General features: G+C 71.3%; 89 protein-coding genes and 1 pseudogene. 52 read left to right on the top strand and 38 right to left on the bottom strand.

Annotated features, from left to right (window positions below):
* Positions 1 to 163: 163 nt before the first annotated feature.
* The 4 genes from ACFYY6_RS00450 to ACFYY6_RS00435 all read right to left on the bottom strand — a co-directional run bounded on the left by ACFYY6_RS00450 (position 164) and on the right by ACFYY6_RS00435 (position 6,514).
* On the bottom strand, positions 164 to 1,633 hold the full coding sequence (locus tag ACFYY6_RS00450; RefSeq protein WP_351525707.1) for a catalase: 1,470 nt from the start codon (positions 1,631 to 1,633) through the stop codon (positions 164 to 166).
* A 170-nt stretch (positions 1,634 to 1,803) separates the two neighbouring features.
* A complete protein-coding gene (locus ACFYY6_RS00445; RefSeq protein ID WP_389191047.1) occupies positions 1,804 to 3,726 on the bottom strand; it encodes a SpoIIE family protein phosphatase in 1,923 nt (640 codons plus the stop codon).
* Between the two features lie 371 nt (positions 3,727 to 4,097).
* A complete protein-coding gene (locus tag ACFYY6_RS00440; RefSeq protein ID WP_351525709.1) occupies positions 4,098 to 4,808 on the bottom strand; it encodes a DUF402 domain-containing protein in 711 nt (236 codons plus the stop codon).
* A gap of 233 nt (positions 4,809 to 5,041) precedes the next feature.
* On the bottom strand, positions 5,042 to 6,514 hold the full coding sequence (locus tag ACFYY6_RS00435; protein WP_351525710.1) for a class II fumarate hydratase: 1,473 nt from the start codon (positions 6,512 to 6,514) through the stop codon (positions 5,042 to 5,044).
* A gap of 136 nt (positions 6,515 to 6,650) precedes the next feature.
* Here ACFYY6_RS00435 and ACFYY6_RS00430 point away from each other — a divergent pair, with 136 nt between their 5' ends.
* Entirely contained in the window at positions 6,651 to 8,150 is a 1,500-nt protein-coding gene (locus tag ACFYY6_RS00430) for a ricin-type beta-trefoil lectin domain protein (RefSeq protein ID WP_388648350.1), read from the top strand.
* A gap of 160 nt (positions 8,151 to 8,310) precedes the next feature.
* On the opposite strand, the gene ACFYY6_RS00425 is transcribed toward ACFYY6_RS00430, so the two are convergent.
* The gene (locus tag ACFYY6_RS00425; protein ID WP_351518391.1) at positions 8,311 to 9,612 is read right to left on the bottom strand and encodes a M18 family aminopeptidase; all 1,302 of its coding nucleotides are present in this window, start codon (positions 9,610 to 9,612) and stop codon (positions 8,311 to 8,313) included.
* 909 nt (positions 9,613 to 10,521) lie between these two features.
* Positions 10,522 to 12,222, bottom strand: a complete 1,701-nt coding sequence (locus tag ACFYY6_RS00420; RefSeq protein WP_351518390.1) for a fumarate hydratase — start codon at positions 12,220 to 12,222, stop codon at positions 10,522 to 10,524.
* A 339-nt stretch (positions 12,223 to 12,561) separates the two neighbouring features.
* On the opposite strand from ACFYY6_RS00420, the gene ACFYY6_RS00415 reads away from it, so the two are divergent.
* Both ACFYY6_RS00415 and ACFYY6_RS00410 read left to right on the top strand, forming a co-directional pair.
* Complete coding sequence (locus tag ACFYY6_RS00415) at positions 12,562 to 13,242, top strand: DUF1707 domain-containing protein (RefSeq protein ID WP_073781738.1); 681 nt, start codon at positions 12,562 to 12,564, stop codon at positions 13,240 to 13,242.
* A 388-nt stretch (positions 13,243 to 13,630) separates the two neighbouring features.
* The gene (locus ACFYY6_RS00410; RefSeq protein ID WP_351518389.1) at positions 13,631 to 14,014 is read left to right on the top strand and encodes a WhiB family transcriptional regulator; all 384 of its coding nucleotides are present in this window, start codon (positions 13,631 to 13,633) and stop codon (positions 14,012 to 14,014) included.
* A gap of 186 nt (positions 14,015 to 14,200) precedes the next feature.
* Here the strand turns inward: ACFYY6_RS00410 and glpX are convergent, their stop codons facing one another.
* Entirely contained in the window at positions 14,201 to 15,232 is a 1,032-nt protein-coding gene (glpX, locus tag ACFYY6_RS00405; protein ID WP_360111918.1) for a class II fructose-bisphosphatase, read from the bottom strand.
* A 142-nt stretch (positions 15,233 to 15,374) separates the two neighbouring features.
* Here glpX and ACFYY6_RS00400 point away from each other — a divergent pair, with 142 nt between their 5' ends.
* Complete coding sequence (locus tag ACFYY6_RS00400) at positions 15,375 to 15,893, top strand: DUF4245 domain-containing protein (RefSeq protein ID WP_351518386.1); 519 nt, start codon at positions 15,375 to 15,377, stop codon at positions 15,891 to 15,893.
* 241 nt (positions 15,894 to 16,134) lie between these two features.
* Here the strand turns inward: ACFYY6_RS00400 and ACFYY6_RS00395 are convergent, their stop codons facing one another.
* The 4 genes from ACFYY6_RS00395 to ACFYY6_RS00380 all read right to left on the bottom strand — a co-directional run bounded on the left by ACFYY6_RS00395 (position 16,135) and on the right by ACFYY6_RS00380 (position 20,242).
* Positions 16,135 to 16,725, bottom strand: coding sequence for a malonic semialdehyde reductase (locus ACFYY6_RS00395; RefSeq protein ID WP_351518384.1), 591 nt, complete (start codon positions 16,723 to 16,725; stop codon positions 16,135 to 16,137).
* Between the two features lie 242 nt (positions 16,726 to 16,967).
* Positions 16,968 to 17,255, bottom strand: coding sequence for an exodeoxyribonuclease VII small subunit (locus tag ACFYY6_RS00390; RefSeq protein ID WP_351518383.1), 288 nt, complete (start codon positions 17,253 to 17,255; stop codon positions 16,968 to 16,970).
* Between the two features lie 157 nt (positions 17,256 to 17,412).
* Positions 17,413 to 18,624: an exodeoxyribonuclease VII large subunit gene (xseA, locus tag ACFYY6_RS00385; RefSeq protein ID WP_351518381.1), complete on the bottom strand. Its 1,212-nt coding sequence runs from the start codon at positions 18,622 to 18,624 to the stop codon at positions 17,413 to 17,415.
* 214 nt (positions 18,625 to 18,838) lie between these two features.
* A complete protein-coding gene (locus ACFYY6_RS00380; protein ID WP_388648343.1) occupies positions 18,839 to 20,242 on the bottom strand; it encodes an APC family permease in 1,404 nt (467 codons plus the stop codon).
* Between the two features lie 90 nt (positions 20,243 to 20,332).
* On the opposite strand from ACFYY6_RS00380, the gene ACFYY6_RS00375 reads away from it, so the two are divergent.
* On the top strand, positions 20,333 to 21,325 hold the full coding sequence (locus ACFYY6_RS00375) for a 4-hydroxy-3-methylbut-2-enyl diphosphate reductase (protein WP_351518378.1): 993 nt from the start codon (positions 20,333 to 20,335) through the stop codon (positions 21,323 to 21,325).
* A gap of 225 nt (positions 21,326 to 21,550) precedes the next feature.
* Entirely contained in the window at positions 21,551 to 22,291 is a 741-nt protein-coding gene (gene ppgK, locus ACFYY6_RS00370) for a polyphosphate--glucose phosphotransferase (RefSeq protein ID WP_351518376.1), read from the top strand.
* 281 nt (positions 22,292 to 22,572) lie between these two features.
* On the opposite strand, the gene ACFYY6_RS00365 is transcribed toward ppgK, so the two are convergent.
* Complete coding sequence (locus ACFYY6_RS00365; RefSeq protein WP_351518374.1) at positions 22,573 to 23,187, bottom strand: DUF6542 domain-containing protein; 615 nt, start codon at positions 23,185 to 23,187, stop codon at positions 22,573 to 22,575.
* Positions 23,188 to 23,781: 594 nt separating this feature from the next.
* Here ACFYY6_RS00365 and ychF point away from each other — a divergent pair.
* Positions 23,782 to 24,870: a redox-regulated ATPase YchF gene (gene ychF / locus ACFYY6_RS00360; RefSeq protein WP_351518372.1), complete on the top strand. Its 1,089-nt coding sequence runs from the start codon at positions 23,782 to 23,784 to the stop codon at positions 24,868 to 24,870.
* A gap of 273 nt (positions 24,871 to 25,143) precedes the next feature.
* On the opposite strand, the gene ACFYY6_RS00355 is transcribed toward ychF, so the two are convergent.
* The 3 genes from ACFYY6_RS00355 to ACFYY6_RS00345 all read right to left on the bottom strand — a co-directional run bounded on the left by ACFYY6_RS00355 (position 25,144) and on the right by ACFYY6_RS00345 (position 30,815).
* Positions 25,144 to 26,313 carry a hypothetical protein gene (locus tag ACFYY6_RS00355; RefSeq protein WP_351627469.1) on the bottom strand — a complete coding sequence of 390 codons (1,170 nt, stop codon included), beginning with the start codon at positions 26,311 to 26,313 and terminating at the stop codon, positions 25,144 to 25,146.
* Between the two features lie 475 nt (positions 26,314 to 26,788).
* Entirely contained in the window at positions 26,789 to 29,482 is a 2,694-nt protein-coding gene (locus ACFYY6_RS00350) for a glycosyl hydrolase family 65 protein (protein WP_389191042.1), read from the bottom strand.
* 226 nt (positions 29,483 to 29,708) lie between these two features.
* Positions 29,709 to 30,815: a threonine synthase gene (locus tag ACFYY6_RS00345; RefSeq protein WP_389191039.1), complete on the bottom strand. Its 1,107-nt coding sequence runs from the start codon at positions 30,813 to 30,815 to the stop codon at positions 29,709 to 29,711.
* A 258-nt stretch (positions 30,816 to 31,073) separates the two neighbouring features.
* Between ACFYY6_RS00345 and ACFYY6_RS00340 the strand changes: the two genes are divergently transcribed.
* From ACFYY6_RS00340 to ACFYY6_RS00315, 6 genes are all read left to right on the top strand, one after another.
* Positions 31,074 to 32,657: a S8 family peptidase gene (locus ACFYY6_RS00340; RefSeq protein ID WP_351627461.1), complete on the top strand. Its 1,584-nt coding sequence runs from the start codon at positions 31,074 to 31,076 to the stop codon at positions 32,655 to 32,657.
* 372 nt (positions 32,658 to 33,029) lie between these two features.
* Complete coding sequence (locus tag ACFYY6_RS00335; RefSeq protein WP_351627459.1) at positions 33,030 to 33,782, top strand: GntR family transcriptional regulator; 753 nt, start codon at positions 33,030 to 33,032, stop codon at positions 33,780 to 33,782.
* A gap of 326 nt (positions 33,783 to 34,108) precedes the next feature.
* On the top strand, positions 34,109 to 34,309 hold the full coding sequence (locus ACFYY6_RS00330; protein ID WP_351518363.1) for an SPOR domain-containing protein: 201 nt from the start codon (positions 34,109 to 34,111) through the stop codon (positions 34,307 to 34,309).
* Between the two features lie 270 nt (positions 34,310 to 34,579).
* The gene (locus ACFYY6_RS00325) at positions 34,580 to 35,014 is read left to right on the top strand and encodes a (deoxy)nucleoside triphosphate pyrophosphohydrolase (protein ID WP_351518362.1); all 435 of its coding nucleotides are present in this window, start codon (positions 34,580 to 34,582) and stop codon (positions 35,012 to 35,014) included.
* Positions 35,015 to 35,343: 329 nt separating this feature from the next.
* Positions 35,344 to 35,772 carry an ATP-binding protein gene (locus ACFYY6_RS00320; RefSeq protein ID WP_351518361.1) on the top strand — a complete coding sequence of 143 codons (429 nt, stop codon included), beginning with the start codon at positions 35,344 to 35,346 and terminating at the stop codon, positions 35,770 to 35,772.
* A 196-nt stretch (positions 35,773 to 35,968) separates the two neighbouring features.
* A complete protein-coding gene (locus tag ACFYY6_RS00315) occupies positions 35,969 to 38,536 on the top strand; it encodes a SpoIIE family protein phosphatase (RefSeq protein WP_389191446.1) in 2,568 nt (855 codons plus the stop codon).
* Between the two features lie 193 nt (positions 38,537 to 38,729).
* Here the strand turns inward: ACFYY6_RS00315 and ACFYY6_RS00310 are convergent, their stop codons facing one another.
* The 6 genes from ACFYY6_RS00310 to ACFYY6_RS00285 form a co-directional block, all read right to left on the bottom strand.
* Complete coding sequence (locus ACFYY6_RS00310; protein ID WP_389191036.1) at positions 38,730 to 38,972, bottom strand: hypothetical protein; 243 nt, start codon at positions 38,970 to 38,972, stop codon at positions 38,730 to 38,732.
* Between the two features lie 210 nt (positions 38,973 to 39,182).
* Positions 39,183 to 40,700: a glucoamylase family protein gene (locus ACFYY6_RS00305; RefSeq protein ID WP_351627452.1), complete on the bottom strand. Its 1,518-nt coding sequence runs from the start codon at positions 40,698 to 40,700 to the stop codon at positions 39,183 to 39,185.
* Between the two features lie 316 nt (positions 40,701 to 41,016).
* Positions 41,017 to 42,219, bottom strand: coding sequence for a glycoside hydrolase family 1 protein (locus tag ACFYY6_RS00300; protein ID WP_386607106.1), 1,203 nt, complete (start codon positions 42,217 to 42,219; stop codon positions 41,017 to 41,019).
* A gap of 278 nt (positions 42,220 to 42,497) precedes the next feature.
* Complete coding sequence (locus ACFYY6_RS00295; RefSeq protein ID WP_351627447.1) at positions 42,498 to 43,433, bottom strand: carbohydrate ABC transporter permease; 936 nt, start codon at positions 43,431 to 43,433, stop codon at positions 42,498 to 42,500.
* Positions 43,430 to 44,422, bottom strand: coding sequence for a sugar ABC transporter permease (locus tag ACFYY6_RS00290; RefSeq protein ID WP_351518355.1), 993 nt, complete (start codon positions 44,420 to 44,422; stop codon positions 43,430 to 43,432). Before ACFYY6_RS00290 ends, ACFYY6_RS00295 begins: the two co-directional genes overlap by 4 nt.
* A gap of 24 nt (positions 44,423 to 44,446) precedes the next feature.
* Positions 44,447 to 45,697 (bottom strand): sugar ABC transporter substrate-binding protein, encoded by a 1,251-nt coding sequence (locus tag ACFYY6_RS00285; RefSeq protein ID WP_351518354.1) that lies wholly within the window; start codon positions 45,695 to 45,697, stop codon positions 44,447 to 44,449.
* 270 nt (positions 45,698 to 45,967) lie between these two features.
* Here ACFYY6_RS00285 and ACFYY6_RS00280 point away from each other — a divergent pair, with 270 nt between their 5' ends.
* Positions 45,968 to 46,963, top strand: coding sequence for an acetylxylan esterase (locus ACFYY6_RS00280; protein WP_351518353.1), 996 nt, complete (start codon positions 45,968 to 45,970; stop codon positions 46,961 to 46,963).
* 335 nt (positions 46,964 to 47,298) lie between these two features.
* Here the strand turns inward: ACFYY6_RS00280 and ACFYY6_RS00275 are convergent, their stop codons facing one another.
* Entirely contained in the window at positions 47,299 to 48,351 is a 1,053-nt protein-coding gene (locus ACFYY6_RS00275; protein ID WP_351518352.1) for a LacI family DNA-binding transcriptional regulator, read from the bottom strand.
* 170 nt (positions 48,352 to 48,521) lie between these two features.
* Between ACFYY6_RS00275 and ACFYY6_RS00270 the strand changes: the two genes are divergently transcribed.
* The 16 genes from ACFYY6_RS00270 (at position 48,522) to ACFYY6_RS00195 (ending at position 69,601) form a co-directional block, all read left to right on the top strand.
* A complete protein-coding gene (locus ACFYY6_RS00270) occupies positions 48,522 to 49,013 on the top strand; it encodes a MarR family winged helix-turn-helix transcriptional regulator (RefSeq protein WP_388648321.1) in 492 nt (163 codons plus the stop codon).
* 34 nt (positions 49,014 to 49,047) lie between these two features.
* Positions 49,048 to 49,170 (top strand): hypothetical protein, encoded by a 123-nt coding sequence (locus ACFYY6_RS00265; protein WP_388648318.1) that lies wholly within the window; start codon positions 49,048 to 49,050, stop codon positions 49,168 to 49,170.
* A gap of 369 nt (positions 49,171 to 49,539) precedes the next feature.
* Positions 49,540 to 51,906 (top strand): ABC transporter family substrate-binding protein, encoded by a 2,367-nt coding sequence (locus tag ACFYY6_RS00260; RefSeq protein WP_351518350.1) that lies wholly within the window; start codon positions 49,540 to 49,542, stop codon positions 51,904 to 51,906.
* Positions 51,907 to 52,596: 690 nt separating this feature from the next.
* Positions 52,597 to 54,501: a translational GTPase TypA gene (typA, locus tag ACFYY6_RS00255; RefSeq protein ID WP_351518349.1), complete on the top strand. Its 1,905-nt coding sequence runs from the start codon at positions 52,597 to 52,599 to the stop codon at positions 54,499 to 54,501.
* 400 nt (positions 54,502 to 54,901) lie between these two features.
* Complete coding sequence (locus tag ACFYY6_RS00250) at positions 54,902 to 55,492, top strand: hypothetical protein (protein ID WP_351518347.1); 591 nt, start codon at positions 54,902 to 54,904, stop codon at positions 55,490 to 55,492.
* Positions 55,493 to 55,995: 503 nt separating this feature from the next.
* Entirely contained in the window at positions 55,996 to 57,648 is a 1,653-nt protein-coding gene (locus tag ACFYY6_RS00245; protein WP_351518346.1) for a peptide ABC transporter substrate-binding protein, read from the top strand.
* A 168-nt stretch (positions 57,649 to 57,816) separates the two neighbouring features.
* Positions 57,817 to 58,740: an ABC transporter permease gene (locus tag ACFYY6_RS00240; protein WP_351518345.1), complete on the top strand. Its 924-nt coding sequence runs from the start codon at positions 57,817 to 57,819 to the stop codon at positions 58,738 to 58,740.
* Positions 58,741 to 58,771: 31 nt separating this feature from the next.
* Positions 58,772 to 59,695 (top strand): ABC transporter permease, encoded by a 924-nt coding sequence (locus tag ACFYY6_RS00235; RefSeq protein ID WP_351518343.1) that lies wholly within the window; start codon positions 58,772 to 58,774, stop codon positions 59,693 to 59,695.
* A gap of 17 nt (positions 59,696 to 59,712) precedes the next feature.
* Positions 59,713 to 60,768, top strand: a complete 1,056-nt coding sequence (locus ACFYY6_RS00230; protein ID WP_360111836.1) for an ABC transporter ATP-binding protein — start codon at positions 59,713 to 59,715, stop codon at positions 60,766 to 60,768.
* Positions 60,761 to 61,912, top strand: a complete 1,152-nt coding sequence (locus ACFYY6_RS00225) for a dipeptide ABC transporter ATP-binding protein (protein ID WP_351518339.1) — start codon at positions 60,761 to 60,763, stop codon at positions 61,910 to 61,912. Before ACFYY6_RS00230 ends, ACFYY6_RS00225 begins: the two co-directional genes overlap by 8 nt.
* Before the next feature lie 534 nt (positions 61,913 to 62,446).
* A complete protein-coding gene (locus ACFYY6_RS00220; protein ID WP_389191030.1) occupies positions 62,447 to 64,072 on the top strand; it encodes an ABC transporter substrate-binding protein in 1,626 nt (541 codons plus the stop codon).
* 94 nt (positions 64,073 to 64,166) lie between these two features.
* The gene (locus tag ACFYY6_RS00215) at positions 64,167 to 65,090 is read left to right on the top strand and encodes an ABC transporter permease (RefSeq protein WP_389191027.1); all 924 of its coding nucleotides are present in this window, start codon (positions 64,167 to 64,169) and stop codon (positions 65,088 to 65,090) included.
* The gene (locus ACFYY6_RS00210; protein WP_389191024.1) at positions 65,083 to 66,060 is read left to right on the top strand and encodes an ABC transporter permease; all 978 of its coding nucleotides are present in this window, start codon (positions 65,083 to 65,085) and stop codon (positions 66,058 to 66,060) included. The genes ACFYY6_RS00215 and ACFYY6_RS00210 overlap by 8 nt, the downstream gene beginning before the upstream one ends.
* 10 nt (positions 66,061 to 66,070) lie before the next feature.
* Positions 66,071 to 67,048 (top strand): ABC transporter ATP-binding protein, encoded by a 978-nt coding sequence (locus ACFYY6_RS00205; RefSeq protein WP_351518331.1) that lies wholly within the window; start codon positions 66,071 to 66,073, stop codon positions 67,046 to 67,048.
* Positions 67,038 to 68,204 (top strand): ABC transporter ATP-binding protein, encoded by a 1,167-nt coding sequence (locus ACFYY6_RS00200; RefSeq protein WP_389191022.1) that lies wholly within the window; start codon positions 67,038 to 67,040, stop codon positions 68,202 to 68,204. Before ACFYY6_RS00205 ends, ACFYY6_RS00200 begins: the two co-directional genes overlap by 11 nt.
* Before the next feature lie 275 nt (positions 68,205 to 68,479).
* Positions 68,480 to 69,601: a hypothetical protein gene (locus tag ACFYY6_RS00195; RefSeq protein ID WP_389191019.1), complete on the top strand. Its 1,122-nt coding sequence runs from the start codon at positions 68,480 to 68,482 to the stop codon at positions 69,599 to 69,601.
* A 370-nt stretch (positions 69,602 to 69,971) separates the two neighbouring features.
* On the opposite strand, the gene ACFYY6_RS00190 is transcribed toward ACFYY6_RS00195, so the two are convergent.
* Complete coding sequence (locus ACFYY6_RS00190) at positions 69,972 to 72,104, bottom strand: prolyl oligopeptidase family serine peptidase (protein ID WP_389191016.1); 2,133 nt, start codon at positions 72,102 to 72,104, stop codon at positions 69,972 to 69,974.
* Positions 72,105 to 72,288: 184 nt separating this feature from the next.
* Here ACFYY6_RS00190 and ACFYY6_RS00185 point away from each other — a divergent pair, with 184 nt between their 5' ends.
* The 4 genes from ACFYY6_RS00185 to ACFYY6_RS00170 all read left to right on the top strand — a co-directional run bounded on the left by ACFYY6_RS00185 (position 72,289) and on the right by ACFYY6_RS00170 (position 76,346).
* A complete protein-coding gene (locus ACFYY6_RS00185; RefSeq protein WP_073781780.1) occupies positions 72,289 to 72,483 on the top strand; it encodes a hypothetical protein in 195 nt (64 codons plus the stop codon).
* Positions 72,484 to 72,704: 221 nt separating this feature from the next.
* Complete coding sequence (gene mshB, locus ACFYY6_RS00180) at positions 72,705 to 73,673, top strand: N-acetyl-1-D-myo-inositol-2-amino-2-deoxy-alpha-D-glucopyranoside deacetylase (protein ID WP_351518325.1); 969 nt, start codon at positions 72,705 to 72,707, stop codon at positions 73,671 to 73,673.
* Positions 73,670 to 74,116 (top strand): DUF6113 family protein, encoded by a 447-nt coding sequence (locus tag ACFYY6_RS00175; RefSeq protein ID WP_351518324.1) that lies wholly within the window; start codon positions 73,670 to 73,672, stop codon positions 74,114 to 74,116. Before mshB ends, ACFYY6_RS00175 begins: the two co-directional genes overlap by 4 nt.
* A 175-nt stretch (positions 74,117 to 74,291) precedes the next feature.
* On the top strand, positions 74,292 to 76,346 hold the full coding sequence (locus tag ACFYY6_RS00170) for a hypothetical protein (RefSeq protein ID WP_351518323.1): 2,055 nt from the start codon (positions 74,292 to 74,294) through the stop codon (positions 76,344 to 76,346).
* Positions 76,347 to 76,549: 203 nt separating this feature from the next.
* On the opposite strand, the gene ACFYY6_RS00165 is transcribed toward ACFYY6_RS00170, so the two are convergent.
* Complete coding sequence (locus tag ACFYY6_RS00165) at positions 76,550 to 77,527, bottom strand: hypothetical protein (protein WP_386607094.1); 978 nt, start codon at positions 77,525 to 77,527, stop codon at positions 76,550 to 76,552.
* Between the two features lie 283 nt (positions 77,528 to 77,810).
* On the opposite strand from ACFYY6_RS00165, the gene ACFYY6_RS00160 reads away from it, so the two are divergent.
* Positions 77,811 to 78,302, top strand: coding sequence for a Scr1 family TA system antitoxin-like transcriptional regulator (locus tag ACFYY6_RS00160; RefSeq protein ID WP_389191013.1), 492 nt, complete (start codon positions 77,811 to 77,813; stop codon positions 78,300 to 78,302).
* A complete protein-coding gene (locus tag ACFYY6_RS00155; protein ID WP_389191010.1) occupies positions 78,242 to 78,394 on the top strand; it encodes a Scr1 family TA system antitoxin-like transcriptional regulator in 153 nt (50 codons plus the stop codon). Before ACFYY6_RS00160 ends, ACFYY6_RS00155 begins: the two co-directional genes overlap by 61 nt.
* Before the next feature lie 175 nt (positions 78,395 to 78,569).
* Here the strand turns inward: ACFYY6_RS00155 and ACFYY6_RS00150 are convergent, their stop codons facing one another.
* Positions 78,570 to 79,298: a class F sortase gene (locus ACFYY6_RS00150; protein ID WP_351518319.1), complete on the bottom strand. Its 729-nt coding sequence runs from the start codon at positions 79,296 to 79,298 to the stop codon at positions 78,570 to 78,572.
* 135 nt (positions 79,299 to 79,433) lie between these two features.
* Between ACFYY6_RS00150 and ACFYY6_RS00145 the strand changes: the two genes are divergently transcribed.
* The gene (locus ACFYY6_RS00145; protein ID WP_389191007.1) at positions 79,434 to 80,486 is read left to right on the top strand and encodes a hypothetical protein; all 1,053 of its coding nucleotides are present in this window, start codon (positions 79,434 to 79,436) and stop codon (positions 80,484 to 80,486) included.
* A gap of 848 nt (positions 80,487 to 81,334) precedes the next feature.
* On the opposite strand, the gene ACFYY6_RS00140 is transcribed toward ACFYY6_RS00145, so the two are convergent.
* Both ACFYY6_RS00140 and ACFYY6_RS00135 read right to left on the bottom strand, forming a co-directional pair.
* The gene (locus tag ACFYY6_RS00140) at positions 81,335 to 82,204 is read right to left on the bottom strand and encodes a tetratricopeptide repeat protein (RefSeq protein ID WP_386607090.1); all 870 of its coding nucleotides are present in this window, start codon (positions 82,202 to 82,204) and stop codon (positions 81,335 to 81,337) included.
* A 16-nt stretch (positions 82,205 to 82,220) separates the two neighbouring features.
* Positions 82,221 to 83,288, bottom strand: coding sequence for a GNAT family N-acetyltransferase (locus tag ACFYY6_RS00135; RefSeq protein ID WP_386607089.1), 1,068 nt, complete (start codon positions 83,286 to 83,288; stop codon positions 82,221 to 82,223).
* 117 nt (positions 83,289 to 83,405) lie between these two features.
* Here ACFYY6_RS00135 and fdxA point away from each other — a divergent pair, with 117 nt between their 5' ends.
* The gene (fdxA, locus tag ACFYY6_RS00130) at positions 83,406 to 83,726 is read left to right on the top strand and encodes a ferredoxin (RefSeq protein ID WP_018956287.1); all 321 of its coding nucleotides are present in this window, start codon (positions 83,406 to 83,408) and stop codon (positions 83,724 to 83,726) included.
* Between the two features lie 131 nt (positions 83,727 to 83,857).
* Entirely contained in the window at positions 83,858 to 84,985 is a 1,128-nt protein-coding gene (dapC, locus tag ACFYY6_RS00125) for a succinyldiaminopimelate transaminase (RefSeq protein ID WP_351525822.1), read from the top strand.
* A gap of 193 nt (positions 84,986 to 85,178) precedes the next feature.
* On the opposite strand, the gene ACFYY6_RS00120 is transcribed toward dapC, so the two are convergent.
* Together ACFYY6_RS00120 and ACFYY6_RS00115 are read right to left on the bottom strand one after the other, a co-directional pair.
* The gene (locus ACFYY6_RS00120) at positions 85,179 to 85,577 is read right to left on the bottom strand and encodes an ATP-binding protein (protein WP_351524057.1); all 399 of its coding nucleotides are present in this window, start codon (positions 85,575 to 85,577) and stop codon (positions 85,179 to 85,181) included.
* 287 nt (positions 85,578 to 85,864) lie between these two features.
* Complete coding sequence (locus tag ACFYY6_RS00115) at positions 85,865 to 86,842, bottom strand: hypothetical protein (RefSeq protein ID WP_351524059.1); 978 nt, start codon at positions 86,840 to 86,842, stop codon at positions 85,865 to 85,867.
* Between the two features lie 295 nt (positions 86,843 to 87,137).
* Between ACFYY6_RS00115 and dapE the strand changes: the two genes are divergently transcribed.
* A complete protein-coding gene (dapE, locus tag ACFYY6_RS00110; protein WP_351524061.1) occupies positions 87,138 to 88,217 on the top strand; it encodes a succinyl-diaminopimelate desuccinylase in 1,080 nt (359 codons plus the stop codon).
* Between the two features lie 107 nt (positions 88,218 to 88,324).
* Positions 88,325 to 89,074, top strand: coding sequence for a TIGR00730 family Rossman fold protein (locus tag ACFYY6_RS00105; protein WP_351524063.1), 750 nt, complete (start codon positions 88,325 to 88,327; stop codon positions 89,072 to 89,074).
* Positions 89,075 to 89,186: 112 nt separating this feature from the next.
* On the opposite strand, the gene folP is transcribed toward ACFYY6_RS00105, so the two are convergent.
* Positions 89,187 to 90,059 carry a dihydropteroate synthase gene (gene folP / locus ACFYY6_RS00100; RefSeq protein WP_389191003.1) on the bottom strand — a complete coding sequence of 291 codons (873 nt, stop codon included), beginning with the start codon at positions 90,057 to 90,059 and terminating at the stop codon, positions 89,187 to 89,189.
* Positions 90,060 to 90,280: 221 nt separating this feature from the next.
* On the opposite strand from folP, the pseudogene ACFYY6_RS00095 reads away from it, so the two are divergent.
* A pseudogene (locus ACFYY6_RS00095) lies at positions 90,281 to 90,694 on the top strand (DivIVA domain-containing protein); the annotation flags it as partial.
* A gap of 173 nt (positions 90,695 to 90,867) precedes the next feature.
* A complete protein-coding gene (locus tag ACFYY6_RS00090) occupies positions 90,868 to 91,470 on the top strand; it encodes a DNA-3-methyladenine glycosylase I (RefSeq protein ID WP_351627377.1) in 603 nt (200 codons plus the stop codon).
* Between the two features lie 104 nt (positions 91,471 to 91,574).
* Here ACFYY6_RS00090 and ACFYY6_RS00085 read toward each other — a convergent pair whose 3' ends face one another.
* The gene (locus tag ACFYY6_RS00085) at positions 91,575 to 92,387 is read right to left on the bottom strand and encodes an enoyl-CoA hydratase/isomerase family protein (protein WP_389191000.1); all 813 of its coding nucleotides are present in this window, start codon (positions 92,385 to 92,387) and stop codon (positions 91,575 to 91,577) included.
* A gap of 324 nt (positions 92,388 to 92,711) precedes the next feature.
* Between ACFYY6_RS00085 and ACFYY6_RS00080 the strand changes: the two genes are divergently transcribed.
* Positions 92,712 to 92,879, top strand: a complete 168-nt coding sequence (locus tag ACFYY6_RS00080) for a DUF3117 domain-containing protein (protein ID WP_003966491.1) — start codon at positions 92,712 to 92,714, stop codon at positions 92,877 to 92,879.
* Between the two features lie 223 nt (positions 92,880 to 93,102).
* On the opposite strand, the gene ACFYY6_RS00075 is transcribed toward ACFYY6_RS00080, so the two are convergent.
* A complete protein-coding gene (locus ACFYY6_RS00075; RefSeq protein WP_388648285.1) occupies positions 93,103 to 93,768 on the bottom strand; it encodes an O-methyltransferase in 666 nt (221 codons plus the stop codon).
* A 179-nt stretch (positions 93,769 to 93,947) separates the two neighbouring features.
* Here ACFYY6_RS00075 and sigE point away from each other — a divergent pair, with 179 nt between their 5' ends.
* The 5 genes from sigE (at position 93,948) to ACFYY6_RS00050 (ending at position 99,022) form a co-directional block, all read left to right on the top strand.
* Positions 93,948 to 94,712: an RNA polymerase sigma factor SigE gene (gene sigE, locus ACFYY6_RS00070; RefSeq protein WP_351524096.1), complete on the top strand. Its 765-nt coding sequence runs from the start codon at positions 93,948 to 93,950 to the stop codon at positions 94,710 to 94,712.
* Entirely contained in the window at positions 94,709 to 95,833 is a 1,125-nt protein-coding gene (locus tag ACFYY6_RS00065) for a zf-HC2 domain-containing protein (RefSeq protein WP_389190998.1), read from the top strand. Before sigE ends, ACFYY6_RS00065 begins: the two co-directional genes overlap by 4 nt.
* Positions 95,834 to 95,958: 125 nt before the next feature.
* Positions 95,959 to 97,659 carry a trypsin-like peptidase domain-containing protein gene (locus ACFYY6_RS00060; protein ID WP_389190995.1) on the top strand — a complete coding sequence of 567 codons (1,701 nt, stop codon included), beginning with the start codon at positions 95,959 to 95,961 and terminating at the stop codon, positions 97,657 to 97,659.
* Between the two features lie 99 nt (positions 97,660 to 97,758).
* Positions 97,759 to 98,244, top strand: coding sequence for a sec-independent translocase (locus ACFYY6_RS00055; protein WP_351524076.1), 486 nt, complete (start codon positions 97,759 to 97,761; stop codon positions 98,242 to 98,244).
* A gap of 118 nt (positions 98,245 to 98,362) precedes the next feature.
* A complete protein-coding gene (locus tag ACFYY6_RS00050; protein WP_351524078.1) occupies positions 98,363 to 99,022 on the top strand; it encodes a hypothetical protein in 660 nt (219 codons plus the stop codon).
* A gap of 79 nt (positions 99,023 to 99,101) precedes the next feature.
* Here the strand turns inward: ACFYY6_RS00050 and ACFYY6_RS00045 are convergent, their stop codons facing one another.
* From ACFYY6_RS00045 to ACFYY6_RS00035, 3 genes are all read right to left on the bottom strand, one after another.
* Complete coding sequence (locus ACFYY6_RS00045; protein WP_389190992.1) at positions 99,102 to 100,235, bottom strand: Mrp/NBP35 family ATP-binding protein; 1,134 nt, start codon at positions 100,233 to 100,235, stop codon at positions 99,102 to 99,104.
* Between the two features lie 189 nt (positions 100,236 to 100,424).
* Positions 100,425 to 100,991 (bottom strand): DUF1003 domain-containing protein, encoded by a 567-nt coding sequence (locus tag ACFYY6_RS00040; RefSeq protein WP_389190989.1) that lies wholly within the window; start codon positions 100,989 to 100,991, stop codon positions 100,425 to 100,427.
* Complete coding sequence (locus ACFYY6_RS00035) at positions 100,981 to 102,255, bottom strand: magnesium transporter MgtE N-terminal domain-containing protein (protein WP_351524083.1); 1,275 nt, start codon at positions 102,253 to 102,255, stop codon at positions 100,981 to 100,983. Before ACFYY6_RS00035 ends, ACFYY6_RS00040 begins: the two co-directional genes overlap by 11 nt.
* Before the next feature lie 314 nt (positions 102,256 to 102,569).
* Between ACFYY6_RS00035 and ACFYY6_RS00030 the strand changes: the two genes are divergently transcribed.
* Entirely contained in the window at positions 102,570 to 103,334 is a 765-nt protein-coding gene (locus ACFYY6_RS00030; protein ID WP_351524085.1) for a hypothetical protein, read from the top strand.
* 123 nt (positions 103,335 to 103,457) lie between these two features.
* Here the strand turns inward: ACFYY6_RS00030 and ACFYY6_RS00025 are convergent, their stop codons facing one another.
* Both ACFYY6_RS00025 and ACFYY6_RS00020 read right to left on the bottom strand, forming a co-directional pair.
* A complete protein-coding gene (locus ACFYY6_RS00025; RefSeq protein ID WP_351524087.1) occupies positions 103,458 to 103,979 on the bottom strand; it encodes a hypothetical protein in 522 nt (173 codons plus the stop codon).
* A gap of 210 nt (positions 103,980 to 104,189) precedes the next feature.
* Positions 104,190 to 105,305: a magnesium and cobalt transport protein CorA gene (locus ACFYY6_RS00020; RefSeq protein ID WP_351524089.1), complete on the bottom strand. Its 1,116-nt coding sequence runs from the start codon at positions 105,303 to 105,305 to the stop codon at positions 104,190 to 104,192.
* Between the two features lie 409 nt (positions 105,306 to 105,714).
* On the opposite strand from ACFYY6_RS00020, the gene ACFYY6_RS00015 reads away from it, so the two are divergent.
* A complete protein-coding gene (locus ACFYY6_RS00015; RefSeq protein ID WP_386607081.1) occupies positions 105,715 to 106,335 on the top strand; it encodes a suppressor of fused domain protein in 621 nt (206 codons plus the stop codon).
* A 144-nt stretch (positions 106,336 to 106,479) separates the two neighbouring features.
* Here ACFYY6_RS00015 and ACFYY6_RS00010 read toward each other — a convergent pair whose 3' ends face one another.
* Positions 106,480 to 107,712 (bottom strand): MFS transporter, encoded by a 1,233-nt coding sequence (locus tag ACFYY6_RS00010; protein ID WP_386607080.1) that lies wholly within the window; start codon positions 107,710 to 107,712, stop codon positions 106,480 to 106,482.
* A gap of 163 nt (positions 107,713 to 107,875) precedes the next feature.
* On the opposite strand from ACFYY6_RS00010, the gene ACFYY6_RS00005 reads away from it, so the two are divergent.
* Entirely contained in the window at positions 107,876 to 108,514 is a 639-nt protein-coding gene (locus tag ACFYY6_RS00005; RefSeq protein ID WP_351524094.1) for a DUF6758 family protein, read from the top strand.
* The last annotated feature ends 149 nt before the right edge of the window (positions 108,515 to 108,663 follow it).

Genomic DNA, 108,663 nt, shown 5'->3' with positions numbered 1-108,663 from the left:
TGCGGGCGTCCCCGCGGCCATCCACCCCCCGGGCCACCCCGGGGCGGCCCGGGCCGGGCGCGGGGGGGCGGGGGGCCCCCGGGGGCCCCCCCCCCCCCGGGCCCCCCCCCCCCCGCCCCGTGCCTTTCTCGCGCCGTGCTCCTTCGTCCGGCGGACGGAGGAATCAGCCGCCGTCGACCTTCTTGGCGACCCGGTCGCCGAGGTCCTTGTCCACGTTGCGCCAGTACTGGAGCGCGCGCTCCAGGACCGGGGCGCTCACGCCCTCCAGCAGATGGCCGGAGATGTTGGACACCAGCCGGTCGCGGGCGGCGTCGTCCAGGACCTTGCGCACCATCGTGCCCGCCTGGCCCCAGTCGTCGTCCTCGCTGTGCAGCTTGTACGCCTCGTGCACCATCTCGCCCGCCGTGGCCCAGCCCGCCGGGTCGCCGAAGCGCTCGGTGTCCGCGGCCGGACCGCCGTACGAGTTCGGCGCGTAGACCGCTCCGGTGCGCGCGGGCTCGTACCGCATGGGGCCGTCCTTCGCGTAGGAGTTGCGGCCGAACCGGGGGCGGTTCGGGGGCAGCTGCGCGTAGTTCGGGCCGATCCGGTAGCGGTGCGTGTCCGGGTACGAGAACAGCCGGCCGAGCAGCATCTTGTCGGGCGACGGACCGATGCCCGGCACCAGGTTCGACGGCTCGAAGGACGCCTGCTCGATGTGGACGAAGAAGTCCTCCGGGTTCTCGTTCAGCGTCATCCGGCCGACCTCGATCTCCGGGTAGTCGGCGTGCGGCCAGACCTTCGTGAGGTCGAACGGGTTGAACCGGTAGTCCGGGGCGTCGTCGAACGGCATGATCTGGACGTACAGCGTCCAGCTCGGGTGGTCACCGCGCTTGATCGACTCGTACAGGTCGCGGCGGTGGACGTCGCCGTCGACGCCGGCCATCCGGTCGGCCTCGTCCTGCGTGTAGAAGTCGATGCCCTGGTCGGTCTTGAAGCGGTACTTGACCCAGAACCGCTCGCCGCCCGCGTTCACCCACATATAGGTGTGCGAGCTGTAGCCGTTCATCTGGCGGTAGGTCTTCGGGATGCCCCGGTCGCCCATCAGCCACGTCACCATGTGCGCGGACTCGGGGGAGAGCGTCCAGAAGTCCCACTGCATGTCGTGGTCGCGCACCGCGCTGTCCGGGCGGCGCTTCTGCGAGCGGATGAAGTCCTGGAACTTCATCGGGTCGCGTACGAAGAAGATCGGCGTGTTGTTGCCGACCATGTCGTAGTTGCCATGCTCCGTGTAGAACTTCAGGGCGAAACCGCGCGGGTCGCGCCAGGTGTCGGGGGAGCCCTGTTCACCGGCGACCGTGGAGAAGCGGGCGAGCATCGCGGTCCGCTTGCCCGGTTGGAAGAGGTCGGCCTTGGTGAACTGGCTGATGTCGTTGGTCACCTCGAAGAAGCCGTAGGCGCCGGAGCCCTTGGCGTGGACCACCCGCTCGGGGACCCGTTCCCGGTTGAACTGGGCCATCTTCTCGATGAGGTAGTGGTCCTGCAGCAGGATCGGACCGTCGGAGCCCACGGTGAGCGAATGCTCGTCGCTCTCCACCGGGATTCCGGCATTGTTCGTGGTGTAGGGGGTGTTCCTGGTCTTCGTTTCGTCGGACACGAGCGTCCTCCCGTCGGTGGGGGCTTCGTTCAGGTCGCCTTGTCCACGACTGAAGTCAACTCCGCCGACAGGAGGTCGGCAACATTTCGCTACCGTCCGTGCAGGGCTCTCCGCGCCGGGCCGTCCGCCCGGAACCGCGGGCCGCGCGGCCCGCCGTTCCGGATCGCGTTCTACGGGTTCCGGGCCGGCATTTCGAACCAGACCACCTTGCCGGTCGACAGCCGTGTCGCTCCCCACCGTCTGGCCAGTCGGTTCACCAGGAACAGGCCGCGCCCGCCCTCGTCCATGTCCCGGGCCCGGCGCTGCCGGGGCAGCTGCGGGGCGTCGTCCCCGACCTCGCAGCGCAGGAAGTCGGTGCGCAGCAGCCGCAGCGTCACCGGTCGCTCCGCGTAACGGACCGCATTGGTGACCACCTCGCTGACCAGCAGTTCCACCGACTCGGACAGCTCATCGAGCCCCCACCGGCTCAGCGCCCGCCGGGCCAGCCTGCGGGCCCGTCCCGGGGCGGTCTCCTCCGGTTCCAGGTGCCAGTAGGCGACGTCGCTGGGCGCGATGCCGTCGAACCGGGCGGCGAGCAGCGCGATGTCGTCGTCCCGGTCACCGGGGCCGAGCATGTCCAGGACGTCGTCGCACAGCGCCTCCAGCGGCGGCGAGTGGTCCGGGCCGGTCAGCCGGGCGGTGGCGGCGAGCCGTTCGCGCAGCATCTCGATGCCGGTCCAGACGTCCCGCAGCCGGGACTCCACCAGACCGTCCGTGTACAGGAGCAAGGTGGCACCTGCCGGTGCGTCCAGTTCGACCGCCTCGAAGTCCACCCCGCCGACGCCGATCGGGGCGCCGGGCGGCACCTTCAGCACCTCGGCACGGCCGCCCAGGTGCAGCAGGACGGGCGGCGGATGCCCGGCGTTGGCGATGGTGATGCGGTGCGCGACGGGGTCGTACACCGCGTACATGCAGGTGGCCATGCGGTCGCTGCCGAGGCGCTGCGCCTGCTCGTCGAGGTGGTGCAGCACCTCCTGCGGCGGCAGGTCGAGCTGGGCCAGGGTCTGCGCGGTGGTGCGCAGCTGCCCCATGATCGCCGCGGAGGTCATGGAATGGCCCATGACGTCGCCGACGACCAGGGCGACCCTGCTGCCGGGCAGCGGGATCGCGTCGTACCAGTCGCCGCCGACCCGGGCCGTCTCGGCGGCCGGGAGATAGCGGGAGGCGAGGCGGACGCCGGTCGGCTGCGGCAGCGAGTCGGGCAGCATGGTGCGCTGGAGCTCGTCGGCGATGTACGCCTCGCGTCCGTACAGCACGGCCTTGTCGATGCCGAGTGCGGTGTGCGTGGCGAGCTGGGCCGCGACCAGCAGGTCGTTGGACTCGAAGGCCGGCCGTTCCGCACCGCGCAGGAAGACGGCGGCGCCGATCACCCGCCGTCGGCCGCGCAGCGGGGCCAGGATCGCGCGATGCCCGGTGGGAACGGACCGGTCGGCGCCCAGCAGCTCGGGAAGCGCCGCGCGGGCCGCCGCGGAGTCCCCGAAGACCGGCCGCACCCCGCGCAGCACCTCGGCCAGCGCGCCGCCCGAGCGGACCTCGCACAGCTCGGCCGCGGGCGGCAGATCGCCGTGCGGGTCGACGACCGGCAGGCGCAGCCGCTCGATCTCGGACGGGGTGTCGGTCTCGTCCTCGTGCAGCCGCAGCCGGTCCGAGCGGCGCAGCCGCAGCACGAACGGGGAGACCGGCCGCTCGTCACCGACCGGCAGCGGGTCGCGGAGATAGACGAGTATGGCGTCGGAGAACGTCGGCACGCTGGCCCGGCACAGCCCCAGCACGATCTCGTCGAGGTCGATGCCGCGGGCGATCCGCCGGGTGGCGGCCCCGACGAAACGCAGCCGGTCGCCCTCGCGGCGGGCGGTGGCCAGCGGGTCGGGTCCGGCCGCCGCCGCGGCGGCCACCGGATTCCCGGCCGCGCCCGGTGCGGCGGCCGGGCCGGGGATCGCGGCGGAGGCATGGGAGGCGGCCGGCGCGGCGTCCTGCTGCCGCGGCCGGGTGCGTTCCTGCGGCCGTGCGGCGAGAGGCTGCCGGCCTTCGTGGGAGGTGGGATGCTCCGTCACGCGTGGGATTCCGTCCGTCCGGGCCGGTTGTATGAGGCAATCACCTCGTGGGGCGCTACTTTGCCCCGGCAAGAGCGGCGAAAACAACGGCTGTCACCGGATGCCCCCGAACGAGGGGCCGAAACCGGATACCCGTGGAGTGGTCCGGTGACAACGTTTCCGGCGACGGGGCGGGCGACACCGGGCACGTCTCCACCCCCTCGTAGTGGCTCATACGATTCATACGACTGATGTGGCCCATACAGCTCATGCAGTGCGTGATGCCCGTGCGGTGACTTGTGGTCAGGTCCGGTGCCGCGCGCTCCGGTTGGAGCCGTGCGGCACTTCGGAGGACGATCCTACGGTTGCCCCCCTGGGGTGCGACAAGGGTCTCATGACGCCATGTGCGTGGGGGTACGGTCCCAGTCATCCGGGAGGGCCGGAACCCGCCAGCCCGGATCCGGCCGCCAGTGCTCCCAGCCGTCACGGAACGGCGTGCCCCAGTCCCGGATCACCTCGACGGCGGCCAGGCCCGCCTCCCGCACCCGTCGCGCGGTCCCGGGGGCCAGCAGCCCGACCCGCTGTGCCTGGGCGAACTCGTCCTCGTCGCGCCAGACCCAGCTGCGGTCCGGGTAGACGGAGATGTCGAGAAAGTGGTCCTCGGAATCGATGCCGCCCGCCCAGCGGGTGCGCGGCTCCTCCAGGTTCACGTACCAGCTGCGGAACTGCCAGCCGCTCTCCCAGAACAGCCAGATCGACCAGGGTTCACCCGGACGGGCGAGTTTCAGCACACCATTGCCGAGCCAGGGCGAGCGCGCGGTGGTGCGCGGGGCGGTGTAGCGGGTGGCGAGCGGCTCGTCGTGCACGTCGGTGCCGTCCGTCAGGACCGGCTTCACGCACTCGGTGCCGGGCGCCACCCACACCGCGAGCAGTTCGTCGGTGTCCTGCACGACGGTGACGGGGCGGCAGATGTGGACCGGTCCGGGGGCGCGGTCCGTCCCGTCGTCCCCGTTCCCGTCCCGCGGCGGCGGGACGTTGCCGCGGTAGCGCCACAGGATCTGGTCCCCCGGCGCCCAGTGCTCGTTGTATCCGGTGCCTGCCATGGGCAGATCCTAGGGCCTGTTCTGAGTTGGTCCGTGGAGCGAGGAGCGGCGTCCGGCACCGTCGAATCCAAGGCGGAGGAGGGAGTCGACGCGGGGCGTCGGCGACCGACGACAACGCGGGAGGCGACGGTGCCGGACGCCGCGACGCCGCGGGCGGATTCGGAACAGGCCCGAGAGGTGCCGCCCGTCGCCGGCCCCTCCCGAAGACGCGACGGACCCCTTTGCCGCGGACCTCAGGGACGGGTCATGCGCAGCACGTCCAGGGCCTCGTCGAGCTGCTCCACCGTCAGGTCGCCCCGCTCGACGTAGCCCGACTCCAGCACCACCTCGCGGATCGTCCGGCGCTCGGCCAGGGACTTCTTGGCGACCTTCGCCGCCTCCTCGTAGCCGATGTACTTGTTGAGCGGGGTGACGACGGACGGCGAGGACTCGGCGTACTCCCTGGCCCGCTCCACGTTCGCGGTGATCCCGTCGACCGTGCGGTCCGCGAGCAGCCGCGAGGCGTTGGCCAGCAGCCGGACCGACTCCAGCAGGTTCTTCGCGATGACCGGGAGCATGACGTTCAGCTCGAAGTTGCCCGCCGCGCCCGCGACGGCGACCGTCGTGTCGTTCCCCGTCACCTGGGCGGCGACCATCAGGACGGCCTCGGGGACGACCGGATTCACCTTCCCCGGCATGATCGACGAACCCGGCTGGAGATCGGGCAGGGCGATCTCGGCGAGGCCGGTGCGCGGCCCGGAGGACATCCAGCGCAGGTCGTTGGAGATCTTGGTGAGCGAGACGGCGATGGTGCGCAGCTGGCCCGAGGTCTCCACGAGGGCGTCCCGCGCCCCCTGCGCCTCGAAGTGGTCGCGGGCCTCGGTGAGCGGAAGCCCGGTGACACGGGCGACCTCGGCGATGACGGCGGCGGAGAAGCCGGGCGGGGTGTTGATGCCGGTGCCGACGGCCGTGCCACCCAGCGGCAGCTCGGCGAGGCGGGGGAGGGAGGCGCGCAGCCGTTCGATCCCGTACCGGATCTGTGCCGCGTAGCCGCCGAACTCCTGTCCCAGGGTGACGGGCGTGGCGTCCATGAGATGGGTGCGCCCCGACTTCACGACCGTCGCGAACTCGGCGGCCTTGCGCTCCAGCGCGGTGGCGAGGTGGTCCAGGGCCGGGACGAGGTCGTGCGTGACGGCGGCGGTCGCGGCGATGTGGATGGAGGAGGGGAAGACGTCGTTGGACGACTGCGAGGCGTTGACGTGGTCGTTCGGATGGACCGGGCGGCCCAGGCGCTCGGTGGCGAGGGTGGCCACGACCTCGTTGGTGTTCATGTTGGACGAGGTGCCGGACCCGGTCTGGAAGACGTCGACCGGGAAATGCGCGTCCCAGCGGCCCTCGGCGACCTCCTCGGCGGCCTCCCGGACGGCCCGGGCGATGTCCCGGTCGAGCACGCCCAGCTCGGCGTTGACCTCGGCGGCGGCCGCCTTGATCCGGGCCAGGGCCTCGATGTGGGCCCGTTCCAGGCGTTGCCCGGAGACCGGGAAGTTCTCCACCGCGCGCTGCGTCTGGGCCCGCCACTTGGCGTCCGCGGGCACCCTCACCTCGCCCATCGAGTCGTGCTCGACACGGAAGTCGGTGCCGTCGGCGGGGGCCTGTGCGGCCCTCCCCGAGGGGATTTGCGCGGGCGCCCGCGCGGAGTCCGGTGCCGGGGTCTGTGCGTCGTCCATGAATGCAACCTCCTGAAGAAGGTGAGCACTTATCTTGTTCCGTCTATTCCCAAGACGGCTACCGACCAGTAAATACCGGGGGTAACAACAACCCCCGGGAGGCGCAGTGCAGCGCACCAGACACACACTCCGCCGCATGGTCGCGACCGCCGCGGCCATGGCGGCGGCCTTCGGCGGCCTGGCCGTCGCGGCGGGGCCGGCGGGCGCGGCGGACCGGTCCGCCGCCGGCACCACCGCATCCACACCCCTCTCCCCGGAACTGGAGGCCATCCGGGCCGCCGAGGCCGTCAAGCTGTACGGCGACCCGGCCGAGCGCCCCCTCGCCGAGCGCAAGACCGGACTGATCTCGCTCGGCGACAGTGAGATCTCCGGCGAGGGCGTCGGCACGTACGAGTCGGGCACCAACGGCCCCGACAACTGGTGTCACCGCTCGCCCGACTCCGCCATCCACCGCACCGGCATCGCGGCCGACGTCACCTACAACGTCGCCTGCTCGGGCGCGTACACGGGCAACATCGTCATCGGCGGTTCGAAGCAGTACGCCGACGAACTCGTGCAGAGCGACAACCTCGCCGTCAAGGCCCGCAACACCCGTATCAAGATGATCCTGCTGGTCGCCGGGGCCAACGACGACCTCCAGTTCGGCCCGGTCATGACCGACTGCGTCGAGCGCTGGATCCTCTCCAAGGGCACCTGCCAGCCGACGTACGAGGGCGGCTGGCAGCAGCGCGTCGACGGACTCGTCCCCAAGGTCGAGAAGACGGTGCGCGACCTGCGGACCGTCATGTCCGGTGCCGGGTACCGCGACAACGACTACAAGCTCGTGGTCATGGGATACCCGAGCCCGATCGGCCCCGACTTCTACGACAACCCGAACTTCCCCGGCAAGCTGCCCGGCGGCTGCGCGGGTTACGACTCCGACGCCGCCTGGGGCCGCAACGTCGCCGTGCCCGCCTTCGAGCGCGGCATGCGGAAGGTCGCGGCCGACACCGGGGCCGTCTACCTCGACAACTCGCGGCTGTTCCACGGCCACGAGGTGTGCAGCGAGGACACCTGGGCCCGCGGTCTGTACATCGACCTGGGGCACTTCCCGCCGGACGCCAACTCCGTCCGGCAGTCCTTCCACCCGAACGCGCGCGGCCACGCAGCCTTCGCCTCCTGCCTGACCCAGCTCTACGACTCGGGCCTGCGCGAGGCGAGCTGCGCCGATCCGGCCAGCACCGGGAAGCCGACGCTCCAACCGGTGGCGTGGGACGACGTCTTCGAGCCCCTCAGGAACCAGGCCACGGGGACCTGCGTGGACGTCCCCGCCTCGGTGACCCGCAACGACACCACGATCGCGGGCTGGGAGTGCCACGGCGGCCGCAACCAGGGCTGGTGGTACGACTCCGTTACGAAGAGCCTGCGCACGGAGCTGAGCCACGACCGCTGCCTGGACGTGCCGGCCGCCGACTACAAGGCGGGCGCCCGGCTCATCCTGTGGAACTGCTCGGGCGCGGCCAACCAGCGCTTCGTAGCGGAGGCGGGCACCCTGCGTCCGGCCGCCGCGACGGGGCTCTGCCTGACGCTCGCGTCGGCCAGGGACACGCTGCGGCTGCAGAACTGCGACGGTAGCGCGAACCAGCGGTTCGCCTGACGTCGTGAGGCGATGACGCCGTGACGCGATGACAGCGGCGGGAGGGGTGGGGCGGTCCGGACCGTCCCACCCCTCCCGTGTGCCGACCGGGCGCCGCAGGCCCTTCGGGCCCGTGCCGGGCCCCTGCGCGGCCGGGGTCCGCGCGGTCGACCGCCAGATGTCAGTCGGATGCCATGAACGCGCCCAGGACGGCGGCCAGATGACCGGGATCGGCGGCCCCGCACAGTTCGCGCGCCGAATGCATGGACAGCCCGGGTACTCCGACGTCGACCGTCGTGACGCCCAGCCGGGCCGCGGTGAGCGGGCCGATGGACGTGCCGCACGGCATCGCGTTGTTGGAGACGAACGGCTGCCATGGCGCGCCCGCCCGCTCGCACGCCGCCGCGAACACCGCCATGCCCGTGCTGTCGGTCGCGTACCGCTGGTTGACGTTGACCTTCACCGTCGGGCCGCCGTTGGGCAGCGGCTGATGACCCGGATCGTGCCGTTCCGCGTAGTTGGGGTGCACGGCGTGCGCCATGTCGGAGGACACGCAGAACGCGCCGGACAGGGCCCTGGCCCAGTCCTCCGAGCCGCCGCCGCGCGCGGTGACCGAACGGTTGAGCACCCGCTCCAGCAGCGGGCTCTGCGCGCCCGTCTCCGAACCGCTGCCGACCTCCTCGTGGTCGAACGCGGCCAGGACGGGGATGTACGCGGGCTCGTCGGGCGCGGTCGCCGCGGCCGCCAGCGCCGTCACACCGGCGTGCACGGACACCAGGTTGTCCAGCCGCGCCGACACCACGAACTCCCGGTCCGCACCCAGGTATCCGGGCGGCTGGACGTCGTGGAGCATCAGGTCCCAGCCGAGCACGTCCTCCCGGTCCGCCTCCACGGTCCGCGCGACCCGGCGCAGCAGCGCACCCTCCTCGGGCGCCCCGAGCGCCCACAGCGGGGCGAGATGGCGCTGCCGGTCGAGGGCCAGCCCCTCGTTGACCGTGCGGTCCAGGTGGATGGCCAGCTGGGGCACCCGCAGCAGCGGTTCGTCGATCTGGACGAGCCGGGACTCGACCGTGCCGCCGGGCCCGCGCAGCGCCAGCCGCCCCGAGATGCCGAGATCGCGGTCGAGCCAGGTGTTCAGCGGGACGCCGCCGTACACCTCCACGGCGACCTGCCGCCAGCCCGCCGTCCCGGTGTCGGGAGTGGGTTTGACCCGCAGGTTGGGCGAGTCGGTGTGCGTGCCGACGATCCGGAAGGGGGTGTGGGCGGGGGCGCCCTCGGGGACGTACCACGCGATCAGGGCACCGCCGCGGGTGACGAAGCAGCCGCCGGTCGTGCCCGTCCAGTCGTCCGTGCCGCGCAGCTCTCGGAAGCCGGCCTTCTCCAGGCGCTGGGCGGCGCAGGCCACCGCGTGATACGGGGAGGGGCTGGCCTTGATGAAGGACAGCAGGTCGTCGGCGTGGCTGCGGTGGGGAAGCGGCGTCATACGGCGTCCGCCTTTCCGGTGTTCGACGGTGAGGTGACAGTGCCCGGGCCGCGTCCGGCCGCTAGGTGCGGGTCGGGTGCGGTCCGGGTGTGGGGGGTGGCGGCTGGGCTGCTGTTTTCCGGGACTTCTTCCGTTTCCGGGACTTCTTCCGGCTACGGGTTCCCGGCGAGGGCTCCCGGTTCCCCGCGACCGCGGAGCGCCGAGCACGTCGGGGCCCTCGACAACCCACCGCAGGGGCCCGGTACGGCGCAAGTCCCCGGCACGCCCCGCTGCGTGAAAGCGGCGGTGCCGGACCGGCCGCCGGGGAGCCCGGGACCGGGGCGTGCAAGGGCGCGCGGCGCCCGTACGGAGGGGGTTCGAGGGGGGTCCCGAAGGTCGGCGGGGGGCGCGCGTACCGGACGCGCGCCCCTGTGCCCGGCCGGGTGACCGGTCCCGCGTGGACCGCCGCGAAATTGGCTGAAACTTGCCGTACATGATCGCTGGTGACGCCCACCCGTCATGGCCGGTTCGGGGGTGGGCGCGGGACGGCGTCCCGCCGTCGGACCCTCGTCACATGGACCGTGTTCCGGCCGCGGCCGGGGCCCACGGGCCGGCCCCGGGATCCTCCGGGCCGGCGGAGGGCCGTACGCCCGCCGAACGCGTACGCCGGAACGCATGCCGAACGCGCATGCCCGAACGCATGCAGCCGCGCACCCCGGAACGCGCGCCGCCGCGCCCCCGGTCGTGGGGGCGCGCGCTCATGACCGGGGTGCGCGGCGGTCGTGCTGCCGTACTTCCGTACCTTCGTGGCTCCATGCCCGCACGCGGGGACGGCCCCTGTCGCGCGAACGTGGCACTCGGGCTCGCAGTGTCGTGTTCGCGCGAAGGGGCGTGCTCCTCCGCGTCCGGGCGTGTGTTCTTCCCGGGGCGTCAGGCGAGGCCGGGGCCTCGCACCGGAATGCTGGTGAACGTCGGCGCGGCGGCCGGCTCGGTGAAGAAGTCGTTGCCCTTGTCGTCGACGACGATGAACGCGGGGAAGTCCTCGACCTCGATCCGCCACACCGCCTCCATGCCGAGCTCCTCGTACTCGACGACCTCGACCTTCTTGATGCAGTCCTGCGCGAGGCGCGCCGCCGGGCCGCCGATCGAGCCGAGGTAGAAGCCGCCGTGCGCCTCGCAGGCGTCGGTGACCTGCTTGGAGCGGTTGCCCTTGGCGAGCATCACCTTGGAGCCGCCCGCCGCCTGGAACTGCGCGACGTAGCTGTCCATGCGGCCGGCCGTGGTCGGGCCGAAGGAGCCGGACGCGTACCCCTCGGGGGTCTTCGCCGGGCCCGCGTAGTAGACCGGGTGGTCCTTCAGGTACTGCGGCATCTCCTCGCCCGCGTCCAGCCGCTCCTTGATCTTGGCGTGCGCGATGTCGCGGGCCACGACCAGCGGACCGGTCAGCGAGAGCCGGGTCTTGACCGGGTACTTGGTCAGCTCGGCGAGGACCTCGTCCATCGGCCGGTTGAGGTCGATCTTCACACTCTGCCGTTCAGCGGCTTCGCCGCGGGCACCCGCCTCGTCGAGGTGCTCGTCCGTGGTGTCCGGCAGGAAGCGCGCCGGGTCCTTCTCCAGCTGCTCCAGGAAGACGCCCTCGGCGGTGATCTTCGCGACGGCCTGGCGGTCCGCCGAGCAGGACACGGCGATCGCGACCGGCAGCGACGCGCCGTGGCGGGGGAGGCGGACGACGCGTACGTCGTGGCAGAAGTACTTGCCGCCGAACTGGGCGCCGATGCCGATCTTCTGCGTCAGCTCGAAGACCTTCTCCTCCAGCTCCTTGTCCCGGAAGCCGTGGCCGGTGGGGGAGCCCTCGGCGGGCAGCTCGTCCAGGTAGTGCGCGGAGGCGTACTTCGCGGTCTTCAGCGCGAACTCGGCCGACGTGCCGCCGACGACGATCGCCAGGTGGTAGGGCGGGCAGGCGGCCGTGCCCAGTGAACGGATCTTCTCCTCCAGGAACTTCATCATGGAGGTCTCGTTCAGTACGGCCTTCGTCTCCTGGAACAGGAACGACTTGTTGGCCGAGCCGCCGCCCTTCGCCATGAAGAGGAACTTGTACGCGCCGCCGTCGGTGGCGTACAGCTCGATCTGCGCGGGCAGGTTGGAGCCGGTGTTCTTCTCCTCCCACATGGTGAGCGGAGCCATCTGCGAATACCGCAGGTTGAGCTTGGTGTAGGCGTCGAAGACGCCGCGCGACAGCGCCTCCTCGTCACCGCCCTCGGTGAGCACGTTCTGCCCGCGCTTGCCCATGACGATCGCGGTTCCGGTGTCCTGGCACATCGGCAGGACGCCCGCGGCGGCGATGTTCGCGTTCTTCAGCAGGTCGAGCGCGACGAACTTGTCGTTCGACGACGCCTCGGGGTCGTCCACGATCCGCCGCAGCTGCGCGAGGTGGGAGGGGCGCAGGTAGTGCGAGATGTCGTGCATGGCCTCGGCGGCCAGGGTGCGCAGCGCCTCCGGGGAGACCTTGAGGAACGTACGACCGTCGGCCTCGAAGGTGGAGACACCCTCGGAGGTCACCAGACGATAGGGCGTGGTGTCCTCTCCCAGGGGGAGCAGATCGGAGTACGCAAACTCTGGCATTACGGCCATTCCTCACTCGGCAGACGGCGCTGGCCTCCCTCGGGCAGCGCATCCACCAGGGTAGAACCCCGTACGGACGCCGAAGCTGTGAGGTAGGGCTCAGTCCCGGCCTCCGCCCGAAGGGTTTCGTCCGGACGCCTGCCCGGGAGGGCTGGTGCGGGCGTCTGTCCGAGAGGGGGCGCGCGGGTGCGGACGCGGCGTTGGCGAAACGGCCCTCGGCGGGGACGTCGCGGACGGCGCGCACGCGGTGTGGCCGGCCAGGGGTTTCATGGATGTGGGCATGGACGCGACACGGCGGGGCGGAGCAAGGGGTAGTCGCGATCTATCGCGTTTCGGTACGCTGGGGCGGTGGACCTCGAAAAGCACCCCCAGAAGCCCGTAGCCCCGGCCGAGCCGGCCGGTATCCGCGCCTCCGACGCGGACCGTGACCGGATCGCGGACATCCTGCGCGAGGCCATGGCCGAGGGCCGGCTCACCGCCGAGGAACACTCCGAGCGGGTCGACGCGGTCTATCGCGCCAAGACCGTGGGTGAACTCGAACCGCTGGTGCGGGATCTGCCCGCGCCCGGCGGCGCCCGCCCGACCGTCGCCCCCGGCGTCCAGGGCCAGGAGGACGCGGCGGGTCCGGGCGGCCCGGCGGAGAGCCTCGTGGCGATCTTCAGCAGTTCCACCCGCAGGGGGCGCTGGCGGGTCGGCGGCCGTACGAACGCCTTCGCCTTCTTCGGCAGTGTGGAGATCGATCTGACGGAGGCACTTTTCGGCCAGAGGCTCACGGTGATCAACGCGACCTCCGTCTTCGGCAGCGTCGACATCAGGGTCCCCGAGAACATCTCGCTGCGCGGCGGCGGCACCGGTGTCTTCGGCAGTTTCGAGGTCTCCACGCTGGAATCCGCCGACCCCGAGGCGCCCGTGGTCGTCGTCAACGGATATTCGGTGTTCGGCAGCGTCGACGCCAAGCCCAAGCGTGGGAAGTTCATCGAGGACCTCCAGGACCGGCTGCGCAAGCAGATGCGCAAACACCTGGGCTGAGGCGGCGGAGCGGGGCGTGCGGGAGGGATCCGTTCGGAATTCCCGGAACTCCTCCCGGACCCCGGTGCGCCACCTCCGAAACACCTCCGGCTGCCTCCAAGGCGCATCCGAGCGGCTCGCAAGGCGTTTCCAAGGCACCTCCGAACCGATTCCGGGTCGCTTCGAGCCGCTTCCGGGCCGTTTCGGAAGCGCTCCGGAACCGACCCTCGGATCGTCCTCGAAACGCCCCGGAATCGCCTTCGGATCGCCTTCGAAATTCGGCCAAATCCCTGACCAGAGGCACGTGTGAGGCCCGGAACCGAGGGCCACTCAGTGCATAGGCGCACGCACAGCGGGTAGGGACTGCTGCATCGTCTTCTCGCTCCGAAGCCGTCGTCAGGAGTAGACCGTGCTGCAACTGCCGCATCAGCCCCTGCAGGTCGCCGCCGTTCCTCCCCAGCGCATTCCCGCTCGGGAGGACCAGGCCGGCCCCTGGCACTCGGAGGCGGTGTGCCGCCGCGACGAGGCCGGGCTGTTCTTCGCTCCGTCGAAGGAGCCGACCGCCGCCAGACTCGCGCGGGAGGAGTCCGCGAAGCGGGTCTGCGCGCGCTGCCCGGTGATGGTCGAGTGCCAGGAGCACGCGCTCATACAGCCGGAGCCGTACGGCGTGTGGGGCGGTCTCACCGCCGCCGAGCGCCGCGTGGTGCTCGCCCGGCGCAGGCGGCGCGAGATGGAGCTGAAGGCGTCGTCGGCGTCCACCGGGGCGCCGAACCGCGTCGCCGCGGCGGGCTGACGGGCACACGGCCGCGCAGGGCCGGCGAGCGGACGGCCGGGGAGCGAGCCCGTCCACGCGCGCGGGCACCCTCGTGCACGCGAAGAGGCGCCCCACCGCACAGTAGGGGCGCCTCTTCGCGTACGTCCCCTGCGTTCGGGAACGGGCCCACGGGCCGGACCCACCGGGTCCGCGGGGAAGGGGGGGTTACTTCGCGCGGTCGAAGTCGATCGCGCTGTAGGCGCGAAGCTTCGAGAGCCGGTGCGTCGAGTCGATCTTCCGGATGGTGCCGGACTTGGACCGCATGACGATCGACTCGGTGGTCGCCGTCTCCGCGCGGTACCGCACGCCGCGCATCAGCTCGCCGTCCGTGATGCCGGTCGCGACGAAGAACACGTTGTCGCCGCTGACCAGGTCGTCGGTGGACAGCACCCGGTCCAGGTCGTGCCCGGCGTCCAGGGCGCGCTGCCGCTCGGCCTCGTCCTTCGGCCAGAGCTTGCCCTGGATGACACCGCCGAGGCACTTTATGGCGCACGCCGAGATGATGCCCTCCGGGGTGCCGCCGATGCCCATCAGCAGGTCCACGCCGGTCCCCTCGCGGGCGGCCATGATCGAGCCCGCGACGTCGCCGTCGGAGATGAACTTGATGCGGGCGCCGGTCTCCCGGATCTCCTTGACGATGCCCTCGTGGCGCGGGCGGTCGAGGACGACGACGGTGACGTCCTCGGGGGAGGAGTTCTTCGCCTTCGCGACACGGCGGATGTTCACCGAGACGGGCGCGTTGATGTCGACGAAGTCGGCGGCCTCGGGTCCCGTGACCAGCTTGTCCATGTAGAAGACCGCGGACGGGTCGAACATGGCGCCGCGGTCGGCGGCGGCCAGCACGGCGATCGCGTTCGGCATGCCCTTGGCGTTGAGCGTCGTGCCGTCGATCGGGTCCACCGCGATGTCGACCTCGGGGCCCGTGCCGTCACCGACGCGCTCCCCGTTGAACAGCATGGGGGCTTCGTCCTTCTCGCCCTCGCCGATGACGACGACGCCGTTCATCGACACGGTGGAAACGAGGGTTCGCATGGCCTTCACGGCGGCCCCGTCGGCGCCGATCTTGTCCCCGCGGCCGACCCAGCGCCCCGCCGCCATGGCGGCGGCCTCGGTGACCCGGACCAGCTCCAGGGCGAGGTTGCGGTCGGGGGCCTCCGGGGAGACCTCGAGCTGGGACGGCAGATGATGCTCGGACATCGGAGCGCACCTTTCTGTACGGCGACGACCGGAAGAGGGTGCAATGACTCTATCGCCAGGTCGATAAAATGAGCAGACCGGGTCACTTTTGAGCGCTTGACCCGAGCGGCGGGTCCGTCGTCCCTGATGCGACCATGGACCCGTGGCTAGCAAGCGAGGCAAGCAGACGGTGCGGGGGATGTTCCTGTCGATGGCGGTGGCCACCGGCACGGCAGGGCTCGTTTACATCTTCGTTCCGCATGACGAGAACGCCAACCCGGTCAAGGCGATCGACTACCGGGTGGAGCTGGTGACGGCGCGGCGCGCGGCGCCGTACCCAGTGGCCGCCCCGGACGGGCTCGCCAAGGACTGGAAGCCGACCTCGGTCAGCTACGACCGCGAGAACGGCGACAGCTGGCACCTGGGTTTCCTCGACCCGGACGGCAAGTACGTCGCGGTGGAGCAGTCCACCTCCCTGGCGGAGAAGTACGTGACCGAGGTCAGCCAGAACGCCAGGAACACCGGGCGCACCCGGCAGGTCGCCGGTGAGGCGTGGCAGCACTGGAAGGGCGACAAGTACGACGCCCTCGTGCTCCGGGGCAAGGACGCGACCACGGTGGTGACGGGGTCCGCCCCGACGGAGCGGCTGGCGGAGATGGCCGCCGCGCTCAAGGAATCCTGACTCGCCGGGAGCCCTGGCCCGCCGGATCCCTGATCCGTCAGGATTCCGCACCTGCCGGGATTCCCGGCGCGTCGCCCTCCGGCGTCCCTGCGCGGCGGAGTGCTTGGGGCGCCCCCGAGCCGCGCTCCGGGCCCGCAGGGCGCTCAGGGAGGCCCCGAGACGTGTATGGGCGCATGGAAAGGCCCCGGATCGGCAGCGAGCGGCGCTGCTCCGGGGCCTTCTTCCTGTCCGCGTCGCGCGATCAGACGGTCGTGACGACCTCGTCGTAGGAGAGGCGCGGCAGACGCGGGAACCAGGCGTCCTCGCCCGGCTTGCCGATGTTGACGACCATCAGCACGTTGTGGTCGCCGTCCAGGAACTCCTTCTCGATGCCCGCGGCGTCGAAGCCGGTCATCGGGCCGGCGGCCAGGCCGGCGGCGCGGACGCCCAGGATGAAGTACGCGGCCTGCAGCGAGCCGTTGAGTGCGGCGGACGACTCGCGGACCGGGCGCTCGGCGAAGAAGGCGTCCTTGGCCTGCGGGAAGTGCGGCAGCAGGGCCGGAAGCTCCTCGTGGAACTCGTTGTCCGTGGCCAGGATCGCGACCAGCGGGGCGGTGGAGGTCTTCGGCTGGTTACCCTCGGCCATGTGCTTCACGAGGCGCGCGCGGGCTTCGTCGGAGCGGACGAGGACGACGCGCAGCGGCGACTGGTTGAACGCGGTGGGGCCGTACTTGACCAGGTCGTAGATCGCCTGGACCTGCTCATCGGTGACCGGCTCGTCGGTGAAGGTGTTGGCGGTACGGGCCTCACGGAAGAGGAGGTCCTGCGCGGCGGGGTCGAGAACGAGGGACATGGTGCGGTGATGCCTTCCGGGTTGTGCGCGTGGTTCGTGCAACGCGGAACACCGTAAGGCAGAGGTGTATTAACTTTCAACTAAACTCGGAGGGGAGTGATCCGTTCCACAGGACGCGGGCAGCGTCCGCGGGACGGGCCAGGGTGTCAGGGCCCGGCAGGGTGTGTCGGCGCGGGGCATCCGGGGCCCGCGGCGGCCCCGGACATCCTCGTCCGCTCCCGGACGCCCTCGGACACCGGAGCTCAGTCGTCGTCGCCCGCCGCGCCGCCACCGTCCCGCAGGGGCGCGTCGTCGGCCTTCTGGGGGCTGGTCGGTCCGGCCAGGGCTGCGTCCAGTCGCGCGCGGGCGCCCTCCAGCCAGTGCCGGCACACCTTCGCCAGCTCCTCGCCCCGCTCCCAGAGAGCGAGGGACTCTTCCAGCGTCGTACCGCCCGCCTCCAGGCGGCGTACCACCTCGATCAGCTCGTCACGGGCCTGCTCGTATCCGAGCGTGCCCGTGGCACCGGCCGTCGCGGCCCCGTCGTCCGTCATATGCCCCACCCTACGTTCCGGCCCGCCTCGGGCCCTCGACCTCGTCGTCCGTCATCGCCGCCGTCCGCGCACCGCGCCGAGGGCGTGCGGTGTTCTCCTGCCCGTCGTGGTGCGGGCCCGCACGGCGTGGTTCCTCGTGGCGCGGCACGGCCGGAGCTCACTCGGCCACCCGCACCGCGAACTCGCCTCCCGACACCCGCGCCCGGAGCACCTCACCCGCAGGTCCCGCGTCCTCGGGGGCCCGCACCACGTGGCCGTCCGCGCGCTGCAGCACCGCGTATCCGCGCTCCAGGGTCGCCGCAGGCGACAGCGCGACCACACGCGCCCGGGTGTGGGCGAGCTCCGAGTCCGCCCGGTCCAACAGATGCCCCAGCACCCGTCGGCTCCGTCCGACCAGGGCGTCGATCTCCGACTCCCGTTCGTCCACCATCCGCTGCGGGTGCTCCATCGACGGTCTGGCCAGCGCGTACGCCAGCCCCCGCTCCTCCCGATCCAGCAGCCCCCGGACCGACCGCAACGCCCGGTCCCGCAGCTGCCGCACCCGGTCCAGCTCCTCGCCCACATCGGGCACGATCTTCTTCGCCGCGTCCGTCGGCGTCGAGGCGCGCAGGTCCGCGACCAGGTCGAGCAGCGGGGAATCCGGCTCATGACCGATCGCGGACACCACCGGCGTACGGCACGCGGCGACCGTACGGATCAGCTGCTCGTCCGAGAACGGCAACAGGTCCTCCACGCTGCCGCCGCCCCGGGCCACGACGATCACGTCGACGTCCGGGAGGTCGTCCAGCTCCTTCACGGCCTGGACCACCTGATTGACCGCGTGCACCCCCTGCACGGCCGTGTTCCGCACCTCGAACCGCACGGCGGGCCAACGGCGGCGGGCGTTCTCCAGCACATCGCGCTCGGCGGCCGAGGCCCGCCCGCAGACCAGCCCGATCAGCTGGGGCAGGAACGGCAGCGGCTTCTTCCGGTCGAGCGCGAAGATCCCCTCGGCGGCCAGCGACTTCCTCAGCTGTTCGAGCCTGACCAGCAGCTCACCGACGCCGACCGGCCGTATTTCCGTGGCCCGCAGTGACAGCTGTCCGCGGGGCGCGTACCACTCGGGCTTCGCGAGGACGACGACCCGCGCCCCCTCCGTCACCACGTCGGCGATCCGGTCGAAGACCTGGCGGAAGCACGTCACGCCCAGCGAGACGTCCCGCGAGGGGTCGCGCAGCGTCAGGAAGACCACACCGGCGCCGGGCCGCCGTGACAGCTGGGTGATCTGTCCTTCGACCCAGACCGCCCCGAGCCGGTCGATCCAGCCACCGATGAGCCGCGATACCTCGCCGACGGGCAGCGGAGCTTCGGCGGACGTTTGGAGAGCCATGCGAGTGAGCGTATCCGTCGGCACCGACAATCGGCCGCCCGCGAACCGGCCACGCCGTCACCGTCCCCCACCTCGCTCCCGCCCCGTCCGAATGCCGCACCGTGCGTCCGTCGGAACGCACAGCCGTGGGGGCGTACATCCGCCGGGACGCACAGCCGTGGGGGCGTACATCCGCCGGGACGTACAGCCGTCGGGAGCGGGGTGTGCGGCTCCGTCACGCCGGTCGCCGCCCCCACTGCACCGCCAGCACCACCAACCCCACTCCCAGCCAGCACACCCCCACCACCTGGGCGCTCGCGGTCGCCGCCATGATCACCGCGACCAGCACCCCCGCACCCACCACCGGCACCAGCACATGCCGCCACCAGCTCGGCGGCCCCGCCATCCGGCGTACGGCGAACCAGCCGACCACCGACGCGTGCAGCAGCACGAACGCCGTCAGTGCCCCGATGTCGACGACCGACACCAGATGGTCGAGACCGTCGGGGCGCCGGGCCGCCCACACGGCGGCCACCAGCGCGATCGCCGCTGTCAGCAGGATCGCGAACCGCGGTACTCCCGACCGCGGATCGACCCTGGACAGCAGCGACGGCAACCGCCGCTCCCTGGCCATCGCGAACACCAGACGTCCCGCGGCCGCCTGCCCCGCCAGCGCCGCGAAGGCCGCCCCGACCGCCTTGCTGATCGCCACCAGATCGTGCAGCCAGGTCCCGACCGACGCGTCCACCGTGTCGTAGAACGCCGACCCCTGCGCGGCCGGATCGGTGGCCAGTTCCGCCGACGTCATCGGCTCCAGCAGCGCCGCCAGGTACCCCTGCGCCACGAACAGCGTGCCCGCGAGCACCAGACAGAACAGCACCGCCCGCGCCACCTTCGCCGAGCCGCCCGTCACCTCCTCGGCGAACGAGGCGATCGCGTCGAAGCCCAGGTACGACAGCACCGCGACCGACACCGCGCCCAGCACCGCCGACAGGGCGAAACCGGAGTCGCCCGTGAACGGGGTCAGCCACCCGCGCTGCGCCCCGCTCCGCAGGAGCACCGCCACCGCCGACACCAGGAACACCAGCAGCACCAAGATCTCCATCATCAGGACCGCGAACCCGACCCGGGCGGCGGCCCGTACGCCCCACAGATTGAGCAGCGTGGTCACGACGACGGCGAGCGCCGTCCACACCCATCGCGACACCGACGGCACGAGAGCGTTCAGCGCGATCCCGGAGAAGAGGTAGGCGACGGCCGGGATCAGGAGGTAGTCGAGCATCGCCATCCACCCCGCGACGAACCCTGCTCCCTCCCCGAGCCCCTTGCGCGCGTAGGCGAAGACCGAACCCGCCAGCGGGGCGACGCGCACCATCTGGGCGTAGCTGAAGGCCGTGAACGCCATCACGACCGTCGCCGCGACGTAGACCAGCGCGACCGCGCCGCCCGACTTCGCGTCGAGCGTCCCGAACACCCCGACGGGCGCCATCGGCGCGATGAAGAGGAGTCCGTAGACCACCAGATCCCGGAATCCGAGCGTCCGCCGCAGTCGGCCCGGCTCCTGGTGCGCGCCCTTCACCTCCGCGCCGACGCCGCCGCTGCCTCCGCCGTCGCCGCTGCCGCCTCCGGTCCCCGACATGAGCCCTCCGTCGATCGCGTACGCACCAGATCGCGTACGCATCAGTCTGGCGACCCCGTCGATCTTCCGCCCGTCCGGCGCGGCCTTACGATGGGGCCCATGACTGCTCCGACACCTCGCCGCGTCCTGCTCGCCGCTCCCCGTGGCTACTGCGCGGGCGTGGACCGTGCCGTGATCGCCGTGGAGAAGGCCCTGGAGCAGTACGGCTCCCCGGTCTACGTACGCCACGAGATCGTCCACAACAAGTACGTCGTACAGACCCTGGAGAAGAAGGGCGCGATTTTCGTCGAGGAGACGGCGGAGGTCCCCGAGGGCTCGATCGTGATGTTCTCCGCGCACGGCGTCGCGCCGACCGTGCACCAGGAGGCGGCCGAGCGGAAGCTCGCCACGATCGACGCGACCTGCCCCCTGGTCACCAAGGTCCACAAGGAGGCCGTCCGCTTCGCGCAGCAGGACTTCGACATCCTCCTGATCGGCCACGAGGGCCACGAGGAGGTCATCGGCACCTCCGGCGAGGCCCCCGACCACATCACGCTGGTCGACGGCCCCGAGGACGTCGCGAACGTCGAGGTGCGCGACCCGTCGAAGGTCGTGTGGCTCTCCCAGACCACGCTCTCCGTCGACGAGACGATGGAGACGGTCGGCGCGCTCAAGGAGAAGTTCCCGCTCCTGGTCTCGCCGCCCAGCGACGACATCTGCTACGCCACGCAGAACCGGCAGACCGCGGTGAAGCAGATGGGCGCTGACGCCGACCTCGTGATCGTCGTCGGCTCCAAGAACTCCTCGAACTCGGTCCGCCTGGTCGAGGTCGCCCTCGGCGCCGGTGCCGGCGACGCCCACCTGGTCGACTTCGCCGACGAGATCGACGAGGCGTGGCTGGAGGGTGTCTCCACGGTCGGCGTCACCTCGGGCGCGTCCGTTCCCGAGGTGCTGGTCGACGGCGTCCTGGAGTGGCTGTCGCGGCGCGGCTTCGAGGACGTGGAGATCGTGAAGGCGGCCGAGGAGTCCATCACGTTCTCGCTGCCGAAGGAACTCCGCCGCGACCTGCGGGCCGAGGCCGCCGAGCTGGTCGAGGGCAAGTAGCTCCGACCGAAGCCGGCGGAGCCACCGAAGGGGCGGAACCATCGATGCGGTCGGACCCGCCGAAGCGGCGGGGCCACCGACGAGGATGAGTTCGCAGAAGCGCGCGGAGCCGCCGGAGCCGCCGGTGCCGCCTACGGGCGCAGGGCGGCTGTGGCGGCCGTGGCGGCCGTGGCCGTTGCGCGCTCCGGGAAGTGGCCCGGGCCGCCTGCCCGTACCGTGGATTCCATGGAGATCTTCGGCGTGGACATCGGCGGATCCGGGATCAAGGGCGCTCCCGTTGACCTGGAGCGCGGAGACCTGGCGCAGGAGCGCTACAAAGTACTCACACCGCACCCGGCCACGCCCAAGGACGTGGCCGACCACGTGGCCGAGGTGGTCGGCCACTTCGACTGGTCGGGGCCGGTGGGCATCACGTTCCCCGGCGTCGTCACCGACGGGTGCACCCGCTCTGCGGCCAACGTAGACAAGAGCTGGATCGACGCGGAGGCCCGCCGGATCCTGAGCGACCGGCTCGGCCTGCCCGTAACCCTCCTGAACGACGCCGACGCCGCGGGCATCGCGGAGATGGCGTTCGGCGCGGGGCGGGGCCGCGGAGGAACCGTGATCATGCTGACGTTCGGTACGGGGATCGGCAGCGCCCTGTTCACCGACGGCAGGCTCGTGCCCAACACGGAGCTGGGCCACCTGGAACTGGAGGGCCGCGACGCGGAGACGCACGCCTCCACCAAGGTCAAGGAGGACGAGGGCCTCGGCTGGCACCACTGGGCGCGCAGGGTGCAGAAGTATCTGATGCACGTGGAGATGCTGTTCTCGCCCGAGCTCTTCATCATCGGCGGCGGGGTCAGCCGCAAGGCCGACAAGTTCCTGCCGCTGATCGAACATGTCCGGGCCGAGATGGTGCCGGCGGAGCTGCAGAACAACGCGGGCATCGTGGGCGCGGCGATGGCGGCGTCGGACAGGGCGTAGATCGGACGGGGCGTAGCGGCGCGGAAGCCGGAGGGGCCGCGGGGGCGGGCGAGGGGCCGGGCGTACGGTGCCGCCCGCCGGGCGGCCGGGTACGAGCCGTGAGCCATACGCGAGCGCCCCCGCAGGCGTACACCCTGCGTGCGTACGCCCCGGCAAGGAGCGCGCACCGACCTCCGAGCGCGCCCCCGAGCCCGGCTCGGGAGCTCCGCCCCGGCCTCGGGGGCCGAAAGGTCCCGGCCTCGGTAACGGCCAGAGGGTCTACGCAACGGCCACGGTCGTGGTCAGCGCCGGGGCCGGCGCGTCTCCCTCGGGTCGCGGGGCGCCTGCGCGGCGGACATCTCCCGGCGCTGCCGTTGCCGCAGGCGCATCATCCGTACCTTCCGCACGGTCGCGATGAGCCCGGCGACGAGCGTGCCGCCGTACAGCCAGCCCGCGTGCACGGCGAGGGCGGTGACGAGCGCCATGGTCTGACCGGCGAAACCTCCCTCACCGCCGGAGATCGGGATGATCCCGACGGCGAACGCGATCGGCACGATGATCGGGGCGGTCACCAGGTCGGCGGGCCGCACCCACAGCGCGGTCAGCGCGCTGACCGGCAGGAACAGCACGCCGTACACGGTCGCCGAGCCGTCGAACAGCAGCGAGGCGAGGCACGCCAGCGCGAACATGACGGCGGCGGCGAAGAGACCCGCGCCGATGCCGGTCAGCCGGGGATTGGGCAGCCTGCGGAGCGCGAGAACGACGGGCGGCACCGGCCGGGACCGGCCACCCGGCTTCGCGTCCACCACCCGGTAGACGGTGGCGGCTTCGTCGATGGTGCCCTGCGGGGACGGCGGGGCCTGCTGGGACTGGCCGCGCCGCGGGCGCTGCGGGGGACGTGTTCTGGGCTGCTCCACCGTGACAACGTAGGTCGCCGGATGGCAGGAAGCGGGTGCGGGACACGCCCTTTGGGTGACGTCTGGGGTGAGTTCGATGCCACACGGCCGAACGGGAACCGAACCGCTCTTGACCGAACCGGGCCCGCTCCCGGCCCGAACGGCCGGCTTCCCGCCGGCTTCCCGCCGGTTTCGCATCGGATTCCACGGCCCTCGGAACGCGGGGCCGCGCCTACGGGAGGTCCCGCGCCGTCGGTGCCTGCGGGGCCCCGGGGCCGGGACACCTGGGCCGTGCCCACCGGAGCTCGGACCGCCCGGTGCTGGGGGCGCCGGGCCGCCCGGCCGCACGTGCCCGCCGGGACCTTTGGGCCGTGCCTGTCGGAGCCCGGCCTTCCGTGCCCGCGGGACCCCTGGGCCGCCCGGCCGTCCGTGCCCGCCGAGACGCCGACCCGTGACCGACGGGCCCCGGAGACCGGGCTGTGCCCGCAGGAGCCTCGGCCCTGCCTGCCCGAGCCCGGTTGCCGGACCGGCCGCTCGCCCCCGCCCGTAAACTGGAGAATCGGCCCACCCGGGCCGAGGCCACCCCGCCCTCCCATCCTTCAGGAAGTCGCCAACGTGTCGCTCACGATCGGAATCGTCGGTCTGCCGAATGTCGGCAAGTCGACCCTGTTCAACGCCCTGACCAAGAACGACGTGCTGGCGGCCAACTACCCGTTCGCCACGATCGAGCCCAATGTCGGTGTCGTCGGCGTCCCCGACGCGCGTCTGAACAAGCTGGCGGAGATCTTCGGCTCCCAGCGGCTGCTGCCCGCGACGGTCGACTTCGTCGACATCGCCGGCATCGTCCGCGGTGCCTCGGAGGGCGAGGGCCTGGGCAACAAGTTCCTCGCGAACATCCGTGAGTCGGACGCGATCTGCCAGGTCATCCGCGCCTTCAAGGACGAGAACGTCGTCCACGTCGACGGCAAGGTCTCGCCGAAGGACGACATCGAGACGATCAACACCGAACTGATCCTCGCCGACCTCCAGTCCATCGAGAAGGCCGTGCCGCGCCTCACGAAGGAGTCCCGCCTCCAGAAGGACAAGGTCGCGGTCCTCGCCGCGGTCGAGGAGGCCCAGAAGATCCTGGAGTCCGGCCAGACCCTGTTCGCCGAGGGCATCACGGCGGGCACCGAGAAGGGCAGGCTCCTCCACGAGCTGCACCTGCTCACGACCAAGCCCTTCCTCTACGTCTTCAACGTCGACGAGGAGGAGCTGGTCGACGAGGACTTCAAGAACGAGCAGCGCGCCCTGGTCGCCCCCGCCGAGGCGATCTTCCTCAACGCCAAGATCGAGTCCGAGCTGATCGAGCTCGAGGACGACGAGGCCCTGGAACTCCTCCAGTCCATGGGCCAGGACGAGCCCGGCCTCGCCACCCTCGGCCGCGTCGGCTTCGACACCCTGGGTCTCCAGACCTACCTGACGGCGGGCCCCAAGGAGGCCAGGGCCTGGACGATCAAGAAGGGCGCCACCGCCCCCGAGGCGGCCGGTGTGATCCACACCGACTTCCAGAAGGGCTTCATCAAGGCGGAGATCATCTCCTTCGAGGACCTGGTCGAAACCGGCTCGGTCGCCGAGGCGCGCGCCAAGGGCAAGGCCCGCATGGAGGGCAAGGACTACGTGATGCAGGACGGCGACGTGGTGGAGTTCCGCTTCAACGTGTGAGCGGATGAAGTGACACCACATCGGCCGGCCTGGCAGACATGCAGGTCGGATAGGGGTCGACTCTTTCGGGAGTCGGCCCCTTGCCGGTTTGCGTGCTCTGCGGGTGCTGGATTTCCTGACGCATGGTCACCTGGGCATGGGCTGGAAGGTGGCGCCGAGCGGCGTTGGCGGCTGACGGGACGCGCACGCGGAACCGCCCCGGTGTGTCGGCCCTCTCCATGACGACGCGAGCCCGCTCCCTATCGGTCCCCAGGTCGTAAGGTCTCCGAGACCCTAGTCGGCAAGTGGGTCGAGCATCGGTCGGAAGGAGGAGTCCTCCTCGTCGGAGACGTACGGGAGGAAGCCGTCGGGAACGGTACGGGCGGCAGTGGCGAGGAGGCGGGCCAGGACTTCCCGCTCGGTGGCCGGGGGGAGCCGAAGGGCGGCGAGCAGCCGGTCGCGGACGGTGGGGTGGTCCGGGTGGTCGTCGAGGTAGTCGGAGTTGAGAGCAGGAGGGCGGAAGCCGGCCAGGGCGTCGTGCCAGGACGGGAGGACGATGGCGAGGGTGAGGGCCTCGGCCAGGGACTCGGCGATCAAGGATGCCTGGCCCTCGGAGTCGGTGTAGAGGACGGGGCGGGGGCCGTCGGGGACGGCTGGGCCGCAGAGATAGTGGGTGCCGCCCGCGTTACAGCCGGCGACGGGCTCCACCGGCAGGCTGTTGGGCAGGGCGATCGGCTCGATCGGGTCGGTGCGGGCGAGGTCGAACTCGCCGTCGCAGGCCAGATAGGAGGCGACCTCGGGATGCGCGGTGATCCTGCGGAGCAGGGCGGCGTCCGAGAGAGCGGCCGGATTGAGGGCCGCGGTGATCGCAGGAGTGAGGGGGTGTCCGGCGAGGACGTGGCGGACGGCGTCGAGGGGAATGGGGCGTTCGTAGTAGTCCTCGAAGTGGGCCCGGACGGTCTCGGGGGAGCGGTCGGTGAGGAGGCGAAAGAGGAAACCGGAGCCGTCCGGGTCTTCGCTGCCCGGCGGGAAGGTGATGGCCGAGCCGGTGCGCCAGGCCGTGTCGCCGGTTTCCCGCCATAGACAGGCGGTGACGCGAGGGGCGTCGATGCCCTCGTCGCAGAAGGCGGGTTCGTTCAGGAGCGGACTCAGTGCGGCGGGTACTTCGTCGATGACGCCGGGCCAGACCTGCTCGTCGTCCGTTCCGTACGGGCTCATCTCCGACTCGTGGTCGAAGCCGCGTATGAGCACGCCGGCCGGGGTGAAGAGGACGGAGAAGTCGTCTCCCGAGCCGTTCTTCATCAGGGCTGCCTCTTCACCAGGGCCCCAGGCGGTGTCGAAGGTGTGGCGGCAGAACCGCGGATCGTCGCCGATCGTGGCGTCCAGAATGGCCAACGCGCGAAGGTGAGCGCAGAGTTCGTCCGGGTCGGGGAGACGGGTGGCGGTCTCGTGCACAGGGCTCATGACGCCATGCAAGCATCCACCACTGACAACTCGGCACGGCCTGGCCCGGACAGTCGTGCGCGCGGGCTTGTGGAGGAGGTTCCGGCTCCACGTGTGACCTGTCCGGGACAAGGTCGCCACGCCGCGGGATGAAGCGGGTCCGGCGGCCCGTGCCGTGTCAGGGGCGTGTCCGCAGCAGGGGCAGGGGCAGGGCAGGGGCGGTGGCGGTCCCATCCGCGCAGTCTCATCGGCCGACCGGTCGGCTCCGGCGTCATGTAATTCCAGCCGGCGAGGATCCGCCGGTTCAGTGCGTGGCGGGTGAGATGACGCCATGCCACTGGCCTGGTGAACCGGCAGGACGGCAGGGGCGGGGGCCCAGTGGTTCGCGAGCATTCGGTTCAGGTGCTCAGCACTCAGGTGCTCGGGTGCGCCGGGCCTGCCCCGTGCGCCAGACGTACGCGACGGCCGTTGGAGGGATCCGCGCAAGCGTCGTCCCTCACGGCTGTTCGACAGTCAGTTCCCGTACACCCGGAGGTTTTCCCGGGTCCGGGGCGGTGACCGTCAGGCGCACCAGGCGGGCCGTCGCGCCCGGGTGGTACGGGTGCCAGCGGGTGCCGGTCATCGAGGTCTCCAGGCGGTACGGGACGGAGCGAGCGTCCGTCCATTCCGGGTGGACGGAGGTCACCGGGGCGGCGCGTCCCAGGTCGACCGTCAGTGAGCCCGTCGCGACGTCCGGGGACCAGGAGGTGGCCGGGCTGCCGTCGACGGCGGCCACCGCGTACAGGCCGGGGGACTCGGAGGTCGCGGTCACCGGACGGCAGCGGGCCGCGTCCGTGGTGGCGGCGAGGTCGGGGCGGCGGGTGGGGAGGGCGAGGGTGCTGGTGAGGAGGCGGGGGCCGGTGGGGGTGTGGAGGGTGAACGGGGCGCCGGAGGTCAGCCGGACCGTGGTCGTCAGGGGGCCGATCGCGACGTCGAAGACGCGGCCCCGGTAGCGCAGGCCCGTCAGCGTGACGCCGCGGCCGAGCTGAGGGGGCAGCAGGGGGTCGAGCCGTACCCCGTCCTCGCGCAGCCGAAGTCCCGTCAGTCCGTGGGTGAAGACCTGGAGGAAGCCGCCCTTCCCGGTGAGGAAGTCCTCGGCGGGGGCCCCGGCCAGCGGGTCCTGGGCGCCCGCCTTCGCCCCCCGTGCCTCGCTGAACAGGGCGTACGGGCCGCGCATGAACGGGCGCACGGACCGCTGGAGGTAGGTGTACGTCGCGCAGCCGGCCTCCCCGATCGTGGCCGCGTCGATCGCGTGGACCGAGTCGGTCATGGCCGGACCGTCCGGGTCGGTGCGGGTGGCGTAGTAGTCGAGCGTGGCAGCGGCGGCGCCCGGCTCCATCGGCCATTCCAGCGGATAGAGCAGCAGCACCGTGTCGGCCTGCTTGATCGTCGAGCCGTTGTAGCCTGCGTACTGGAGGAACAGCTTGCGCGCCGGGTCGTACGGGATGCGCAGTCCGTCCGCGACCCGTGTCCACTCGGCCGGTGCGGGGTGTCCGAGCAGGCGCGCGGCGCGGGCGGCGTTGCGCAGGGCGGTGGCGGCGACGGCGTTGGTGAAGACCCCGTCGGTCACGCCGTTGCTGTACTCGTCAGGACCCGCGACGTCCTTGAGCGAATAGCTGCCGTCGCCGTTCGCGGTGGCCCGGGAGGTCCAGAACTCGGCGATCCCCCGGAGCAGCGGCCAGCCGTGCCCGGACAGCCAGGCGCGGTCGCCGGTCGCCAGGTAGTACTGCCAGACGGCGAGCGAGACATCGCCCTGGAGGTGGATCTGGGTGAGGCAGTGCGGGGGGTCCCAGCTGTGGCACTCCTTCCACAGGTCGCCCCGGCTCGCGCTCGTCCACGGGTAGAACAGGCCCCGGTACCCGAGCTTGCGGGCGTTGGCGCGGGCGGCGGCGCGGGTGCGGTAGCGGTACTCCACGATCGAACGGGCCGCTTCGGGACGGGTGACCAGCAGCCCGGGGTACATCCAGATCTCGGCGTCCCAGAAGATCAGGCCGGCGTAGTCGTCGCTGGTCAGCCCGGTCGGGGCGATGCTGTCACGGGAACCGGCCCGGGTGGCGGTGAGCAGGCCGTACTGCGAGGATCGCAGCCATTTCCGCAGCTCGGGGCTGTCCGGTACGGAGATGTCGGCCGCCCATGCCCTGCGCCAGGCCGCGGCGTTCGCGGCGAGCACGTCCGTCCAGCCGCGCCGGGCCGCGCGCGTCGACGCCGCGCGGGCGGTGGTGCGCGGGTCGGACGAGGTGAGCGTGGTGTCGACGCCGACGTACTTCTCGAAGGTGTACGTGCGCCCGGCGCGCACCTGGCGCGTGCTCGTTCGGTGCGCGCCGGTTGGCGAGGTGCCGGCCTGGCGGCTGCCGGTCTGTGGGGTGTCCGTCCGTGGGGTGCCGGATCCGTGCGTCGTGCCCGGCCCGGAGGTGTGCAGGGTCTGGGCGATCGCGCCCGCCGTTCTGGTCCCCCGGGTGCGGAACGTGCCGTCGGGCTCCAGGTCGATGCGGCGTGCGCCTCGTGGGTCCAGCCGGGCGGTGACGGTCGCGGTGCCGTTCCAGCGCGGGGTCATGCGCAGCCGTACGGCGCCGGTGTGCGCGTCGGACCGGTCGGCGAGCACTTCGTACGTGAGGTCCGTCGCGCGTCCGTCGGCCGTGGTCCAGCGCAGCGACGTGCGCACCAGACCGCAGCGGAGGAACAGCGTCTGGCGGTAGCGCGAGATCCGGGTCGGTGGCGTGTCGGAGCCGTAGGTCTCGTCGCCGACGCGTACGTCGAGGGTGGTCCAGCTCGGCAGGGCGGCGATCACCTCGCGGCCGGCGGCGAGGTTCTTGTCGCGTCCGTACAGGCCGGAGACGAAGGCGCCGTCGTAGCGCGGGGTGAACAGCGGCCAGCCGGTCTTCTCGCCCGTCGCCGCGTATCCCGCGCCTGCGGCGGGCACCCGGTGGCCCAGGTAGCCGTTGCCGACGTACGGGGTGTAGCTGCCGGCCTCGCCGAAACGGGCGGAGGACAGGGCCCAGGCGGGGTCGGCGTCGCGTCCGCAGTCGGTGGGCGCGGGCGAGCGGGGCACGGCCGCGTAGGACTCGGGCGGCGGCGGTGCGATCAGGACACCCGCGACCAGGGACGTCAGGGATGCCAGGGACGTGAGGAGACAGATGCGAGAGAGGCTCACCGTACGAACGTAGGGAAGCGCGCGCCGGGCGCAGGGGCACGGCGCGCGGCGCACGGGTGAACGCCGGGCCGGGCGTTTCGTCCCGGTGAGAGCTTCGTCCTGGTGGTGTTTCGTCCCGGTGAGTGCTTTGCCCCTCTGCCCCCGTGCCCCTCTGCCCCCGTGCCCTCCGTGTCCTCCGTGCCCCGGTGTCCCCGTGCCCCGGTGTCCCTGTGTTCGGCTTCCGGCGTCAGGGGGCGAGGCCCGTCTTGAGGCCCGCGCCGCACAGCGGTACGACGATTTCGAGGTCCGTCCGGCCGCCGACCGCCGCCCAGCAGGCGACGCCCGTCGTCTCCACGTAGAAACCCCGTGCGGCCAGGTCCAGTTGGGTCGCGCGGATCTGGTCCTCGGTCACCGTGAGGAAGGTGCCGCCCGATGCGCGCACCGCCGCCAGGACGGCGCGGGCGCGCGGCGGGCAGGGGATGGCGATGCCCTCCGCGAGGGTCGGCGAAGTCGGCGCGGGCGTGCCGGTCGGGGCGCCAAGGAGGTCGTCGGAGCCCGCATGGAAGGCGGTGGCCAGCGGCGATGCGGCCTCGGCCTGGACGGCGATCAGCGCGGGGCGTTCGTCGATCAGCCCCTGGGCGTGGAGTTCGGCGGTGGCGAGGGTGGCCCCGAGGAGAAGGGTGCCGTTGCCGACCGGTACGGCGATGGCGTCCGGCAGACGGCCGCCGAGGTCCTCCCACAGTTCGTACACATAGGTCTTCGTGCCGTGCAGGAAGTACGGGTTGAAGACGTGCGAGGCATAGAAGGTGCCGGGGGCGTCGGCGGCGGCTCGGGCCGCCCGCGCGGTGGCCTCGCGGTCGCCGGGGACGATCTCCAGGCGGGCGCCGTGCGCCCGGATCTGCTCGGTCTTCTTCGGTGACGTGCCCTCGGGGACGTACACCGTGCAGGGGAGCGAGGCGCGGGCGCAGTACGCGGCGACGGCCGTGCCCGCGTTGCCGCTGCTGTCCGCGACGACCCGTTCGGGTGCCAGACGCCGGGCGAGTTCGGCGAGCATCACCGCGCCGCGGTCCTTGAAGGAGAGCGTCGGCATCAGGTAGTCGAGCTTGGCCGAGACCGTGCCGGTGAGCGGGACGAGCGGGGTGCGGCCCTCGCCGAGGCTGGTCGTGGGAGAGGCGAGGGGCAGCACCTCTTCGTAACGCCAGAGTGAATTGACGCGGCCGGTCAGGGAGTTGAGGGACAGCGGCCCGGCAGGCTCGAAGTCGAGGTCCCAGGGGCCGCCGCAGAGGGTGCAACACCAGGTCAGGGAGGTCGTGTCGGCGCGGGTGCCGTCCCGCGGGCAGAGATAGGAAGCCATGCCCGTCAGCGTGTCAGGTGTATGGCGGCTGAATGGCGAAGGTATGGCATGCGTCAACGCACCCTTGTGCGAATCTCAAGGATCGGTCAATCTTTCGCTGTCGGCCGGGACTTGGGTGGCGCGGAACTCGAAGCGTCTGTTTGTCATGCTCATGCTATTCCAGCCAGCCCGGCTGGGTCCGCCCGGCCCCGCTCCACGTTCACCTCCATGACCCCTGGACCCCACACCAGTGCACCGCGATCGAGGAGGAACCCTCAGATGTCAGTGATGCGTCACACCCCCCACGCCCGGCGAAGAGCCGCCGCCGTGAGCGTCATAGCCGGTGCGGCCCTCGCGCTCTCCACCGCGGCGGCGTTCCCCGCCACCGCGGCCGGTCCGGCGGCGGAAGGCCGGATCGAGAACGCGGGCGCCCCGGGCGCCATCAGCGGCAGCTACATCGTCACGCTCGACGAGTCGGCGGCCGACGCGGGATCGGCGAAGGGCAAGGCCCTCGCCAGGGAGTACGGCGCGAAGATCAAGCGGACCTACCACGCGGCCCTCAACGGCTACTCGGTGGAGCTCTCGGAGGACCGGGCGAAGAAGCTCGCCGCGGACCCGGCCGTCGAGTCCGTCGTGCAGAACCGGACCTTCAGGATCACCGGCACGCAGCCCTCGCCGCCCTCGTGGGGTCTGGACCGGATCGACCAGAAGAACCTTCCGCTGAACCAGAGTTACACCTATCCGGACAAGGCCGGTGAGGGTGTCACCGCCTACATCATCGACACCGGTGTCCGGATCACCCACAACGACTTCGGCGGCCGGGCCTCGTACGGCTACGACGCCATCGACAACGACAACACCGCGCAGGACGGTCACGGTCACGGCACGCACGTGGCCGCCACCGTCGCCGGCTCGTCGTACGGCGTGGCCAAGAAGGCGAAGGTCGTCGGCGTCCGCGTGCTCGACAACAGCGGCTCCGGCACGACGGATCAAGTCGTCGCGGGCATCGACTGGGTGACGGCGAACGCCGTCAAGCCGGCCGTCGCCAACATGAGCCTCGGCGGCGGGGCGGACTCCGTGCTCGATGCCGCCGTGCGCAAGTCCATCGCGTCCGGCGTGACCTATGCGGTGGCCGCGGGCAACGAGTCGACCGACGCCTCCACCCGGTCTCCCGCGCGGGTCACCGAGGCCATCACGGTCGGCTCCACGACCAGCACGGATGCCCGCTCCAGCTTCTCCAACTACGGCAGTGTGCTGGACATCTTCGCCCCGGGATCGTCGATCACCTCGGCGTGGAACACCAGTGACAGTGCCACCAACACGATCTCCGGCACTTCGATGGCGACCCCGCACGTCGCCGGTGCGGCCGCCCTCTACCTGGCCGACCACCCGGCCGAGAGCCCCGCACAGGTCTCCGCCGGACTGGTCGCCGCGGCGAGCACCGGAGTGGTGACGAGTCCGGGCACGGGCTCCCCGAACCGACTGCTGAGCGTCGGCAGCGGCACCACGACCCCGCCGGGACCGAAGTTCGAGAACGCGACGGCGTACACCATCCGTGACAACTCCACCGTCGAGTCGCCCATCACGGTCTCCGGTGTCAGCGGGAACGCTCCGGCCACGCTGGCTGTGCCCGTCAACATCACGCACACCTGGATCGGCGACCTGAAGATCGACCTGGTCGCGCCCGATGGTTCGGTCTACAACCTGAAGGCGAGCGGAACGGGCGGCAGCAGCGACGACGTGGTCACCACCTACTCGGTGAACGCCTCGTCCGAGGTGGCCAACGGCACCTGGAAGCTGCGCGTCACCGACAACGCGGCGGGCGACACCGGACGGATCAACTCCTGGGGCCTGCAGTTCTGATGACGTCCCGTCGGGCGGACCGTGCGGCTTCCCGGGTGGTCCGCCCGACGGATCGTTCGACGATTCGCTCGATGACACGATCGATGCCCCGATCGGCGGATGGCTCGCCGGATCGCCCCGTCGGCCGTCGGGCCACGGAGGCGTGAGCAGGGTCGGGGAGGGGCGAGGGACGGCCACTGTCGTGGCCGCTCCTCGCCCCTTGCGCGGATGCATGACGTACGGACGCATGTACGGTTTATCCCTGCACGCGGAGCGTGTCATGCGCGCCACTCCGATGGATCATCACTTCGAGTGAATCTCTGGCCTCTGCTTGCGATGGGCAACCGACCGTTGTCAGTCTGTTGCAGACCGTCAACCTGTTGGGAGAGGCCTGTGACTTTCGGTGAGCAGCCCGCCTATTTGCGTGTTGCGAGCGATCTGCGGGAGAAGATCGTCAATGGTTCGCTGCCGCCGCGTACGCGCCTGCCGTCCCAGGCCCGCATCCGCGAGGAGTACGGGGTGTCGGACACCGTCGCGCTGGAGGCGCGCAAGGTGCTGATGGCCGAGGGGCTGGTCGAGGGTCGCTCCGGTTCCGGTACGTATGTGCGAGAGCGGCCGGTTCCGCGCCGGATCGCCCGCTCGGGGTACCGGCCCGTTTCGGGGGCCAGTTCGTTCCGTCAGGAACAGACGGCGGACGGCGCGCGAGGTACGTGGGAGTCCCGCAGTGAGCAGGAAGAGGCGACCGGTCCCGTCGCCGAGCGGCTGGACATCGAGCCCGGCGACCGTGTGATGCGCACGAGTTACACCTTCCGCGAGGCGGGGGAGCCGATGATGCTCTCCACGTCCTGGGAGCCGCTCGCGCTGACGGGGCGTACGCCCGTGATGCTGCCGGAGGAGGGGCCGTTGGGCGGCTGCGGGGTGGTCGAGCGGATGGCCGCGATCGACGTCGTCGTGGACAACGTGGTCGAACAGGTCGGTGCGCGCCCGGGGCTGGCGGAGGAGCTCCTGGCGCTCGGCGGTGTTCCGGGCCATGTCGTGATGGTGATCGAGCGTACGTTCTACGCGTCGGGACGCCCGGTCGAGACGGCGGACGTGGTGGTGCCCGCCGACCGCTTCCGGATCGCCTACCACCTCCCGGTCAGGTGAGCGGCGCGCGGAGGCTGCTGCTCGCCGGGCCGCCGCAGGACCGGGTTCCTTGACCGGCGAGCGGCCCCCGCCGGCCTTGCCCGTCATGCCCTGGAAACCCTGTGGGGGGCGGCCGGCCGAGGAGCCGCAGGGTCGGCCGATGTCGTCGTGGGGGCGCATCCGAGGGGATGCGCCCCTCTTGCGTGGCCGGATCGGTATCTCTTTGTGTAATTACGTATCCGTTCAGTAAAGGTCTGGCGTAGGGTCCGGCATATGCGTACTGCGGTTTCCTGGGGATTCTTAAACGAGCCGTTGAAGACGTGCGAGCCGTTCGGGGGAGGGGCGCGATGCTTGGAAGGGGCGCGATGACCGACAGCGGTGCCGAGCTCCCTTGGCTGGTGATACGGCAGGACGACAACGGCAATCGCTATCGCGTCGGCAGATACGCCACCCGCGGCGAGGCCCAGGAGATGGCCGACAAGCTGGAGATCCACGGCCACAAGCAGCTCTATTGGGTGGAGCGCGCCGACCGGCGCACGCGGCCGTGACGTGCCGGGCCCGGGAAGGCACCGGTCTCTGACGCGACGGGGCCGGGGCGCCGTCGGGCCGTGGCGATGTACCCGCCCGGGAGGCCGACCGGCCGTGGTGATGTACCTGCCGTGACTCGGGCCGACCGTGGTGCCGTGCCGGCCGAGGGCGGTCGAGCGCCGGGTGCGGCACGGGACCGTGCGCGGTGCGAGGCCGGGGTGTGGTGCGGGGGCGTCCGTGAGCGCACTTCCCCGCCCCTTGTCCGGGGCCTCGGCGTTACGCTCCGGCTCATGAACAATCGTGTGGTGGCGGCCGGAGCCGTCTTCGACCGGGGCCGCCTGCTGGCCGCGCGCCGTAGCGCCCCGCCCGAGCTGGCCGGCCGCTGGGAGCTGCCGGGCGGGAAGCTGGAGCCGGGGGAGACCGGTGAGCAGGCGCTCGTACGGGAACTCCGGGAGGAGCTCGGCGTGGAAGCGTGCCCGCTGGAGCGCGTTCCCGGTGAGTGGCCGCTGAAGCCGGGGTATGTGCTCAGGGTGTGGACGGTGCGGCTGGTGTCCGGTGTGCCCGAGCCGCTCGAGGACCACGACGAACTGTGCTGGCTCGGGCCCGACGAGATCTACTCGGTCGACTGGCTGGATCAGGATCTGCCCGCCGTCGCGGCAGCGGTGCGATGCCTGCCGGACGGCGCCCCCGTCGATGTGCCGGGTGGCGCCCCCGCCGACATCTGAGATCGCGCCGCGCCCCGCGCCGGGGCCCGGACCCCGGCCCCCTGGGCACCGGTACGGCGCCGGGAGCGGACCGGCGCCGGGAGCGGTGCGAGCCGGTGGGTACGGCGTGCGCCGCTGACGCGGAGTCGGGCAGCGGTCGGTGCCGGTTCCCACCGTTCCGGCGCGCAATGCTCTCCCTGTGCGCCCCTCTCTCTGCGTACATCTGTTCGCGTGCGGGGTCATACACCCGTACGCCCCACGTGTCGATCCCGGCGATAGTTCGTCACGAATATCGGGTATGAGCTGATTATCACGTGTAAGCAGGGCGTACCCGTTGCTGGTCTTGGGAAGTGATCGGCGTGATCGACACCGAAGGCGACTGCGCCGAGTGGACCTTTCCCGCTGTGCCCGGCGTGGTGCGCACCGCGCGGCACGCCGTCCATGAGGCGTTGCGCGGCTGGGGTCTCGACGCGGCTGTCGGGGATGTGACGGTTTTGCTGGTCAGCGAGTTGGTCACGAACTCCTTGCAGTACACATCGGGCCCCATCGGGGTACGGTTGCAGCGCCCCCATCCCAACGGTGACGCGGCCTCCGCCCACCCCGGCCTGCTCGTGGAGGTCTCCGATCCGCTTCCGGATCCGCCCACCGAACGCGCCGCGGGGCCCGACGACGAGGGCGGCAGGGGGCTGCAACTGGTGGCGTGCTCCGCTCGTCGCTGGGGGACCAGGCGTGGAAAGACCGGCAAGACCGTGTGGTTCGAGCTGGCGCTGCCTGGTTAGGAGTGGGGTGGGACGACGCGCACGGCGATCACCTGGTCGAGCAGAACCTGTCCGAAACGGACTGAGACCGTGCTGTGATCGTGAACGCCGTGTCGGTCGGGGCCGGAGTGCTGAATACTGCGGTCAGGGCCGGTCCGGTGTGTGAGCTGGAGGGGACGGTCGCGTGAGCGAAATACCTGGGACGGCGGGCGGCATCGTGTGGCAGAACAGTCCGCCCGGCTCGATCTATGACTACATCAGAGTCGCCTCCTTCTCGATCGGCGCCGATGGCCTGATCGAGCAGTGGAGCCGACGGGCCGCGGGCTTGTTCGGCATCGCCGCGGACGTCGCCGTGGGCATGGACCCGGTCGAGGCGTTCATGCCCGCCGAGCTGCGGCGGGACGGTCACCGCCGGGTCGGCGAGATCCTCGACGGCAGGGAGTGGACGGGCCTCGTCCCGTTCCGGATACCGGGGGAGCGGGGCGTCCGCGGGCTCGCCGAGCTCTACGTGATGCCGAGTGAGACCAAGACCGGGGAACGGGCCGCGCTCTGCATCGTCGTGGACGTCCGCGCCCTGCGTCGCATCGAGACGGACCTCGCCGCGTCACAGGCCATATTCGGCCAATCTCCTTTCGGCTTCGTGCTGTTCGGTACGGACCTGGCGGTGGTGCGCGCCAACGAGCGTTTCGCCACCGTCTTCGGCGGCAGGGCCGAGGACCACCGGGGGCGCACCGTCGACGACTACCTCTCCCGCACCGAGGCGGACCGTCTCACCGCCACCCTGAAGCGGGTGCTGGAGACCGGTACGTCCGTCACCGACCTCCAGCTCGTCGGCCACGCCCCCGGCGACCCGGAGCGCCGGTACTGGTCCATGAACCTCTACCGCGTCCACAGCGGTTCGGGCCGGCCCGTCGGCATCGCCGGGCTGGCCACGGATGTGACGGGTCGTCACATCGCCGCCCGGGAGGCGGCCAGTGCCCGCCGCAACCTCGCCCTGCTCAACGAGGCCAGCGCCCGCATCGGCAACTCCCTCGACCTGGAGACCACCGCCCGCGAACTCCTCGACGTCGCCGTGCCCGGCTTCTGCGACCTCGCCTCCGTCGACCTCTACCAGGGGCTGCTCACCGGTGACGACGCGCCGCCCGGGAGTTGGGACTCGCTCCGCCAGGAGTCCGTCGGCGGCTCCGCCGAGCTGCGCCGGGTCGCCTTCGCCAGTGCCGTGTCGGACGCCCTGCCCGCCACGTCGGCGGACCGGACCGCACCCGCCCCCGGAGACGGCCCGCCCGCGCTCGGAGCCGTGCACCGGTTCCCGTACCACTCGCCCTGTGCCGTCGCGCTGCGCACCGGGCACGTGGAGGACGTCCCCGGCGACGACCGCGGCTTCGTCCAGTCGACCCTGGCCGTGCCGATGGTGGCCCACGACACGGTGGTCGGACTCGTCCAGTTCTCCCGCACCAAGGGCAGCGAGCCCTTCGGTGAACGGGACCGCGGCCTGGCCATCGAACTCGCCGCCCGTGCCGCTGTCTGTATCGACAACGCCCGTCTCTACCGGCGCGAGCACGAGCGGGCGTTGATCCTCCAGCGCAGCCTGCTGCCGCCGGGTGACCCCGAGGCCGCCGGTCTCGATATCGCCTGCCGGTACCTTCCCGGCAACACCGCCACCGAGGTGGGCGGCGACTGGTTCGACGTGATCGAACTCCCCGGCCATCGCACCGCCCTAGTCGTCGGCGACGTCATGGGGCGTGGCCTGCGCGCCGCCGTGGCCATGGGCGAACTGCGCACCGCCGTACGGACCCTGGCCCTGCTCGACCTGGAGCCGGCCGAGGTGCTCGCCGCGCTCGACGAGGTCGCGCGGGGGCTCGGCACCCCCGGCCGCGCCACCGGTGCCTTCCCCGGGGATTCCGGCGGCGGAGCCCAGTGGCCCTCTCGGGCCGCCCACAAGTCCCGTGAGGCGGACCTCTCCGAGGTGTACCTGGCCACGTGCGTGTACGCGGTCTACGACCCGGTCACCCGGCGGTGCACCTTCGCCAACGCCGGTCACCTCCCCCCGGCGGTGGTCGAACCGGGCCAACGGGCCGTCATGCTCGACGTCCCGCCCGGGATGCCGCTCGGCGTCGGCGGTGAACCCTTCGAGGAGGTGGAGGTCGAACTGAAGGAGGGCGCTCTGCTCGCCCTCTACACGGACGGTCTCGTCGAGTCCCGCGACCATCCGCTCGACGAGGGGCTCAAGGCCCTGCGCGAGGCGCTCGTCGCGCCGCGGCGGCCGCTGGAGGACGTCTGCGACCACGTCCTGGCCACGCTCGACACCCGGCACGGCGAGGACGACATCGCCCTGCTCATGGCGCGCATCCGGGGACTTCCGGTCGACGCCGTCGGCGACTGGCGGCTGCCCCGCGAGCCCCGCTCCGTCGGTCGCGCCCGCGAACTGGCCCGGGAACAGCTGCTCGCCTGGGACCTCGGCGAACTGGTGGACACCACCGAACTGCTGGTCAGCGAACTGGTCACCAACGCACTGCGGTACGGCGAGGGCGAGATCCGGATCCGCCTGCTGCTCGACCGCACGCTCGTGTGCGAGGTGTGGGACGCGGGCCTGGTCCAGCCGCGACGGCGGCGGGCCCGCGACACCGACGAGGGCGGGCGCGGGTTGCAGCTGGTCGGGATGCTGAGCACGGGCTGGGGATCCAGGCGGACGCCGCGTGGCAAGACCGTCTGGTTCGAGCTGGCACTGCCCGACGGGGCACCGGCCGCCGAGCCCACGCTGGAACAACTGCTCAGCATGTACTGAACCCGGCGGGAGGGGGCCGGGGCGTGTTGCGAAAGTGGCGTCGTCCGCCCGAAGGGCGGGGCCCGCGGTGTCCGGTGCGGTGCGTCGCGAGGCGGAGGATCGTCCTCGTACGGGGCTTGCGTGGACGGTCCCGACGACGTGGCGAGGCGCCGCGCCGGGCGTCGCGGGCCGGACAGGACTTCCGCAACACGCCCTACGCCCCCTCGTACGGCCGTCGGCGGGTCGTCGCCCCGGGGGTGGTGCGGGTGGCGGTGCGCCGGCGACGCCGGACGCGCGCGCAGGCGGCGGTCGCCGCGGTGCCGGCGAGGACGGCCAGCGGCACGATCAGGTCCACGGCACCCGCCCCGCCGTAGTCGCCGGTCCCGGGCCCCGGGGCGGTGGGGACGGCGGGGTGAGCCGTCCGGAGGAGGGCCGGGAAGCACACCGCCGACAGCACGGTGAGCGGGGCTCCGCCCGGACCGGACACTCCGGACCGGGAGGACCGTCCGGACCGGGAGGGTATTCGGATACGGCTCGCGAGTGATGTCACCTTTGTGAGGCTATGTCCACGGCTGGCGGCCCGCGACCGGACGAATGGCGCCGCCGCGACCACGCGGACGGCGCCCCCGCGACCGTGTGGTCACGGGCGGCGCCGCCCCGCGTGCGGTCAGATGGAGAAGCGCTCCTTGACGAGCAGCGGACGCACCCGTGACCGGAAGCCACCCGTACGGAACGGCCTCTGCAGCAGACCCGGCCGCAGTGCCTGGGCCAGGGCGGCGGCGATCATCCCCTGGTCGAGGGCGAGCATGTAGTCGCTGACCCGCCCGGTGCTCACGTTGACGGAGTCCCGGAACCCGTATCCGGCGTGGTAGGCGCCGAAGTCACGGTCGAGCGCGCGCAGGTTGGCGATCGCCTCGTCCGGCGCGTAGGGCAGGGCGAGGAACGAGGCGTGCGGGGTGACCACACCGTTCGTGAACGCCGACGGGGGCGGCAGCGGGGCGCCGTCCGTCGTGTACGTGCGGTCGGTGTTGGAGGCGTACCCGTCGACCTGCATGCCGAGCGCGTCGACGCCGTACTCCTGGTACCCGCCCTCGGGGATGTCGGCGGGGGAGAAGCCCCAGTACCCGTACCGGGCCTCCTCCATGCCGTGTTCGATCTGGCCCCGTACGTAACGCTGGTGCGTGAGGCCCCAGGAACGCGGCGACCACTCCGCCTCCGGCACGAACAGTGGCACCATCAGCGCCTCGAACATGGAACCGCCCCAGCTGGGGACGATCTTGCGGCCCCGGTGGGTGTAGTGCCCCTGCCAGACGCGGACGCCGTCCATGGCGACGTAGGCGCCCTGCGGGTGCTGTTCCTGCTCGTGCTCGGGGAGCATGGTGCGCAGCAGGTGCCAGTAGTGGTCGGCGGGCAGTGAGCCGTCCGCGATGCCGAGGTAACTGGCCATGCGCGGCTCGGTGTTGAGCGCGCCGTAGTGGTGGCCGGTGGGTTCCCCGGTGTCGGTCCAGAAGCCGCCGCGCAGCTGCCCGGGGCCGGCGACGGGGTCGGCCGGGTCGTACGGGGTGTAGTAGTACGACCAGTCCGCGGTGGCCAGGATGCGGCCGATGCGGGGGCGCAGGGCGGGCGCGGCGTCGGCGGCGATCCGCAGACCGGTGACCAGCCAGGCGTTGTCGACGGACGACAGGAACGGGCGCACCGGGTTGTCGGTGCCGGGCCACTCGGTGATGACCGAACCGTCGTGCGCGTCGTACCAGTTGAGCCAGAAGCCGTGGTGGCGCTCCAGCTTCTCGACGGCCCGGACGGCGCGCTCCAGGCGGCGTTCCATCGTGGAGCCGTCGATGACGCCGAGTCCGGCCGCGGCGACGGTCGACCAGAGGCCGCAGCCGATGTTGGTCGGGGAGGTCTGGCGCGACTGGACGGCTGCGCCGGGGCCGCTGACGTCGATCTTGTCGGCGGCGAGACCGAAGTCGGTCGTCATCGCTTCCATGGAGCGGTACGTGTCGCGGAACCAGCGCCGCAGCAGCGCCGCGTTCGGGCCGTGCGAGAGCCGGGCGGCGCCGGTGGCGCTGGTGGCGCCGACGGTGTTCGCGGCGGGTACGGCGCTCGCGGAAGGTACGGACATCGCGCCGAGCGACAGGGCGGCTGCCCCTGTTCCCGCGGCGGTGAGAAACGTGCGACGGTCCATCGGAATCCTTCGAAGAAGAGCCACCGACTGTGGACGGTGGACGGATTTCGTTCGTCGGTCGTGCTGAGGGCGCGGGGCGCCGTGGTGCGTACGGCACCCGCGCGGGCGACGCGCGTCGGCGGGGCTGGACACGCGCGTCGCCCGCACGGGCGGGGGTCGTACGGGAACCGGGCGGTCGTCAGGTGCCTCCGGGTTCCCGTACGGGCGGGAGCGTCGTCGGATCGCTCCCGGTCTCGGGCCGACAACGGCCGGTGGGCCGAGGTCGGTCGGTGGGCCGAGGACGGCCGGGGCCGAGACGGGTCGGCGGGACCCGTGGTCAGTCGGCGATGCGCGGCAGGGTGCGCGTGCGGCCCATCTCGCCCAGCCAGCGGGCGGACGGCTTGGGCAGCCGCTCGAAGGTCTCCGGGTCCCAGCCGATCAGGCCGAAGGTCGGCTTGTAGGAGCCCCACTCGTAGTTGTCGAGCGCGCTCCACGCCAGGTAGCCCTGGATGTTCAGGCCGTCCTCCAGGCCACGGGCGACCTCGTTCAGCGCGCCGGCGTAGTAGTCGATCCGGCGGCTGTCGTCGTCGGTCGCGATGCCGTTCTCGGTGACGATCAGCGGCATGTCCTTGCCGATGACCTCGGCGGTGTGGCGCAGCGCGTGGCCGACGGCGGACGGGTAGTACTCCCACTGGGTGAGGGTGCGCTCGGCGTCGTCCGGCGTCGGGATCGGGCCCTCGGGGCCGATCTTGGTCCGGGTGTAGGACTGCACGCCGATCCAGTCGTCGCCGCGGGCGGCCTCGATGAAGACGTCCTCGCGGGGGTGCCGGTAGGCCGCGGTGACCTCCTCGGCGCCGGGCAGGGCCTGGTAGACCTGGTTGGCGATGGTCCAGCCGACCTGGATGTCGGAGTTGATCGCCCGGACCTCCTTGACGGCCGAGTGGTGGGCGGCGATGACGGCCTCGGTGGTCTCGTCGTCGGGGGTCGGCAGGCCTGCGGGCGGGAAGCTGTTGTCGCCGCGCTTGGCCTGGCCCGCCATGACGGCGATCATGTTCGGTTCGTTGATGGTGCAGACGTGCGTGACACCCTCGGCGATCACCGGTGCGCAGGCCGCGACGTAACGGGCGAAGAGTTCGACCGCGCCCTCGGCGGTCCAGCCGCCGCGCGCCTCGAACCACTGCGGCACCGTGAAGTGGTGCAGTGTGATCATGGGGCGCAGGCCGCGTTCGACGGCGCCCTCGACCATGCGGCGGTAGTGGGCGAGCTCGGCGCGGGAGAAGCGGCCCTCGGCGGGCTCGATGCGCGCCCACTCGATGGAGAACCGGTAGTCGGTGAAGCCCAGGGCGGCCAGCACGTCCATGTCCTCGCGCCAGCGGTGGTAGCTGTCACAGGCGTCCAGGCTGGGCTCCTGGATGTGGGTGCCCGCGGTGTGTTCCTTGACCCACCAGTCGCAGTTGGTGTTGTTGCCCTCGATCTGGTGGGCGGCGGTGGAGGCGCCCCACAGGAAGCCTTCGGGGAACGGGACCTGGGTGTGAGTCATCGCGGAATGTCCTTCTGGTGCGTGAAAGGGGTGTGGCCGACGCGGGGTGTGGGGTGCGCGGCCTCGTACGTTTCGGTGGGGCGGTGGTCTCGGGCGGGCCGGTGCTGCGGCCCGGTCCGTCGAGCCGGTTCGCGTGCGCCGGTTCCGTGGGCCGGTCCCATGAACCGGGTTCATGGGACCGGCCGCCCGGGAAGGCCCGCCCGGGGCGACCTCCCCGAGGCGGTCCTCGCAACGGTCCGCGAAGCGATCCTCGGAGAGGCGGGCCGTGGTGCGGGCCGTTACTTCATGCCCGCCGTGGCGATGCCCTGGGTGAAGTGCCGCTGGAGCGCGATGAAGACGACCAGGACCGGCAGCACGATCAGGAACGAGCCGGCCATCAGCACGCCGTTGGAGCCGCCCGCCTTGTTGGGATCGGTGGCGAAGGTGGCCAGCGCGACCGGGAGGGTGTACTTGTCGGGGTCGTTGGTCGCGATGAGCGGCCAGACGAAGTTGTTCCAGGAGCCCAGGAACGTGAAGATCGAGAGCGTCGCCAGGGCGGGCTTCACCAGCGGCATGACGATCCGCCAGAAGATGTACCACTCTCCGGCGCCGTCCATCCGCGCCGCTTCCAGCAACTCGTCCGGGATCGACTGCATGAACTGCCGCATCAGGAAGACCCCGAACGCCCCGGCGGCGAACGGCAGCACCAGACCGGCGTACGAGTCGATCAGCTGGAGCTTGCTCATCAGCACGAACAGCGGCAGCAGCATCAGGTTGCCGGGCACCATCAGCGCGCCGAGGACCAGCCCGAAGATCTTGTTGCGTCCGGCGAAGTTCAGCTTGGCCAGGGCGTACCCGAGCATCGAGCAGAACACCAGGTTCGAGACGGTGACCAGCACCGCCACGATCACCGAGTTCATGAAGTACAGCGGCAGATCGAGCTTGTCGAGCAGGTTCCGGAAGTTGTCCAGGGTCCACTCGGTCGGGAGCCATACCGGCGGGCTGGCCGTCAGGTCCTGTTGTGTCTTGAAGGCGGAGACCGCCATCCAGAGGAACGGCGCCGACATGACCAGCAGGCCGACGGAGAGCAGGACGTAGACGAGGACGCGCCCGGGGCCTCCGGACCGGTCCTTGCCGGCCGACCGCCGCGAGCCCCCGGACCTCGACGGCAGCGGACCCCCGGACTTCTTCTCCGGCGCCGTCGGAACGGCGCCCGGTGCACTGGTGGCGCTCATTTCGTGTTGTCCTTCAGCAGTCGGAGCTGCAGCACCGTGATGCCCATGATCACTACGAAGAGGACATACGCCATGGCGCTCGCATAGCCCATGTGGAAGAAGTTGAAGCCCTCGCGGTACATGTTCAGCGAGACGGTGAGAGTGGAGTCCGAGGGGCCGCCCTGGGTCATCACGAACGGTTCCTCGAAGACGTTGAGGTAGCCGATGGTGGTGATCACCGTGGCGTAGAGCAGTGTGGGCCGCAGCAGGGGCACGGTGATGCCCTTGAACTCCTGCCACACACCGGCCCCGTCCAGCCGCGCGGCCTCCCGCACCTCGGTGGGGATGGCCTGGAGACCGGCGATGAAGAGCACCATGACCGTACCGAGGTTGCGCCAGACCGCCATCGCGATCATGGAAGGCATGGCGAGCGTCTCGGAGCCCAGGAAATCGGGCGCGGTGAGACCCACCTCGGAGAAGAGGCCCGCGACGAGTCCGTCGGTCGGGTCGAGCACGAACCGCCAGACCACGGCGACCGCGACGATGGTGGTGACCACCGGGGCGTAGAAGCCGACGCGGAAGAAGGTCCGGGCCCGGTCGATGCCGTTGTTCAGCAGTACGGCGACGATCAGCCCCAGGAAGATCGTCAGGGGGACCCCGATCACCACGAAGTACGCCGTGTTGAACAGCGACTTGAGGAACTTGTCGTCGCCGAACAGCTTGACGTAGTTGTCGAAGCCGATGAACTCCGCGTCCAGCGGGTGCGTGACGTTGCGCAGCCCGAAGTCCGTGAAGCTCATCGCCAGCGTCGCCAGGATCGGGAACGCCATGAAGACGAGGAACAGGACCAGGAAGGGCGTGGAGAACAGCCAGCCGGCCAGGTTCTGCACGCTCATCGAGCGTTTCCTGCCGCCCCGGCGACCCGCGGGCCCGGTGGCCGGGGACCCGGAGGCCCCCGGCCCGGCCTGCACCGTGGCCGACTCCGCGGCCTTTGAGGTCATGGTGCGCATGACTCCTACTTCACGAGACCTTGGTTACTTCACGAGAGCTTCGATTTCGGACTGAGCCGTCTTCAGCGCGTCCTCGGCGGACGCCTTGCCCTGGGTGACCTTGCCGATGGCCTGGTCGACCTTGTCGGTGATCTCGGTCCAGTTGGACAGCGAGGGGGAGGCCTTCGCGGTGTCCATCTGCTTCTTGAAGACCTGGAGGGTGGCGTCGTCGGCGAGGTCGCCGGAGGTCCAGGCGGAGGTGTTGGCCGGCAGGTCCTTGGTGCGCTTGTACCAGTCGGCCTGGCCCTTGGTGTCGGTCAGGTACTTGATGAACTCCGTGGCGGCGGCCTTGTGCTCGCTGTCCTTGGAGATCACCAGGGACGAACCGCCGGCCATGGAGACGGAGGACTTGTCGGCGGGCACGTTCGCCACCGCCCACTTGCCCTCGATCTGCGGCTGGCTCTCGTTCAGCAGGGTGACGTGCCAGGGGCCTCCGAAGAACATCGGGACACGGCCGTTGCCGAAGTCCTTCACCACGTCGTAGCCGGGCTGAACGGACTTGTTGGACAGGCCCTTGTCGAAGTAGGAGCCGTACTCCTCGAGCGCCTTGACGGCCTCGGGGCTGTCGATGACGGCCTTGCCCTTGGAGTCGACGATCTCGCCGCCGGCGGAGTAGAGGAAGGAGTAGAAGTTCTGCACCGTGTCCAGGCCGCTCGGCTGGATGGACAGGCCCCACTTGGTTCCGGCCTTCTTCTGGTAGGCCGTGGCGAGGTCCTGCATCTCCTTCCAGTTGGTCGGAGCCTCGGTGACACCGGCCTTCTCGGCCAGGTCGGTGCGGTAGTAGAGGACGCGGGTGTCGACGTACCACGGCACGCCGTACGCCTGGCCGTCCACCTCGCCCTGCTTCCAGCCCGACGGGAAGAAGTCCTTCTCGTCGAACTTCTTGGTGTCGACCGGCTCCAGGACGCCGAGTTCGGCGAACTCGCCCATGTAACTGCCGCCCATCTGCGCCACGTCCGGCAGGGTGCCGGCGGCAGCGGCGGAGACCAGCTTCTGGTGGGCGACGTCCCAGCCGACCGGGGTGACCTTCACGGTCACGTTCGGGTTGGCCTTGGTGTACTCCTTGGCCACATCCGTGAGCTTCTCGCCCTCGGCGCCCATGGCCCAGACGGTGATCGTCTGCTTCTCGTCCGCCGCGACGCCGTCGCCACCGGAACTGCCGCACGCGGTGACACCGAAGGTGAGCGCGGCGGCGACGGCGATCCCGATCGAGACGGTTCTGGTGGTGCGGGGCATGGAGGGCTCCTCCTTGAGCAATCCGGATGTATGCGCTGCCTGTAAGCGCATACATCACTCTGCGGCAGGAATTCGGAATTCCGCAAGAGGGTGCTAGGTCACACTCGTGCAACGTGCCGGATGCCTGGGCGTTCGACTTGGCACGTTAGATGCACTGTTTGCGGAATTGGTAATGATGTGACCGATTGGCGGATGAATATGACGGATTGCATAGAGGGGGTCACGGATTGTGCGGAGGTGCGCGATGACGACTTCGGTACTGTCGCGACCATGACTTCGTTCGAACACGATTTCCCCTTCGATCCGTCCTACGGGCGCACGCTCGACGACCTGCTGCGCGTCCCCGCCCCCGCCACCGCCCCGGACGACTTCGACGCCTTCTGGCGGGCCCGGTACGCGCAGGCGCGCGCGGTCGCCACGGAGCCGGAGCTGGGGCCGTTGGAGGAGGAACGCGACGGCGTACGGATCCACGGGGTGACGTTCACGTCGGTCGGCGGGGTGCGGCTCGGCGGCTGGGTCGCGCTGCCCGCCGAGGGGGCGTCGGCGGAGTACGGATTCGTCATCGGGCACGGGTACGGCGGCCGTGAGGAGCCCGGCCCCGACGTGCCGCTGCCGCTGCCCCGGTCGGCGGCGATCCTGCCGTGCGTACGGGGTCTGCCCACGCGCGGCCTGCGGGAGGGCGTACCGGACACCTCCGCCCGGCACGTCCTGCACGGCATCGCCTCGCGCGACACCTACGTCATCGGCGACTGCGTGGCGGACCTGTGGTGCGCCGCGTCGGCGCTGAACGAACTGGTCCCGGAGACGGACCCCCGGGCGGGCGGCCCGCGGCTCGGCTACCTCGGTGAGAGCTTCGGCGGCGGGCTCGGCGCGCTGGCCCTGCCGTGGGACGACCGGTTCGGCGCCGGGCAGTTGACGGTGCCCACGTTCGGCAACCACCCGCTGCGGCTCACCCTGCCCTGCGCGGGGAGCGGGGAGGCGGTGCGCGGACACCACCGCACGCACCCGGAGGTCACCGAGGTGCTGCGGTACTTCGACGCCGCCACGGCCGCGACCCGGCTGGAGCTGCCGGTGCTGGTGGCAGCGGCGCTCTTCGACCCGTCGGTGCCGCCGCCGGGACAGTTCGCCGTGTACAACGCCCTGCCCGGTGAGCGCGAACTCCAGGTGCTGAGCGCGGGGCACTTCGAGCACCCGGGGCGGGCGGCGGAGACGGAGGAGCTGTACGCGGCTCGGCGGCGGTTCTTCGGGGCGCACCTGAAGGCGTGAGGGCGGCGGGCGGGTCCGGTGAGGCCCGTCCGGCGACTCGCTCCGGTCGGCGGGGCCGGTGGGCGCGTTCCGGCGGCCCGGCCCGCGTCGTGGGAGGGATCGGGCCGCGGGCGGGGCCGGGGCGAGTTCCCGCGGGCCGGGAAGGCGGGGTCGGGCCGTGGGTGGGGCCGGCGGGTCGGTCCGGGGCGAGTTCCTGCGGGCCGGCCCCGGCGGACAGCGTTCGTGGTCCCGGCGGACGCCGTTCGTGCGGGCGCGCGCCGCTCCGGGTGACCGCGGCTCGCACGCCGTGCTCGTACTCGTGGGGGTGCCGGTACTGGTTCCGGTGCTCGTTCCGGTCAGGCGCAGCCGCAGCTTGCGCGGCGGACCACGGACACCGGCAGCATCAGCGACACCGGCTCCCGCCCGCTGTCGCCGAGTCGCTGCACCAGCAACTCGACCGCCTGCTCGCCGAGTTGGCGGATCGGCTGGCGCACGGTCGTCAGCGAAGGGCGGACGATCCGGCTCAGCGGAATCCCGTCGAACCCGGTCACCGCGACATCCTCCGGCACCCTCACCCCGCGCCGCTCCAGCGCCCGCAGCGCGCCCACCGCCATCTGGTCGTTGGCAAACAGCATGGCCTCGGGCCGTTCGCCCTCCCGGTCCAGCAGCGCCTCGGCGGTCCGCGCGCCCTCCGCCTGCGTCATGATCTCCGCCCGCAGGTCCGGCGCGTCCGGCACCGGCAGCCCGGCGTCGCGGCACGCCTCCCGGAAGCCGCGGAACCTCGCCTCGGCGTCCGGCGACTCGACCTCGCCACCGACGAAGGCGAGCCTGCGCAGCCCGTGGTCCTCGATCAGGTGGCGGGCCAGTTCGCGTTCCCCGTCGGCGTTCGCGACGACGATGTGGTCGAGGTGGTCGATCTCGCGCGGCCCGGCGAGCATCACCACCGGCAGCCGCCGCGAGATCACTTCGAGGTCCTCGGTCGGCACGGTCCGCGCCAGCACGGCGAACCCGTCGACCCGGCCCGCCACCTTCGCGACGCTCTCCGGTCCACCCTCCAGCGACGCGGCGATCAGCAGCGCGTACCCGTGCCGGCGCGCCGCCCGCTCCATGCCGCGGATGATCTGGTCGGAGTAGAGCATCACCGCGTCGTCGGCGTCGCTGTCCGCCTCCGCGTCGGCCTCGGCGTCGGGGTCGGCCATGTCGGGGAAGCAGAGGCCGAGCACGCCGGTGGTCCGGCTGGCCAGACCGCGGGCGTTCCCACTGGGTACGTAACCGAGCTGGCGGGCGGCTTCGAGGACCCGTTCACGGGTCTGGGCGCGTACCGAATCGGGGGTGCGGTAGACCCGGGAGACCGTGGCAATGGAGACGCCCGACCGCTCGGCGACGTCATACACCGTTGGGGCGCTCACTCGTTCGACCGTCCGTTCCCTCTCGCGCCCGTACGTCCCTGCCGCCGCACGTGCCGACCCTCGTTTGAAAGCGCATTCACCCTAGATCGCCGGTCACGCAAGGGGCAAGGGCATCCCAAGAATTGACAGGCATCCTTGCAAGGTGGCCTGCGCATCTTTACGTTGGCGCCATGCCGGAACCGACTGGGAACCCGCCCGCCGAACCACCTGCCGCATCGTCCCCGGCTCCGGCTCCGGCTCCGGCGCCGGAGCAGGTCGCGCTGCGACTGAGTGCCGTGCTCGGCCGGCTGCTGCGACGGTTGCGCACCACGTCGTCGGAGAGCCTGCTGACGCCGACGCAGCGATCGGTGCTCGCCCGGCTGGATCGGGAGGGGCCGGCCACCACGGCCGCGCTGGCCCGTGCCGAGTACGTGCGTCCGCAGTCCATGCGGCTCACCGTCGGCACGCTGGAGAGCCGGGGGCTCGTGGGGCGGGCGCCGGATCCGGCGGACGGCCGCAAGTCGGTCGTGTCGATCACGCGGACCGGGCTGGAGGTGCTGACCGCGGTCCGGGCCGTCAAGAACGACTGGCTCGCCGAGGCACTCGCCGCCGAACTCGACGACGAGGAGCGTCGCACGGTCGCCGAGGCCGCGGAGCTGCTCGACCGGCTGGCCGGGGCGTGAGCGGGGCCCGCCGAGGAGGACGCCCCACGTCACCGTGGCCACGGACGCGGTCACCGACAAGGACGCCGACGCCCCCCGCAACAGCGTCGGGCGGATCCTCCCGCGTCCGGGCGAGGCGGACACGACGGACGCGAGCGTCGGACCGCTCGGCGGCTGACGACCGCAGGCGCACGGAACGAGGGCCGTTGAAACCGCGGAAATCAGGCAGTGGAGCCCGTGGAGCCCGTGGAGCCGTGGAGAACGGGGTGCGGTGCGGGGCGCACCGGGCATGGAACGCGGCGGGCCCGGAGCACGGGACGCGGAGCATGACACGTGAGCCCCGGGTGCGCGGGCGCGTGCGGCTCCTCGGTATTGCGCTGCGCGGGTGAGCTTCGGGGAGCCCCCGCCGTGTCTGCGCCGCCTCACGCGCGTGTGCGCTTTCAGTGGATGAGCGAACCAGTGTGATCAACTGCATATGCCATCCAAAACGCACAAATCCGGCCCGTCTCGGTGCGGGTGGGTCGGGCCGGACCCGGAGGTGTCAGCCATGTCCCACGTCGGCGTCCCGTGGGGGACGGCCCGTAAGCGCCGTTCGCTCGCGCTCCTCACGACGGGCGTGCTGACGCTCCCCGTACTGGCCGGCTGCACCACCGGCGACAGCGGATCGGCGACGGCCGCCGCCGCTCCCCAGGACATCGCGGTCGCGGGCCGGGGTTCGGTCGCCGCCGGGGGGACGGTCCACTGGGCGATCGACTCCATGCCCGCCACTCTCAACGCGTTCCAGGCCGACGCCGACGATTCCACCACCCGCATCACCGGCGCCGTGCTGCCGACCCTGTTCCCGCTGGACGCCCGGGGCAGGCCGCAGCTCAACCCGGACTACCTGGAGTCCGCGAAGGTGATCGAGCGCGAGCCCCGGCAGGTGGTGCGCTACAAGCTCGACCAGAAGGCGGTGTGGAGCAACGGCCGGAAGATCGGGGCGCCCGACTTCGTCGCCCAGTGGCGGGCGCTGAGCGGCGCGAACTCGGCGTACTGGACCGCGCGCAACGCCGGCTACGACCGCATCGCGAAGATCGAGCGCGGCGCCGACGACCTGGAGGTCCGGGTCACCTTCGCCAAGCCGTACGCGGACTGGCGCTCGCTGTTCTCCCCGCTGTACCCGAAGGAGGTGACCGGCGCCCCGAACAGCTTCAACGACGGCGCGCGGACCGCCCTGGCGGTCACGGCCGGGCCGTTCCGGCTGAGCGGTGTGGACACGAAGGCGGGCGACGTCACCCTCGTCCGTGAGCCGCGCTGGTGGGGGAAGCCGGCCAAGCTCGAATCACTCGTCTTCCGCGCCGTCGCGCCGCAGGACCGCGTCCAGGCGCTGACGGAGCACAAGGTCGAGGTCGCCGACATCGACGCCGGCACGGCCAACCGGGTCGCCTCCGCGGCCCGCGGCAACGGTCCGAACGGACAGCCCCTCGCGCACGGGCCCGGGGCCGCCGACGACCCGGCCGCCGCGATGCGTTCCTGGGCCATGGCATACGGCTCGAACGAGTCGGAGGCGGCCGCCGCGCGAGCGGCCAGGGAGAAGGCCCGTGCCGCCGCGGAGGCGTACACGGCCGAGCAGAACGCGCTGCGCTCGTACGCGGTCCGCAAGTCGCTGGAGCCCGCGTACACCCAGCTCGCGCTCAACGGCGAGTCCGGTCCGCTCGCCGACGAGCGGGTGCGGCGCGCGGTCGCCCGGGCCCTGAACCGGCAGGAACTCGTCGACACCGTACTCAAGCCGCTCGGCCTGCCCGCCGTGCCGCTCGGCAGCCATGTCGCCCTGGCGGGACAGCCCGGGTACCAGGACGGCAGCGGCGCGCTCGGCGGCGAGGACAAGGAAGAGGCGCGGGCCCTGCTGGCCGACGCGGGCTGGACCCGCGAGGGCGCGATCAAGAAGCCGGGCGGTGCGAAGGCGGGCAGCGAGGCCGAGAAGAAGGAGGCCGAGAAGAAGAACGACAAGGACGGCAAGAACGGCCGGAGCAGCAACCAGGGTGGCAATCAGAACAGCAGCGAGGGCGTGAACGGCGACGACGGCAGGAACGGCGGCCGCGGCGACGATCTGCACGTCGTGGGGGACGACGGCAAACCCGGTGACGCGGACAGAACCACCACCGGCCTGCGGATCCTCGCCCCCGCCCCCGCCGCAGCGGCCCACAGCGCCGCCCTCCTGCGGCAGGCCGGGCACCTGGCCGGAACCGCCATCCCCGGGGACGCCACCGCCACGATCGCCGCCCAGGACCAGCGGCCCGGCGGCGCGGCCGGAGCCTACGCCCCGGCCGGGACCGCCGCCCCGGCCCCGGAGACCGGACGCGGCCCGCTCGGCAAGGACGGCCAGCCGCTGAACCTGCGCTTCGTCCTGCCGTCCGGGCCCGGGTCGGAGCCGCTGCGCGCGGTCGGCGGCAAGATCTCGGCGATGCTCGACTCGATCGGCATCGGCACGTCGATCACCAGGGTCTCCGACGACAGCTACTTCCGGGACCACATCGCCGCCGGCGACTACGACCTGGCGCTCTACTCCTGGCCCGCCACCGCCTACCCGGCGACCGACAACCGTCCGATCTACGCCAAGCCGGTGCCCGCCGGTGACGGTTCGCTGGTGGTCGAGCAGAACTACACCCGCGTCGGCACGGACCACATCGACCAGCTGTTCGACAAGGCGGTCTCCGAGCTCGACGAGGGGGCGGCCCGGGACCTGATGAACCAGGCGGACGCCAGGATCTGGGCCGCCGCGGGCTCGATCCCCCTCTACCAGAGGCCGCAGCTCGTGGCTGCCGACAAGCGACTGGTGAACGTCGGGGCCTTCGGCTTCGGGACGCCCCACTACCAGGACATCGGCTTCAAGCGCCCGCAGCCCGCAGGGCCCCCGGCGCAACGCAAGCAGTAGCCGCGAGCACCGACCACGGCCACACCGTGCCGGGGTGCGGGACGTACGAGGACCGGCCACGCGACATCCAAGGACCGGCTGTGAGACGTACGAGGACAAGACGTACAAGCGGTGAAGGAGCAGCAGGTCAGAGCGGCGCCGGAAGCTCAGAACCAGCTCAAGTCCCTTGCCCGCCCGGCTTCCCGGCGGGCAAGGTCGTGAGCACCCGCTGACCCGGGTGGCCGCTCACTCCCCCCACCTCCGGGCCTCGTCCCGGAGTCCAGCCGCTGCGGAGCCCCACCTCCGGAGCCGCTCAAGTCCCGTGTCAGACGTCCCACCGGGGACCGTGGACGTGTCCTTCGGTGAAATCCGTCGGAAGACATGGCCACGGTGATGCGAACGAGCACCGTGCCGCATCGCGGTGAGCGCGTACGCCGACGGGGACGACGGGAGCGGGCGGCCGAGACCGATCAGGGCCGCGGCGGGCACGGATCCGCCGCGGCCCGGCGGGCGGGACACCGGGCCCCGGCCCCTCCGGAGCCCGCCGCGACCTCCATTCCGGGGGGCGGTGGGAATTCGCCGGGGAAGCCGCTACGGCGTCGGCCCTTTACGATGGTGGGTAGCCGTGGCGCGTACGCCCGGCGGGCGTACGAGGACCCGAGAGCGACTGAGACGCCTGATCCCACGATCCGAGAGAAGCTCAAGCCACACATGCCCACGCGCCATGACATCCGTAACGTAGCCATCGTCGCCCACGTCGACCATGGCAAGACCACCATCGTCGACGGCATGCTCAAGCAGGCCGGTGCCTTCGGCGCGCACCAGCTCGACTCCGTGGACGACCGCGTCATGGACTCGAACGACCTGGAGCGTGAGAAGGGCATCACGATCCTCGCCAAGAACACGGCGGTGAAGTACCACCCCAAGGACGGCGGGGACCCGATCACGATCAACATCATCGACACCCCCGGCCACGCCGACTTCGGTGGCGAGGTCGAGCGCGGCCTGTCGATGGTCGACGGCGTGGTGCTGCTGGTGGACTCCTCCGAGGGCCCGCTCCCGCAGACGCGCTTCGTGCTGCGCAAGGCCCTCCAGGCCCGGCTCCCCGTCATCCTGTGCATCAACAAGACGGACCGTCCCGACTCCCGCATCGACGAGGTCGTGAACGAGGCGTACGACCTCTTCCTCGACCTGGACGCGGACGAGGACCAGATCGAGTTCCCGATCGTCTACGCCTGCGGCCGTGACGGCATTGCCTCGCTGACCAAGCCGGAGGACGGCACCGTCCCGGCCGACTCGACCAGCCTGGAGCCGTTCTTCTCCACGATCCTCCAGCACATCCCGGCCCCGCAGTACGACGACGAGGCCCCGCTGCAGGCCCACGTCACCAACCTGGACGCGGACAACTTCCTCGGCCGTATCGCGCTGCTCCGCGTCGAGCAGGGCGAGCTGCGCAAGGGCCAGACGGTCGCCTGGATCAAGCGCGACGGCTCGGTCCAGAACGTCCGCATCAGCGAGCTGATGATGACCGAGGCGCTCACCCGCAAGCCGGCCGAGGTGGCGGGCCCCGGTGACATCTGCGCCGTCGCCGGTATCCCCGACATCATGATCGGCGAGACGCTGGCCGACCCGGAGAACCCGATCGCGCTGCCGCTGATCACGGTCGACGAGCCGGCGATCTCCATGGTGATCGGTACGAACACCTCGCCGCTGGTCGGTCGCGGTGGCACCGGCAAGGGCGCGGACGCCAAGTCCGCCGTCAAGGACCGCAAGGTCACCGCCCGCCAGGTGAAGGACCGTCTGGACCGCGAGCTGATCGGTAACGTCTCGCTCCGCGTCCTCGACACCGAGCGCCCGGACGCCTGGGAGGTCCAGGGCCGTGGTGAGCTCGCGCTCGCCATCCTGGTCGAGCAGATGCGTCGCGAGGGCTTCGAGCTCACCATCGGCAAGCCGCAGGTCGTCACCAAGGACATCGACGGCAAGGTCCACGAGCCGGTCGAGCGCATGACGGTCGACGTGCCCGAAGAGCACATGGGCGCCGTCACCCAGCTCATGGGTGTCCGCAAGGGCCGCATGGACAACATGTCGAACCACGGCTCCGGCTGGGTCCGCATGGAGTTCGTCGTCCCGTCCCGCGGCCTGATCGGCTTCCGCACGGAGTTCCTGACCCAGACCCGCGGCACGGGCATCGCCCACTCGATCCACGAGGGCCACGAGCCCTGGTTCGGCCCGCTGCAGACCCGTAACAACGGCTCCCTGGTCGCCGACCGCGCCGGTGCGGTCACCGCCTTCGCGATGACCAACCTCCAGGAGCGCGGCGTGCTGTTCACCGAGCCCGGCACCGAGGTGTACGAGGGCATGATCGTCGGCGAGAACTCGCGCTCCGACGACATGGACGTGAACATCACCAAGGAGAAGAAGCTCACGAACATGCGGTCCTCGTCGGCCGACTCGTTCGAGGCGATCGTCCCGCCGCGCAAGCTCTCCCTGGAGCAGTCGCTGGAGTTCTGCCGCGACGACGAGTGCGTCGAGGTGACCCCGGAGGCCGTCCGCATCCGTAAGGTCAACCTGGACGCCCGCGAGCGCGCCCGCACCGCCTCGCGCGCCAAGCGCTGACGCCCGGCGAGTACCTTCGGCCTCCGTCAGTCCCTTTTCGGCCCGGCCCCTCCGCACCGTGTGCGGAGGGGCCGGGCCGTTTTCCCGTCTCTCCCTGGTGCTCGGGCCCTCAGCCGTCACCCTGCTGCCCTCGTCGGCATCATGTGTGCGATCGGGAAGTCGGACTCAACGACACCCGCCTCATTGCGCGATCCGTCAGTTCGTTGCTGAAGCACCTTGGCTCTCTGGAAAAAGCTTGTGAACAGGGAGAGTTGAGTGACAGAATCACCTGTGTCGCACCGCTCGGTGTCGGCACGGGGTTGCGATGCGGATGGCAAGTGATTCGCATGCGCAAGCAGATGGGGGGCGCATGTCGTGCGGCCGTGCCGTCTGCGGAATGAAATGGGGGACGACCTTGAGGATGCGTTTCGCTTCGGCGACTGCCGCGATGGCGCTGGCCGCTTCGGCGCTGGTGATCGTTCCGGCGACCAGCGCGAGCGCGGCACCGCTGATCTGTGATCCCGGCACCCGCTCGGTCACCTGGGTCACTACGAGCCACAGCCGTGTACTCACGCACCAGGTCAAGGGATACGAGAAGGAGTATTCGTCCGGCAGCCGGACGGTCACCAAGACGCTCTCGCACGAGAAGACGCTCAGCTCGGGCTGGTCCATCGGCGGCGGTTCGACCGCAGGTCTGTCGGTGGGCAAGGTGCTGGCGAGTCTCGACGTGAACGTCGAGGGGTCCTACAACCACTCGAAGGGCAAGACGACCACCAAGAGCGTCAGCATCACGGACACGCTCACCAAGAAGGGCCGCTACTGGTTCTACGTGGGTCGGCTCAAGGCGTCCGGGTACTGGCAGGCGTACCGCTGCGACCGGGGCACGAAGTGGGTCAAGCAGGCCCACGGGCAGGCGAAGAGCTATGGCGCCATGGTCGATGGCGCGACCCGCTGCGGTGAGAAGGTCAGCAAGAAGAGCATCGCCGCCGTGGTGCACAAGAAGTACTGCTGACCCGTCGGAAGCGCGGCTGAGTCCGCCGGAAGTTCCGTCCGCCGCGGCGACGTGGCGGACCGGACTTCCGGCGCCTCGCCGTTGGCGTCCGTGCGGCCCGCGCGGTGTCCACGCGGACACCGCGGCCGGGGCGGGTGAGAGGAAGCGCAATCCTTTACGGACGTTCAACCCGTTTTCTTCGATTGGATGTCCGGTTATCGGGCGTCGCTCTCCGGAACATGTATTAACGGTCCGTTTCGGGGGTGTCTGTCTAGGATCGCTTTGTCCGTATTTCGGGTCTACGCGTGCGGTTGATGTTGCCAAAACGAGACCCTTTAGGTGTGGTTTACGGCCCAGCCGTCCTTAATAGTTGGCTCGATGAGCTCGGGTCAATGGGTCACGCACTGTGGGGAGTGCCGACTCACGAGCACACTCGGGGCACTGAACGATCGCCGTCAGGGGTGTCGGTGTATCACTCCAGTGCCCTTCTTGTAGTCAAAAGTGGACTCATGAGGAGGAAACCCATGCGTGGTGCCAAGAGCGCCAAGTGGGTCGCGGGAGCGGCAATCATCGCCCTGGCCGCGACCGCTTGCGGCGGCGGGGACGGCGACAAGAAGGAGAGCGCCGGTAAGGGGGGCAATGGCGGCACGTTCCGGCTCGGCATCACCGAGCCCGTTTCCATCGACCCGGTGAACGCCCAGGAGTCCGAGGGCATGCTCGTCGCCCGGGCCATCTTCACCCAGCTCTACGACGTGGCCACGGACGGCAAGCTCGTCCCGAAGCTCGCCGAGTCCGGTACGTCCGAGGACGGCAAGACCTGGACGTTCAAGATCAAGGCCGGCACGAAGTTCACCAACGGTGAGACCGTCGACGCCGAGTCGTTCATCCGCGGCTGGACCCGTGTCGCCGCGAAGGCGTCGGCCTCCGACGTCTCGTACCACATGGCCGGCATCAAGGGCTACGACGACCTCAAGGGCGGCAAGACCGACAAGTTCGCCGGTCTGTCCGCTCCGGACGCCAACACCCTCAAGGTCGAGCTGACCGAGGTCGACTTCGAGTTCGACAAGAAGACCGCCCACGCGGCCTTCAGCCCGGTCCCGAAGGTCGCCGGCGCCGGTGACAACAAGAAGTACAACGACGCCCCGATCGGCAACGGCCCCTTCAAGATGGAGGGCAGCTGGGAGCACAACAAGTCGATCACGCTCGCCCGCAACGACGACTACGGCCTGAACAAGGCCAAGCTGGACAAGGTCGAGATCAAGATCCTGAACCCGGCCAACAGCTCCCAGCTCGAGTACACGGGCTTCCAGTCGGGTCAGTTCGACTTCGCGCGTATGCCCACGCCGCAGCTCTCGGTCGCCAAGGCCAAGTACGAGCCGCAGGGCCAGTGGTACGCGGCCGAGTTCTCCGGCATCAACTACCTGGTCGTGTTCAACGAGAACAAGCCGCTGAACAACGCCGACGCGCGCAAGGCGATCTCGTACGCGATCGACCGCGAGGCCATCGCCAAGTCCGTCTTCCAGGGCATGCAGAAGCCGGCCACCGCGTTCCTGCCGCCGTCCTTCGCCGACACCTACCAGGCGGGTGTCTGCACCTCCTGCGTCAAGCAGGACCCGGCCAAGGCCAAGGAGCTCGCCAAGAAGGGCGGCCTGAAGCCGGGCACGACCATCAACTTCGGCTACAACACCGGTGCCGGCCACGAGGAGTGGGTCCAGGCCGTCGCCGCGCAGCTGAAGGAGGTCCTCGGCCTCAACGTCAAGCTGGACGGCAAGCCGTTCAAGGAGGCCCTGGCCGCGCAGCAGGAGAAGAAGGCCAACGGTCTGTGGCGTTCGGCGTGGACCGCCGACTACCCGACCGCGGACAACTTCCTCGCCCCGCTGCTGAGCACCGCCGGCATCGGTGAGGACCCGTCGACCGGCAAGGCGCAGGGCGACAACCGCGGCCGCTACTCGAACCCCGAGTTCGACAAGCTGCTCGACCAGGCCCGTTCCGAGAAGGACGCCGCCAAGCGCGCCGACCTGTACAAGCAGGCCGAGAAGATCGCGCTCGACGAGGACCAGGGTGTCATCCCGCTCTGGCAGCGTTCGCAGTACCGTCTGGTGAACACCAAGAAGTTCAGCAACTTCAAGATGAACTTCTTCGAGGACCCGGACCTCGCGGAGATCACGCTCAAGTAAGAGCCTTCTTCAGCAGGTAGGCGAAGGCCGTGGAGTCGGAGTAACTTCTTCGGCTTCCACGGCCTTCGCCCAGTACCGGGCGCACCCCTCTGACGGCGCCCGGCGGCGGCCGCTCTCCCGATCGGATGATGCCGCCCATCCCCACACTCAGTATGTGAAGGAGGCATCGTGGGCAGATATGTGATCCGCCGGCTCGGGCAGATGATCGTCGTCCTCTTCGGTGCGACCGTTGTTCTTTTCTGCTGTCTGTTCATCCTGCCTGGCGACCCCGTGGGTTCGCTCGGCGGCGACAAGGCCCGTGATCCGGCCGTCGTGGCCGAACTTCGGGAACGTTACGGACTCAACGACCCGCTGCCGGTGCAGTACGGGCACTTCGTCCAGAAGCTGGCCAAGGGCGACCTCGGCGAGGACTTCACCCAGCGCCGCCCGGTGACCGAGATCCTGAAGCCGAAGCTCGCGAACACCGCCGAGCTGGCCATCGCGGCCATCGTCATCGATATCGCAATCGGTGTCTTCGCGGGTCTGATCGCCGCATTGTTCAGATATTCATTCTGGGACGTGTTGATCACACTGCTGACCACATTGGCCGTCGGATTCCCATCCTTCATCATCGGTATGGTCCTGCAGAAGTTCTTCGTGGTGGACCTCCAGTGGTTCCCGCTGATCTCCGACGGCTCCTTCAACTCCCTCGTCCTGCCTGCCTTCACGCTCGCGATCCTCGACGCGGCACTGGTGGCGAGACTCATGCGCGGCACCATGCTGGAGGTGCTGCGGGCCGACTACGTCAAGACGGCCGTCGCCAAGGGCCTGCCCCGGCGCACGGTTCTCGTCAAGCACGTGATGCGCAACTCGATCATCCCGGTCGTCACCTACCTGGGCATCTCCTTCGGCAGCCTGCTCGGTGGTGCGCTCATCACCGAGGCGATCTTCAACTGGGACGGCATCGGGCTCGCCCTGGTGCAGGCGGTCCAGCAGCAGAACAACCCGATCATCATCGGCGTGGTGACCTTCGGCGTCGCCGTGTTCGTCCTGCTCAACCTGATCGTCGACCTCTTGTACGCGGTCCTCGACCCGCGCATCCGTCTCGCCTGATCCCAGGCAGCCCGTTCTAGGAGTCACACCCATGACTGAGCTCACCAAGAGCACAGCGGAGGCGGGGACCGCTCAGAAGGCGGCCGCTCCGGCCGAGGCCGAGCCGGCGATCGCCCGCGTCACCCAGTGGGGCGAGATCCGCCACCGCTTCATGGCCAACAAGCTGGCCGTGGTCGGCCTGGTGCTGGTCGTCCTGCTGTTCCTGACCGCCGCGCTGGCGCCGGTGCTGGCGCCGTACGACCCGCTGGCGCAGAACCTCAACAACACCCTCCAGGCGCCGGGCGGCGACCACATCCTCGGTACCGACGCCCTTGGCCGCGACCAGCTGTCACGCATCATCTACGGCGCCCGCATCGCCGTCATCATCGGTCTGGCCTCGATCTTCCTGGCCTGCCTCATCGGCATCATCATCGGTTCCCTCGCCGGCTACTTCGGCAAGGCCACCGACTCGGTGCTCATGCGCATCGCGGACGTCTTCTTCGCCTTCCCGCTGCTGATCGGTGCCATCGTCATCATCATCGCGATGGGTCGCGGCGTCGCCCCGGTGATCATCTCGCTGGCGATCTTCTCCTGGCCGACCGTCTCCCGACTGCTGCGCAGCTCGATCCTGTCGGTCCGTGAGGCGGACTACGTGCTCGCCGCCCGCGCGCTGGGCGCCAGCACCTCGCGGATCATCATCCGGCACATCATTCCCAACTCGATCGCCGCCGTGATGGCGTACGCCGCCTTCAGCGTCGGCAGCGCGATCGTGGCCGAGGCCGCACTGTCCTTCCTGGGCGTCGGCGTCAGCCCCGAGGTCGCCGAGTGGGGCAACATGCTGTCGGCCGCCAAGGACTTCCTCGGTGTGAAGGACTACCTCTGGGTGTATCCCTCCATCGCGATCGTCCTGACCGTCCTTGGTTTCGTTTTCGTCGGTGACGGGCTGCGCGACGCCCTTGATCCGAAGCTGCGCTGAGAGGGCGGCACCACGACATGACTACTTCACACGTCACCGCGGAGGCGCCGGACAGGCGCTCCGGCGACGCCGACGCGCCCGTCCTCGAAGTGCGCGACCTGCACGTCGAGTTCAAGACCCGCGAAGGCATCGTCAAGGCCGTCAACGGCGTCAACTACAGCGTCCGTGCCGGTGAGACGCTCGCCGTGCTCGGCGAGTCCGGCTCCGGCAAGTCCGTGACCGCGCAGGCGATCATGGGCATCCTCGACTCGCCCCCCGGACGGGTCGCCAAGGGCGAGATCCTCTTCCAGGGGCAGGACATCCTCCAGCTCCCGGAGAACGAGCGGCGCAAGCTGCGCGGCCCGAAGATGGCGATGATCTTCCAGGACGCGCTCTCCGCGCTGAACCCGGTCTACTCGGTCGGCAACCAGCTCGGCGAGATGTTCCGGGTCCACCAGGGCATGTCCAAGAAGGACGCCAAGGCCAAGGCCATCGAGCTGATGGACCGGGTGAAGATCCCGGCCGCCAGCAGCCGGGTCAACGACTACCCGCACCAGTTCTCCGGCGGTATGCGCCAGCGCATCATGATCGCCATGGCGCTGGCCCTGGAGCCCGACCTGATCATCGCGGACGAGCCCACCACGGCGCTCGACGTGACGGTCCAGGCGCAGGTCATGGACCTGCTGGCGGAGCTGCAGCGCGAGTACAACATGGGCCTGATCCTGATCACCCACGACCTCGGCGTGGTCGCCGACGTCGCGGACAAGATCGCGGTCATGTACGCGGGCCGGATCGTCGAGCAGTCCCCGATCCACGAGCTGTACAAGCGCCCCGCGCACCCGTACACCCGCGGCCTGCTCGATTCGATCCCGCGCCTGGACCAGAAGGGCCACGAGCTCTTCGCGATCAAGGGCCTGCCGCCCAACCTGCTGAAGGCGCCGTCCGGTTGTGCCTTCAACCCGCGCTGCCCCAAGGCGCAGGACATCTGCCGCACCGACGTCCCGGCCCTGCTGCCGGTGACCGAGACGGACGGCACCGAGCTGGTCGGCCGCAGCAGCGCCTGCCACTTCTGGAAGGAGCAGATCCATGGCTGAGGACAGCAAGAAGACCGACGCCGTGGACGCCACTCCCAACGTCACCGAGGTGGACACGGCCGACGTCGCCACGGAGGCCGAGGCGGTCGCCGCCCTCGACGCCAAGGTGGACCGGGGCGAGCCGATCCTCCAGGTGCGCAACCTGATCAAGCACTTCCCGCTGACCCAGGGCATCCTGTTCAAGAAGCAGATCGGCGCGGTCAAGGCGGTCGACGGGGTCTCCTTCGACCTGTACCAGGGCGAGACGCTCGGCATCGTGGGCGAGTCCGGCTGTGGCAAGTCCACGGTCGCCAAGCTCCTGATGCTCCTGGAGACCGCCACCTCCGGCGAGATCTTCTACAAGGGCCAGGACATCACCAAGCTGTCCGGCAAGGCCCTCAAGGCCGTCCGCCGGAACATCCAGATGGTGTTCCAGGACCCGTACACCTCGCTCAACCCCCGTATGACGGTGGGCGACATCATCGGCGAGACGTACGAGATCCACCCCGAGGTGGCGCCGAAGGGCGACCGCCGCCGCAAGGTCCAGGAGCTCCTGGACGTGGTGGGCCTGAACCCGGAGTACATCAACCGCTACCCGCACCAGTTCTCCGGCGGTCAGCGCCAGCGCATCGGCATCGCCCGCGGTCTCGCGCTCAACCCGGAGATCATCATCTGCGACGAGCCGGTCTCCGCGCTCGACGTGTCGGTGCAGGCGCAGGTCATCAACCTGATGGAGAAGCTCCAGGACGAGTTCAACCTCTCCTACCTCTTCATCGCGCACGACCTGTCGATCGTCCGGCACATCTCCGACCGCGTCGGTGTGATGTACCTGGGCAGGATGGCCGAGATCGGCACGGACGAGCAGATCTACGACCACCCGACGCACCCGTACACGCAGGCGCTGCTGTCGGCGGTCCCGGTGCCGGACCCGGAGGCCCGCGAGAACCGCGAGCGGATCATCCTCACCGGCGACGTGCCGTCCCCGGCGAACCCGCCGTCCGGCTGCCGCTTCCGCACCCGTTGCTGGAAGGCGCAGGACAAGTGCGCGTCGGAGACGCCGCTGCTGGCGGTGCCCGAGCGCTTCAAGTCCTCGGATTCGCCGGCCGCGCACGAGTCGGCCTGCCACTTCGCCGAGGAGAAGGACGTCGTCGGCGCGGCTTCGTGACCCGGCGCGTGCCACGGCACGTATGAGGCGACGTGTGTGACACGGACGGCCCGGAACCCCCGAGGTTCCGGGCCGTCCGTCGTGTCCGGCCGTCCCGGCCGTCGAGTCGGCGTCCGGCCGCACGGCCGCACGGACACTCACCGCGGTGTCCGACGCCCCGTCATCCTCCGCCCGTCCGGCGGCGCCTGCCCGTCGGTGGCGCGCGTCGTCCGGTGCGTACCGGTTCGGTGCCGCGTGCGCGCTCGGTGGTGTCTGTCGCGACGGGGGCGGCGGACCCGTGGGCGCTTCCGGGTGGCGCCCCGGGCGGGAAGGGGCTCCCGCATGGCGTCGGGCCGTCAGATCGCCGCCCAGGGGCCCCTGGACCTCCGTCGGGCGGGCCCGCCCGGATCAGGGTCGGAGGGATGACGGGTGCACACGTACGGCCGCGGACAAGGTGCGTGGGTCGTGACGGGAGGTGATATTCGACTGGGGGTGACGCCGAGTGAGATCTCGGTGGCACAGAGTGATGCGACGAGCACGAGGAGGAGGCACTCCATGCGCGGAGCCACACGGGCCGGGTGGATCGCCTGCGCGGCGGTCGTCGCCCTGACGGCGACGTCATGCGGAGGCGGTGAGGAGCTCCGCGGCGGTCCCGACGGAATCGTGAGGTCCTCCTGGGGCGACCCGCAGAACCCGCTGGAACCGGCGAACACCAACGAGGTGCAGGGCGGCAAGGTCCTCGACATGATCTTCCGCGGGCTCAAGCGCTACGACCCGAGGACCGGCGCCGCCACCGACATGCTCGCCGAGCGGATCGAGACCGGGGACAACCAGAACTTCACGGTCACCGTGAAGGACGGCTGGACATTCAGCAACGGCGAGAAGGTCACCGCGAGGTCCTTCGTGGACGCCTGGAACTACGGCGCCCAGCTGAAGAACAACCAGAAGAACGCCTACTTCTTCGGCTACATCGACGGATACGCCAAGGTCCACCCGGCCGCCGGCCCCGCCACCGCGAAGACGCTCTCCGGCCTCCGGGTCGTCGACGACCGCACCTTCACGGTCAGGCTGTCGCAGAAGTTCTCCCTCTGGCCCGACACCCTCGGCTACCCCGCCTTCGCCCCGCTGCCCCGGGCCTTCTTCACCGACCACGCCGGCTGGCTGGCCAAGCCCGTCGGCAACGGTCCGTACATCATCGACTCGTACACCCAGGGCGCCGCCATGAGTCTGCGCAGACGGGACGCGTACCCCGGCCCCGACAAGGCGCGCAACGGCGGCATCGACCTTCAGGTCTACACCGACAGCAACACCGCCTACACCGACCTGATGGCCGGGAACCTCGACCTCGTCGACGACGTGCCCGCCGCACAGCTGAAGAACGTCGAGGCGGACCTCGGCCCCCGCTACATCAACACCCCGGCCGGCATCATCCAGACCCTCGCCTTCCCCTTCTACGACCGGAAATGGGCCGCACCGAAGGCGGCCAAGGTCCGTCAGGGCCTGTCCATGGCCATCAACCGGGAGCAGATCACCCACCAGATCTTCCGGGAGACCCGCACCCCCGCCTCCGACTGGACCTCCCCGGTCCTCGGCGCGCACGGCGGCTTCAAGGAAGGGCTGTGCGGCGCGCCCTGCGAGTTCGACGCCGCCCGGGCCAAGAAGCTGATCCAGGAGGGCGGCGGCATCCCGGGAGGCCAGCTCACGATCACGTACAACGCGGACACCGGTTCCCACAAGGAGTGGGTGGACGCCGTCTGCAACAGCATCAACCGGGTGATGGGCGACAACAACGCGTGTGTCGGCACCCCGGTCGGCACGTTCGCCGACTTCCGCGGACAGGTGTCCCGGCAGCGGCTCACCGGCGCCTGGCGGGCGGGCTGGCAGATGGACTACCCGCTGATCCAGAACTTCCTCCAGCCGTTGTACTACACCGACGCCTCGTCCAACGACGGCAAGTGGAGCAGCAAGAAGTTCGACGGCCTGGTCGACCGGGCCAACGCCGAGTCCGACCGGGCCAGGGCCGTCTCGACGTTCCAGGACGCCGAGAGGGTCCTGGCCGAGCAGATGCCCGTCATCCCGCTCTGGTACCAGAACGGCAGCGCGGGCTACTCGGAGCGGGTGAGCGACGTGGCGCTGAACCAGTTCAGCGTCCCGGTGTACGAGGGGATCCGGGTCAAGTGACCCGCCGGGACCGGCATCCCGCCGAGTACCGTCGCCCCCGGCCGCCGGGAACCGCCCCCCGGCCCTCCGGAACCCGCGACCCCCGGGAGCCCTGATGGGACGCTATGTGATCCGGCGGCTGCTGCAGATGGTCCCGGTCTTCTTCGGCACCACGCTGCTCATCTTCCTCATGGTGAACGTGATGGGCGACCCCGTCGCGGGCCTCTGCGGCGAGCGCCGGTGCGACCCGGCCACCGCCGCCCGGCTCCGCTCGGAGTTCGGTCTCGACAAGCCCGTGTGGCAGCAGTACGCGACGTACATGGGCAACGTCTTCACCGGCGACTTCGGCACCGCGTTCAACGGGCAGAAGGTCACCGAACTGATGGCCAGGGCCTTCCCCGTCACGATCCGGCTCACCGTCGTCGCGATCGTCTTCGAGATCGTCATCGGCATCAGCCTCGGCGTCGTCACCGGACTGCGCCGCGGACGCCCCGTCGACACCACCGCCCTCGTCCTTACCCTGATCGTCATCTCCGTCCCGACGTTCGTCACCGGCCTGCTGCTGCAACTCCTCCTGGGCGTCGAATGGGGCGTCATCAAGCCCTCCGTCCCGCCGGGGGCGCCCGTCGACGCGCTCATCGTCCCCGGGCTGGTCCTCGCCTCGGTCTCCCTCGCGTACGTCACCCGGCTCACCCGGACCTCGATCGTGGAGAACGCCCGCGCCGACTACGTCCGCACCGCCGTCGCCAAGGGGCTTCCCCGGCGCCGCGTCGTCGTCCGGCACCTGCTGCGCAACTCGCTGATTCCCGTCGTCACATTCATCGGCACGGACATCGGCGCCCTCATGGGCGGCGCGATCGTTACCGAACGGATCTTCAACGTCCATGGCGTCGGCTACCAGCTCTACCAGGGCATCCTGCGCCAGAACTCCCAGACCGTCGTCGGTTTCGTCACCGTCCTGGTCCTCGTCTTCCTGGCGGCCAACCTGCTCGTCGACCTGCTGTACGCCGTACTCGACCCGAGGATCCGCTATGCCTGAGCAGCAGACACCGGACGAGGCGATCTCACCGGGCGGCGCGGGCGGAGCGACGGGCCTCGCCCTGGAGGAGGGCACGACCCTCGAAGGGGCACCCGGCGGCCCCGGGGGCACCGGGCCCGCCGGGAAACCGCGCAGCCTGTGGTCCGACGCCCGGCGGGACCTGTGCCGCGACCCGGTCTTCCTCGTCTCCGCCCTGATCATCCTCTTCCTGGTGGTCATCTCGATCAGGCCGTCGCTGATCGCGGGCCAGGACCCCCTCGACTGCGACCTCGCCCGGGCCCAGGACGGCCCCCGCCCCGGGCACCCCTTCGGCTTCGACGGACAGGGCTGCGACGTCTACACCCGTACCGTCCACGGAGCCAGGAACTCGGTGACCGTCGGCATCTGCGCCACCCTCGGCGTCGCCCTGTTCGGCGGACTCCTCGGCGGTCTGGCGGGGTACTTCGGTGGCTGGTGGGACGCCGTCCTCTCGCGCGTCACCGACGTCTTCTTCGGCATCCCCGTGGTCCTCGGCGGGCTGGTCTTCCTGTCCGTCGTCACCAGCTCCACCGTGTGGCCCGTGATCGACTTCATCGTGCTCCTGGGCTGGCCGCAGATCGCGCGCATCGCCCGGGGCGCCGTGATCACCGCCAAACAGAACGACTACGTGCAGGCGGCCCGGGCGCTCGGCGCCTCCCACACCCGGATGCTGCTGCGCCACATCGCCCCGAACGCCGTCGCGCCGGTGATCGTCGTCGCGACCATCGCGCTCGGTACGTACATCGCGCTGGAGGCGACCCTGTCGTTCCTCGGCGTCGGGCTGAGGCCGCCCGCCGTCTCCTGGGGCATCGACCTCTCCGCCGCCTCCCCGTACATCCGCAACGCCCCGCACATGCTGCTCTGGCCCGCCGGGGCCCTGGCGGTCACGGTGCTCGCCTTCATCATGCTCGGCGACGCGGTGCGCGACGCCCTCGACCCCAAGCTGCGCTGAGGAGCCCGCCATGCTGCTCGAAGTGCGCGATCTGTACGTGGAGTTCCGCACCCGCGACGGTGTCGCCAGAGCCGTCAACGGGGTCACCTGTGCCGTGGACGCGGGCGAGACACTGGCCGTGCTCGGCGAGTCCGGCTCGGGCAAGTCCGTCACCGCCCAGGCCGTCATGGGCATCCTCGACACGCCCCCGGGACGGATCGGCGGGGGCGAGATCCTCTTCAAGGGCCGCGACCTGCTGAGGATGGGCAAGGAGGAGCGCAGGAGGATCCGCGGCCAGGAGATGGCCATGATCTTCCAGGACGCGCTCTCCTCCCTCAACCCCGTGCTCAGCGTGGGGGAACAGCTCGGTGAGATGTTCGTCGTCCACCGGGGGATGTCCCGCAAGGACGCCCGGACGAAGGCCGTCGAGCTGATGGACCGGGTCCGCATCCCGGCGGCGGGGCAGCGCGTCCGCGACTATCCGCACCAGTTCTCCGGCGGCATGCGCCAGCGCATCATGATCGCCATGGCGCTGGCGCTGGAACCCGACCTGATCATCGCGGACGAGCCCACCACGGCGCTCGACGTGACGGTCCAGGCGCAGGTCATGGACCTGCTGGCGGAGCTCCGGCACGAGTACGACATGGGCCTGATCCTGATCACCCACGACCTCGGCGTGGTCGCCGACGTCGCGGACCGGATCGCCGTGATGTACGCGGGCCGCATCGTCGAATCGGCCCCCGTCCACGACATCTACCGGGCCCCGGCCCACCCGTACACCAAGGGCCTGCTTCGGTCGATCCCGCGCCTGGACCAGAAGGGCCGGGAGCTGTACGCGATCAAGGGCCTGCCGCCCAACCTGCTGCGCGTCCCGCCCGGTTGCGCCTTCCACCCGCGCTGCCCGCTGGCCCGGGACGTCTGCCGGGGCGAGGTGCCACCGCTGTTCCAGGTGGCCGAGGACCGCGAGAGCGCCTGCTACTTCTGGGAGGAGGCGCTCGATGCGCACTGATCACGCGACGCCCGCCGACCGGGGGAGCGGCCCTTCCCCGGGAAACGCCCCTTCCGGGGAGAGCGACCGCGGCGAACCGATCCTCCAGGTCCGCGACCTGGTCAAGCACTATCCGCTGACCCGGGGCGTGCTGTTCAGGAAGCAGATCGGCGCGGTCAAGGCCGTCGACGGCGTCTCCTTCGACCTGGCGGCCGGGGAGACGCTCGGCATCGTGGGGGAGTCGGGCTGCGGCAAGTCGACCGTGGCCCGGATGCTGGTGCATCTGGAGCGGCCGACGGCCGGTGCGATCAGGTACAAGGGCGAGGACATCACCAGGCTGTCGGGGCGCGCCCTGAAGGCGGTGCGCCGCAACATCCAGATGGTGTTCCAGGACCCGTACACCTCGCTGAACCCGCGCATGACCGTCGGCGACATCATCGGGGAGCCGTACGAGATCCACCCCGAGGCGGCGCCGAAGGGCGACCGCCGCCGCAGGGTGCGGGAACTGCTGGACGTGGTGGGCCTGAACCCGGAGTACGTCAACCGCTACCCGCACCAGTTCTCCGGCGGTCAGCGTCAGCGCATCGGCATCGCCCGCGGACTGGCCCTGAACCCGGAGATCATCGTCGCCGACGAGCCCGTCTCCGCCCTCGACGTCTCCGTCCAGGCACAGGTCGTCAACCTGCTGGACCGGCTCCAGAGGGAGTTCGGGCTGAGCTACGTCTTCATCGCGCACGACCTGTCGATCGTCCGGCACATCTCCGACCGGGTGGGCGTGATGTACCTGGGCCGGATCGTGGAGACCGGCACCGACGAGCAGATCTACGACCACCCCACCCACCCGTACACCCAGGCGCTGCTGTCCGCCGTGCCGGTGCCGGACCCGACGGTCCGCGCGCGGCGGGAGCGGATCATCCTGCACGGGGAGATCCCCTCGCCCGCCGATCCGCCCTCCGGCTGCCGCTTCCGGACCCGTTGCTGGAAGGCGCGGGAGAGATGCGCCCGGGAGGTGCCCTTGCTGGCGGTCCCGGAGGTCTTCCGGGGGACGGACGGCCCGGCGGAGCACCCCTCTGCCTGTCATTTCGCGGAGGAGAAGCGGGTGGTGACACCGGGTGGACCGGGTGGACCGGGCGGGGAGGGCGGGACGCCGCCTTCCGGGAGCGACCGGCCGGCCTGACCGCGAGGCGTACGGACGGGGGCCCGGCGGCGGGACCCGGCGGCGGGACCCGGCGGCGGGGCCGGGGGCTTCCGTAACGCGCAGGCAATGCGGCCGTCGCGCCTGCGACACACGGCTGCGGCAGCATGGGCGGAGCACGGCCGTGCGGGTGCCGTGGGCCGGTCGGGGCGCCAACTCCCCCCGGCCGGTCGCCCGTTGATCGTCCGGTTGCCCGTTCGCGCAACACCCCGGCGATCCCCTTGCCCGGTGCCGGGGGACGGTGGAGTATCGCTCGGGTGATACTCACACGGGGGGCAAGGATCACGGGCGCCGTTCTCTGCGCCCTGCTCGCGGTGATCGTCGCGGGCTGGATCGTACGGGACCTGGGCGCGGTCGACGGACCGGGCCATTTGCTGCGGTACTGGACCGGCTACGAGGACGCACGCCTGCCGGAGATGCCCACCACCTCGATCGACGACCTGGTCCTGTTCGTGGTGTATCTCGTCGTCGCCCTCACGGTCATGCGGGTCTCGGTGGCCGCCTCCGCGCTGGTCGCGACCGGGGTCCTCACGCTCGCCCTCCGGCTCCCGGGGCTCTGGAACATCGGGACGTCCCCCATGGACGGCATGTTCTCCGACGAGCTGCGCACCCGCGCCCTGATCTGCGCCTTCGTGGCCATCGCGGTGGCGGTCGCACTGATCATCACGGCGGGCGCGGGGCGCCGCCCGCCGGCCGACTTCTCCGAACGGGTCCCGATCCGGCCGGGCCAGGGCGCGGGCGTGCTCACCTTCCTGCTGCTCGGCGCCTCGGCGGCGACCATCGCCGCGTGGGAGATCCGGACGGTGGTGCGGCTTCCCGAGCTCCTGCCCGACTGGTACCTGGGCGGGGAGCAGGCCTCGCACGGGCTGATCGACCCCCCGCCGGGCTGGGCCGGTGCCGTCGTCGTGCTGCTCTGCCTGTTCGCGGGCGGGAGTGCGCTCGGCCGCGCCGCGTACGCCCGGCCGTTCGGCCTGATCGCGGCCGGGATACTGCTGCCGGGCGCGGCGGGTGCGTTGATCCGCTCCCTGGACCAGGGCGTGCTGGGGTACTTCGGCGAACTGCCCGTCGAGAACCAACTCCTCGTGCTGAGCTGGACCTTCGAAACGATCGCCGCTCTGGTCGTGCTGATCGCGCTGGCCGTCCGGGGCCCGGCCGGCCACCTCGCCCAGCCGTATCAGGGGTACGACCCGGGCTACGAGCAGGGCTACGGGTACGGCCCGGTCCCCGGTCCCGGACCTGGGCCCGGACAGGGCTACGGCTACCCCGGCTCCGGCCCGGGCCCCTTCGGGGCACCGCCCCCGCCGCCGCCCGACCAGCCGCCGCCTCTTCCTCCTCATCAGCCGCCGCCTCCGCCGTCCCAGCCGCCGCCGGGCTGGTGACGATCCGATGAAACATCGGAGGGCGTCCGGTGAGGAGCCGGTGAAAGGCCGGGGGCGGGCCGGTGAAGGTTCGGAGGCGGGTCGGTGCGAGGGTGGTGAACGGCCGCCGGACACCCCGGCGGGGTGCCCGGCCCGGTTCATGCCTGCCGGGTGACCTCCGACCGGGCGGCCACGCCCTGGCGCGCACTCCCCCAAGGACTCAAGGGCCAGGGGGACCCCTCCGGCGTTGCCGGGACGTCCTGTTGGCTCCTTCCCCAAGCTCCCAGCTCCGTTCGAGCGGGGGAGACCCCATCCGATGACATCCCGGCGCCCTGGAATCGCACGCACCGTGCCGCGCCCGCCCTCCGGTCGAAGGCCACCCGGCAGACCCTCAGTCGCGCATCCCCAACGACCGCTTCAGGAAGTCCACTTGGAGCAGCAGCAGGTTCTCCGCCACCTGTTCCTGCGGCGTCATGTGCGTCACCCCGCTGAGCGGCAGCACCTCGTGCGGGCGCCCCGCCGCCAGCAGGGCGGACGACAGCCTGAGAGAGTGCGCGACCACCACGTTGTCGTCCGCCAGACCGTGGACGATCATCATCGGGCGCGCCTGCTCCGCCGCCTCCGAGAGCCCCTCGTCCGTGAGCAGCGAGGTGTGCGCGTACACCTCCGGCTGCTCGGCCGGGTCACCGAGATAGCGCTCCGTGTAGTGGGTGTCGTAGAGCCGCAGGTCGGTCACGGGTGCGCCGACCACCGCCGCATGGAAGACGTCCGGCCGCCGCAGCACCGCGAGTGCCGACAGATATCCGCCGAACGACCAGCCGCGGATCGCAACCCTGCCGAGGTCCAGGGGGTAATTTTCGGCCAATGCGTGAAGCGCCTCGACCTGGTCGTCCAGGGTGAGCGCGAGATCGTCCTTGACGGCCTTCTCCCAGGCCGGTGAGCGGCCCGGGGTGCCCCGTCCGTCCGCGACGACCACGGCGAAGCCCTGATCGGCGAACCACTGCGAGGTCAGGTGCGTATGGTGCGCGGCGAGCACCCGGCGGGCGTGCGGTCCGCCGTACGGATCCATCAGCACCGGAAGCGGACCATCGGATTCCTTGTAATCCCGGGGGAGCAGCACGGCGCACGGAATCCGCCGTGCGCCCCCCTCGGTGAACTGCACCCGCGGCGAAAGCACCGGTTCCTGGGCGAAGTTCGCGATGGTGGCGATCCGCTTGCCGTCGCGGAGCACCTCGGCGCGCACCCCCGGCCACTGGAGCGACTGGGAGGCCAGCACCGTCACGTCGCCCGCGCGGACGGCCGAATGGATCCCGGCCTCTTCGGAGATCCGTTCGACGCCCAGCTCGTTGACCCGGTACACATGGGTCTCGCCGATCTCCGCTTCCGCGGCCTCCTCGCCCGCCGACGCCGACACCAGAATGTCCGAATCGCCGATGTCCAGGACCGCCCGGAGCTGCAATTGGGCGCCGGTCAGCAGTCGGTCGCCGACCGCGAGCACGCGTGCCCCGCCCTCGTCGGCGATCCGCACCAGACGCCCGTCCGGTGCCCAGGCGGGTACTCCGGGGAAGATTTCCAGCCAGATCGGATCCTCGTCGACGTGCACCGTCCGCGTGGCGCCGGTCTCCGTGTCCACCGCGAGATGGAGCTGACTGCGCTGGTCACGGGCCTGCACCAGGAGCAGCGGGGCCCCCGCCGACGACCAGTGCACCTGGGCGAGGTACGGATAGCGCGCACGGTCCCAGACCACCTCGGTACGGCCGCCGTCCAGATCGGCCAGGAAGAGCCCCACCTCGGCGTTGGGCGTCCCCGCCGCCGGGTAGGCGACCTCGGCGGGCGTGCGGTCCGGGTGCGCGGGGTCGGCGATCCACCACCGCCGCACGGGGCTGTCGTCGACCCGGGCGACCAGCAGCCGGTCCGAGTCCGGCGACCACCAGAAGCCCCGCGAACGCTGCATCTCCTCGGCGGCGATGAACTCCGCCAGGCCGTACGTGACGTTCCCCGACTCCGGTTCCGCCAGCGCCCGGTCCCCGTCGCCCTCGGCGCCCACGACGCGGAGCGCGCCCTTGGCCACGTAGGCGATGTGCCGCCCGTCCGGCGAGGGCCGCGGGTCGATCACCGGGCCCGGTACCGGCAGCGCGCGCGCCGTGCCCGCCCGCAACTCCGCGACGTACACCTTCCCGGAGAGGGCGAACGCGGCCAACTCGGCCGCCGCGTCGACCGCGTAGCCGACGATCCCCGAGGAGCCCTCGCGGCTCCGCTCGCGCCGGGCGCGCTCCTGGGCCGACAGCCGTTCCGCGGAACCGCCCAGCAGGGCCTCGGGATCGGCGACGACCCGTTCCGTCGGAGTGCCGCCCTCGGGCAGGTCCAGCACCCACAGCCGGCCCGACCGTTCCGTTCCGGAACCTGACCGAAGAAAGACCACCCGCTTCCCGTCGGGTGAGATGGTGAACGCGCGCGGAGCGCCCAGACTGAAGCGCATGGTCCTGGCGTGCTGGCGAGGAAATGAGATCTGCTGCGAAGTCATGGCCCGAACCTAGTCCCCGATCCACCGCCCAGTCCCCGATCCGCCGGTCGTGCGCCCCTCGTGCTGCCGTGCTCCGATCAATGCGGTGGCACGGATAGTTATGATCCGTAGCGCTCGGTGGGTATGAACCTGCTGGCTCCACGTGTGCTGCCCGTCCCGACCGTACTGATGGAGGTGAACCGCCGTGGCACTCTCGATTTCGGCGGTGGTGCTGCTGGCGATCGTCGTCTTCCTGCTGATCCGGAAATCCGGACTGAAGGCCGGACATGCGGTGGTCTGCGCGCTGCTCGGTTTCTATCTCGCCAGCTCGTCCATCGCGCCCAGCATCGCCAACCTGACCACGAACGTGGCAGGGATGATCGGCAGTCTCAAGTTCTGAGGCACGGCCTCCGGAACGCGGGTTCCGGGGCACGGCGTCCGATCCCGAGACACGACTTCTGAGGCACGGTTCCGAGACAGCGGCTTCCGAGTACGGCCCATGAGGCACGGCTCGGCGGCGCGTCCCGGTTCGGCGGCACGGTGGTCCGACGACACAGCGGTCCGACGGCCATGTGCAGGCGCGGTCGGCTCCCCAGGCGCTCGGCTCGTAGGGTGGTCCCCATGACGGACCACCCCGCCCGGCGCCTGCTTCTGGTGCACGCGCACCCCGACGACGAGTCGATCAACAACGGCGCCACCATGGCCAAGTACGTGGCCGAGGGCGCCCTGGTCACCCTGGTGACCTGCACGCTCGGCGAGGAGGGCGAGGTCATCCCGCCCGCCCTCGCCCATCTCGCGGCGGACCGGGACGACACCCTCGGCCCCCACCGCCGGGGCGAACTCTCCGCGGCCATGAAGGAACTCGGCGTCACCGACCACCGCTTCCTCGGCGGCCCCGGCCGCTACCGCGACTCCGGCATGATGGGCGCCGAGCAGAACGACCGCCCCGGCTCCTTCTGGTCCGCGGACGTGGACGAGGCCGCGGCCCACCTCGTGACGGTGATCCGCTCGGTGCGCCCGCAGGTCCTCGTCGCCTACGACCCCGACGGCGGCTACGGGCACCCCGACCACATCCAGGCGCACCGCGTCGCGATGCGCGCGGCGGAGCTGGCCGCCGACCCGGCCCACGACCCCGCGACCGCCCCGCACACCATCGCGAAGACCTACTGGAACCGGGTACCGCGCCCGGTCGTCGAGGAGGGCTTCGCGCGGCTGCGCGAGACGGCACCGGACGCCTTCCCGGGCATCGCCGCCGTGGAGGACCTGCCGGGCGTGGTCGACGACGCCGGGATCACCACGCGGATCGACGGCTCGGCCCACGCGGCGGCCAAGCGCGCGGCGATGCGCGCGCACGCCACGCAGATCGTCGTGGACGGCGACTTCTTCGCCCTCTCCAACGGCCTCGGCCAGCCCGTTCTCACCACCGAGTACTACGAGTTGGTGCGCGGTGTCCCCGGAGCCCCGCGGGGCGAGCGCGAGGACGACCTGTTCGCCGGCCTGCCGGACGCGGAGTCGGACGTATGTGCGGGCACCGGGCCCGGAGCGGGCTCGGAAGCGGGCGTGGGCTCGGGGACGGGAGCGGGACGATGAGCGACGGCAGGCAGCGCGCCGCGCGCTCCGGGGCGCCTTCCCGGGACGTTCCGGCCACCGGACTGGCCGCGACCCTCAACCCCGGCCGGATCGCCGGTTACGTGGGCCTCGCGGTCCTCGGCGCGCTCGTCGGGATCGCCGGTTCACTCGTCCAGGCGGCCTGGTTCCCCGGCGGGCTGCTGCTGGCCCTGGCGGCCTGTGCCGGGCTGTTCCACGGCGGGCGGCGCCTCCACGGCACCCAGCCCGGCGCCCTGGCCCCCGCGGCGGGCTGGCTGATTTCGATCGTGTTTCTGCTCGGCGGGCGGCCGGAGGGCGACTATGTCTTCGGCGACGCGGTGGGGCTCGCCCTCTTCCTGCTGGGCGGGATGGTCATCGCCGTGATCTGTGCCACCATGTCGCGGTCGCCCCATCCGGGAGCCGACAGCGGCCGACCTGGCAAGTAGTGTGCCACGGCCGACCCCGTAATGCCCTTGGCCCGTCAGGGGGTCACGCGGTCGTTTCCCCCGGTCGAGGGGTGTCTGTCGGCGCTGGCCAGTATGGTGGTTCGCGCGCCGAGCCGTCCCCCGGCCCGCGGCAGGGGGGAAGTACGGGCGGCGGAGCCAATCGGGAGAACCTGCTTTGAGTCGTGAAACTGACAGTTCGTCCTCCGGGACCCAGGGGCGCGGAGGAGCCGCGTACCCCTCGGGGACGCCGCCGTACGGATCCCGCCAGTATCCGTCGCCGCACCCCTCGCAGGACGCCCAGGCCGGGGCTCCGGAGCCCGCGGACCGGAAGCGGCCCGAGGAGCCGCGGACCGAGACGACGCTGACGACGCGTATCCGGATCAACATTCCGGGCTCGCGTCCCATCCCGCCCGTCGTGATGCGCACGCCCGTGAACGAAGGCGACGCCGCCGACATGGAGCGCACCAGCAGCATCCCGCGCCCCGGTTCGCCCGTGGCGGACGCGCCGGACGCCGTGCCCGACGCCGAAGCGGCGTCCGCCGCCGCGCCCTCGGAACCGGCCTCCGACAAGCCGGCCGCCAGGGAGAAGAGCAGCAGCGACTGGTTCGCGCCGCGCAAGCAGCCCGTGAACACCTCGGTCACCGGCCCGAAGACCCCGGTCGCCGGTGGCGCGCCCAACGCCCCGGCCGGTGGCGGTGCCGCGACCGGTGCCCCGGTGGGCGGCGCGGACGCCCGGGAGGGGGCCGCGGCCACCCCGCCCCGTGTCGAGCCGCCGTACTTCTCCGACGGTCCGCAGCACACCCCCGCCCCCGAGGGGCCCCGCCCCGGCGGCAGCGCGCTCGACGAGTTCGGTGTCCGGGCTCCCGAGGGCCCGGCGGCGGGCCCGGTAGGCCTCACCGCGGGCGCGGTCGGCGGCGCCTCGCCCCTGACCCCGAACACCGCCGCGAGCACCGGCACCGGTGGCGGCGCGGTGCCGCGGCTGTCCGACGACACCGCGGAGTTGACACCCCAGTTCGCCGCCGCGGCGCGTACCGGATCCGACGGCAACGTCTCCGGTGACACGCTCACCAGCGGCATTCCGGTCATCACGCCGGAGTCGCGCCCGGCGTCCTCGTTCCCGAGCGCGGGCGGCCCCGGTGGGCTCTCCGCCCGGCGCGCCGACGCGGCGCCCCGGGTCGAGGACGGGGCGATGGGCACGGGTCCGCTGGGCTCGGGCGGCTCCGCCGCCCCGACGCCCGTTCCCCCCGCCGGTTCCGCCCCGGCGTCCGCGCCCGCGAAGAAGAAGGGCCGTTCCAAGCTGGTGCTGCTCGGCGCGGGCGTCGTCGGTCTGGCCGCCGTCGCGTACGGTGCCGGGCTGTTGATGAACCACTCCGACGTCCCGAAGGGCACCACCGTCCTCGGCGTGGACATCGGCGGCGGCACCAAGGAGGAGGCCGCCGCGAAGCTGGACGCCGCCCTCGGCAAGCGCGCCGTGGCGCCCCTCCAGCTGTCTGTGGACGGCAAGAAGACCGAACTCGTGCCGGACAAGGCCGGACTCGCCCTGGACAGCCAGGAGACCGTGCGCGCCGCCGCCGGCAGCGACTACAACCCGATGTCCGTCATCGGTTCCCTCTTCGGTCAGAAGCGCGTCGTCGACCCGGTGATCCCGGTCGACGAGGAGAAGCTGGGTGTCGCGCTGACGGACCTGGCGGGCGTCTCCGGCTCGGCGAGCGACGGCACGATCAAGTTCGAGCCCAACAAGGTCACCGCCGTACCCGGCAAGGCGGGCAAGGGGCTGGACGTCAACCAGTCGATGATCTCGGTGCGCGACGCGTACCGGGCCCAGGTGCAGACCGGCAAGGCGTCCACGGTCCAACTGCCCGTCATCACCCGCGAACCCACCATCACCCAGGCCGAACTGGACCGGGCGATGAGGGAGTTCGCCGAGCCCGCGATGTCCGGCGTGGTCACGATCAAGGCAGGGCCGGGGAAGATCGATTTCGGTCCCGCCAGGTCGTTGCCGCAGATCCTCTCGATGGTGCCGGTGGACGGGAAGCTGGTCCCGCACTACGACAAGAAGGCCATCGACCGCCTGTGCGACGGTGTCTTCGACGGCGTCATGATCACCAAGGGTGACGGCAAGAAGCACCAGTTGAGCGCTGACGATGTGGCTGCGGCCATGCAGGGCGTGCTGCTCGGCAAGACCGCCGCCGAGCGGACCGTCACGATCGACCTCGACGGCAACGGCTGACCGTCCCCCGCCCGGCGGCTCGTGTTCGCCCCGGGAGACCACACCCGCACCCGCCCCCCGTCCGGACCCCCGGCCGGGGGGCGGGTCCCGTATCCGCCGTCATGTGTCCGGCATGACATGCCGAGTCGCGCGAGGCACGCGCGACTCTCGCCCGACTCGCCGCCGGCGAGGAACGATCGAGGCTCGCCCGGGGTCTTGGCCGGTCACCGCCGGGCGGAGCGACCGGAGAGCCCCGCGCGCACGGCGGCGACGCCCCGCGCCGTGGCTGCCCCGTACTGATCCTGCTGAGATGCCTTGTCCTGGCACGAGCCGCAGCATTCCTCGTCCCCCACAGGGAGGAAGAGGAAGGGCTGCGTGTGGACACCGGCACATTCCCGCATCAATGACAGGCGGGGCGGGGATGCGGATACGGCGGGTCGGACGGGCGTTGCGGGCGTCCTTGCGGGCCTCGGTTCGCGGAGTACGTACCGCAGAAGGCCGCCGGGCCGGTGGATGATCCGGTCCGTTCCCGGCAGGCTGCGGCGGACCGCCGCGCGTACGTCGTCGGCCGTGTGCCCCATGTCCAGCCACTGCGAGGCGAGCGCGGCGAGCTGGGGGAGCATGCCGCGCGGGACGTTCAGGCGGGGGTCGAGGGCGGTGATGCTGTCGACCAGCTCCTGTGCCGCGTCAGGCGCTTGTGGCACCTCGGTCCGCGCCTGCGTCTCCGCCCCCGTCTCGGCCTCGACGGCCTCGGCGGCCGGGGCCGGAGCGGGGAGCGGGGGAGGGTTGGAGGTCTTTCCCACGGAGGTCTTTTCGGGATGACGACCGGCGACCCGACCCTTCGGCCGACCGGCGGCCGGACAGGCGGCTGTCGGATGCCCGTCGCGCGCGGCGACGGCCTGTTCTGCGGTCAGCGGCACCGACGACACCAGCTGCACGGTGGCCCAGAGACCCCGCAGGCCCTGTTGCCGCCACTCGTGCACGTAGCCCTCTTCCTTGAGCTGCGCCTTGGCCCGGCTGAAGGCGGCCTTCTTGATCCCGGCGCGTTCGGCTGTACGGGACAGGGACTCGTCGGCGTCCGCAGGGAGGGAAAGCTGCCAGGTCAGGATGCGGACCGCATCGGAAGAGAGCCGGGGATGCCGCAGGATCTCGTTGGACACCTGGGAGAAGAATCGGACCGGCGCGATAGCATGCCGAAGCATTGTTGGTGCTCCTTGGGTGTATAAGCACTGACGATGAAGGCCCTCGGCGCTGGCTGCAACCGGCGGTGAGGGCCGCTTTTTTCGTCACCGTACAGCAACGACCATGCACGCATGGTCACTTCGCTGATGTCCGACGTTCCCTCCGTAGGTGTTCTGCCTGGGCGACGGCGCCATTTACCGCCATTCACTCTATGTAGGTGATTCACGTCACAGGGTGAGCTTTTGTGGTTGCGCTCGCCATGGGTCGGAGGGGCGACGCGTTTCGCACGCAAGGGAGTTGGCAATGGCGATCGAGGACAATCCCGTGACGCGCGTCTCGTACGGCAAGGAGCTGCGCATCCGCAGAGAAGCCGCCGGGTTGACGCAGGAGGAGCTGAGCCGCCGCGCGATCCTGACCGCGTCGCACATCTCGCACATGGAGAAGGGGCGGCGCAGGCCCGCGCTGGAGGACGCACAGCATCTCGATGAAGTGCTGGGAACGGGCGGCATCTTCGAACGCTTCCTGCCCATGCCGAACGGTCGCAAGGTCGCCGAACACTTCGAGGTCGCAGCCGAGTTGGAGCAGAAGGCGACGGTGATCCGGTTCTGCGAGCCCAAGTTGGTGCCTGGGATTCTTCAGACCGAGCCGTACGCGTACGAGGTGCTCGGCTCGGGCTTCCCCACCAAGAGTGACGAGAAGCGGGACGAGCTGCTGGCCACACCTTCGGTTCGCCCGTGGTGTGGGTGCTGCTCGACGAGGCGGTGTTGCGGCGTCCGATCGGTGGTCCCGCCGTGATGGCAGAGCAGTTGCGTCACCTTGTGGAAGTCGGGGAGAGCCGACGAATCCGGTTGCTGTCCTGCCGTTCGCGGTCGGCTACCACGCGTTGATGGAGGGCATGGTTTCCCTGATGTGGTTCAAGGACCTGCCGCCGGTGGCCTACAGACGATGTGATGTACGGCGGTGGCGGTCAACTGCCGCCGTACGCAAGGGCCCCGCCCGGTCCTCGTACGCCGTTCCGGGGTGTACGGGGCCGGGCGGGAGTCGTTGAGGGCCCGCGGGCCGTCAGCCCTTCTTGGACGAGTCGAGGTGGGCGAACACCACCACGTTCTCCTCGTAGTCCTTGGCCTTCTTGTTGTACGCGCCGCCGCAGGTGATCAGGCGGAGCTGGGCGGAGGGGGTGTCGCCGTAGACCCGGTCGTCCGGGAACTTCGCCTTCTTGAACGTCTCGACGGAGTCCACCTTGAACGTGGCCACGGACTTGTCGGCGCGGGTGATGTCGACCGTGGACCCCGGCTTGAGGAACCGGAGCTGGAGGAAGACGGCGGGTCCGGTCTTCGTGTCGACATGGCCCGCCACGATCGCGGTACCGCGCTCGCCGGGCGTGACGCCGTCCTTGAACCAGCCGACCAGGTTGCTGTCGTTCGGGGGCGGCGGGTTCAGTCGGCCGTCGGTGCCGAGGGCCAGTTCGGTGAACGGCGCGTTGACCGCGAGGGACGGGACGCGCAGCCGCGTCGGGACCGAGCGCAGCATGGCCGGGCCGTCGCCCTGGGGAGCGGGGAGCGGTGGGGCGTGCGAGCCGAGCACCTCCTCGGGCGGGGCCGGCATCGCGGGTGCCATGGCGGCGGCGGGAGGGGGCGGCACCTTGCCGTCGGCCACGTCACCGAAGGAGTTGTAGATCATGATCGCGCCGAGCCCGGCGGCCATGGCGGGCCACAGCAGGTGGTGGCGGCGTGATCGGGAGGCGTGGGCCTTGCGGCCGGGAGCGGAACCGGGTGGCTGCGGGGCGGCCATGCGAGTGCGCCTTTCGCTTGCGAGGAGCGGAGCGGAGGTGGGGAACGAGGTCGAGCGGAGGGGCGGAAACGAAGTCGTCGCGGCCGTCGCCCCGAGGGGTGACGGCCGCGACATCATGAGCGATCGATTGACGGGTTGCGGGCCGGTTCGTGGCCAACCCGGTCAGGCGACCGCGTCACCCGCCGACCGACGACGGCGCAGCTTGTACGCGCCGACGCCGAGGCCGCCGAGCAGCAGCGCCGAACCGGCGGCCAGGCTGCTGCCGGTCATCGCCGTCCCGCCGCCACCGGTGTTGACGCCACCGCGCGGACGACCCTCGTCGTCACCACGCCCGTAGTCGCCGTCGCCGCGACCGCCTTCGTCGCCACCACGGCCACCCTCGTCACCGCCTTCGTCGCCGCCGCGGCCACCTTCGTCGCCACCACGGCCACCCTCGTCACCGCCTTCGTCGCCGCCGCGACCGCCTTCGTCGCCGCCGCGACCGCCCCCGTCCTCGGTGGTCACCCGGGCCATGAAGCCGCCACCGGTGTCCATGCCACCGCGGGGCTTGCCGCCTTCGTCGCCGCCGCGACCGCCTTCGTCGCCTCCTCGGCCACCCTCGTCACCGCCTCGGCCACCCTCGTCGCCGCCGCGACCGCCTTCGTCGCCTCCTCGGCCACCCTCGTCACCGCCGCGACCGCCTTCGTCGCCTCCTCGGCCACCTTCGTCGCCGCCGCGACCGCCTTCGTCACCGCCGCGACCGCCCCCGTCCTCGGTGGTCACCCGGGCCATGAAGCCGCCACCGGTGTTCATGCCGCCCTTCGGACGGCCCTCGTCGTCGCCGCGTCCGTTGTCGTCGCCTCCTCGACCACCCTCGTCACCACCGCGGTCGCCGTAGTCGTCACCTCCACGACCACCGCCGTCGCCGTTGTCGTCGCCGCCGCGACCGCCGCGGTCGCCGCCGCGACCGCCATGGTCGGAGCCGTTTCCTCCGTGCTCGTCGCCGCGCGAGGACGAGGAGCCGGGCGCCTGTGCCGTGTCCCCCGCCGTGGTCACGGCGTAGGCGGAGGGACCGGTGATGGCGAAGGCCGCCGTGACAGCGGCCGTAGCGAACAGTGTGCGGGCAGAGCGCATCTGAACACATTCCTTCCAGTCGCGACTGCGAAGAGTGACGGGGTGTCGACTCGGTGTGGAGCAGTGGCGACGTGATCCACCGTCAGCCCGAATGCGGTCGCGCGCCATCGGGGAGCGCCGCATTCGAGCGACGCCATGGGCTCATCGAGTGGCGAAGCGCCGATATTCACCCGTTGGACCGCATACAGCGCGTCGAGAGGTTTGAGGGGCGGCCTTCCACCCGTTTGCCGAGGTCCGGTGAGTTCCGCCGGTGGTCGCGGCCGTGTCGGATGACCCGGTGCCCGGTGTCGACTCCGTGGTCGGTGGCGGCTGTTGGGGACTTTTCGTCGGCTTGGTGGTCGGCCGCCGGGGCCCGGGGTGCGGCGGTGTTCCGGTGGGTTGCGCCGTGAGGCTCGTTCGTGGTTCCACCTGGCGGCGTACGCGACCGGTGAGGCGCGCCGGAGCCGGTTTGCTTGTCTTCCGTCGCCTCTGCGCGGTCGAGCTCCTCCGTGAACGAGGGCAGCGGGTCCACGCCGGCCCGGGGCCCCTCTTGGAACGTTGAATTCCGTTTGGGTTGAGTTAGGTATACCTAAGTAACTCACCCTCGGAGGTGGATCATGTCCGCTGCCTTCCAGGCGCCCTCGGCGCCGTCCCGGCGCACCGCCCTGCGCGGCATCGGTGCCGGCGCCTTCGCGCCGGCCGGGGCGGGCGCCCTCGGCGCCTGCTCCTCCCGCGAGGTCACGGCCGGCAAGACGGGCGCCGCCAAGGCCGGTTTCACCCTCACCGACCAGCGCGGCCCCGCCCCGCTCCGCCCCGGCGCGCCTCCGGAGCCCGGGGCGAGCGGTGAGGCGGGCGGGTCAGCGTGCAGGGCGGCGTGCGGTCCGACCACCTGGTCGGGGGAGGCGCGGGAGAGGGCGGTACGGCGGGCGCGGGCGAAACAGCCCTCAGTTCAGCAACGCCCGTGCCGCCCGCGCCCGTTGGCGGATCGCCTCGGCCGCCTCGGGCTCGACCCCGGCGACCACGTCCGCGTACTCCTCCATCTCCGCCGCTCCGCGCAGGAACTGCCCGCTCTGCACGAGCAGTTGCGCGCGCTCGTACCGCAGCCGGGCCGGATGCGAGGGCAGCAGCAGGGAGAGGTCCACCGCCCACAGCGCCGCGTCCGTGTGCTCCGGGCGGGCCGCCGCCCAGGCCCTGATGTTGTTCAGGATCCGCAGCACGATCTCCAGCGGCCGGGCCGGGGCCAGCATCGACTCCTCCAACGGCGCCCCCGTCGTCCCGGCCACCAGAAGCTCCGCGTCCTGGCCGGTCAGTGGACGGCCGCCCTCGAAGGGGTCGGCCAGTACGTGCTGCGACGGATCGCCGAACCCGACCACGAAGTGACCCGGCAGCGCCACTCCGTACACCGGGCCGCCCGCCCGCCGGGCCACCTCGATCCACACCACCGACAGCAGGATCGGCAGCCCGCGCCGCCGTCGCAGCACCTCGTGGAGCAGCGACGACTCCAGCCGCCGGTAGTCCGTCGGCGAGCCCGCGAAACCGCACCGCTCGCCGAGCAGTTCCGCCAGCGCCAAGGCCCATGCCCTGGCGTCCCGCAGTCCGTACGGAAGCCGTCCCGCCAGCTCGTCCAGCTGGATCTGCGCCATGTCGATCCCGGTCGCGTCCAGGGCGGGGTCGGCCACGGCGGCCAGCAGCAGGCAGAGTTCGGCCAGGTCCGGCCGTTCGGCGCGCGCCTCGGCGGCGAACCGCCGGAACAGCTCGTCCCGCCGGTCCGGGTCGTCGGGCCGCCCGTACGGACCGGGCCGGTGAGCGTTCATCGGACTCCTCGCCCCGTCATGCCGACCGGAAGTGGTGATACCGATGGTGCACCGCGAACCCCATGCCGTCGTACAGCGCCCGGGCGGCCTCGTTGTCCGACTCCACCTGGAGCCACGCCGCCGAGGCGCCCTCGTCCAGCGCCCGGCGGGCCAGTGCGGTCATCACGGCGGTGGCGAGCCCCCGGCGCCGGTGCGCGGGGTCCACCTCCACGGCCATGAACCCGGCCCACCGCCCGTCCACCACGCACCGCCCGATCGCCGCAGGAGCTCCGGCTGCCCCGGCTGCCCTCCCGGCCCCGGCTTCGGTACCTTCGCCCGCCTCATCGCCCGTGTCGTGGGCCGGTACGGACGCGAACCACACCGAGGGGCCGCCGCGCAGCACCTCCAGGACATGCGGTCCCGGGCGTCCCGGGGTCTCGAAGCGCTGGTAGCGGGAGAGCCACGCCTCGTCGAGGACCCGGCTCAGCCGCACCCCCGTCACGTCCGCGTCCAGATCGGCGACCGGCGCCAGCGCGCCGACCCGTACCTCCGTCGTGACCTCGCGCCGCCAGCCGCGCTCCTCCAGGGCCGCGCCGAGCCGTTCCTGGGTGCCCTCGGCACCAGTCGCGACCTGGACGTACGCGGGCAGTCCGCGCTCGCCGTACCACCGCTCGACGTACCGGAGAGCCTCGTCGAGCGGAACGCCGGGATCGCCGAGCGGCAGCACGGAGTTGGCCCGCCGGGTGAACCCTTGCGCGGCCCGCAGCCGCCAGTCGCCCAGGGCCTCGCTCTCCACCGGGGGCCAGGCCCGGGCACAGACCCGAGCCAGTTCCTCGAAGGAGGCCGCGGGGACACCGCGCCGCCGTGCCGGGGCGGCGGGGACGACCTTGCCCGCGACGAGATCCGATTCCGCGATGCGGACGGACTCACCGTTCTTCGTTGTGATCGACAGCACACCATGTTCCCATGATGTGAGAACACCTACCGTGTCCGTGAACTTCGGGCCCTGCGCCCCCTGGGCCGAAGTGCGCCGGACTGATACCCGTTTGCCCACGTCAATCGGCGCAATTCGGACTTCGAGTCGTCCGCCGACGGTGAATTCCACAGCTCTGCCCGCCCCTCCTGTTCGGTTCGTGCCCGGGAACGGAGATACTAGGGGTGGGCATCGACGACGCCGCGCTCCCGCGCGAGAGCCAACGCCCTACCGAGGAGGAACGACAGCGTGACCTACGTCATCGCGCAGCCTTGTGTCGACGTGAAGGACAAGGCCTGCATCGAAGAGTGCCCCGTCGACTGCATCTACGAGGGCCAGCGGTCCTTGTACATCCACCCGGACGAATGTGTCGACTGCGGAGCCTGTGAGCCGGTGTGCCCGGTCGAGGCGATCTTCTACGAGGACGACACCCCGGAGGAGTGGAAGGACTACTACAAGGCGAACGTCGAGTTCTTCGACGACCTCGGGTCGCCGGGTGGTGCCTCCAAGCTGGGCCTGATCGAGCGCGACCACGCGTTCATCGCCGCGCTGCCGCCGCAGAACCAGTAATCGGCGGGCCGCACGTGCGTCGCCCGGTCCCGTACGGCTCGTCCCCGTACGGGACCGAGGTGTTTTCGCGCCCCGGCGGTCGCAGCGGTTCCCGTGGGCTTCAGCGGCCCCCGTACGAGAAAGCAGAGATCGTGTCCGCAGGCTCCTCCCGCACCCCCCGTTCCTCCCTCTCCTCCCGTCTCCCGGTCTTCCCCTGGGACAAGCTCGCGCCCTACAAGTCGACGGCCTCCGCGCACCCGGACGGCATCGTGGACCTGTCGGTCGGCACGCCCGTCGACCCGGTGCCCGAGCTGATCCGGCGAGCGCTCGTCGACGCCGCGGACAGCCCCGGCTATCCGACCGTGTGGGGGACCACCGAACTGCGTGATGCGATCACCGGCTGGGTGGGGCGGCGGCTCGGCGCGGTCGGGGTGACGCACGAGAACGTGCTGCCGGTCGTCGGTTCCAAGGAACTGGTGGCCTGGCTGCCCACCCAGCTCGGGCTCGGCGCGGGCGACAAGGTCGCCTACCCGCGCCTGGCCTACCCGACGTACGAGGTGGGCGCCCGGCTATGCGGCGCCGAGCCCGTCGCCTACGACGACCCCGCGGAGCTGGATCCGGCCGGGCTGAGGCTGCTCTGGCTGAACTCGCCGTCCAACCCGACCGGCCGCGTCCTGGCCAAGGACGAGCTGACCCGGATCGTCGCGTGGGCGCGCGAGCACGACGTCCTGGTCTTCAGCGACGAGTGCTACCTGGAACTGGGCTGGGAGGCCGAGCCCGTCTCCGTGCTGCACCCGGACGTGTGCGGCGGTACGTACGAGGGCGTCGTCGCCGTCCACTCGCTCTCCAAGCGCTCCAACCTGGCCGGGTACCGCGCGGCGTTCGTCGCGGGCGACGCGTCCGTGCTCGGCGAGCTGCTGCTGATCCGCAAGCACGGCGGAATGATGACCCCGGCCCCCGTCCAGGCGGCGGAGGCCGTGGCCCTCGGCGACGACGAGCACGTCACCGAGCAGCGCGCCCGGTACGCGGAGCGGCGCGCCGCCCTGCGCACCGCGCTGGAGGCCCACGGCTTCCGTATCGAGCACAGCGAAGCGAGCCTCTACCTGTGGGCGACGCGCGACGAACCCTGCTGGGACACCGTGGCGTACCTGGCGGAGCTCGGCATCCTGGTGGCGCCGGGTGACTTCTACGGACCGGCCGGCGACCGCTTCGTGCGGGTGGCGTTCACGGCGACGGACGAGCGGGTGGCCGCCGCGGTCAAGCGGCTGACCCACGGCTGACCCACGGCGGCGCCCGCGGCCGGGCCCGCCGGGCAGCCCGGCAGGGCCCGGGGCTCAGGGAGCGCGCGAGGGGCCGCGGGAGTCACGGCGTACGTGCACTCCCGCGGCCCCTCGCGTGTGAGGTGACGACGGACCGGATCGGTCGACGCGACTGGATCGGTCGACGGGACCGGATTCAGTCGACGCGGTCGAGTCAGCCGATCGGCAGGCCCGTGGCGGGCAGGCCGCCCTTGGTCGCGGCGCCCGCGGTGCCGCCGAGGACCTTGCCCGCGGTGCCCGCCGCACCACCGGCGGTCTTCTGCACGGTCGGGACGGTCTCGGAGCCCGCCTTGTCGACGGTCTTGCCCGCGGCCGGGAGGGTCGTGCCGACAATCTTGCCGCCGGTCCCGTTCGCGGCCTTGGTGCCCTGCTTCGACGCGCCGTCGACCGTCTTGCCGAGGCCGGAGCCGTCGACGGAGGTCAGGCCGCCGAGGTCCGGCGTCTGCGGGAGCGGCGCGGCACCCGCGGCTCCGGCCGCGCCGATCACGGGGGCGGCGCCCGCGGCGAGCAGCAGAGCGGCACGGGTGATCCGGCGGGTCAGGGGGAGGGACATGATGCTCCTTCGACGGAGTGAGGAATCTGTCTGTCCGTTGATCGGACGCAATGACAACCGTCATGGGGGCGGGAGAGGTTGCGGTGCGCCGGGGTAAAGAGTCGGTAACGCGCCACGGTCCCCATGCCGGTGAGACCCGGGTGGATCCCCTGTTCTCCGCCATGGTGACGTGTCGTCACTTCCCTTTGAGTGCAAGAGAATTCGGGGTGTCGCAGGCAACCGTGAGGGAGTGGGCGCGGGGTGCCGTCACGGGCCGGCCGGACGACACCTCCGGGGGACCACCCGTACTAGCGCGCGAGCTTTATCCGGACCCTCTCTGTGTTCGATTCCCTGCCGCCGTCCTTGTCGCCGTCGGAGCCCCTGTGCTCCGTCCGCCAGCCCGCCCCGGCCTTCCACACCCGGTCCGCGTACGTGACCTCGTCCAGGCCGAGTGACGCGGATTGCGCGACCGCCCAGTGCGCCAGCTCCCAGCCGCGCCGCGTCGCGTCGTCCTCCCCGGCGTCGGGGGCCGTTCGCACCGGCACCGCGATCGTGCTCGTCGACGGCGCACCGCCCGCGCCCGGCGTGTCCACCGCCGACGGCTGCGCCGAGGGCAGCACATCCTTGCCGAAGGCGCGTACCAGCTCCGTCCGCACCTTCGTGGCGTCGGAGGCCGTGGCCGTCGTCCGCGGCGGATTGCAGTTCAGCGTGGCCGGCGCACGGCCGGTCAGGGCCGCCGACAGCAGCGCGGCGTCCGGCTCGTGCTTCGCGTACGCCTGCGGGAAGCCGCTGCGCTGGACCCGCTGCGCGGCGACCGTCAGCGGCAGCCGCGAATAGCCGGGGACCTCGGCCAGGTGCCGGTAGAACTCGCCCGCGGAGTAGACCGGGTCCATGATCTGCTGCTCGGTGCCCCAGCCCTGCGAGGGCCGTTGCTGGAACAGCCCCAGCGAATCCCGGTCGCCGTGCTCGATGTTGCGCAGGGCGGACTCCTGCAACGCGGTCGCCAGCGCGATCGTCACCGCGCGCTCGGGCATGCCGCGCGAGGTGCCGACGGCGGAGATCGTCGCCGCGTTCGAAGCCTGCTCCGTGCTCAGCCGGTACGTGCGGCTCTCGCCGGTCGAGCCGTCGGTGGACTCCACGGTGCACCCTTGGGCGACCGTTCTGCCGGTGATGTACTGGATGAGCACGTAGCCGCCCAGGGCGGCGAGCACGACGAGAGCGGCCACGATACGGAAGAGACGGCCGAGGCCGGTGCGGCGGCGGGCTGGGGTGAGGGTCCGGGACACGGGGCCACCGTACTGGAGTACCCGTCCGGGACCGAGGGCCCCAGGGCTCGTTCGCCGAGCGGGCAGGAGGGACGCCGGGCCGACCCACCGGACAAGCGGGACGGCCCGAACAAGCAGGACAGGCAGGGCAGGAGGGGCAGGCCGGACAGGCCGAACGAGTGAGGCCGGCCGGACAGGAGGCCGCACGGGTAGGACAGGCCGAGCGGGATGGGCGGGCAGGACGGCCGAACGGGGCCCGCGGCCCGGACGGGAACAGGGCCGGGGAGGCCGGGCCGTGGTCGCTATGGTCGGTGGCATGACCGAAAGCACCCTTGACCTCACTCTGGACGGCCCCGCGCTGACCGCACGGCTCGTCGACTTCCCGTCGGTCAGCGGACAGGAGAAGGAACTCGCCGACGCCATCGAGGCGGCACTGCGCACGCTGCCGCACCTGACCGTCGACCGGCACGGCAACAACGTCGTGGCCCGGACGCACCTGGGCCGTGCCGAGCGGGTCGTGCTCGCCGGCCACATCGACACCGTGCCGATCGCCGACAACGTGCCGTCCCGGCTCGACCACGACGGCGTGCTCTGGGGCTGCGGCACCTCCGACATGAAGTCGGGCGTCGCCGTCCAGCTGAGGATCGCCGCGACCGTGCCCGAGCCCAACCGCGACCTCACGTTCGTCTTTTACGACAACGAGGAGGTCGCCGCGCACCTCAACGGTCTCGGACACGTCGCCGAGGCCCACCCCGACTGGCTGGCGGGCGACTTCGCGGTCCTCCTGGAGGGTTCCGATGCCGAGGTCGAGGGCGGCTGCCAGGGCACCCTGCGGGTCTTCCTGCGCACCGAGGGGGAGCGGTCCCACTCCGCGCGCAGCTGGATGGGGTCCAACGCCATCCACGCCGCCGCCCCGATCCTGGCCCGCCTCGCCGCGTACGAGCCGCGCCGCCCGGTCATCGACGGCCTCGAATACCACGAGGGCCTGAACGCGGTTCGGATCGAGGGCGGAGTCGCCAACAACGTCATCCCCGACGCCTGCACCGTCGTCGTCAACTACCGGTACGCCCCCGACCGCACCGCCGAGGAGGCGCTGGCCCACGTCCGCGAGGTCTTCGCGGACTGCGGCGTCGCCGAGTTCGTCGTCGACGACCACTCGGGCGCGGCCATGCCCGGCCTCTCCCACCCGGCGGCGAAGGCGTTCATGGCGGCGGTCGGCGGCACCGCCCGGCCCAAGTTCGGCTGGACCGACGTCTCCCGCTTCGGCTCCCTCGGCGTCCCTGCGGTGAACTACGGACCCGGCGACCCGCTCCTCGCCCACAAGCGCGACGAGCACGTGCGGACCGACCGGATCACCCACTGCGAGGAGCGGCTTCGCTCCTGGCTGACCGGCTGACCTCGGGGATTCGCCCGCGCGTAACCTCCGTGGATCTAGGCTGACCTGACAGAGACGGTCATCACGGACGGCGGATGGCTGTCGGCCGTCGTCGGAGGGAGCAGGTCATGGGCAACCCCGAAGAAGCGCACGTCCCCGAGGAGCAGCGGCTCGGGCCGGTACTGCGCCGCAGGGAACAGGTGCAGCCCGGCACCACGGACCAGCGGCTGCTGGACACCGAGGGCGACTCCGAGTGGGTGCACACCGACCCGTGGCGGGTGATGCGCATTCAGTCGGAGTTCGTCGAGGGCTTCGGCGCCCTCGCCGAGCTTCCGAGCGCCATCAGCGTCTTCGGCTCGGCCCGGACCCGGCCCGGCGGACCGGACTACGAGGCGGGTGTGCGGATCGGCCGGGCCCTGGTCGAGGCCGGCTTCGCGGTGATCACCGGCGGCGGCCCCGGGGCCATGGAGGCCGCGAACAAGGGCGCGCGGGAGGCCAAGGGCATCTCCGTCGGGCTCGGCATCGAGCTGCCCTTCGAGTCCGGCCTCAACCCGCACGTCGACATCGGGGTCAACTTCCGCTACTTCTTCGTCCGCAAGACGATGTTCGTGAAGTACGCGCAGGGCTTCGTCGTCCTGCCGGGCGGCCTCGGCACCCTCGACGAACTCTTCGAGGCGCTCACCCTCGTCCAGACCGGGAAGGTCACCCGCTTCCCGATCGTGCTGTTCGGCACCGCGTACTGGAGCGGGCTCGTGGACTGGCTGCGGGACACGGTGGTGGCGCAGGGCAAGGCGTCCGACCGGGATCTGCTGCTGTTCCACGTCACGGACGACGTGGACGAGGCCGTCGACCTGGTGACCAAGGAGGTCGGCAGGTAGGACGCGCCGGCGGGGCGCCCGGTGCCCGCCGGGCAGGTCGCATCCGCCGGGCAGGCCGCACGCGCCGGGCAGGTCGCCCCCGTCCGCCCCCGCGCACCCGGGAGCCGGTCCGTCAGGCCAGTCCCCGCCGCGCCACGGCGGGCTCCCGGTGTCCCGCGATCGACGCGACCATGTCCAGCACCTGCCGGGTCTCCGCCACCTCGTGCACCCGGTACACCCGCGCGCCCAGCCACGCCGACACGGCCGTCGTCGCCAGCGTCCCGATCACCCGCTCCTTGACCGGCCGGTCGAGCGTCTCGCCCACGAAGTCCTTGTTCGACAGCGAGACCAGGACCGGCCAGCCGGTCTCCGCCATCTCGCCGAGCCTGCGCGTCGCCTCCAGGGAGTGCCGGGTGTTCTTCCCGAAGTCGTGACCCGGGTCGATCATGATTCCGTCCGGCCGCACCCCGAGCCCCACCGCCCGCTCGGCCAGTCCCACCGTCACCCGCAGGATGTCCGCCATCACGTCGTCGTACGCGACCCGGTGCGGCCTGGTCCGGGGCTCGGCGCCGCCCGCGTGCGTGCACACCAGACCGGCGCCGTACCGCGCGGCGACCTCCGCGAGCCTCGGGTCGACGCCGCCCCACGCGTCGTTCAGCACGTCCGCGCCGGCCTCGCAGACGGCCTCGCCGACCTCGTGGCGCCAGGTGTCGACGCTGATCACCACGTCCGGGTGTCGGCGACGCACCTCCGCGACGAACCCGACCGTGCGGCGGGCCTCCTCCTCGGCCGTCACCTCCGCGCCGGGACCCGCCTTCACCCCGCCGATGTCGATGATCGCCGCCCCGTCCGCGACCGCCTGCTCGACCCGGGCCAGCGCGGGCTCGTCCCGGAACGTGGCGCCCTGGTCGTAGAAGGAGTCCGGAGTACGGTTCACGATCGCCATGATCACCGGCTCGTGCGCGTCGAACTCGCGCCGTCCCAGCCTGAGCGCACCGCTTCGCATCCCGCGTTTCTCCTCTGGTAGATCGCCCGTGGTCGCCTGCGACCCTAGTGCCCCTCACCCGGTAGGGGCCCGCCGGGCGAGGATGCGCCGGGCCGCCGGACGGGGACCGGCAGGGCCGTGCACGGGGGAGGCGCGGGCCCGCCGCACGGGGAAGTACGCGGCACCGGTTGTCGGTGGGGCGTGGCACGATCGGACGCGGACAGGTTTCCGCTCCCGGGGAGATGCGCGTGTTCTGGTTCTTGCTGCTGACGATGGTGGTGGTCGTGGCCACGGTGACCCTCGCGGTGGTCGGTGGCGGAAAGGACGCCGTCCTCCAGGACGTTGCTCCCGAGCGGCTGACGGACCCGCTGCCCGCGACGCGCCCCGTCGACCGCGCCGACGTCGAGGCGCTGCGGCTGCCGGTGGCCGTGCGGGGCTACCGCATGACGGACGTCGACGAGGCGCTCGACCGGCTGGGTGCCGAGCTCGCCGAGCGGGACGAGCGGATCGCGGAGCTGGAGTCGGCGCTGGTCAGCGCGCAGGCGGCCGCGGCTTCCGGCACCGGTCCCCTCGAACGGCCGGAGGCAGGTGCGCATCCGGTGCCGGAGCGGCCGGAGGACGTGACGAGGCAGCCGCCGGAGCGGCCCGAGGACCGTTCCGAGCCGCCGTGGGAGACCTCGCGGCAGGACACCGGGCCCGAGGGGGACCCGGAGCAGGACCCCTGGCGCGACCCCCGCGAGCACGACCCGCAGCAGCACGATTTCCAGCAGACCGACCCACGGCGCCACGAGCCCCGGGGGGCGGAACGACCCGGAGAGGAGCCCCGACGATGAGCGGCGGCACGATGACGGCACCGGACGGCGGCCCGCGCTGCCCGTGGGGGCTCTCCACCGAGGACTACCTCGCGTACCACGACACCGAATGGGGCCGCCCCGTCCACGGCGACGACGCCCTCTTCGAACGGCTCTGCCTGGAGGCGTTCCAGTCGGGCCTGTCCTGGCTGACGATCCTGCGCCGCCGGGAGGGCTTCCGCTCCGCCTTCGCCGGGTTCAAGATCTCCGCCGTGGCGGAGTTCACCGACGCGGACCAGGACCGCCTCCTCGCCGACGCCGGGATCATCCGCAACCGGGCGAAGATCGAGGCGACCCTCGCCAACGCCAAGGTGCTGGCAGGCTGGCGCGACGGCGAACTGGACGAGGTGATCTGGTCCCACGCCCCCGACCCGGTCGGCCGCCCGGTCCCGCGCACCGTCCAGGACGTCCCCGCGGTCACCCCGGAGTCCACGGCGCTCGCCAAGGACCTCAAGAAGCGCGGCCTCCGATTCGTCGGACCGACGACGGCCTACGCCCTGATGCAGGCGTGCGGCCTGGTCGACGACCACCTGGCCGACTGCGTGGCGCGCGGCGGTGGGGCGTCCGGCTCCGCATCCTGACGGAGCCGGAGCCGGAGCCGGGGCGGGGCGGGGCGGAGCCGGATGTCCCACCACCGCGCCGCACCCGGCCGTGCGCACCCGTACGCCGGAGACGGCTCAGCCGGTCACCGGCCGAGGTACTTCGGCTTCTCCTTGTTCAGGAACGCCCGCACCGCGATCGTGTGGTCCTCGGACTTGCCCGCCCTCGTCTGGAGCTCGTCCTCCTTCTCCAGCGCCTCGCTCAGGCCGTGCGAGGCGCCGAAGGCCAGCGACTCCTTGAGCGAGGCGTACGCCACCGTCGGACCGGAGGCCAGGGCGCGGGCCACGGCGACCGCCTCGGCCGCCAGGTCGGCGGCGGGCACCAGCTTGTTCACGATGCCCAGCTCCTGGGCTTCCCGCGCGGAGATCGAACGCGGGAAGAGCAGCAGATCGGCGGCGCGGCTCCGCCCGATCAGCCGGGGCAGCGTCCAGGAGACGCCCGAGTCGGCGGTGAGCGCGACCCCGACGAAGGACGTGTTGAAGGAAGCGGTGTCCGCGACCACCCGGTAGTCGCAGGCGAGCGCGAATCCGAAACCCGCACCGGCGGCGACACCGTTCACCCCGGCCACGACCGGCTTGGGCATTTCGGTGATGGCCCGGACGATCGGGTTGTAGTGCTCCCGCACGGTGCTCAGCGCATTGCCGCCGCCGGACCCGCGGGCCTCGTCGAGCTTCCCGACGTGCTCCTTCAGATCCTGGCCGACGCAGAAGGCGCGCCCCGTCGCGGTGAGCAGCACGGCCCGTACGGCGGTGTCGGCCGCCGCCGACCGCAGGGCGTCGCGCAGCGCGACCTTGACCGAGGTGTCCAGGGCGTTCATCGCGTCGGGGCGGTTGATCGTGATCGTCGCGAGTCCGTCGCTCACGTCGTAGAGCACGCTGTTCGCCGTCTCGTCGGTCATTTCGCCGTCTCCTTCTACGCCTCGGACGATGTGCTGTCCGGGAAAGCATGGCCGACCCGGGTACCGGCGAACATGTGACCTGCGTCTAACAATCGTGCTCGCCCGCGCTCCGGTGAGGGGGCGAAGTGACGGAGTATCGCAGCCTGATCGTCGAATTGGGTGGTTTTGGGAGCGCGCGTTGCGCAAGCGATGCCTACCGATGTTGGTCATTGGGGTCTGTGATGCGGGATAATGGCCAGGAAGCAATGTGTTCGATGCCGGTGACACAGCGCCTGTCATGGGGCCGCCGGTTGCGATGAGCTGGTTTCAGGAAGGGGAACGAGCATGGCGGCCATGAAGCCGCGGACGGGCGACGGCCCGCTCGAGGTGACCAAGGAGGGGCGGGGCATCGTCATGCGCGTTCCGCTCGAAGGCGGCGGTCGGCTTGTCGTGGAGCTGACACCGGACGAGGCCGATGCGCTCGGTGACGCCCTCAAGAAGGTCGTCGGCTGAAGCAGAGGCGCCCACACTTCATCACTACCCCGGCACGGTAGCCCGTGCCGGGGTAGTGACGCTTCGTGACCGGTTTCCCGTCCTCCGTCGCACGACCGCCCACATCCGGTGCCCCGCCGTCACCATGCGGCCGAGGCGATACGCACCGTCCGCGGTCGCACGCTCCGGCGCCCTTGGCCGTACGCTCCGGCCGTGACCCGTCGCGCTCCGCGCGTACGCCGCGTCAGCCCCGCCGCACCGCGCACAGCAGCCCGTTGCCCACCGGCAGCAACGTCCCCATCAGCTCCTGGCTCTCGCGCACCGCCCGCAGCAGCTCCCGCAGCCGCAGTACCTCCGTGGGCTGCGCCGCGGCGTCGACCGTGCGGCCGTCCGCGAAGACGCCCTCGAAGCAGACCAGACCGCCGGGGCGCAACAGGCGCAACGATTCGGCGAGGTAGTCCAGGCTCTCCAGCCGGTCCCCGTCGCAGAACACCAGGTCGTAGCCGCCGTCCGCCAGTCGCGGCAGGACGTCCAGGGCACGCCCGGGGATGAAACGGGCCCGATTGGTGGCGAAGCCCGCCGCGCGGAACGCCTCACGGGCGAACTGCTGGCGCTCGGGCTCCGGATCGACGGTGGTGAGCACCCCGTCGGGCCGCATTCCGTACAGCAGATAGAGTCCGGAGACACCGGTCCCGGTGCCGATTTCGGCCACGGCTTTGGCGTCCGTCGTGGCAGCGAGCAAGCGCAGCGCGGCGCCGGTGCCTGGTGACACCGGGCGGAGCCCCGTCTCCCGGGCCCGGTCCCTGGCCCAGAGCATCGCTTCGTCCTCGGCGACAAAGGCGTCGGCGAACGCCCAGCTCGTCTGCCGGTTGGCGGTAATGACCCTCTCCTGTCCCCGTAGTTGGCGCAACGGTGACTGTATCCGCTGTGCCCGGGAACCCGCAGATGGGACCGGACGTTGTACGGGGGCGGGGAGAGCCCGTGGAAAACGGCCCGGAGGACCGGGCCGGGGCCACGGGGCGCGCTTCCGGGGAGTTCCCCGGCCCCAGCAGGAAAAAGGCTTATCCGGAGCTAACGGGCGAGGTGGTTATGGTAGGGGCTCCGCTGGACACCACCAGAGCCGATAGGGGAGGTGCGGCTGCGCCTGCGGATCGGGGAGGAGCGCTGAAGCGCTTTCTCAGGTCGGCGGGTGAGCCGAAATCCGTGACCGACACCGCTGACCGTTCTTCCGCCACCTTCGCGCCGACCGCGACCTTCGCCTCAGATGCGGACTCCCAGGCGTGGACACCGCCCTCCTGGGAAGAGATCGTCAGCACGCACAGCGGCCGCGTCTACCGTCTCGCCTACCGTCTGACGGGCAACCAGCACGACGCGGAGGACCTCACGCAGGAGGTCTTCGTCCGCGTGTTCCGGTCGCTGTCGACCTATACGCCGGGCACGTTCGAGGGCTGGCTGCACCGCATCACGACCAACCTGTTCCTCGACATGGTCCGCCGCAAGCAGCGGATCCGTTTCGACTCCCTCGGCGACGACGCCGCCGAGCGGCTGCCGAGCCGTGAGCCGTCCCCGCAGCAGGTCTTCAACGACGCCCATTTCGACGCGGACGTGCAGCACGCGCTGGACACCCTCGCGCCCGAGTTCCGTGCCGCCGTGGTGCTCTGCGACATCGAGGGCCTTTCGTACGAGGAGATCGCCGCGACGCTGGGTGTGAAGCTCGGCACCGTGCGCAGCCGCATCCACCGAGGCCGTTCGCACCTGCGCAAGGCGTTGAAGCACCGTTCGCCCGGGGCCCGGCGCGTCGAGCGGCCTTCGCTGGCGGGCGCGATTCTGGCAGGGGAGGGCGGAACCGCGTGAGCGGAACGGGTCCGACCCCCGCGGAACAGCATCTGGGGGACCGGCTCGCCGCGCTTGTCGACGGCGAGCTGAAACACGACGCCCGCGAACGGGTGCTGGCCCACCTCGCGACCTGCGCCAAGTGCAAGGCCGAGGCCGCGGCCCAGCGCCGCCTGAAGAGTGTCTTCGCGCAGTCGGCCCCACCCTCGCCGTCCGAGGGGTTCCTCGCCCGGCTGCAGGGCCTTCCCGGGGGCCCGGGGAATGACGACGACGGCCGGGGAGGACCGTTCGGTGGCTCCGGGCGGCTCGCCGACGGATTCCTGCCCGTGAGCCGTCGGCTCGGCAGCCGTACGGCCACCGGGCGCGGTCCGGGGCTCGGCGACTTCGGCCACCTCCCGGACGACCGGCTCGGCTCCACCGCCGTCCTCCCGCGCGCAACCGCCCGCGAGGATTTCCGGCTGCCCGCCGGTTCCACGCGTGCGGGCTTCCGGCTGCCTGGCGGGGCCGCCCGCACGGGCTTCCGGATCCACGAGGTCGGCCGCGAGCCGGACCGGGCGGCGTCGCGCGGCCGGAGGTTCGCCTTCGCCGCCGCCGGCGCCGTGTCGCTGGCGGCCATCGCCCTCGGCGGCGCCCTTCAGACGGGAGCCGGTACCAGCACCCCGGCCAGGGCGGCCGGCGCCGGGAACACCGTGACCCCGCTCGACACCGCCCGCGGCGAGAGCGGCGGCTCGGCCGGCCGTCGCGGCGGAAGCGGTCAGAGCGCCCCCACCACGACGGAGACGTACGACCGCGCGGGCACCCCCGCCGCCCCGCCGACCGTGCCGGTGACCACACCGGCGCCCTACGCCGCTTCCGCGCTCTCCGCCTCCACCAACCGCCTCCCGGTTCTCTCGGACCTCTCCGGGGGCCCGGGGCTCCTGCACAACACCCTCGACGTCCAGGCCCTGCCCCAGGTGTCGGCGCCGCCGCTGATACGTCCGACCGGGACCACCCCGCTGTTCGCCCAGGTGCTGGGACGGCTCGCCCCGACGCCGTCGCCGACGGCACCCGTGCCGTCCGTGCCGCCGTCCTGGACGCCTCCTCCGGCCACGGCTCTTCCGACCTCCGCGGACCAGGGCACGCCGCTCTCCTCCCGGCGGTGAACGCCACCCGGCGCTGAACGAGGTCTGCGCAGACAATCGCAAACCTGGTTGAATTCCGGGTGGAGTTCCGGGAGGGGCGCCCCGCCCGGGGCGCGGTGCCCGGTCGCGGCAGTTGCGGGGAGAACATGGAAGACGCGAAGTCCACCGGGCCGAAGGCGAAGTGGTGGAGCCGGCCCGCGCCGGAGCATGCCACCCGCCCTGAGCCGGACGGGCCGTCGTCCCCGCAGGACGCCCCGCGGCCCGCCGACACGCCGGAGGCCGCGACCATTTCGCACCTGGCGCACATGGACCCTCCGGCCGACTCCGGGTCCCCGTCTCCGGGGGCGTTCCCGTCCCCCGAGGCCGGGCCCGGGGCGCCCGTACCGGCGGCGCAGCCGATGCGGCCGCTGCACGAGCCCGACGAGTACAGCACCCCGCCGTACGGGGAACCCGGCCCCTGGGCGCCCGCGCCCCCCGTGCAGCGGCCGGTCCCGACCCCGGCACACGGCACCCCTGTGCCCCCGCCGTACGCGGGGACGAACGGAGCGGGCATCAGTACCGCACCGGCGCCCGGCTTCACGCCCCCGGCGCCCCCGCTCCCGCAGCCCGGTGCCCAGCCGGCGCCGTCGGCACCCCCGGCCCAGTCGACGCAGTGGCTCCAGTACGACCCCTGGGGTGACCCGCGCCGGCCGCTGACCCACCCCGGCCCGCCGCTCGGCGCCGACGGCGGGAGCAGGAAGAAGCGCCGGGGTTCCGTCCTCGTCGGCGCGCTGCTGCTCGCCCTGGTGGCGGGCGGGATCGGCGGCGGGGTCGGCGCCTACGTCGAGCGCAACGGCGGCCTCACCCGCGTCGAACTCCCGCAGGCCGGCCGGAACGACGGCGGCCGGGCCCCCGACAGCGTCGCGGGCATCGCCGCCAGCGCCCTGCCCAGCGTGGTCACGCTCCACGTCAGCGGTACCAGCGAAGCGGGCACCGGCACCGGCTTCGTGCTCGACAAGTCCGGCCACATCCTCACCAACAACCACGTGGTGGCCCCCGCCGGTTCCGCCGGCCGGATCACCGTGACGTTCAGCGGCGGCGAGACCGCACGCGCCGAGGTCGTCGGCAAGGACAGCGGCTACGACCTCGCGGTGGTCAAGGTCACCGGCGTGTCCGGCCTCAAGCCGCTGCCGCTGGGCAACTCCGACAACGTGCGGGTCGGTGACCCCGTGGTGGCCATCGGCGCCCCCTTCGAGCTGTCCAACACGGTGACCTCGGGCATCATCAGCGCCAAGGACCGCCCGATCACCGCGGGCGGCGAGAAGGGCGACGGCAGCGACATCAGCTACGTCGACGCGCTGCAGACCGACGCCCCGATCAACCCCGGCAACTCCGGCGGACCGCTCGTCGACACCGACGCACATGTCATAGGCATCAACAGCGCCATCCGCGCCGCCGACGGCGGCTCCGGCACCGACGGCGGACAGTCGGGGTCCATCGGGCTCGGCTTCGCCATACCGATCAACCAGGGCAAGCGCGTGGCCGAGGAGCTGATCAACACCGGCAGGGCCACGCACCCCGTGATCGGTGTCACGCTCGACATGAAGTACACCGGCGACGGCGCCAAGGTCGGGGCCGAGGGCGCGGAGGGCAAGCCCGCGGTGACGCCCGGCGGGCCCGGCGCCAAGGCCGGGATCAGGCCGGGTGACGTCATCACCGAGGTCGACGGCCGACGGGTGCACAGCGCTGAGGAACTGATCGTGAAGATCCGGGCACACCGGCCCGGCGACCGTCTGGACCTCGGGCTGACCCGCGGTGGTAAAGAGCTGTCCATCTCTGTGACGCTCGGGTCGGCAACCGGCGGCTGACGGCCGTGGGGCGCTACCGCGCGGACAGTCACGGCGGGTACCGTGGAGCGGGTCCGGACCGCAACCGCCCTGGTCGCGGAGAACACGAGGAGCGACAAGGTGTTCAATGACATAGGCGTCATGGAGCTGCTGACGCTCGCGATCCTCGGCATGCTGATCTTCGGCCCGGACAAGCTGCCCAAGGTCATTCAGGACGCCTCACGCTTCATCCGCAAGGTCCGCGAGTTCTCGGAGAGCGCCAAGCACGACATCCGCGCGGAGCTGGGGCCGGAGTTCAAGGACTTCGAGTTCGAGGACCTCAACCCCAAGACGTTCGTCCGCAAGCAGCTCATGGCGGGCGAGGACGAGCTCGGGCTGAAGGAGATCCGCGAGAGCTTCGACCTGCGCAAGGACCTGTCCGAGGTCACCGACGCGGTGAACGGCAGGGAGCCCGCGGCCGTGGAATCCGCCGACTCCCTCGGCGGCGCGTCGAGCGGTTCGGCGATCGGCGGTGCGGGTGGGTCCGCCGGCACTCCGGACCTGCTCAAGAAGCGTCCGCAGCCCGTGAAGGACGATCACCCGCCGTTCGACGCCGACGCCACCTGACGGTGGTCAATCCCGGGTCGTCCGGACGCTATGGCTATTCTCCATCTGTCCGGTTGTGAGGACGCCCGCGGGGGGCGGGCCGCTCCGGACCCCATGGATCGAGGAGGCGGCCGGGCAGATGGAGACGACCAGTCGGGTGGGCGCGGAGGACGCGCCGGGCACAGTCACCGCCGAGGGGAAGTCGGCTGCCCGGCGCATGGTCGATGGTTTCCTGGCCGCTCCGTTTCCCTGGTACGGACTGGACGGCGCCTTCACCGGACCGCGCCGGCTGGTGCAGATCGGCGCCGCGGCGGACGGCCCGGTGCGGCACGGTTCCATCGGCCACGGCGACGAGCCGTCGGTACGCACCGACGCGGGTGGTGAACGGCAGCGGTTCGCGGTCGTCGTGACAGTGGCCGGCGGCCCCGAACAGCGCAGCGGCGACGGCACCGGACTGCTGGACGCAACGACGGTCGCCTCCGCCGCCTGGCTGGCCGGGTCCGGGCTGCTCGCCTGCACCTGGCCCGCTCATCTGGACCACGCGCTGCGCGACGACTGGCTGAGCCAGCAGACGGAGACGGCGTTCGAACTCGCCGACGATCTGGACGGGCCCGCGTGGTCGACGCTGTCCCTGCCGGTGGACGGCGTCCCGGTGCCGTTCCACTACCGCGAGTCCGAGTTCGGCTGGGTGCTGGCGGGGTCGGCGCCCGGCGAGGTGCACATCGGCGCGTACGGGCGCGGGATGAGCGCGTACGGGCTGGGTTTCTCGGTCGTCGAGGACATCACGGCGTACACGTAGCGGATGGCGCGGGCCCGTTGCATGCGCGCGAGCGCGTACAGCGGGCCCGCCTCCGGTGAGCGGTCCAGCGGGCCGCCGCTCAGAACTTGTTGCGCGGGGTGATGCCCAGGGACATGCCGGACAGTCCGCGACGGCGGTTGCCGAGCTTGTCCGCGATGGTGCGCAGAGCCTTGCCGGCGGGGGAGTCGGGGTCGGACAGGACGACCGGCTCGCCCTCGTCGCCGCCCTCGCGCAGCCGCACGTCGATCGGGATGGAGCCGAGCACCGGCACCTCCGCGCCGACCGTCCGTGTCAGTCCCTCAGCGACCTTCGCGCCGCCGCCCGTACCGAACACGTCGACCATCTCGCCGCAGTGCGGACACGGCATGCCCGACATGTTCTCGACGACGCCGGCGATCTTCTGGTGCGTCTGCACGGCGATCGCCCCGGCTCGCTCGGCGACCTCGGCCGCCGCCTGCTGCGGCGTCGTGACGACGAGGATCTCGGCGTTCGGCACGAGCTGCGCGACCGAGATCGCGATGTCGCCCGTCCCCGGCGGCAGGTCGAGCAGCAGGACGTCCAGGTCGCCCCAGTACACGTCGGCGAGGAACTGCTGCAGCGCGCGGTGCAGCATCGGCCCGCGCCACACCACCGGAGCGTTGCCCGGGGTGAACATGCCGATGGAGATGACCTTCACGCCGTTCGCCGACGGCGGCATGATCATGTTCTCGACCTGGGTCGGCTTCCCGCTGGCGCCGAGCATCCGGGGCACGCTGTGGCCGTAGATGTCGGCGTCCACGACACCGACCTTGAGGCCGTCGGCCGCCATCGCGGCCGCCAGGTTCACCGTGACCGACGACTTGCCGACGCCGCCCTTGCCGGACGCGACCGCGTAGACCCGGGTCAGCGAGCCCGGCTTGGCGAACGGCACCTCGCGCTCGGCCGTGCCGCCGCGCAGCGAGGCCGCCAGTTCCTTGCGTTGCTCGTCGCTCATCACGTCGAGCGTGACGTCGACCCGCGAGACGCCCTCCACGCGGGCGACCGCTTCGGTCACGCTCTTGGTGATCGTCTCGCGCATCGGGCAGCCCGAAACCGTGAGATAGACCGTGACAGCGACCGCACCGTCAGCGCCGACCTCGACCGATTTCACCATGCCGAGTTCGGTGATCGGGCGGTGGATCTCCGGGTCGTTCACCGTCGCCAGTGCCTCGCGCACCGCGTCTTCCGTAGCCATACATCGATAGTACGGGTGCGCGCAGCGCTCGTTGTGGGTGGTGGCGGGCGACGGGCGGGAGGGTGCGCGCAGCGCTCGTTGTGGGTGGTGGCGGGCGACGGGCGGGAGGGTGCGCGCAGCGCTCGTTGTGGGTGGTGGTGGGCGACGGGCGGGCCTGCGGCGCCTGGCGCTACGCGCGAGTAGCGGCCCTCAGCGGTCTTCGTCACTCCCGTCCGCGTGAGCCGGGGGGCGGCCGCGCCGGTCGTCCAGGTACCTGACGAGATCCTCCAGCTCGGAGCGGATCCAGTCCCGGGTGGCGACCTCGCCCAGCCCCATCCGCAGGGTCGCGATCTCCCGGGTGAGGAACTCGGTGTCCGCGATGGAGCGCTCGTTCTGCTTGCGGTCCTGCTCGTAGGTGACCCGGTCGCGGTCGGTCTGCCGGTTCTGCGCGAGCAGGATCAGCGGGGCCGCGTACGACGCCTGGAGCGACAGCATGAGCGTCAGGAAGATGAACGGGTACGGGTCGAACCGCCAGGCGGGCGGCGCGAAGACGTTCCATGTCAGCCAGGCGAAGATGAACAGTGTCATCCAGGCGATGAAGCGCCAGGTGCCCAGGAAGCGGGCGATCCGCTCGGAGAGCCGGCCGAAACTCTCGGGGTCGTACTCGGGCAGCAGTCTCGGCCGCGGGGTCTTCGGCTGGTCCAGCCGGTAGCGGGGCGGGCGCACGATGCCCGAGGCACCGGTCGTCGCGGCCTTCGCGCGGTCCTCACCGGCCATGGGCGGCCTCCCCCTCGCCGCGGAAGTCGGCCTCCCGCCAGTCCTCGGGCAGCAGATGGTCGAGCACGTCGTCGACGGTCACCGCGCCGAGCAGCGAACCGCTCTCGTCCACGACCGGCACCGAGACCAGGTTGTACGCGGCCAGATAGCTCGTCACGGCCGGCAGCGGGGTGTCCGGGGTCAGCGGGACGAGATCGCTGTCGACGATCGAACCCACCAGGGCGTACGGCGGGTCCCGCAGCAGCCGCTGGAAGTGCACGGTGCCCAGGTACTTGCCGGTCGGGGTCTCGTCCGGCGACCGGCACACGTACACCTGCGCGGCGAGCGCCGGGGACAGGTCCGCCTGCCGGACCCGGGCGAGCGCGTCGGCGACCGTCGCGTCCGGCCGCAGGATGATCGGCTCGGTCGTCATCAGACCGCCCGCCGTCCGCTCCTCGTACGACATCAGGCGCCGCACGTCCGCCGCGTCGCCCGGGCGCATCAGTGCCAGCAGCCGCTCCTTGTCCTCCTCGGGCAGCTCGGACAGCAGGTCGGCCGCATCGTCCGGGTCCATGGCCTCCAGGACGTCGGCCGCGCGCTCCTCCTGGAGCTTGCCGATGATCTCCACCTGGTCGTCCCCGGGCAGCTCCTCCAGGACGTCGGCGAGCCGCTCATCGTCCAGCGCGGCGGCGACCTCGGCCCGCCGCTTCGGCGACAGGTGGTGCAGCGCGCTCGCCACGTCGGTCGGGCGCAGCCGCTCGAACGTGGCGACCAGGGACTCGGCGCCCTGCCCCTCCTCCTCCAGCGAGAACCCGCTGACCGCCGACCACTCGACCGTCAGCGTCTCTCCTTTGCGCCGCAGTGCCCCGCCCCGGCCCCTGCGCACGAAGTACTTGTCGATCTCCCAGTCGCGGCGGGCCGGCAACTGCTGGATGGCGACGTCGAGGACGGTGACCTCCTCGCCGGTCTCCACGAGCCGGACGCGCCGGTCCAGGAACTCGCCGAGCACCAGCCGCTCGGTCGGGCGCTGCTCGAAGCGGCGCATGTTGACCACGCCGGTGGTGATGACCTGACCGGACTCGATCCCCGTGACACGGGTCATCGGAAGGAAGATCCGGCGCCTGGTCAGCACCTCGACGACGAGACCGAGCAGCCGGGGCGGCCGCCCGCCGACGCGCAGCATCGCGACCAGGTCGCGCACCCGGCCCACCTGGTCGCCGTTGGGGTCGAAGACCGGGACGCCGGCGAGATGCGAGACGAAGACCCTGGGGGCGCCTGCCGCCATGGTGCGTCTCCTTCTTCCGTCTCTTCCGGGGACGACTCCGACCGTGAACGGTTCGGCCGGGTACGACTCCGGCGCGTACGGCTTCGTGATCTCTTCCGTGTACGACTTCGTCGTCCAGCCTGTTTGGCCGTCAATCATCCGTTATGACGGGATCAGGCTAGCCCGTGCCGCTCCGTGCCGCTCCGGCGGAGCGGTCCGTACGACTCCCTGCGGGACGGTGTGATCGGCACGGGTACGCTGCGGTCTGCCACCCCACCATGCGGGTGAACCGCCGCACAGGTGAACCGCCACGCAGACGAGAGGCAGTGCGTCCAGTGACCGATTCCGTGCCGCCCGCCCGGGCCCGATGCCGGACCGCCCTCGGTGTCGTGCTCTGCGCGGGGCTGTCCGTCGCCCTCACGGCATGCGCGGGCGAGGACCCGGACAAGGGGACCAACGGCGTCGGCAAGCTCTCCGCCGAGCGGATCGAGAAGAAGGCGCGGACCGCCGCGGACGGCGCCGACGCGGTGCACCTCGCGGGGACGCTGGTCGGCAAGGACGGCACGTACAAGCTGGACATGCGGCTCAAGGACAAGGGCGGCACCGGCTCCGTCGCCTCGAAGGACAGCACCTTCGAGCTGCTGCGGATCGGTGACGAGCTCTACCTCAAGGCGAACGCCGCGTTCTGGAGCCACGAGGAGAAGCCCGGGGCGGACACCGCGGCGGGCGGGGACGCCGCCGACAAGCTCCAGAACAAGTACGTCAAAGTGCCGCAGGACGACCCCACGTACAAGCAGCTGCGCGGTTTCACGGACAAGAAGACCCTGCTCGACGGGGTGCTCACGCTGCACGGCACGCTCAACAAGGGCGACCGGACGAAGGTCGGGCAGGTCCGCACCGTCCAGATCACGGGCGGCAAGGGCGAGGGCGGCACGCTCGATGTCGCCCTGGAGGGCACGCCGTACCCGCTGCGGTTCGCACGCGGCGGAGGCGGCGGGACCGTGACGCTGTCGGAGTGGGGCCGGGAATTCCCACTGGAGGCGCCCACGGAGCGGGACACGGTCGACTACGGCAAGCAGTTGCCCAGGACATCGCCCTGAGCCCGGGCCGGGCCCGATGCCCGTCACGTGCGCGGCACGGGACGGCCGGGGGCGCGCCCGGCGTTCGCCACATGCGCGGCAGGGGACGGGGCACGGGTCCGGGGCAGGCACCCGCGTCGGCGGTCAGCCCTTGCGTCCGCGCTTCAGCAGCCGCGGCAGCCCGGCCGGCACCGGCCGCCGGGTGGTCGCGGGCGTCGGCAGCGGCGCCGCGGCCAGCGAGCCGTCCGGCAGCCCGGTGCGGACCTCGCCGGGAACCAGGCGCAGCACCCGGCACTCACGCGCCCACCGCTCCGGCACGCGCTCGGCGTCCGGCGCGTTCAGCCGCTTGTTCCTGAGCTCGCCGACGGCGGCCTCCCACTCATCGGAGTGCGGCGCCAGCTCCGTCACGGTGGCCGTCCAGGCGACCAGTCGGCCGCCCTTGTCCTTGCTGCGCACGGTCACCTCGGCGGCGGACCCGTCGGTGAGACCGGCCGGGAACGGCTGCTCGCCGGGGCCGTCGCCCACCAGATACGCCGCGCCCTCGTGCCAGACGTGCCACAGGGCCCGGGCGGGGCCGGTGCCCCGCACCCAGACGAGACCGGACTTCTTGGTGGCCTCCTCGACCAGGGCCCGGTCCAACGGCGCGTCGGCGGCAGCAGCAGTCATGACCCGAACTCTATTCGCAAACCGGGGACGGTCCCTCATGGGACGGCGGTTCCGGCGACGGTCCGCTCCGGAATCGGTGGCGGCCGGAGCCGACGACGCGGGTCTGCGGCCTGCCGTGCGCCCGAGCGTCCCCGGAGCCGGTGACGCGGTCGGGAGCCGGCCCGTCGCGCCTTGACGCGCCCGGAGCCGGGCCCGTGTGCCTGAGCGTGCTCAGAGCCAGCCGTTGCGCTTGAGCGTGCGGTGGATCGAGAAGCAGACCACCCCGATGACGCCCAGCACCATCGGATAGCCGTACTTCCAGCCCAGCTCGGGCATGTGCTTGAAGTTCATGCCGTAGACGCCGCAGATCATCGTCGGCACGGCGACGATGGCCGCCCAGGACGTGATCTTGCGCATGTCCTCGTTCTGCGCGACGGTCGCCTGCGCGAGGCTGGCCTGGAGGATCGAGTTCAGCAGTTCGTCGAAGCCGATGACCTCTTCGTGCACCCGTGCCAGATGGTCGGCGACGTCGCGGAAGTACTTCTGGATGTCGGGGTCGATGAGCCGCATCGGCCGTTCGCTCAGCAGCTGCATCGGCCGCAGCAGCGGCGAGACGGCCCGCTTGAACTGCAGGACCTCGCGCTTGAGCTGGTAGATCCGGCCCGCGTCCGAGCCGCGCGGACTGCCCTTCGTGGGGGTGGAGAAGACCTCGGTCTCCACCTCGTCGATGTCCTCCTGCACGGCGCCCGCCACCGCGATGTAGCCGTCTACGACGTGGTCCGCGAGGGAGTGCAGGACCGCGGAGGGGCCCTTGGCCAGCAGTTCGGGGTCGTCCTGGAGCCGGTGCCGCAGCGCGCGCAGCGAGCCGTGGCCGCCGTGCCGGACGGTGATGACGAAGTCCCGGCCGGTGAAGCACATCACCTCGCCGGTCTCCACGACCTCGCTGGTCGCGGTGAGTTCGGCGTGCTCGACGTAGTGGATGGTCTTGAAGACGGTGAACAGCGTGTCGTCGTACCGCTCCAGCTTCGGCCGCTGGTGGGCGTGGACCGCGTCCTCGACGGCGAGCGGGTGGAGGCCGAACTCCTGGGCGATACCGGCGAATTCCTCCTCGGTCGGCTCGTGCAGACCGATCCAGGCGAAGCCGCCCGACTTCCGCACCTGGAGCATCGCCTCGTGCGGGGTGCGGCAGGCGCCGTCCTCCACCCTGCGACCGTCGCGGTAGACCGCGCAGTCCACGACCGCGCTGGAGGCGGACGGGTCGCGAGTGGCGTCGTAGACGTGGTGAATGGCGTTGTTCCTGCGCAGGGACGGACGCACGGCGGCGCGCAGATCGCGGATCATCGACATGGCTGACTCCTTCACGGAGGGCCGTCGTCGGGCGCGTGGAACAGCCCGGAACGAGGACGTGGGATCACGTCCGCAAAGCGGGCGGCACCGGGGCGACACGAGGACGGCGGTCGCTACGGACAGGCAGAAAAGGGGTGCTCTTCCGTCGTACGCGATGCCTTGGACCCTGACCGGGAAGGCTTCAGATCACCGGGGAGAGGGTGTGGGGCGGAAGAGCGGTCGTACTGCACGATCGACTTCGATCCATGGCAGCCCCACCTCCTCCAGCCGGTCCCCCGTGGGGGATGACGTGTCGTCGGGACCGAGAGGAACGCTTCTGCGTTACGCCCCGACCAGCGGCCAACACTATCAGCCGCCCGAGGGTCAATCCCTTACTTTGCCCATTCCATACGCGTCCTATGCTCGCTGGATGGGAGAAATTCTTGCTCTGGTCGAGGCCCGGCTGCTGACGGCCCTCGGCGAACCGGACGCGCGGGCCGCGGTGACCTTTCTCGGTACCGACCGGATCGAGGTGCTCCGCTTCATCGACGGCGATGTGGTGCGCTATGCCACGCTCGGCATGTCCGCGCACCCCATGACGGATCCGACCGCCACCCTCGTGGACCCGGTGAAGGGCCCGCGCGCCGAACTGCTGCTGTCCGTGCGCGCCGGACTCGCCGACACGGACAAGGTGCTGCGCCCACTGGCGGTGCTGGCCGCCTCTCCGCAGGTCGAGGGGGTGATCGTGGCGCCCGGCGGCTCGCTGGAGACCGGTGAACCGCTCTGGCCCGGGGCGCCGTTCAGCTCCGTGCTGGTCGCGGAGCCGGGCGGTCTGGTCGAGGACCTGGAGCTGGACCTCGGCCCGGACGAGGGGGCGAACGCCACGGGTTCCGGGACGGACCCGGTGCGGTTCCTGCCGCTGCTGCCGATGACGGCCAACGAGGCCGCGTGGAAGCGGGTCCGCGGCGCACAGGCGCTCCAGGAGCGGTGGCTCTCGCACGGCACGGATCTGCGGGATCCGCTGCGTGGCTCCGTACCGCTGGACGCGTAGCGCTCGTACCGGGCCTCGTGCACGCGGCTCGGTCGGCACGAGGTCCCACCGCGCGGGGATCTGCCGACGCGACGCCCCGCCCGCGACCGGGAGGTGGAGTCGCCGACGGGGCCGAGGGGGGCGGGCCCGGGGGCGTGACGGAGCTCAGTCGGTGAAGGCCGCGACACCGTCCTCGGTGGCGTGCCGGGGCTCCAGCTCCCGCGCCTCGTGCGTCAGCGCCGTACGCCGGGCCAGGACGACGGCCGCGCCGATCACGGCCGTGGCCGCGGCGACCACGAACGGTATGTGGACATTGCTCCACTCCTCGATCTTCGGGGCGAGGTACGGGGCGGCCGCCGCGGCGAACCAGCGGACGAAGTTGTAGCCCGCGCTCGCCACTGGGCGCGGTGCGTCCGACACTCCGAGCGCCAGCTCCGTGTAGACCGTGTTGTTCATGCCGATGAAGGCGCCGGAGACGATCGTGCCGACGACGGCGGCGGTGTGGTCGCCGTACCCCAGGACCAGCAGGTCGACGGCGAGCAGCACCAGCGAGACGCCGAGCACCTTCAACGAGCCGAAGCGCTTCTGGAGCCGCGGCGCCACAAGCACCGAGAAGACCGCGAGCAGCAGCCCCCAGGCGAAGAAGACCGCGCCCGAGCGGTACGGCGTCATGTCCAGTACGAACGGCGTGAACGCCAGGATCGTGAAGAACGCGTAGTTGTAGAAGAACGCCGAGGCCGCGACGGAGGCGAGGCCGCCGTGACCGAGCGCCCGGACCGGGTCCAGCAGCGAGGTCTTCCGGGCGGGCCTGGGCTGCTCCTTCAGGAACGCCGTGATGCAGATGAACCCGATCGCCATCAGCGCGGCCGTGCCGAAGAACGGGTAGCGCCAGCTGGCGTCACCGAGCAGGGCGCCGAGCAGCGGCCCGCACGCCATGCCCAGGCCGAGCGCCGATTCGTACAGCAGGATCGCCGCCGCGCTGCCGCCCGCCGCCGCGCCGACGATCACGGCGAGCGAGGTCGACACGAACAGGGCGTTGCCCAGACCCCAGCCGGCCCGGAAGCCGACGAGTTCGCCGACGGACGACGAGGTGCCGGACAGCGCCGCGAAGACCACCACGAGCGCCAGACCGGCCAGCAGCGTCCTGCGTCCGCCGATCCGGCTGGACACGAAGCCGGTGACGAGCATCGCCACGGCGGTGATCAGGAAGTACGAGGTGAACAGGAGCGATACCTGACTCGGCGTCGCCTCCAGGCCCTTGGCGATGGACGGCAGGATCGGGTCCACCAGACCAATGCCCATGAAGGCGACGACCGACGCGCCCGCGGTGGCCCAGACGGCCTTCGGCTGGCGCAGGATGCCGCCTGCTCCCTGATCGAACGGATCCTCTCCCTGCATGGGGCTTCTCGCTCTCCACTAGGTCACCAGTTCGTTGTGCGCCCCACAGAGTAAGTTAGAGAGACTAATAAATGCAAGTTACATCTATTTTCCCTGGTGAGGCCGTGCCGCGGACGGTTGATCGCCTTGACGCGGCGGCGGTCCTGGAGGACCGTTGGTCGCTATGAGGGGCGAACCCAGTTGCCCGAAGTGCGGAGGCCGGGTCAGGGCGCCCGGTCTTTTCGCCGACACCTGGCAGTGCTCCGTGCACGGCGGTGTGTATCCGCTGCAGCCGGTCGTGCCGCCCAGCGTCGAGGCGCTGGGCGTGGTCGTGCGCCGGGCCCGGGTGCCGGTGTGGATGCCCTGGCCGCTGCCGGTGGGCTGGCTGTACACCGGTGTCGCGAGCGCGGGCGACGAACGCAGCGGCGGCCGGGCGACCGCCGTCGCCTGCTCCGGACCCGGCCCGGTCGGCGGCATGGGGGAGCTGCTGCTCGTCACCGAGGAGCTCGGCGTGGGCCTCGGGGCGCGGTACGCCGGTGTCGAAGGACCGGACCCCGGCCCGTACCTGGACGTCGACGGACCGCCCGACGTCAAGATGCTCGCCGCCGGACGTCCCACCCCGCTCTGGCACGTCAAGGGTGCCCCCGAGGACCGCGCGGTCTTCGCGGGCGAGGCGCGTGGGCTCTGGCTCTGGGCGATCGTCTGGCCCGAGCAGTCGGGGCTGCTGATGTACGACGAGCTGGTGCTCGCGGATCTGCGGGAGGCCGGGGGAGAGATGGACCTCGTGCCGTGCGGGGCGCTCACGCCCCGTCTGCTCGACTAGTGCCGCTCCGGGCAAACCTTGCCGGTCACGGCACTACTGAACTTGAATTCGTGATGTCGGTCAGTCGTCCATAATCAGGTCGGTGCTGGCGAGGCATCCGTCGACCAGGTCCGGGCGGTACTGGATCTGCTTGAGCCTGTGCTTGACGG

It is taken from the genome of Streptomyces sp. NPDC001750, assembly GCF_042892615.1.
Lineage (GTDB): Bacteria > Actinomycetota > Actinomycetes > Streptomycetales > Streptomycetaceae > Streptomyces.
Note: the sequence above shows the minus strand (reverse complement) of the source record. Positions and strands in the feature narration are given on the sequence as shown.

What these genes read in the sequence shown, in the direction of transcription:
- ACFYY6_RS00440 (WP_351525709.1), bottom strand. Translation starts at nt 4,808, where the DNA reads ATGGCAGGCACCGGATACAACGAGCACTGGGCGCCGGGGGACCAGATC.
- ACFYY6_RS00435 (WP_351525710.1), bottom strand. Translation starts at nt 6,514, where the DNA reads ATGGACGACGCACAGACCCCGGCACCGGACTCCGCGCGGGCGCCCGCG.
- ACFYY6_RS00430 (WP_388648350.1), top strand. Translation starts at nt 6,651, where the DNA reads ATGGTCGCGACCGCCGCGGCCATGGCGGCGGCCTTCGGCGGCCTGGCC.
- ACFYY6_RS00425 (WP_351518391.1), bottom strand. Translation starts at nt 9,612, where the DNA reads ATGACGCCGCTTCCCCACCGCAGCCACGCCGACGACCTGCTGTCCTTC.
- ACFYY6_RS00420 (WP_351518390.1), bottom strand. Translation starts at nt 12,222, where the DNA reads ATGGCCGTAATGCCAGAGTTTGCGTACTCCGATCTGCTCCCCCTGGGA.
- glpX (WP_360111918.1), bottom strand. Translation starts at nt 15,232, where the DNA reads ATGTCCGAGCATCATCTGCCGTCCCAGCTCGAGGTCTCCCCGGAGGCC.
- ACFYY6_RS00395 (WP_351518384.1), bottom strand. Translation starts at nt 16,725, where the DNA reads ATGTCCCTCGTTCTCGACCCCGCCGCGCAGGACCTCCTCTTCCGTGAG.
- ACFYY6_RS00390 (WP_351518383.1), bottom strand. Translation starts at nt 17,255, where the DNA reads ATGACGGACGACGGGGCCGCGACGGCCGGTGCCACGGGCACGCTCGGA.
- xseA (WP_351518381.1), bottom strand. Translation starts at nt 18,624, where the DNA reads ATGGCTCTCCAAACGTCCGCCGAAGCTCCGCTGCCCGTCGGCGAGGTA.
- ACFYY6_RS00380 (WP_388648343.1), bottom strand. Translation starts at nt 20,242, where the DNA reads ATGTCGGGGACCGGAGGCGGCAGCGGCGACGGCGGAGGCAGCGGCGGC.
- ACFYY6_RS00375 (WP_351518378.1), top strand. Translation starts at nt 20,333, where the DNA reads ATGGGGCCCATGACTGCTCCGACACCTCGCCGCGTCCTGCTCGCCGCT.
- ppgK (WP_351518376.1), top strand. Translation starts at nt 21,551, where the DNA reads ATGGAGATCTTCGGCGTGGACATCGGCGGATCCGGGATCAAGGGCGCT.
- ACFYY6_RS00355 (WP_351627469.1), bottom strand. Translation starts at nt 26,313, where the DNA reads ATGAGCCCTGTGCACGAGACCGCCACCCGTCTCCCCGACCCGGACGAA.
- ACFYY6_RS00345 (WP_389191039.1), bottom strand. Translation starts at nt 30,815, where the DNA reads ATGGCTTCCTATCTCTGCCCGCGGGACGGCACCCGCGCCGACACGACC.
- ACFYY6_RS00340 (WP_351627461.1), top strand. Translation starts at nt 31,074, where the DNA reads ATGTCAGTGATGCGTCACACCCCCCACGCCCGGCGAAGAGCCGCCGCC.
- ACFYY6_RS00330 (WP_351518363.1), top strand. Translation starts at nt 34,109, where the DNA reads ATGCTTGGAAGGGGCGCGATGACCGACAGCGGTGCCGAGCTCCCTTGG.
- ACFYY6_RS00325 (WP_351518362.1), top strand. Translation starts at nt 34,580, where the DNA reads ATGAACAATCGTGTGGTGGCGGCCGGAGCCGTCTTCGACCGGGGCCGC.
- ACFYY6_RS00305 (WP_351627452.1), bottom strand. Translation starts at nt 40,700, where the DNA reads ATGGACCGTCGCACGTTTCTCACCGCCGCGGGAACAGGGGCAGCCGCC.
- ACFYY6_RS00300 (WP_386607106.1), bottom strand. Translation starts at nt 42,219, where the DNA reads ATGACTCACACCCAGGTCCCGTTCCCCGAAGGCTTCCTGTGGGGCGCC.
- ACFYY6_RS00295 (WP_351627447.1), bottom strand. Translation starts at nt 43,433, where the DNA reads ATGAGCGCCACCAGTGCACCGGGCGCCGTTCCGACGGCGCCGGAGAAG.
- ACFYY6_RS00290 (WP_351518355.1), bottom strand. Translation starts at nt 44,422, where the DNA reads ATGCGCACCATGACCTCAAAGGCCGCGGAGTCGGCCACGGTGCAGGCC.
- ACFYY6_RS00285 (WP_351518354.1), bottom strand. Translation starts at nt 45,697, where the DNA reads ATGCCCCGCACCACCAGAACCGTCTCGATCGGGATCGCCGTCGCCGCC.
- ACFYY6_RS00280 (WP_351518353.1), top strand. Translation starts at nt 45,968, where the DNA reads ATGACTTCGTTCGAACACGATTTCCCCTTCGATCCGTCCTACGGGCGC.
- ACFYY6_RS00270 (WP_388648321.1), top strand. Translation starts at nt 48,522, where the DNA reads ATGCCGGAACCGACTGGGAACCCGCCCGCCGAACCACCTGCCGCATCG.
- ACFYY6_RS00260 (WP_351518350.1), top strand. Translation starts at nt 49,540, where the DNA reads ATGTCCCACGTCGGCGTCCCGTGGGGGACGGCCCGTAAGCGCCGTTCG.
- typA (WP_351518349.1), top strand. Translation starts at nt 52,597, where the DNA reads ATGCCCACGCGCCATGACATCCGTAACGTAGCCATCGTCGCCCACGTC.
- ACFYY6_RS00250 (WP_351518347.1), top strand. Translation starts at nt 54,902, where the DNA reads ATGCGTTTCGCTTCGGCGACTGCCGCGATGGCGCTGGCCGCTTCGGCG.
- ACFYY6_RS00245 (WP_351518346.1), top strand. Translation starts at nt 55,996, where the DNA reads ATGCGTGGTGCCAAGAGCGCCAAGTGGGTCGCGGGAGCGGCAATCATC.
- ACFYY6_RS00235 (WP_351518343.1), top strand. Translation starts at nt 58,772, where the DNA reads ATGACTGAGCTCACCAAGAGCACAGCGGAGGCGGGGACCGCTCAGAAG.
- ACFYY6_RS00230 (WP_360111836.1), top strand. Translation starts at nt 59,713, where the DNA reads ATGACTACTTCACACGTCACCGCGGAGGCGCCGGACAGGCGCTCCGGC.
- ACFYY6_RS00225 (WP_351518339.1), top strand. Translation starts at nt 60,761, where the DNA reads ATGGCTGAGGACAGCAAGAAGACCGACGCCGTGGACGCCACTCCCAAC.
- ACFYY6_RS00220 (WP_389191030.1), top strand. Translation starts at nt 62,447, where the DNA reads ATGCGCGGAGCCACACGGGCCGGGTGGATCGCCTGCGCGGCGGTCGTC.
- ACFYY6_RS00215 (WP_389191027.1), top strand. Translation starts at nt 64,167, where the DNA reads ATGGGACGCTATGTGATCCGGCGGCTGCTGCAGATGGTCCCGGTCTTC.
- ACFYY6_RS00210 (WP_389191024.1), top strand. Translation starts at nt 65,083, where the DNA reads ATGCCTGAGCAGCAGACACCGGACGAGGCGATCTCACCGGGCGGCGCG.
- ACFYY6_RS00205 (WP_351518331.1), top strand. Translation starts at nt 66,071, where the DNA reads ATGCTGCTCGAAGTGCGCGATCTGTACGTGGAGTTCCGCACCCGCGAC.
- ACFYY6_RS00200 (WP_389191022.1), top strand. Translation starts at nt 67,038, where the DNA reads ATGCGCACTGATCACGCGACGCCCGCCGACCGGGGGAGCGGCCCTTCC.
- ACFYY6_RS00190 (WP_389191016.1), bottom strand. Translation starts at nt 72,104, where the DNA reads ATGACTTCGCAGCAGATCTCATTTCCTCGCCAGCACGCCAGGACCATG.
- mshB (WP_351518325.1), top strand. Translation starts at nt 72,705, where the DNA reads ATGACGGACCACCCCGCCCGGCGCCTGCTTCTGGTGCACGCGCACCCC.
- ACFYY6_RS00175 (WP_351518324.1), top strand. Translation starts at nt 73,670, where the DNA reads ATGAGCGACGGCAGGCAGCGCGCCGCGCGCTCCGGGGCGCCTTCCCGG.
- ACFYY6_RS00165 (WP_386607094.1), bottom strand. Translation starts at nt 77,527, where the DNA reads ATGCTTCGGCATGCTATCGCGCCGGTCCGATTCTTCTCCCAGGTGTCC.
- ACFYY6_RS00160 (WP_389191013.1), top strand. Translation starts at nt 77,811, where the DNA reads ATGGCGATCGAGGACAATCCCGTGACGCGCGTCTCGTACGGCAAGGAG.
- ACFYY6_RS00150 (WP_351518319.1), bottom strand. Translation starts at nt 79,298, where the DNA reads ATGGCCGCCCCGCAGCCACCCGGTTCCGCTCCCGGCCGCAAGGCCCAC.
- ACFYY6_RS00140 (WP_386607090.1), bottom strand. Translation starts at nt 82,204, where the DNA reads ATGAACGCTCACCGGCCCGGTCCGTACGGGCGGCCCGACGACCCGGAC.
- ACFYY6_RS00120 (WP_351524057.1), bottom strand. Translation starts at nt 85,577, where the DNA reads ATGTCCCTCCCCCTGACCCGCCGGATCACCCGTGCCGCTCTGCTGCTC.
- dapE (WP_351524061.1), top strand. Translation starts at nt 87,138, where the DNA reads ATGACCGAAAGCACCCTTGACCTCACTCTGGACGGCCCCGCGCTGACC.
- ACFYY6_RS00105 (WP_351524063.1), top strand. Translation starts at nt 88,325, where the DNA reads ATGGGCAACCCCGAAGAAGCGCACGTCCCCGAGGAGCAGCGGCTCGGG.
- folP (WP_389191003.1), bottom strand. Translation starts at nt 90,059, where the DNA reads ATGCGAAGCGGTGCGCTCAGGCTGGGACGGCGCGAGTTCGACGCGCAC.
- ACFYY6_RS00090 (WP_351627377.1), top strand. Translation starts at nt 90,868, where the DNA reads ATGAGCGGCGGCACGATGACGGCACCGGACGGCGGCCCGCGCTGCCCG.
- ACFYY6_RS00085 (WP_389191000.1), bottom strand. Translation starts at nt 92,387, where the DNA reads ATGACCGACGAGACGGCGAACAGCGTGCTCTACGACGTGAGCGACGGA.
- ACFYY6_RS00080 (WP_003966491.1), top strand. Translation starts at nt 92,712, where the DNA reads ATGGCGGCCATGAAGCCGCGGACGGGCGACGGCCCGCTCGAGGTGACC.
- sigE (WP_351524096.1), top strand. Translation starts at nt 93,948, where the DNA reads ATGGTAGGGGCTCCGCTGGACACCACCAGAGCCGATAGGGGAGGTGCG.
- ACFYY6_RS00060 (WP_389190995.1), top strand. Translation starts at nt 95,959, where the DNA reads ATGGAAGACGCGAAGTCCACCGGGCCGAAGGCGAAGTGGTGGAGCCGG.
- ACFYY6_RS00050 (WP_351524078.1), top strand. Translation starts at nt 98,363, where the DNA reads ATGGAGACGACCAGTCGGGTGGGCGCGGAGGACGCGCCGGGCACAGTC.
- ACFYY6_RS00045 (WP_389190992.1), bottom strand. Translation starts at nt 100,235, where the DNA reads ATGGCTACGGAAGACGCGGTGCGCGAGGCACTGGCGACGGTGAACGAC.
- ACFYY6_RS00040 (WP_389190989.1), bottom strand. Translation starts at nt 100,991, where the DNA reads ATGGCCGGTGAGGACCGCGCGAAGGCCGCGACGACCGGTGCCTCGGGC.
- ACFYY6_RS00035 (WP_351524083.1), bottom strand. Translation starts at nt 102,255, where the DNA reads ATGGCGGCAGGCGCCCCCAGGGTCTTCGTCTCGCATCTCGCCGGCGTC.
- ACFYY6_RS00025 (WP_351524087.1), bottom strand. Translation starts at nt 103,979, where the DNA reads ATGACTGCTGCTGCCGCCGACGCGCCGTTGGACCGGGCCCTGGTCGAG.
- ACFYY6_RS00020 (WP_351524089.1), bottom strand. Translation starts at nt 105,305, where the DNA reads ATGTCGATGATCCGCGATCTGCGCGCCGCCGTGCGTCCGTCCCTGCGC.
- ACFYY6_RS00015 (WP_386607081.1), top strand. Translation starts at nt 105,715, where the DNA reads ATGGGAGAAATTCTTGCTCTGGTCGAGGCCCGGCTGCTGACGGCCCTC.
- ACFYY6_RS00010 (WP_386607080.1), bottom strand. Translation starts at nt 107,712, where the DNA reads ATGCAGGGAGAGGATCCGTTCGATCAGGGAGCAGGCGGCATCCTGCGC.
- ACFYY6_RS00005 (WP_351524094.1), top strand. Translation starts at nt 107,876, where the DNA reads ATGAGGGGCGAACCCAGTTGCCCGAAGTGCGGAGGCCGGGTCAGGGCG.